Source organism: Salirhabdus sp. Marseille-P4669, assembly GCF_900240405.1.
Classification (GTDB): Bacteria; Bacillota; Bacilli; order Bacillales; family Alkalibacillaceae; genus OEQK01.
This window is the reverse complement of record NZ_OEQK01000008.1, coordinates 1-115343: the sequence shown is the minus strand read 5'-3', so window position 1 is coordinate 115343 and position 115343 is coordinate 1. Positions and strand designations below refer to the sequence as shown.

Below are 115343 nucleotides of genomic sequence, written 5' to 3'. Positions count from 1 at the left end.
GCAGATAAATTGTTGCTTACAGCGAATGTTGCGAAGGAAGAGGAAGTAAAGGCATATGTGCAACAAACGAAGGATCACTATGGTCGTATCGATGTTTTCATCAACAATGCTGGAATTAACGGCGAATTTAAAAACATCACAGAACAAACAGCAGAAAATTACCAAAACGTATTTGGTGTAAACGTAATGGGTGTCTTCTTTGGAATGAAATATGTGTTTGAAGTCATGAAAGAACAGAAGAGTGGGGCAGTTGTGAATACTGCATCCAACGGTGGATTACTTGGAGCACCTGGTATGAGTGCATATGTTGCATCGAAACATGCTGTAATTGGACTAAATAAAACAGCTGCACTAGAAATGGCAGAATACGGAGTACGAGTAAATGCAGTTGCGCCTTCCGGTGTAAACACGGAAATGATGAGAAGAATTGAGACAAATGCAGCAGGAGATAAAGCGGAAGAAGCACGTAAAGCATTCGAAGCTTCCGTGCCAATGAATCGTTACGCAACAGCAGATGAAATTGCTGATCTTATGGTATTCTTGTCATCTGACAAAGCATCCTTTATTAGTGGCTCTTACTACAGAATTGACGGTGGACAAGGCGCTACTTCCGTTTAATAATGTAAAAAATCAGTTCCTACCAACGGTTATGTGGTGGGAGCTGATTTTTTTTTATTGGTTCTTTTCATCAGTTACGAAATCAACACTTTTACAAGTTCATGCTTCGAATCGAAAAATCAACGCATTCCTGTTATACTAAACCTATCAAAACATGGAGGGATTACATGCGACTAAAGGATAAAAAAGTAATTGCACTCGTGGAGCATGACTTTGAGGATTTAGAGCTTTGGTACCCAGTTTTACGTTTGCAAGAAGAAGGTGCCCAGGTAGATCTCGTTGGGAAAGAAGCGCATAAAAAGTATATTGGAAAATACGGTGTCCCTGCTGAGTCCGCGTATGCGTTTACGGACATTAATGCTGCAGATTATGATGCCATTCTCGTTCCAGGAGGATGGGCCCCGGATAAATTAAGACGTTATCCAGAAGTATTGGAAATGGTTCGCGAGATGGATGCGAAGAAAAAGCCAATCGGTCAAATTTGTCACGCAGGCTGGGTCCTTATTTCCGCAAATATTCTAGAAGGTAAAAAGGTAACAAGTACACCAGGTATTAAGGACGACATGACAAATGCAGGTGCTACCTGGATTGATGAGCCAGTAGTTGTAGACGGACATATCGTATCCAGTCGAAGACCACCAGATTTGCCTCCTTATGTGAAGGCATTTGCAGATAAGCTAGCAGAATACTAAAGGTCAAGAAGTAACAGATATAGGAATCTGTTGCTTCTTTTTTTGTTTCAACACATCCAGATCCCCTATAAACGCATATGTAAACTTCTCCATTCTTCTACATCTCAAGTCTGAGAATCTTTCATCCCACTGCAGGAAGAATTTGCCGAGGAAAGATTATATGATTGATTACGAGAAAACTCTTGGTTAGGCAACATGTTAAAAAAGAAAGAGTAATACGATTCGTCGCATTTGCTTTAACCCTAGGAAAAAGGGGGGAGATATGATGAAATTTAGAGATTTTCATCCAAATATTAAATTAAGAATTATTTTTGGTTTTTTTAGTGAAATTATTGGAAGTATGATTTTTCCGTTTATGGCGATTTATTTTGCGGTTCACTTTGGAGCAAAATTAACTGGTATTCTATTAATTATTAATATAATTATTGGTGCACTTGTAGGGTTTTATGGTGGCTATTTATCGGATTTAATGGGGCGAAAGAAATTAATGGTAATAGCGGAAGTGCTCCGTTCGGTATCCTTAATTGTCATGACGTTCGCAAACTCTCCTTGGTTTGAATCCCCTACATTAACCTTTTTGATGTTTTTAGTAGGAAGTATTTGTTGGGGAATTGAAGGTCCAGCAACGGACGCCATGTTAATTGATGTGAGCAAACCAGAACAACGTAAGATTATGTATAGCATAATGTATTGGTCAGGGAATCTTTCTATTGCGATCGGTGGTGCAGTTGGGGCATTCTTGTTTGAGGATTACTTATTTGAATTGTTTATTGGAATGACGGTGATGTCTATTATTGTGGCATTTGTCTTGATTTTCTTCATTCAGGAAAGCTATGTTCCGAAGCAAACGTCAAATGAAAATAAGAGCTCCAAAAGGCTGCAGGTTTTTCGGGATATTTTTCAAAGCTATAAAACTGTAGCAACCGATAAGGTTTTCATTCTGTTTGTAATTGCAGGGCTTTTTATTCAATCGTTGGAATTTCAATTAACAAATTACATTGCTGTCCGGCTGCATGATGATATGCCAACCCAAAGCGTATTTGGCTGGTCCATAGATGGTTTGCAAATGACGGGAATTTTACGGACGGAAAATACAGTACTCGTCGTAATCTTTGCAGCATTTGTGATGAAATTCATCCAGAAATATAAAGATAAGCATGTCTATTTATCATCTATTGTATTGTTCGCTATTGGCTATACGGCAATCAGTTACTTTAACAACATCTGGGTTCTCCTAGTTGCCATGGTCATTGCTACCATAGGAGAATTGATGAGAGTTCCAGTCCAACAAAGCTATATGGCAGCTATTCCACCAGATGATAAACGAAGCAGCTATATGGCGGTTAATGCATTTACCTACCAAGGCTCTATGATTCTAGCTTCTCTATCTGTAACGTTAGGGGCGTTTTTATCGAAGGAGTTGATGAGTATGTTTTTACTCATCACTGGATTAGCGGGTTATTTAATTATTAATACGATTATTCCAAGCTTGGAGCAACGAGTTAGATCTCAAGAAGCTGCAAACAAAGATTCGAAAAAAGAAGCGGACTTTTTGCTGAAGGAGCAAGTGGAGTAAGATTGGGAAACCATATAAACATACTAAGATTAGTGGGTAAGGTCATCGACGGATGATTTTACCCACTATTTTTCTGCTAATTTAGTTCATTATTAGCCTTTTGATTTCAACTAGTTATGTCCCATCCTCTGGTTTCGTTATTAGTAATACACTACATAACCCAATTCTTAAACTCTTCTTTTTCTTTTTCTTTTTCTTTTATAATGCCTAAATAAACCAATAACCCCAACCAAGTATGGATTACATCTGGTAATTCTGCAATGCGTGGATCGGTATAGTATGGTGTTTTTGTAAAAGGAGAAATGCTTTGATTGATTTTTTCACAAATACGAACAATCACATCAGCTAAATCAACCCATCCATCGAATTCTTGAAGCAGTTGAAACCCTGTGGCAGCCTCTATCTGCTCAAAGATCCATCCATTCAGAAAATAGAGCGAAGAATAATCGAACGTATAGGTTTGCATTACGTTATCCAATTTTTCTACATCCATCAGGAAAGGGTTTCGATAAGTTCCAACGCTATTGTGTAATGTGTCAACTATATTATCATTGTCCGTTACGTATATCGTGGACTGACATCTTTCGCATGTGATTGCACCAACCTGACCATATCTTGAGCCAAGATGTTTATAAAATCCTGGAACTTGCTTATTACAGGCGGAGCAAAAAATAGGAGTAACCTTTGAATCAATGCGAACAGCAACCTCTTTCCGATCGTCTATTTTATTATGGTATCCAATTCGATTATATCCCTCAATCTTAATGATTCCGTTACATAAATCGATTCCTTCGTATTTGCTAATTCCCATTTTGAATGATTCCTTTCGAATGATATCATTACCTTCTTGTTCGAATAATGGTTTCGATAGCACAATCGTTTTTTCCTTTTTTATGGCAAGGAATTTGGAAATTAAAAGATTAGGCTGTACATATAGGGGAGGTTACGCTAACTTTTCTTCTTCCAAATCCTGCCCTTGTCAAATCCACTGAAAACACTTACAATATAAATATACAAAATATAGTATATTGTTTTCTGTAAAAAGAACAGGGAGGATATTTGATGAAACTACAAGATGTCATACAAGACAAGACACGTCTTTTTCTTGATTACGATGTCCCAGACGTTTATCGAACCGACTATTCGTATAAAGAGGTTGCAGCAGTTCGCGCCGTTGCACTACCAAATACAGAGCAGGAAGTCATCGATTTAGTGAAATATGCAAACGAAGAAGGATTATCGATTATTGCACGTGGTGGAGGGACAGGAGTTGCAGGCTCACAAGTACCAATACACGGTGGAGAATTAATAATTGATGTCCAAAGAATGAACAAAATTTTAGAGCTAGATGAGGAAACGATGACACTTACAGTTGAACCGGGCGTGCCCTTACACGAGATTCAAAGCTTTGTAGAAAGCAAAGGGTACTTTTATCCTCCAGATCCAGGCTCCAAGCATTCCACAATTGGTGGAAATATCGCAACGAATGCAGGTGGAATGCGCGCGGTCAAATACGGAACAACGAGAGATTATGTGCGTGCATTAGACGTTGTACTACCCGATGGAGAAAAGGTAACATTAGGCAGTTTAAATATTAAAAGTAGCTCTGGATATGATTTGAAAAATCTTTTCATAGGTTCAGAGGGAACGCTAGGTATTACAACAAAGGTTAAATTAAAAGTACTACCACTACCAAAATATAAACAATCTGTTTTATTAGCATTTGATTCCTTAAGGAGTGCTACGAGCGGGGTGCTAATGATTCTACAAGCGGGTGTGGAGCCTACAGCGCTCGAATTGTTTGAGAGAAGTACCATTGAATATAGTGAAAAGTTTACAAGCCTGAAGCTGCAAAGCCAAAAGGGAGAAGCCTATGTGTTAATGACCATCGATAGTAATGAAGCGGATACCATCTCACGTAAAGTCCAGACCGTTCAACAGATTTTAGCCAATCACGTGGTGGAAATTGTTCCACTAGCCTCTCCTGAAGAGGAAGAAAAAGCTTGGAAGCTGAGAGATGCTATATTAGTAGCTTTAATGCAATTTACCGAATATGAAATGTTAGATGAAGTGGTGCCCATTAATAGATTTGCCGAAATGATTGATTATACAAAAACATTGCAAGAGAAGCATGGATTACACGTGATCAATTTTGGGCATGCGGGGGATGGTAATGTCCACACCGTCATTTTAAAAGAACAATTAGATGAAGCAACCTGGCAAGCAAAACGCAAGGCATTTTTAGATGACTTGTATAAAAAAGTTGCAGAGCTAGGAGGGCTGCCCTCAGCAGAGCATGGGATTGGTGTTATGAAGAAGCCGTATTTAGAAAAAATGAGCAATCCAGTTGAATTAGAGTTAATGAGAAAGATAAAACATGCCATTGATCCAAATAACCGATTTAACCCAGGTAAGCTATTGTAATGAAAGTTCTTTAAAAGTTGTTACGATTCATTGATTTAGGGAATGTAAACGCTTATACTTATAATATACAAAAAATAGTATATTGATTAGAGGTAATAACATTATGTGGGAAAAGTTATATTCAAAAAACGGGTTAACAGCAAAGCACATCGCAAAAGAAATGCTGGATTTAGAAGTTGGCAATAAGATTCCTCGTGTATCCGATTATAGCACGAAACTATCGATTGGTAGAGGAACGGTGCAAATAGCGCTTGGGTTGCTGGAGGAGCTGAAGGCGATTCACCTTGAAGCAAGGGGACATCTTGGAACCTTTTTAGTCGACAAGGATATTGAGCTACTGCAAGAAATTGCTGGTATTTCACCACTGATCGGTTCGATGCCATTACCATATTCCAGAAAATATGAAGGTCTGGCAACTGGAATTGTAGAGGCATTTGAATTAGCAGGTAAAAAAATAAATCTTTCGTTTATGCGCGGTGGATTAAATAGAATGGAAACGATCCGGACGAAGAGAAGTGATGTTGCCATTGTTTCGAAAATGACTGCAGAAAATAGCTTATCCAAATATCCCAATTTAAAAATAATGAAAAAATTAGGTGTGGGAAGCTATGTATCGGCCCACAAAATCTTTTTAGCAGAATCGAAGGAAGCCTCCATTTATAATGGGATGAAGGTTGGAGTGGATATGAGTTCTCCGGACCAGAAGGAACTTACCTTTAGTGAATTTGAGGGGATGGATGTTCAATTTGTTCAACTAAACTACATGCAAATCTTTGATATGCTCGATTCCAAAAAAATCGATGCAGCCGTTTGGAGTTTGGATGATAAGCGTATTACCAAAACATTTGAATCGGTGGACTTTCAATCTGCGAAAGCGAAAAAAATTTCCGAGGATACATCCGAAGCGGTTCTTGTCATTGATCGTGAACGAGAAGAGGAAATTATGGAAAAATGGGGTTCTGTAGACATTAAGGACATTTTAGAGATCCAACAGCAGGTGGAGACAGGTAAGAAAATACCTAAGTATTAAGCGTTTCTCTAAAAAATACATCAAGGGGAAGAGAGGGAGAAACATGCTAAAGCCAGGGATAACATATATGCACGAGCATACAACAATCGACTTATCCGAAGTGAAAAATAATGAGGATTGCCAGCTAGATGTGTTCTCTGAAACCGTGAGGGAATACAAAAAACTGTATGAAAAAGGTGTTCGAAACATTGTAGATGTAACGAATTTTGGTATGGGTAGAAACATTCCCTTTGTTCAGAAGGTTGCGGAAGAGAGTGGCATAAACATTATTCATGCGACTGGCTTTTATCAAGAAACGTTTTATCCTATTCAAGTGTTTCGTGAATCTAGGGAAGAATTAGCCGAAAGAATGATTAACGACATTACAGTAGGTATTAAAGGAACCGATGTAAAAGCAGAAATCATTGGGGAAATAGGCACGAGCCATAACAAATGGACAGAAACGGAACGCAAGGTTTTTGAAGCGGTTGTGATTGCCCATAAGGAAACGAATAAGCCGATCACAACCCATACGACATTAGGAACATTAGGACATGAACAGGTAGCATTCTTTAAGGAAAATGGTGTTGATTTAAGTCGGGTAATTATTGGGCACGTGGATTTAGCAGGGGATGCGGACTACATCATCCACATGTTAAAAGAGGGTGCATACGTGGAATTTGATACGATTGGCAAGGAAAATTATATGCCAGACCAAGTTCGAGCAGACATTTTGAAAAAAATCCAAGAGCTTGGGCTTATTGACCAAGTGTTGGTATCCATGGATATCACGAGAAAATCTCATTTAGAATATCAAGGTGGTCTAGGATACGCCTATTTGCTAGATACGTTTATTCCACTGCTAGAGCGTTCTGGAATTACAGATGAATCCATTGATAAGGTATTAGTAAAGAACCCAATCACATTTATGAAAGGGTAAGGTGAAGCGTCATGGAAACAACGCCACTAAAGAGTATTTCACTAGAAGAAGCACAACAAAGACAATTTTCCTTAATAGATGTTGTAACAAGGCATTTTCGTGGAGAAGAGATTCTCTCTCTTGGTGATTTGGGTGTCGTGAAGGGATTGAATAAACCCCGATACACGAAAAAGGTAGAGGATGTATTCGCAGAGTTTTTTGGTGTGGAGCGAGCCAAATTCGTTCGAGGTGCTGGAACTGGAGCCTTGCGTTATGGTTTTATGAGCTTTTTAAAGCCAAATGATAAGCTATTGGTTCATCAAGCGCCCATTTATCCAACTAGCAAAACGACCTTAGAGACGATGGGCGTCGTTCCTGTTTATGCGGATTATCATCATCATGAAGAGATAAAAGAAGTGCTTAAGAGGAATCCCGATATAAAAGGTGCTCTCATCCAGCATACCCGTCAGCAAATAGGAGACCATTACGATCTAGCAGAAACAATCGGGGTAATAAAATCCATTAAACCAACTCTTCCTATTATTACAGACGATAATTATGCTGCGATGAAAGTGGAGCATATTGGAGCACAGGTTGGAGCTGATTTAGCAACCTTTTCCTTATTCAAGTTACTCGGACCTGAGGGGATAGGTATCATTCTAGGAAAAGGGGAGTTTATAGACAAAATCGAAAAATTTAACTACTCCGGTGGAAGTCAAGTACAAGGTCATGAGGCATTAGAGGCATTACGAGGACTTGTATATGCACCTGTAATGTTAGCACTCCAAGCCCAAGTGAACGATCAAGTCGTGGAGTTTTTGAATAATGGAGCGGTTCCTGGTGTGAAGAAGGCTTTTCTAGCAAATGCCCAATCGAAGGTCTTGCTTGTAGAGCTAGAGGAGCCAATTGCAGAGGAAGTGCTTCAACATGCAAATGAACTTGGGGCAGCGCCGAATCCAGTTGGAGCTGAATCAAAATATGAATTTGTACCAATGTTTTATAAAGTATCAGGTACGTTTTTAGCCGCGGACCCGACACTTGCGAAAACCATGATTCGAATAAATCCACTTCGGAGCGGACCAAATACGATTATTAGAATCCTCAAGGAATCCATCAACAGAGCAAATCACTAGTCGAACACAAGAGGAGGAACTTTTCGTGAGTAAACGAGTCATTATCCTAATATTAGATAGCTTAGGTGTTGGGTATATGGAGGATGCAAAGGATTATCATCCTCAAGACGTTGGTGCCAATACATTTCACCATATTATCGATGCAGTTCCGAATATAAAGATTCCTACCTTTGAAAAGCTAGGGATAAACAAAATCGTTAACCACCCAACATTAAAAAAGAATGAAAATCCATTAGCTAGTTACGGTTGTTTGAACTTGATGCATAACGGTGCAGATAGCTTTGAGGGTCATAACGAAATCATGGGCTCCAAGCCAAAGAAAACCTATTTGGCTCCATTTATCGAGAACATGAACGAGGTTAAAGTAGCTTTAGAAAAAGAGGGATATAAGGTAAATATACCAAATAGAGACTTACCTTATTTATTAGTAAATGATCTTGTTATAGTAGCGGATAACATTGAAACGGATTATGGTCAAATCTACAATGTGAGCGCACCACTGGACTATATATCCTTTGATGAAGTTCTAAAAATTGGTCAGTGCGTACGGAAAAATGTAAAAGTGAATCGTGTCATTGCACTTGGTGGGGAAAATGTATCGCCAGAGTATTTACGTCAATCAGTAGAGAGAAGAGAAGATGGATTGGTTGGGGTTAACTCACCAAAGTCCAATGTATATAAACGAGGATATCAGGTAAGACACCTTGGATTTGGAATTTCTCCTGAATATCAATTGCCTACCATTGCAATAAATGCAGGACTAGAAGTGTCCCTTATTGGAAAAATGCAGGATGTTATTTATTGTGATGGAGCAACCAAGTTACCAGGTGTCGATACAGAACAAGTGATGAAGGATATACTTTCTGAAATGGATCATGTAAAGCATGGTGTGATTGCAGCTACGGTACAAGAGACAGATTTAGCTGGTCACGCACAGGATCCAGAACGTTATGCGAATCGAATTGAAATGGTAGATAGCTATTTGCCGGAATTACTAGAAAAAATGACAGACGAGGACTTGCTTATTATGAGCGCCGACCATGGGAATGATCCGACCATCGGCCATAATCAGCATACGAGAGAAAAAACGTATCTACTCGCATATCAGAAAACAAAGAAAGCAACGCGGATTGGGGAAAGAAAGACATTATCGGACATTGCGGCAACGGGAGCAGATTATTTAGGAATCGGTAAGACCGAAAATGGAACCTCCTTTCTTCCGTTGCAAATCCAAAACTAGAAAGGAGAAAATCGCATGTTTTTAGAAGCAACGTTAAGACAAAACAGAAATTTAATTAAAACATCAATCGACTTGCATCAACAAGGGCATATTTCTCCGAATACGTACGTGCTAGATTTGGATACCGTGAAGAAAAATGCGGAAGCAATGGTTAAAGAAGCCAATAAACAGGATATGGAATTACTGTTTATGACAAAACAATTTGGCCGAAATGAGCTAGTGTCCAAAGCGATTATGGAGGCAGGGATTAAGAAAGCTGTAGCGGTTGATCCATGGGAGGCCTTAGCGTTACACAAGCACGGCATTTCAATTGGTCATGTTGGGCACTTAGTTCAAATTCCGAAGCGGATGATTGGAGATATCTTATCCGTAGAACCTGAATATGTAACGGTATTTAGTTATGAAAATGCTCGTAATATTAGTGATGCTGCAATGGAAAGAAACATGAAACAGAAGGTTTTCTTAAGAATTGCGGATACAGATAACTTTATGTATGACGGACAAAAAGGCGGATTTACATTATCACAACTTGTGCATGATCTAGATGCTCTACTTATGCTACCAGGAATAGAAGTTGCAGGCTTAACCAGTTTTCCATGTGTGTTAATTGAGGATAATGTAGCCAAACCAACACCTAATGTCACTTCGATGCGAAAGGCAAAGGAATTGCTAGAAGGGAAAGGTCGAACCAACTTAGTAATGAACATGCCTAGTGCCACATCAACAGCTACTATGAAACTTTTAAAAGAAAATGGGGCTACACAAGGAGAGCCAGGGCATGCATTAACTGGAACGACACCTTTGCACGCTTCCGGGGACTTAGCAGAAAAGCCTGCCATGGTATATGTATCAGAGGTTTCCCATCATTATGAGAATCATGCCTATGTATTTGGTGGAGGTTTTTACCCACGTTCCCGAATGAAGGGTGCGTTAGTAGGTACAAACATCGGAAATGTGAAGCAGGTTTCTGTAATCGAAAATGACCCATCTAATATTGATTATTATGGAGCATTAGCAACCGATCAAGTGGAGGTAGGGGATACCGTTGTGTATGCTTTTCGAACCCAAATCTTTGTAACAAATGCACAAATTGCAATTGTACAGGATGTAAATTCCAATCCCAAATTACTCGGAATCTATGACTCTATGGGGAACTTGATTCGTTAAGGTTTTATACAGGACAGGAGGATTACTATGGAGATTTTGAAGGTGGAAAATTATGACCAGATGAGTGAAAAGGCAGCAGATATCGTGATGGAGCACTTGCAAGGTCTTGATAAACCGGTACTTGGTCTAGCAACTGGCTCTACACCTGAAGGACTATATAGACAGCTTATAAAGCGCAATCGCGCAAAAGAGATTTCCTTTCAAAATGTAATAACCTTTAATTTAGATGAGTATATTGGTGTAAAGCCAGAAGACAAGCAAAGCTATCATTACTACATGAATCAGCACTTATTTCAGCATATTGATATGGACAAGAGGAATGTTCATATCCCAAATGGAACCACGCGGAATGAGGAGGAAGAATGCAAATTATATGAAAGGCAGCTTATGCATGTAGGTCCGATTGATATTCAAATTTTGGGTATCGGTGTGAATGGTCATATTGGTTTTAATGAACCAGGGACATCTTTCCAAAGCAAAACACATGTTGTAGAGCTTGCTGAATCTACACGATTGGCTAACTCTCGATATTTTAATTCATTGGATGAAGTACCAACTAAGGCGATTACAATGGGCATCGACACCATTATGAACAGTAAAACCATTCTTTTACTTGTATCCGGAGAAAAGAAAGCAGCAGCTGTGAAGAAACTAATCGACGGTGAGATTACGGAAGCGTTCCCGGCATCGATATTACAACAACACCCGAAAGTTTATGTTATTGCAGATGAAGCAGCGTTAAGAGAAGTACCGAATCGAAATGTAGTACATGTGTAACACTTGAAAAAATGGAAAATAAATTGTGTTGAACATCCATTATGAAAGCGTTATAATTACAATATACAATATATTGTACAAAGAGATTCGATGCGAAATCGGAGATGAGTACATGTTGACTGTATCGAATAAAATCAAGCTCGCACAGAGGGAGCTAGGAAAATCGGTAATACGTATTAACCCCTACCTGGAAGATGAGGTCAAAGCAAAGCATAAAGACTTGAAGTATTTTGGGGTGAAAGACACAGATCAAATACCAAAATCAATCATTGCAAAACTGAAGAAAAATCCCAGCTATGCATGGCTTACCATTGATAAAGGCTCAGACAAAGGTAGAGCAATTGATACGGATTTGATGAATCCGATTACCTACCGAGCGATGACAGGATCATCGAGTGGAGGACCAATCAATATCGTAAAAGGTATCAATGATTTTGCTATTGGTACAGATGGCGGTGGCTCCGTTCTCGCTCCAGCGATGAGCTGTCAATTACCATCCATCATTGGTGCGGGATTCGGATTAAAGGGGAAAACGAAAAAGATTTCTACCGATAAACTAGAGTTTCAAGCAAGTGTTGGGGTTATTGCAAAACGTGTTTCAGTATTAAAAGAAGTAATGGAGTGCTTGACAGAGAAAAGATTAGAACCAATAGAATGGAAACCGTTACGAATCGCAATACCGAAGAAAAATTCGATAAGGTGTCCAGACAATAGCGATATGTATGAGCGAGTAAGAAAACATTTATCTGCAATTGAGATCGATGCTTATAGGCTTGAGGAAGTCGATATGAGCGGAATCGAGGATCGGAAAAAAGGATTGGAGTTAATAGATAAATGCTTCCATAACGACCAAGTCGACATGATAGTAACATATGAAGGTCCTGTTGATGTTTATGGATATGGTGAAACCATTCCACAGCAGCTTGGTGAAGTCGGGAAAAGTATTACTCGCAGCCACGGTAAATATTTAATACGGGCAGCCAACATGAGCAACACAACCGCGATTACGATTCCAACAGGGGAACTAGCTAGCGGAATGGTTCTCATCGCAAAGAGCGGGATAGACAATGGTTGCTATGCTTTGGAACTAGCTCGAAAATTAGAGGAAACTATTAAGCTACCAGAGATATGGAAGCGCTATTTTATAGAAGCAAAAGCGAAGTATTCAGGGTTGGATTTTGAATCATTCCTAGATTAAGCAAACGAGGTGGTCATGATTATGGATTTAGCAGCGTATAAGGTACGACTAGGAATCTTACTGGAGCAACAGGTTATTTCAAATGAGGCACACGATGTTGCCCTACAAGCCTTTCAGCAATTAACGGAAATTGTCAAGAAAACAGATATAGAGCAAGCAGAAATGCTATTCACCCATTTGCCAATGGCCTTGAGTCGGATTGATAGTGGAGAAGAGGTAGAACAGCCAGCAGCAGAAATCATGCGTGAAATCGAGGAATCCAGTCATTTTACAAAGGTAAAAGAACAAGTTCAATTGATTGAGGAAAAATGGAGTAGTCCTCTACCTCAAGGAGAAAAAGAGTATCTTTATATGCATTATACAAATGTACTAAATACAAATTTATAGGGAGGAATATCGATGAAAATTGTAATTGGTGGCCAAGTAGAGAAAAAGGAAATTGAAAAATTAATCAAGGAAATAGACCCTTCTATTGAAACCGTTGTTAAATCCGATTTAGATGCAGCAATGGCAATGAAAACAAATCAGGCAGATTACTACTTTGGTGCCTGTCATACAGGAGGCGGTGGTGCTTTAGCGATGGCGATTGCGCTTATTGGTAGAGACAATTGTGAAACCGTTTCAATGCCAGGAAAGAAACCGAAGGAAGAGAATGTCGTAGAAGCAGTGAAGAGTGGCAAAAAAGCATTTGGATTTACGGGAGATCATATTGAAACTGCAGTACCTATGATTTTAAATGCAATTAAATCAAATTCATAAGATGGAGGGGGAAGGACGATGGAAACATTATTTGTCGTATTAATTGGGGCGGTCGCTGCTATTTTAGCCAATCGCAATATCGCAGTCTTTAATGATGGGTTACGCCCAATTGTATCAGAGCATATTGAAGGAAGACTGAAGCGAAGAGAGCTTGGTTTAACAGCGTTTGCAATGAGTTTTGGTTTAGTAATAGGTTTCGGAATACCATTTACATTATCGGCTAGTATTATTTTAATTCATAGTATTTTATTAGGAACAGATATCATTGGTTTAATTACTCCAAAAAATAAATGGGGCACTCCAGTAGCAGCGGCAATTGGTGGACTTTATGGATGGGGACTACTTGCTGGATTAGAAGGATTCGTGAAATTATTTGATCATTTACCAGTTAACTTCCTTGAGCCACTAGGTGAGGTTGGAACACCAGTTGTGGTAACATTTATGGCTTTCCCAGCGCTTGCCATTGCAATGCAATTCGGTATTAAGAAAGGTATTTTAACCTTTGCACTAGCAGCCCTTGTAAGACAGCTTGCTGTATGGGTAAACGAACAAGGTTTTCTTCAAATTGGAGACAATGTTGTTTCCATTAACCAAGAAGGTATGGCGTTAATCGTTGGGATGGTTTTCTTATTCGCATTTGCGATGAGGGAAAAAGCAGAAGAAGGTGCTTCGGTCGATTTAGCATCTGTATTTAGTGAAAAAGTAAAATCCATTAAGAAAAACGTTGTCTTCTTCATGATTATTGGTGCATTAATTGCTGGTGCAACCAATCTACTCTTAATGGCTGGTGACCCTATTTCCTTAAACTTACTTGCAGAAGGAAAACAAACCGATGCAGGAATTGCTGCAGCAGCAAGAGCAATTGGGTTCATTCCACTAGTAGCAAGTACTGCTATTGCAACTGGTGTTTACAGTCCAGTTGGATTTACCCTAATCTTCGTTGTTGGATTATTCTCACCAAATGTATGGGTAGCAGTAATCATAGGGGCAGTTGTAATTTTTCTAGAAGTAATGCTATTAAGCTTTATTGCTAGATTCCTAGATAAATATCCTGGAGTACGTAACTCTGGTGAAAATATTCGTAGTGCTATGACGAAGCTATTAGAGGTTGCATTATTAATCGGTGGTGCTAACGCTGCAAACATGATCGCACCAGGATTCGGATTTTTCTTTATCGCCGGATTTTATCTACTAAACGAAGCGGCTGGACGTCCAATCGTTCGTATGGCAGTAGGTCCTGTAGGGGCAATTGCTGTAGGTATCATTGCTAATATTCTAGTTGGATTAGGGATCATGGCAATACCGGGTTAAGCTAATGTATAGGTGACAAAATAACTGTAACGAACTGCTAGGACAGATACGTCTGTTTTAGCAGTTTTTTTATATTTATGTTACATTCCTATTTTATGTTAGAAAAAATATCTTTAGGGTATTTAAATAATAATCTGGGAAAAAGGGATTCTTAGCACTTTTTTGTGGGAAACATCTCCTCCCGTGTAAAAAAATACAGTTTATGTTAAAATGAAAAAGTCTGTTTTTTGTTCGACAATTTTTGACGACTTATCTCCATATGAAAACCTATAACGATCATTCTCTGTTTATTCCTTTCTGAAAAGGAATTCTACGAATCTGCCATTTTTCTACAAACAGTACATTTTTATATTTCCAATACATTTTGTGCGGTTATAAAAAGGGTTTAAACTATATTCCTTATTATCGGGTTTTTCAAGCAGCTTCAAAGCTTTACCAATTGCAGCAAATGGAGGTTTTCAACAAGAAATATGGTGAGAGACCGTTTAGTCACTGTTTACTCCCATATTTAGAAAGGATTAATTTGTTATGGAAAGAATATCAAAGGTTTTTTGGATTTCACTTGCGATTGTTCTCGTCGCAGTTGTATTTGGTGTAGCAACTCCAGATGCATTTGAAAGGGTAACAGGTAATATTCAATCACTGATTACCACTTCATTTGGATGGTACTACCTTATTTTAGTAACGGTTATTGTTGTCTTTTGTGTTTTTCTTATTTTCAGTCCTGTAGGCGCTATTAAATTAGGGAAACCTGATGATAAACCAGAGTATTCGAAAGGTACTTGGTTTGCTATGTTATTCAGTGCTGGTATGGGGATTGGACTTGTGTTTTGGGGAGCAGCAGAACCACTTTCCCATTATATCGATCCACCACTCGCTGAAGGTGGCTCGAATGCAGCGAATAAGGAAGCAATGCGATATGTGTTCTTCCACTGGGGAATTCATGCTTGGGCCATTTATGCGGTTGTAGCCTTAGCTTTAGCTTACTTTAAGTTTCGTAAAGGTGCTCCCGGTCTAATTTCTGCTACATTAAAGCCGGTACTAGGAAAAAGAATGGATGGCGCATTAGGAACGGTAGTGGACGTCCTAGCTGTTTTTGCCACCATTGTTGGGGTAGCCACAACGTTAGGGTTTGGTGCAACACAAATTAATGGAGGATTATCGACATTATTTGGCATACCAAATAACTTTTTTGTGCAGTTTCTCATTATTTTAGTCGTTACGGTATTATTTATGATCTCAGCATGGTCTGGACTAAGCAAAGGAATTAAGTATTTAAGTAATACAAACATGTTTTTAGCTATAGGTTTATTTGTATTAATGTTTATCGTAGGACCAACAATCTTAACACTCAACATGTTTACTGATACGATTGGTGGCTATATTCAAAACTTAGTACAAATGAGTTTCCGTATTGCGCCATTAAACGAGGAGCACCGTACTTGGATTAATGATTGGACCATTTTCTATTGGGCATGGTGGATTTCATGGTCCCCATTCGTTGGAATCTTTATTGCACGTGTTTCCAAGGGGAGAACGATTCGCGAATTTTTAGTCGGTGTTTTATTACTGCCTTCCCTTGTTAGCTTTATATGGTTTGCAGTGTTTGGTACGGCTGCAATCGACGTGCAAAATGCAGGGAATATAGACTTAACGAAATTTGCTACCGAGGAAGTGTTATTTGGAGTCTTTAGTGAATTACCTTGGTCGACCATTCTTTCTATCGTTGCCATAACACTTGTTTGTACCTTCTTCATCACATCAGCAGACTCAGCAACATTTGTCTTGGGGATGCAAACAACATACGGTTCTTTAACGCCACCGAATTCCGTAAAATTAACTTGGGGAATAGCACAATCCTCTGTTGCCTTAATTTTATTGTATAGCGGTGGATTACAAGCGCTCCAAAATGCCTTAATAGGAGCGGCATTCCCGTTCTCCTTAATCATTGTGCTGATGATGCTTTCTCTCTATCGTTCGTTAACGAAGGAGAAAAGAGAATTAGGATTGTATCTAAAGCCAAAGCCGAAATCCAAGCAAAAGTAAATTCTAGTAGGACAGGGTAGATTCCTGTCCTATTTCTTTTTGTATCGATTGCTCGGTAAAATGTCTCCATTTATTCGCAATGATTTTTATTTTACATTAAAATGATAAGGAATAGGAATCTAAGTCATTGAAAAACACACGGAGGTAATTATGAAGAAGTATATAATCGCATTCTTACTCTTAGCAATCGCTCTCGTAGGATGTAGTCAAACTGAAAAAAAAGAAAAAACCTTAAGTGAAAACGGACAAGCTGCTAAAGTTTATCTTGAAGAAATGGGATATGAAGTGGAAGAGGTGGATAAAGAAGGAACTCAGGAACTTTCTAAGAAGGATTTGCTTACAAAGGATGCTCAGCAAGTTTGGGCGGTTCAATACAAGGAACCGGATGAATTTTTAGGCAAGAAGATTGATACAGTAGGGTTCACCGTAAAAAATCATCCTCTTGATGATCGTTATCGGGAGGGGAAAACAAAAGTCACCGTTTTTCTCGTTAATGGAGAAGTAATTGGAGGTTGGTCTTATCCAATTGCCAGCACACCACTCGCTAGCCCGCCATATTCTTTAGACGGTAAAACCGCAGAAGAAGTAAAAGGGGATTACTTTAAATGGCTGGATGAGATAGAGGGTAAGTATTCGGAATAGTATTGTGCAGGTGCTTTATAGGGTGCTAGGCAGTTTGTTTTGGGGTGCCTGGCACCACCCGAATTTTGTCGAATGACTTTAAAACATGCCATTTTCATTTGGGGAATCCTCTGGTAATGCTTGTCCGATATCCCACATTTCAACAATCTTGTCCTTTTGGAATCGAAAGATATGTACTAGCCCACTGCCAAGGTCGTCAGGATTTTGTTTTAGGTAAGAATATACTGCTACTTGATCATCTTCTTGTATAGCAAGTATAACCTCAAGGCTTTTGTTAGGATTTTGCGTTGCATCCTCTTCCATTGCAAGCATGAGCGATTCTGCGTCCCCCTTGAAATAAGGGTTGTGGTGACTAAAGTTAGAACCGACAAATTGTGCGTATGCTTCTCGAATTTTCCCTGAGGCTATCTGCTTTAGAAAAGAAATCGCCATCTCTTTTTTGTTAATATTCTGTCGATCTGCATGCATTTTCAACATCCTTTCCATCACATACCAATACTTTTTTTGAAAAAATAGAGGTCTTCTACAATATTATACCAACTTTCAAGACCGTTAAAATTGTAAATGTTTAATTCATACAGTATACACAACTAAACAACAAAACAATTTAGTAATTCGAAATATTAAATCCTTAGAGATATTTAAGTATTTAAACATTCATGGCAATTCTGCATGTGTTGAGCTTTCTATAAATATGTAAAGGAGTGGTCTCATTTTGATAAACCCAATTCAAAACAAGACAAATACTATTTTTGTTCATGTAAGTAATTTAAAGAAGTCGGCAAAATGGTATGGAAAATTACTCAATCAAGAAGTGGACGTTTCAGAGGTAACAAGACCTGTATATAATATCCAAATGAATCAGTATACTGGTCTAACATTGGATGCTGGACCTGCTGATCAAGAGAAGAAAATAATACCAATTGCTTACCCATTGTTTAATTTTCATACAGAGGATATCCATCAAGCTTTTAACTACATAAAAGAGTTAGGCTATCAAATAGAATCCGATATTGTAGAATTTGATGACTTCGCATACTTCAATATTAGCGATCCCGACCATAACATCATTATGATTTGTAACGGCTAGAAAGAAAAATACGTAATAAAAGTCCATTACGATCCCGTAATGGACTTTTCCATAGCCTTATTTATCCTCTTTAAAATCTGAAGAATCGGTATAATCATAACGAAATCCATCTTTCTGAGCAGAGCCCTTTCCCTTTTTAGTGACTTGATCCATGTTTTTATTTGTCCCTTGTCTATTATTGTTTTTCATTTCAAATGCCTCCTAATCTTGTTATTCCTCTATTTTTCCAAAAAATTATTGGACTATGCACCGTTCGGATGTAACGAATATGCTGCTACTTCGTCTAATGGAAAAAAAGGAGGCGTATTTAGATGAAAAAGAAAATGGTTTTGCTCCTTTTATTAATCGTTACCTTTGTGTCGGTGTTTTTTTATGCACCATTTATGAAATCGTATGCATGCTCGTGTGTGCCACCGGGTGCACCAGTGGAAGAAATGAAAGAAAGCTCGGCCGTTTTTTTAGGAAAAGTAACGGAAATTGCCAATAAAGATAGGGGTAGCCTTACCTTTCCTCCAGATATTGAGCAAGTAGCAGTTCAATTTGAGGTAGAGAAGAGTTGGAAAGGATTAAATCAAAAAGAAGTTGTCGTTTATACCGCATCCAATTCTGCTAGCTGTGGTTTCGAATTTGAGGTTGGGAGAGAATATTTGGTTTATGCTTCTGAGGGAGAAGGAAACCTCCAGACAAGCTACTGCACTCGCACAGCTCAGCTTGAAATGGCCGATGAAGACATTGCCGAGCTTGGTGAAGGGAAACAAATAACGGAGAAGGAAGCCAAGACAAAGTACGAGACTTCGGTTGAAAACAGTGGCAATACAGGTGTAATTTACCCTGTTGCCGTTGGGATTGGGATATTACTCCTAACTGGAATTGTTTTTTTTAGAATGAAGAGAAAACATTAATTCTATGTATGAGATGAATGGAAAAGGATTGTCTTTTCGAATGAGACGACCCTTCCCTTAAAATGACTTTGAAACGGATTTTTACTATACAATGTCTACGAATTCCGCATTTGCAGCTTTCGCCAAATCCTGTGGTGATAGTTTGAGTTGTAAGCCAATTTTTCCTGCGCTTACTATCATAAATTCAAGCGATTCTGCTGAAGCATCCAGATAGGTTGGAAATAATTTTTTCATTCCAATTGGTGAACATCCACCGCGCACATAGCCAGTAATGTTAAGTAGTTCTTTGACTGGAATCATTTCAACCTTCTTCTGACCTACTACTTTAGCCGCTTTCTTTAAATCCAATTCCTCTGCAACTGGTACGACAAATACATAATATTGATTTGTGCTTGAAGTAGCGACTAATGTTTTATATACATACTCAACGGAATAGCCGATTTTTTCTGAAACCGAGATACCGTCTACTGATTCGGCATCCTGTATTTCGTAATGTAACAATTCATATGCTATTTTTTGCCTTTCAATCATACGAACAGCATTCGTTTTGTCCCCTTTTTTCGCCATCCTAATCCACCTTTCCTATTCAAACAGCATTCAATATCTTCTTCTATTTTAAAGGTTACTTTCCCTTTATATCCACAAATTCAAGATTCCATTCTCTATATTAATCAAGCCTTAACGGATGAATTAGCATCTGTTTTTTTGGAGGTTGATCCTTTTACTTGCTTTAATGTAGCTACGATTAAAAAGCTTACAATGATTAGTAAGAGCCAAGAGCTAAGCTTTCCGAGATGAACGAGACTCCAAGAATCCCGTTGGTTCGGGTATTCCCATGCACCAAAAAAGGTCGCAATGTTTTCTGCGATCCAGATAAAAAATCCGATTAATATAAAGGATAGTACGATTGGCATACGATACCGTTTCCCATTCACCTTGTAAGATACCGAAGCTTGCCAAAAGACCAGAACGACCAGTCCAGCTAACCAATAGCGTATGTCTATCCAATAGTGGTGAGTGAAAAAGTTTAAGTATATTGCTGCTGCAAGTGGAACGACAGCCCAAAAGGGTGGCCAGTTAATAAGTTCTATGTTCAGTCTTCGCCATGCTTGACAAAGATAGCTTGCTACACTCGCATACATAAATCCGCTATACAAAGGCACGCCAAAAATTTTAAAGTTTCCTTCCTCTGGATAAGCCCACGATCCCATATGAACCTTGAAGATTTCAAGTGCTAGACCGATAATGTGGAATAATGTAATAACCTTTAATTCATCTCGTGTTTCCAGTCCAGAATGAACCATGAACCACTGCATGATTATGCAGATTAGAAGCAACCAGTCATAGCGTGGTAGAAGGGGGAGGGATATCAATTGTGTAATAGCCAAAGAGGCAAAAATAACGACGGGAAACAAGCATGATAGAGCTTGCTCCCATCCAAAATGAACAAGTTGTTTCATCGCATTCATCGCCTATGCATCCTTTACTTTTTTGAAAGTATGTATATTGAAAAAGGGGCATATCCTTCTTTTAGATTCGCCCCTCTTCTTGGTTTGTTGCTCTATTTGTTAAAGTCTTCTTCACTTCTATATTCTAATAAGTCCCCGGGCTGGCATTCTAATGCCTTACAGATTGCGTCTAACGTAGATAGTCTAATTGCTTTGGCTTTGCCATTTTTTAAAATAGATAGGTTAGCCATTGTAATGCCAACCTTCTCGGAAAGCTCTGTTACACTCATTTTTCGTTTTGCCAACATAACATCGATATTAATGATAATTGCCATTGTTCTCACCTCAAACCGTTAGATCATTTTCTGATTTTATTTTGATCGCCTCTTGTAAAAGCCTTTGGAGAACTGCCGCGAATACTGCAATGACCATTGAAGCAAAAACAGGAATCATCCCAATAATTATGAGGCCTGGAGCATCGTCTAGCTCAGCAACCATATAAACAAATGGCAAAATACACACATACAAGCAACTAATGATTACCGCACAGATTTTAATATTTTTTAAAGCCTTTACGGATAAATTAGAGAAAGCAAGGTTTTTGTCGATATAGCTTAAAAGCTTAAAGGCTTGGTACAACGCAATAAAATATGGAACTATAGATACATAAATACCTACAAAAATCGGATAGAGTATATGGTCATAATCTGGATTAAACGGATTATTAATTAAAAAATATAACCCATATAGACCTAATGCAAGAACTGGAATTCCCATCAGAATTACCGTTACTTTTAAAAATAACGTCGTTCCTTGTTTCATAAATAAGCACCTCTTTAATTTATACTTCGTTATTGATTATAGGAATATATTTATCGTTTGTCAATAAATAATTGATGTTTATAGAAAAAATATTATTGTTCCAAGTATTTGTTTGGTTGTATTTTGTTAAACTGAATATTATCATTTGTATATCAACATTCGATAAAATAAGGTCAATAGTACGGATATAAAAAAGGAGCACAAACCTATGGCTACAGAAAAACTATATTATGAAGATCCTTACATACGAAATTTTCATGCTCAACTTGTCGAAAACGGAGTAGATGAAAATGGCCGCCACTATGTCGTCCTAGATAAAACGGCATTTTATGCAACAGGTGGAGGGCAACCAAATGATACTGGGATGATAAATAACGTCCCTGTTTATGATGTGGAAGAAGTAGACGGAGAAATAAGGCATTTTATCCAAACTCCAATTGAGGAGAAGGAATGTAGTGGAGAGATTGATTGGGAAAGACGATTCGATCATATGCAGCAGCATGCAGGACAGCATATTTTATCAGCAGCTTTTGAAGAAATGTATGGCTATAAAACGGTAAGCTTTCATTTAGGTGAGGAAACGTGTTCGATTGATTTGGAGGTACAAGCACTAGGCGTCGAGGAAGCAAGCCGTGTGGAGGAGCGAGCAAATGCGATACTTTTGGAAAATCGTCCTATTGAAGTGAAGTGGGTAACAACAGAGGAAGCGAGCAGATTGCCATTAAGAAAGGCTTTATCGGTGACTGATAACATACGCCTTGTGATTATTCCAGAATTTGATTACAACGGCTGTGGTGGAACCCATCCAAGCACTACCGGACAGGTAAGCACTATAAACATTTTGCACTGGGAGAAGCAAAAGAAAAATTATCTTCGTATTTATTTTGTTTGTGGCAACAGAGCTCGAAAACAGCTTCATGAAAAGCATCGTGTGATCCAACAGCTGACGGGATTATTAAATGCCCCACAGGATAAACTGGCTGATGCTGCAATCCGAATTCTCGACGAACAAAAAGACTTAAAGAAAGAAATGAGTGCGTTAAAATTCACTTTGTTGGAAGAAGAGGCAAATAGGCTTGCAGAGCAGGCAGAAGAGAAAAAGCACTACCGCTTCGTAGAGAAGATTTTTACAGATAAGCCTATGGGAGAACTTCAACAATTGGCGAAGAATGTAACAGAGAAAACGAGCCGAGGAGTCGTCCTTTTCATGAGCCATAAGGATGACAGGCTTCAATTTGTCTGCGCAAGAAGTAAGGATATCGATATTCGAATTAACGAAGTAGTAAAAGCGCTGTTACCTGTAATCAATGGTAAAGGTGGAGGGAGCCCAATGATTGCCCAAGGTGGGGGAGATCCGCTTTTATCTCCAGAAGCATTTGCAGAAAAATTAGTTGAGGCAATCGAAAACGTGTTAGCTGAGACGGTTTAGTTGCCGAAGAGAATGCCAGGAGCCTTCCTCCTGACCTTCTCTTCTATAAAAAGTTTTATAGGACATCTGAAAATGATTGTCTTCTAGCAAGCCAGTTTGCAAAAATAAATATAAGCGCATAAATTGGTAGAGAGTATGTGTAGCGCCAATCATTTAATACATAATAACCAGCCCAAACAAATAGGGGTTCACCAAGATACGCAGTTAAAGCACCAAAAAATATCCCCTTTTTCCAGGCTGCAATATGAGGTTTGGTTTGAATTAAAAACATTATGCAAACGGGCAGCATACAAAAGTTAAATGGTAACCATGCTGGAAAAGAAGGCGTTTCCTTACCTGTGTAATACCAAAGACCAAGTGCTGTCCCTATATAGTCTAAGCATAAGGAAATGAGCATGACAGCAACACCTGCGTAAAGCAGGCGATGTGTACTTTTCTTCTTTCGATAATAGCTCCAAAATATCCACGGACCTACAGCGAGAATAACAGAAACCCACCAATCCCAGCGAAGAAAGGTCTCATTTAACCAAAATCGACCATACTCTTCATGGAGATGATGAAATTCTTCAAATAATTGTCCTACCCTTTCGGCTTTTTCCTGTTTCTCCATGTTTTTCATCCTTTGTGCCTAACTCAGTCTTAAAAAGCAAACGTATGATTCCCAATCACTGTAGAAACGGTTCGGCTTTTAAGATAGGTGCTAGAAGTTTTATCGGGATTGTAAAAAAATAATGCACCGTTTGTTGGATCCTCACCATTAATGGCCCGTTTCGCTGCCTCGATATTTTCTTCATTTGGTACGGCTTTATATATTGCTCCAGTTGCTGCTGGGGTAAATTGATAGTAACCGTAGCTTTTTTCAAGTAATACATCTTTAACAGTGTTCGGAAATAACGGACTTTCTACACGATTCATAATCACAGCACCGATTGCAATTTGCCCCTCTAAGGATTCCCCTCTTCCTTCGCTATAAATCATCTTTGCGAGCCACTCTACATCCTCTTGGTTAACTTCGGATTTTTGTTCAGATGGTGTTACCTGGGATTCGGACGGAGCAAGTGTCACACTAGAAGGAATGGTTAAGGCTTGTCCAATTTGTAGCTGATTTGACGACATCCCGTTCGCCTGTTTAATTGCATCCACTGAGGTGCCATGCCGTTTTGCGATATCATATAGTGTGTCCCCAGCAACAACCTGGTAAGTTGTCGATTGAGTTGGTGCTACTATGTCTTTACCATTAGGAATGGTTAAGGCTTGTCCAATTTGTAAATGGTTTGACGTTAATCCGTTCGCTTGCTTGATTGCATCAACCGTCGTTCCACTCCGTTTCGCAATATCATAAAGTGTGTCCCCAGCAACAACCTGGTATGTTGACGATTTCGTTGGCGCTACTATTTCCGTGCCATTAGGAATGGTTAAGGCTTGTCCAATTTGTAAATGGTTTGATGTTAATCCATTTGCCTGCTTGATTGCATCAACCGTCGTTCCGCTCCGTTTCGCAATATCATATAACGTATCACCGGCAACAACCTGGTAAGTTGTCGATATGGTTGGAGCTGCTATGTCATTACTATTAGGAATGGTTAAGGCTTGTCCGATTTGTAAATGGTTCGATGATAATCCATTCGCTTTCTTTATTGTGTCCACGGTTGTGTCGTACCGTTTCGCTATGTTATAGAGTGTATCCCCAGGAAGTACAGTATAGGATGAAGTGGTTTTTTGCGATTGGGCTGTAGTAGTTTCAGCAGCAGATGCTTGTAAAGTAGGCAACGTGCCCAATCCTAGCGTTGTTAATACCATTGCACCAGCCATAATTTTAATCGACTTAATTTTTAATTTAGGAAATTTTTGCTTCACAAAACTCCTTGCGTCTTGTTTGATATTGGACTGGTCTGCATTAGTGGGACTTCCCAATTCATTCGCAAACTCTGTTAAGCGTTCATTTAGATATAAAATGACTTCGATTCCTTCAGCTGTTTCGTTTAATTTGTAATGAGTAAATGGCTCCATTCTTTTTATCATCCTTTTTATGATGTGATATTCCTTGATTGGTTGACTAAAAAAAGACAGATAGAAAGCTCAGTTTATTTTTTACTATTCCCACACGTAATCACTTTTACAATAAAAATATAGGAGGTATTGGTAAATAGGAGGCTGTCAATAGATTAAGTTGTATATCACAAATGCTTTTTTGTTTTTCTGCAATTCCTAAACTACGTCAATAATTAGCAACTTTACAAGCACCTTCTCATACTATAGTTTGGGGGTGAGGAAATGCCTAGAGTAAAGTACAAAAGCTCGGATGTGTCCTTAATGGCACGGATGATGAGGGCAGAGGCTGAAGGTGAAGGGAAATTAGGAATGTTATATGTAGGGAATGTTATAGTGAATCGCCTTAAAGCGAATTGTTTAGATTTTAAGGATTTACGTACTGTGGAACAGGTTATTTTTCAGGTGCAAGGGGGTAATTATTCATTTGAAGCTGTTCAAAAGGGGAATGTTTTTTATCAAAGGGCGAGAGAAGCTGAAAAAAGATTAGCGAAACAAAACCTGGATTATTGGAGACAGCACCCAGGCAAATATGCGCTCTGGTACTTTAATCCATATGCACCATGCCCACCGACGTGGTATAACCAACCATTTGCTGGTCAATTTAAAAATCATTGTTATTATGAGCCGCAAGCTGGGACATGTGATAGTGTATACACTGGTGGTTAAGGTTAATGTTATCCAACTCTTTTCGAATTCAAGGTAAAGAGAGTATGCATTTTTACATAACATACTCTCTTAGATCAGCTTATTCTTAATATATCAAGTCTTCGAATTCCTCCAGTGGCATCAAATCAGCTGTTGTGGGATCGATCGAAAACTGAACGGGTTTATTTAAGCTGTTATAAATTTCTTTCATAGCTACGCTTACCTTTATTTCACCTATTTGGATATTTTGAATCGAAACATCCGCGTCTAACATAATCTCTTGAAGCTCTTCGCCATCTACTTTTGCTATCAATTTAAACTTGTCCACCTCAAAATTCTCAAACATGGAATTGACTTCGGTTTCGATAAAAGCTAAGATTTCTTCACTAGTTGTCGCCGATTCTGGGTTAGCATCATTCTCAACTCTTAACATGATGTCAAAGTAGAGATCTTTTAAATCTTCTTTTGTTAACTGAACAGCATAGAAATGTTTGCCATCGTTATAGAAGGAATCTTCCCCTTTTTCTTTTATTATTTGAAGAATAGAGTCCTTTAAGTATTGTTGGAATGTTTTTAAATTTATATCTTGGTGTACCACACTAGCTACGTCACTAATGTCCATCTCCACAATTTTACCCTTATAATCTTCTGTAAGACCTAATATTGGTCCCAAGTTATCCACAACACTATCTATGTTCATATAGGCAACATTATTTTTTCTATCTTCCAAAACCGGTATAGTCAAGTCCAGTTGAAAAGGATTAACTTGTCCTTTAATGAAATAGGTATATTCTATTTTATCTTTTTCTTTTCGATATTTACGATTCATTTTCAAGTCCAAATTATTCAACATGTCTAAATATACATTACTCGTAGTCGCTCGCGGTTCCTTTTCAAGTTCCACGGATACATCCACTAAATCGGTAATATCGTACGTTTCTAAATCCATCACAGATGTTAAGGCATCCACGAAAATTTCCTTATTCGTCCTCTTTTCGCTACAAGCAGATAATAAAAAAGTAAATAATAGCATGATAATAAAATACTTTCTCAACGATGCATACCCCCTTTTGTCTATTCTTGTATATATTAGCATAGAGAGTAAGGAGAGTCTGAAAATTTTTAATTTGGTATTCCATTTCAGCAAATTTCGAAATTGCTCGGTCGTTCATCCTTGTGTGAGCATACAAGGAACTGCTACTGATAATATAAAGATAGGGGGAATAGAAGAAGGAAGCATAAATAAAATTCAAACAGGACAGTTTAAAAAATAAAAGGAAAAATTATTATGGTTGTACTTTCCCTTTCTATTATTTTGTTTAATTTTATAGCTTGGAAAATAAATAGATTTCCTATGTTACGGGTTGTACATATATGGACATTTACAATCGCATTTCAAATGCTATTTGATATTATTATTGAATTTAAATATCAAGCTTATTGGTATTTTGATAAGGGAATCGATTTATTTGGATTCCTAGGACACACGTTGTTAATACCTCCTGTAAACATAATGCTGTTAAATTGGTTTCCTTTTCATACGAGTTTAATTAAGAAGGCTATGTTTATTATAGCTTGGACATTTGCAATTATGATTTATGAAATCCTAGCTTCGCTTCCTGAGCCATGGGGGTTCTTTCATTATGGATGGTGGAAATTATGGTATGAGATTATTGCGCTTCCTATTCTTTTATTCATTTTATTAGGCTATTATAAATGGATTTATATCTTAGAAAAGCGAGAAATGAGATAAAGATGAGTCTCTAAGGTGATTATAGGATATAGTCGCCTCTTTCTGTTCGAGAGGGGTTCATAGAGCCCGCAAACTACAACAATCCACTTCACCGGATATAAATAATACCTAGAGCTCGGAGAACAGTAGAAAACAAGGGGGAATACCAATAAGAAAAGGCGTCCAAAAAATGGCAACAACAAGTAGACATAATAAATTCATGCCATTACGTCCTCTCCATACAGCTTGTTTAATTAACTTCTTCACTATCGTCAATAATGTCATCCTCATCCATAATTCGAAATCCTCTCGAGCGACATTTTCCGCGTCTACTACTGCAGGATCCACACTTTCCGCATACTAGCCACCCGCACGTATCGCATGCAGGATTCGTAGAACTATCCAATCTATTACTACATTTTGGACATAGGTAGCTATAGGGAACAAGGTATCGTTCATGAATACATTTTATGATAATATCCTTATACCTTCGTTTCCTAAGGACAACATACCAGGAAGGATCGGGCTTACTGCTTTTCCCGATGATAATTCCCACATCTTCATCTAAGGTTGATTTCACTACTTGCCCTTGTCTAAACCTCTCCACTGTATTCAACCCCACAATTGTTTTCTTCAAATTATGCAACTAGTATATGGCATATGACAAAATTCTGTGCGCATTTCGCAAAAGGATAGTCATTTTGTCCAAATGTAATACAAGGAATACGTAATTCGTTTGAAGCATTAGAAAGTTTCGCTTTTTGCTATTCAGACTTTGAATTATACTAGTATTACGAAATACACGTGGATATAAAGAGGTGTTAAAGGTGTATCAGCTGATTGTATGGGGAATGCTGGGATTTGCATTTGTTATTTTTGTATTATTTTTTTATTTGGTTTTAAAAGAAAGGGTACTTGCTTCGAGGTGGATGAAAAAAAGACGACTGAAATGGATTGTGAAGCACAAGCGATTTGAAAGCATTCAAATGATTGCGGAAGAGCCGGAGCCTGGATTTGGTTTTCCATTGTCAATTACGGACGTGGAGGATTTTGTACAAGAAGCACGAAGAAAACGTCCTGCGGCAGTTCAAGGAGTTGAAACAATCCGATTACGGAACCGTCCTGATGCATTGTCGCTTAGTGTATATGGAGCTTACCATAGCTTCCAATCCTATCGTTCATCTCAAGGGGCAACCATTGATTTATATCCTCTTAGCAAGGACGGGGAATATTATCGGATGTATCTTTTTTACAAAGACTTAGAAAAAAGATTTCCGGTACAGGATGACATTCAGGATAGACCTTATATTTTGATAACAGAGGAGCAGGCCAAAAAAGAGCTGCTGCACACGCTAGGTCATGAATTTGGACACAGTTTAATTTACAATCTAGATAAAAAGCTACACGGAGATGATATTGAAAGACAATGTAATGCCTGGGCAAAGCAGTTTGGCTGTGAAACATTATCGTATGCAGACCGAAAGAAGTACATGGTTTATAAGGGTGGCATGAGAATAGGTACATTAGAAGAAGTAGTATAAATGTGCGTTGGGAGAGTGATTTAGTATGTGTGGGATTTGCAAATATGATAGAAGTAAATGAGGACTGGGTCGATTCCATTGCAAATATGGTGCTATAAATGCTACGTCTCTTATTTAGGAGCATACGTAGATTAGGGCAGATCTTCAAGCAGGAGATTGCCTTTTTTTAGGAAGTAGCTTAATAGACAGAGATTAGCTAAATTCCCCTATCGTAAAAGGAGAGAGGAAATGAATCGTTACATGAAGGGAGAAATAAAATTATTAATGCTTGTGATTGGCATCTTCTTTGCGTTAATCGTTAGTTTTTTACTTGTTTGGCTTCCATTTAAATCAGACTTCAAAGGGATAATAACAAACATACAGGAGTCTTCCTTTACTTTAGAACCAATAAGAATGGATCCAGAGGCGGAATATTTAGCATATGAAATTTTTATTGATGACAAAACGTATGTTAGCGGAATAGGGGATAAACTGGGGGATCTTAAGGATGGACAGGAAATAAAAGTTTGGGTACAGGAAGTAAATGAACGTTTACTAGCTACGAAAATAAGAATATTGGAAGAGTAATCGTTACAGCGAATAATAGCAAGCAGATTAGGAGTGATATTGTGGTTGGAATTATTGCCTTTTTATTTTATGCAGGTGGTATCATAATTGGCCTGTTCGTTCTTTATATGGTTATTGAATCTGCTGTACGAAATGGCATCAACAATTCTGTAATTGGTCAGCGTTTCACTCAGAAGCAGGATATAATGGAGGATAAAAAATCCTTTTTGGATAATGACCTAGACGATTGATATAGAGTTTTAGCTTTTCTTCATGGAGGTATTCTTTTTAGAGAGAAAACAGAAAAGTATCCCTTAAAGGATGAAAATACAATACAATTCGATTACAATAAATGTAATCATTTTTTAGGGGTGGTAGAAATGGCATTGAATATGTCTTATATTGCAGCTTCTCATGTAAAGCCTACTATTGGATAGGCGATCCTTTACATGAGTGAGATGAATTAATTGAATCGCCTATGAAAACCGATTAGGCTTTGCACCTTATTTTTTGAAACAAATTGAAATAAGGAGCTGTCTAACATGAATTATGTGAAGGCTAATGCAGTATTACCGGAAGAACTGCTAAAAGAGATTCAAAAGTATGTTCAGGGGGAAACGCTTTATATCCCAAAGCCTAAAGGAGCATATCAAAAATGGGGTGCTTGTTCTGGCGCACGTGAGTCCATTGCCAATCGAAATGCCACTATTAAGCAATCCTTTCAAAAGGGAACCTCGATTGAAGAGTTAAGTGAAGCATATTTTCTTTCACCTGAAACGATTAAAAAAATTATTTACACAAAGAGAAAATAATGATTATAAACGCGCTGGGTTTTTCTATGAGAAACCCAGCGCGTTTTATGTAGAAAACATTTTCGAATTAAAAAAACCATTTTAAATAGCTGTATTTTTTTATAAACTACATGGTAGAAACGATTGGAGTGAATATAGTGGAACCATTTATTCGTGCGGATCAATATCATTTTATTAGAAAACAAGTACAAAAGCTTGTGAATGCACACGCAACTGCAAATGACAAGGATGTGCAGAATACGGTGAAATCATTGGTCGAGGAAAGTGTATTGAAAATATTTCCAAGTATCAGTAACGAACAGGAACAGCTATTGCTACCTATTACTTCAGTAGATGATAAGGAAAAGGCAGAAAGTTTTCTGCATCGTTTACATCCATATGTACAATCCTTCCCATATTCAGAGCAAGGGATTAAGAAGTTATTTCCGAAAGAAAAAAAATTAAAGGTACCATCTATAGACGAAATAAATCTCAAGGAAATATCCTATTTAAGCTGGGTGGATCCGAACACAAATAAAAAGTTTATTGTAGCAAGAAAAGATCATAAATGGATTGGGTTACATGGCTCCTTTACGCCTTCTAATCAAAAGGGGATTTGTGCACTTTGTAAAAGTCATGAAGAAGTAGGAATGTTTCAATCGAAGGAGAAGGGAAAAGTGCAAGGAACTTTCATTAAAAGAGGAAATTATATTTGTAAGGATAGTGAAAGATGCAATCAAAATGTAACTTCGATAGATAAATTATATGAATTTATGGAGCGGTTGAAAGGGTGATAGTCATATCTCTAATTCGCGCTGGCGGAAATCGAAAGCATGAGCAATCAGTATATAGGAAAATGAAATACATCAACACATAACAAAGGGATTCGCTGCTAACACAGGAGCGAATCCCTTATCCTTAAGTAATCTTAACTGCATTCATCGACTGCTCTCTCAACCGAAATTTTTGAATCTTTCCGGAAGCGGTCATTGGATATGCATCTGTAAAGAAAATGTGTTTAGGTATTTTATGACGTGAAATCTCGCCTTCACAGAATGATTTGATTTCCTCTTCTGTTGCCGTTTCGCCTTCTTTTAAGATGATCCAAGCATGAACCTCTTCCCCATATTTTTCATCTGGAACCCCAATGATTTGGGCATCGAGAATCTTTGGATGTGTATAAAGAAATTCTTCTATTTCACGTGGATATATATTTTCTCCGCCTCGAATAATCATATCCTTCAACCTACCAGTAACTCGGCAATATCCATTCTCATCCATTACTGCAAGGTCCCCTGTATGTAGCCATCCTTCCTCATCGATTGCGTCCTTTGTGGCATCTGGATTATTATAATATCCTTTCATGACAAGGTACCCTCTGGTGCAAAGCTCTCCTTGTTCTCCATATGGTACTTCCTGATTTGTTCCTGGTTTTACTATTTTTACTTCAACATTTGGAAGTGCTCGGCCTACAGTTTCAACTCGTAATTCTAGTGGATCGTCGGTGCGTGTTTGGGTGATAACAGGAGAAGATTCGGTTTGTCCGTAGCATATGGTGATTTCCGACATATTCATCTTATGGATGACTTTTTTCATGACTTCGATTGGACAATTGGAGCCTGCCATTACTCCAGTTCGCAGTGTAGATAAGTCATACTTTTCAAAGTTCGGATGATTTAATTCTGCTATAAACATAGTGGGAACCCCGTGGAGTGCGGTACACCTTTCTTGTTCAACGGTTTGAAGCACTTGCTCTGGATCAAATTCTTGTACTGGAACCATTGTTGCTCCAACGCTCACTGCTGCTAATGTGCCGATCACACATCCGAAGCAATGGAAAAATGGAACCGGTATACATAAACGATCCTGAACGGTTATTTTCATACATTGGGCGATGTTGTACGCGTTATTTGTTAAATTACGATGACTGAGCATAACTCCCTTTGGAAATCCCGTTGTACCTGATGTGTATTGCATGTTAATAACATCATCTGAAACCATCGTACTAGAACGTATACGTAATTCCTCATCGGAAACATCCTTTGCCATTTCTAAAATATCGGACCAGTTATAGGTTCCTTTATGTTTGTTTTCGCTCAACACGACTACATTTTTTAATAAAGGTAGATTCTCAGATTGTAAGTTTCCAGGCTCACAATATTCAAGCTCAGGGCATAGCTCATAGATTGTATCGATATACGAATTTCCACGATAATCTTCAATTAAGAATAAAGTGGTAGACTCTGATTGCTTTAATAAATACTCCAATTCCTTCTTTCGATAATTGGTGTTGACGGTAACCAGCACACCACCCATCTTCCCTGTAGCAAACTGCAAGCTTACCCATTCTGGTACATTCGTTGCCCAAACTGCAACGTTTTCCCCTTTTTCAATTCCTAAAGCCATTAATCCTTTTGCAACTTCCTCACATAATGCATTAAATTGGGAGTAGGTATAACGTAACCCGCGATCAGGGTATACGAGCGCCTCGTGATTGGGCATATCGATAGCCCTTTCCGCTAAAAGCTCCCCAACTGTTTTTCGTATTAATTGACTCATCTATCGTCCTCCTTTCGAAAATTTGTAAACGTTTTCAGGTTAGAATGTGAAAGTATGAATCACTCCTTTACATAAGGTATTCAGCTGCATAATTTAAAATAGTAGGTAAAAAGAATGGTTCAGCGATAGGTCTTAATTAGAAATCTAGTACTATTAATGGAAAAAGTATGAAAAGTGGTGTTAGAGGTACTACTTGTATGTTTAGTGGTATGATTCATTTTTTAGTAGATTACCATATTCATATAATGTATTCAATCGCCCTTTGCCAATTCCCTTAATTTTTTGTTTTCGTTTGTATCTAGCTGAAATTCTATAGTAGTGTATAGAAGAGGAGTGATAATATGGACGAAACGTTAAAATTACTAATGAACCATCGCTCCGTTCGGGAATATGACTCGAACAAAAATGTGAGCGAAGAACAAGTAGATACGATTGTAAAAGCGGCAATGTCTGCTCCGAACTGGATTAATGGCCAACAAGTGACTGTAATTGAAGTTCGAGACAATGAACGAAAATCAACACTAGCTAAAGCTGCAGGCAACCAAAAATATATAGAGGAAGCACCGGTTTTCCTCGTGTTTTGCATCGATTTTTATCGTGCAAAATTAGCAGCGGAAAAACACGGTAAAGATCTTCGAGTAGTAGAGGATATGGAATCCATATTGGTTGGCTCTACTGATGTAGGTATTGCATTAGGCAGTGCTGTTGTTGCTGCTGAATCCATGAGTCTTGGTACAGTACCTATTGGAGGAATCCGCAGAAATTCCAATACCTTTGTGGAGCTTTTAGAGCTGCCCGAATATGTATTTCCGGTTGCAGGGTTATTGATTGGTTATCCGAGAACAATTCCTGCTCAAAAACCTAGACTTCCGCAGCAAGCTACTCACATGAAAGAACGCTATGATGTACAAAAACAAAAAGAAGCGATTCCGAAATATGATGACACGTTTGCTTCTTATATGTATGAACGAACCAACGGAAAAGATGCTAGTGATTGGTCCACAAAGGTTGCTAATTTCTATGAACATGGATTTGAGGCATACGAAAAAAGCACAAGTCCTACGCTAAAAAAACAAGGATTTCGATATAAGTAATCGAGCACTAATTAGGATAGAAAATGTAACCTCACAACACGCTCGAATTTTCATTGGTTGTGGGGTTTTTGTCTTTTCATAAATAACGGTAGTGTTGAATAAAAAAGATTAAGGAAATATTTGGGGGAGGTGAGATATACGATTGAGATTTAAAGGATATTTTTACACTTTCTTTTTCATTACTGTCTTTTTTGTATGGCTAGTTAAATTGGATAGCCTATCAAATATGGATCAAATTATTTACGACTGGTCCAATACATTATCCACCCCATCAACAGATTTTTTTTGGCGCATGTTTACGATTTTTGGAGATACGGAAATGCTTGCAATTCTTTCCCTTATTATCGTATTTTTCCTGTATTCGACAAAAAAGATTCAGGAAGTTATTTTATATCTCTTTCTTATGTCAACAGGAATTGTTGTTACACTCATATTAAAACGTATAATGAAGGTTGAACGCCCAGGTGAGGTGCATTATATTGACTTCTGGGGGTTAGGTAATAATATCGTTTCCTATAGTTTTCCAAGTGGGCATGCAATGAAGAGTCTGCTCTTGTTTGGATTTATCGTTTGGATTGTACATACATTTTATCGGAATCAAAAATACATACCTTATTTAAAGATGGTGCTTGTACTTTTTATCCTTCTCTGTGGTTTAGGGCAAGTTTTTCTACAATCCCATTATCTAAGTGATGTTATTGGTGGTTATTTAATTGGGATGACTTGTATATTCCTTTCATTATGGCTGTACACACGCAGGAAGAATCAAATTACATTTTGTACATAAATCTGTTTTTTTTATCCTTTCCTAAATGGATGCCTATTACCCCATTTCTCATTAACTCAAGCTTATACGTAGTAATAAATGTAGCGGATGAGAGTTTAGCTGGTAAGGTAAATTAAAGGTAACCTTTTAAGAAAGGAGTTTTTTCTATGGAACAAAACAAACAACAACAAGTTTTGAATCAAATAAACCAAATTGCAAAACAATTAGAGGAACAAGAGGCACAGAATGCCCAAAAGCTGCAACAAGGCCAACAATTTGGTGCACAGCAGCAAATGGCTAATCTAGAGCAGAATGCCGCTCAACAATTAAGTAAGGTGCAAAACCTTGTTCAACAAAGCCAAACGGAGCAAAGCTATACAGCATCAACTGGTGCATCCCAATCTGTATTCCAACCAGGGTTTGCAGGAACAAATGCAGAGGAAGTAAAACAGCAAAATCAACAATCTCAAAATGGTGGAAGTCCATTGCAATAAAGGGAAAAAGGGGCAGTTCGATTAACTGTCCCCTTTTTTAGATAATCCTTCGGTAAATATTCGCTCACTAATCAAACGAAGAAATTCAGACCATTTTTCTTGAAATTGTGGATCACAAGCTTCCATGCCCGTAATCATCTTGGTTACGTTACTGTATAGAAGTGGATAGATTGTGATACTTGAAATAAATAATGTTAACAATGCAGGGTCTAATTCCGCAGGGACTAATTCCAACTCCTGCTTTATTTTCATATCTTTTACATAGGAATGTAAGACCTTGGTTCGACTTTCTTCTCCGTTAGAATTTTTTGGGAGATCTTCAACTGCTTCCCATGCGGTAAATTTTAAAAACTCCATTAAATGCTCCACGTTTACTTTAAAACGAAAATCAGCAATTTCCACTGGATTAGCAGGTAATGTTAAATTTGTGGTAGGGACAGATGATGCGAAATGGGCAATGGTTTCATTAATGAGGTCTTCTTTTCCTTTAAAGTAATGGTAGATCAACTGTTTGTTTAGCCCCGCACGTTTTGCTATTGATTCCACTCTTGCCCCATTATAGCCCTTTTCGAAAAATTCTATTTTCGCTGCTTCTAAAATTTTTTTTCTTGTGCGCTCGGCATCGCGTATTTTCCCCATGTTGTATCAACCTCAACTTTCTTACTACTTATCGTATTAATAACCTTATTAAAAGTCAACATAATTTACCTTTTGTTAAATTATAACTTTACATATGGTAAATTGTATTTTATTATATGTGTAACATAACTTACCTTTTATAAAGTTAATTTAGTGAAATACGGAAAGGAAGATGAATATGTCGGTTCAAATGATTTTTGTGAATCTGCCTGTGAAAGACTTAAACAAGTCAAAGGAGTTTTTCGCGCAAGTAGGATTTACCTTTAATCCACAATTTACGGATGAAAATGCTACTTGCATGGTCATCCATGACAACATCTTTGCAATGCTTCAAGTAGAGGATTATTTTAAATCCTTTACGAAAAAGGAAATACCAAATACAGAGAATAGCTCTGAGGTAATTGTAGCCCTTTCTGTAGAAAGCCGGGAACAAGTTGACCATTATGTTAACAATGCTTTTGCTGCAGGAGGAAAGCATTCGAAAGAACCGAAAGACCATGGCTTTATGTATGAGTGGGGATTTGAGGATCTTGATGGTCATCTTTGGGAATTTATATGGATGGATTCAAAAGCGCTTGAATAAGCATATCAAGGCATAGGAGGGTATTGTGATGATTCAAAAAGTTGGCCAAATCATGATTTATGTGGATGACCAAGATGAATGTGTTCGCTTTTGGAAAGACATTATGGGCTTTCGTGTCGTGGATGATCAAGACAATGGTGAAGGAATGAGATGGATTGAAATGTCTCCAAGAACAGAATCCGTAACAACGATTGTTCTTCATAATAAAGCGTTTGTTGCAAAGATGGAACCAGATATGAACCTAGGAACACCTTCATTAATGTTCTTCACAGACAACGTTGAGCAATTACATGAACACCTTTCTAAACACGACATCACGATAGGGGAAATCATTAATATGCCTAATGGCCCAGTTTTTAATTTTGCAGACTTTGAAGGAAATTACTTTGCGGTAATGGAGAGAAAATAAACGAAGCTCATAATAGAACCGTTTGTTGGATGAAATGCTTCCAGCTAACGGTTCTTTCTGTTTTCGGTAAAACGATAAGTTGGAATGTGGCATTTAATGTTTTGCTAAGTTCACTGGACAGGATAATCGTTATCTTTATAGAATATAGAAAGAAGGATTTTCGAAGGGGTAATGATGCTTTACTAACCTATTCTAATAAGGAAGTGTTATTTAATGAATGAGTATATGGAGAGAGCAGTCGAATTGGCGCTTGCTAATGTACAGGAAGGTGGTCAACCTTTTGGTGCAGTACTCGTAAAGGACAACAACATAGTGGCTGAAGGTGTCAATGAATTACATAAAGCTTTCGACGTAAGTGGACATGCGGAAATGTTAGCAATTCGTCGAGCCCAGGAGCAATTACGCACGAATGATTTATCTGGATTTACAATGTATGCGAGTGGTGAGCCGTGCCCAATGTGCTTGACGGCGATGTATTTTATCGGAATCAATGAGATTTATTATTGCCAATCAGTGGAAGATGCCGCTCTGGCAGGATTGGGTAAGTCACAATTTATCTATCAAGAACTCAAGAAAAACAGAGAAGAACGTTCGTTGAACATGGAGCAAATATCCCTTAAGGAATTTCGAGAAAATCCAATGCTGCTTTGGAAAAAGAAAGATTAAGGAAGAATTATGAATTTCGTTGGTCTTTTATTTAAAAGATAGACAATAAGGTTTCAGAATGTTTATAGGGAGGTTTTATGAAAAAGCTTATTTTCTTTATAATCTGTATCGTTTTTATGGTTGTCACGTATTTGATTTTAACAGATGAAATAACGAGTACGAAATATGCAGGTGCTCTATCTGTTGAAGAAATAGTCGAATTGAATCCAAACGCAGACTATTTTGAATTAGATGGTGGAGTCTATATACGAGTAGAATGGGCAGATAAAAAGTCTCTTACTTTGGGGGATAAAGTAGGAGAAATTAAATCGGGAATGGCGAACAAATTACCGGATGGCACGATTATTTATTCTGCAGCGGAGCGCAGTGACATTCTAATCGCCATTTTCAATGGAAAAGAAAAGCGATATATTCCAGCGATGGGTGAATAAAAAGGAAAAAAAAGGGTGCTTATGAGAAAAATAAGGAATTATATTAAAGAGATGTTTTTAGATATGTTCGCAATGGGGAAAGGCTTTGTTTATGGTTTTGTGATGGTTGGTTTATTTGTCATTTTAGGTGGAGGGTTAATAGTTGGAATTCTGTATCTTAAAAATTTGATATTTTAAGGCAAATGGATGATTCTTAGTATTATTAAATACACCATAGACTCAAGCCGAAAAGTGATATTTATAAAAGGGGTGAATCCATGAAAGAACGAGTAATAGATGCTTTTAATCAGCTTGCTAAGGTTTATGAAAATAGTGTAGACAAATCAAGTTTGTATAATAGTGAATACGAAAGACCTTCCATGATGAGTCAGATTCCTGAAGATTTAACAGGTAAACAAGTATTCGATGCTGGGTGTGCGGCTGGGTGGTATACTAATGAATTGCTTCATAGAGGAGCTAACGTGACTGCTAGTGATATTAGTCCTGAAATGGTAAACGCTACGAAGAGGCGTGTTGGAAATAAAGCAGAAGTGCTTTGTTTAGATTTAACGGAAAAATTACCTTTTGAACAACACTCCTTTGATCTCATCATCAGCTCCCTCACACTTCACTACATACAGGACTGGAACGAAACCTTTCGTGAATTTCAACGAATCATAAAACCAAATGGGATGCTTTTGTTTTCTGTACACCATCCATTTTCAGATATTGGTTTACTACCGAATCCCAACTACTTCTCAACGGAACTTATTACGGATGAATGGGATAAAGAAGGAAAATTATACGAAGTAGTATACTATCGAAGACCTCTTCAAGACATCATGAACGATACTCTTCAGTATTTTACAATTTCAGAAGTAATCGAACCCCTTCCTACATGGACATTTAAAGAAAAGGCGCCACAAAGTTATGATCGAATATTGAAACAGCCTCCATTTTTAATTATAAAGGCATTTTCTAGGAGTGAATTTGATGTTAATTAGGAATAAACGATTATTCGTAATGTTTGGAGCTTTATTCACGCTATTCCTTGCTGGTTGCAATACAACAGAAGAACAAAATGGTTCTGATGGAACAACAAAAGAAGAACTGCAATCTGAAACATCCATTGATGGAAAGGATGATTCATCAGAAGTACCTGATGAATCAAATGAAGAGCCGATTGAAGAATATGTCCCGAATGAATCAGATATTGTATTAAAAGCGAATACCCTGACAAATGTTAAAATTTTAGAAGAATTCATGGAGATTGCAGGAGAAAATGGACAGGATAATGAACGGGAAATTCGAGTTGTTAAGGTTGATAATCAAGGATCGATTATTTACGATTTACAATCGAGATATGATGCAAATGCTAATCAAGCTTGGATTGAAGTGCGACCAGATATGACTTATTATCAAACCTATGAGGGGGAGGTGCAGGATGTTTTTAACAATGCCCCACAACAATGTAGCTATATGACGAAGGATGAAATAGAAGGATATTATAAATTGTTTGAGTGTAGAACCCACTGGGAGTATCGCATTCTACCAGTAGTTACCGAATAGATAAGGAATGAAAGGTATTTATTAGGCGATTATATAGGAATCGTCTATTTATTTTGTTAAAAAACATGAATGATTTGGAATAATATGTTAATATTTTTGTGGGCGTTTTGTAAGGAATGGAAAACAAGAAGTTTTACAAGAAAAGATAGAATATAAATGTGCTAGATAGTAATAAGTATGGAAAAATAGGGTTCAGAACATAAATGCTAATAGTATAATAAGATTTATAAAGGATGAGTAGCACTAATGGCTTGTAAAAGAATAAAGGTCCAATCATGTTGTACATAAAAAAGAGGTGACCAGAATGTGGATACCTATTATTTTAACGATCATTTTACTAGTTGCTTTTCTTATTTCCATTATGGCTCTTATCACAAAGAGAAAAAAGGCAAGGATAACAGGATTTAAAAGTGCCTTAACTCCAATATGTTTTTACCTTATTGTGATAACGAACGTACTCGCTTATTGGTTTGGATGGTTGGGGATTATAAGTTGGCTTATGACGATTATTCTACTAATTTTAGCTGCTTATTTTACAAAGTATTTACTAGTCGCTTAATATATGAAAAAGGTGGAGGAACAGATGAAACGAATATTTTTTGTTATTATTTCCTATTTAGTCGCAGGGGTCGGCTTGTATCATTCATTTTTTGGGGCTAAAAATATGTATGGGTATATCATTTTAGGAATTGGATTATTCGGGATAATCGTGGATCTTTTTTCAAAAAGGTTGAATATAGATTAAATGTATTCTTGATTGATCTGATAAGGCAGTATTTTTTAAAATCATTTAGGATGTAGGGGAATGGAAAGTTTTGCTTGTATTCTGTTTAATGGTTCGGGTTAGATATCTAAAAAACAGTGGTATAATGAAAAAAAGAGGGATATGATTTGAATATGTATGTATACGCTGGAATGGCAGGATGCTAGTTTGCTAGGTGCTTTCCAAAAGAAAAGGAAATAAAATACAAGTGTTGCAAATATAATTCAAAATATATACACTTTGGAATGGTGTGTTCGGTTGGAAATTAAAGAATGGTAGAGAAAGGAATTTAGGAATGAAATTAGTTAGATCAATTTTAGCAGTTATTGTAATTATTTTAGCAGTTTATATTTTTGTTACAGATGTTTTTGAAATGCTGACTTATTCGCTAATTTTGTTAGGTTTACTGCTAATAACAATGGGCGTGTTAGAATTTCGAGTGAAAAAAAAGGCAACTGCAGTCGTCCTGTTTCTTGTGGCTGGATTTGATATGTATGTCGCGTTCTTTTCTTTATCAAACTAGTATAAGGTTTTCGTATTATACTTGATTATGTATGCTTAATGAACAACCAAATAGAAAAAATCCAGCAATTAAGGTGGGGGAAATATGGAAATAGTTCAAGCAACAATGGCAGATTTAGACGAGGTATCTAAGCTTTTTAATTTATACCGTGTGTTTTACCATCAAAAAGCAGATTTAGATGGTGCTCGGAATTACATTAAAAACCGAATGGAACAAAAGGAATCTATTCTTTTTATTGCCAAAAATGAACATGAATATGTTGGCTTTACACAACTCTATCCTAGTTTTTCATCCATCTCAATGAAAAAAGCCTGGATTTTGAATGATTTATATGTCGTTGAGCATGCTAGAAAACATGGTGTAGGGGAATTGCTCTTACATAAAGCGAAGGCATACGCTGTTGAAACGGGTGCTAACAGCATTAGCCTAAGTACAGCGCCTGATAATTATGCTGCCCAACGATTATACGAAAAGAATGGATACAAAAAGGATGAAGACTTCTATCATTATGAGTTAACGTTGGGATAATCGAATCGATTTGTACATTTGAACCACTAATTGTCTATATCAATTAGTGGTTCTTCTTATTGTGAAGGACAAGTTAAGAGGAAATGTATAAATAAAAACCAATTATTACTAAATGTGGTTTCCCTATTTCCATGGTATTTTATAACTAAGGAAAATGCAGTTGAAAAAAGTACATTGCTACTAGAAAACGATGAAATTATGAGGTGTCAATATGAAGTCTAAATGGGGTATGCTCGTTCTTGTTTTACTCGTAATCGGTTTTGTATTTTGGGGTTTCCAAATCTTTCAGCAAGAATCAGATACACAGATGGCCTCTAATCATAGTGCAAAACTGCTTACATTAAAAGAAATGCCAAGGAACGTTGAGACTGAAATTCAATTTATAAAAGAACGTATTGAGCAAGAGGCAAAGGAAGAAGCAGAGCTATTACGGTTGGAAGAAGAAAAGCGAAAGGAAGCAGAACGATTACGGATTGAGGAAGAAAAACAAAAAGAAGCCGAACGACAGCGTGTCGAAGAGGAAAAACGAATTGCCGAACAGAAGGCTAAGGAAGAGCAACCGAGTCAAGAAAATGAAAACAAGGAGAAGCAAGCTGTACCAAATCCTCCAGCAGAACCAACAGAGGAAAAACCTTCTAGTTCTTCTTATGGAGGAATAAGCTCCTTCGAAAAAGACGTCGTTAGCTATACGAATGTGGAAAGAGTAAAAAACGGATTACCGGAACTTCAAATAGATCATAAGTTAAGTGAAGTTGCTTGGTATAAGTCGCAGGATATGCAGCGGTTAGGTTATTTTGATCATACTAGTCCAACATATGGTTCGCCCTTCGATATGATGTTAGACTTTGGTGTTCAGTACACGGCAGCAGGCGAAAATATTGCATATGGCTATCCCTCTGCTGAAAGTCTAGTACAAGCCTGGATGGACAGCCCGGGGCATCGTGCTAATATTTTAAGTGAAAGCTTTACACATATAGGCGTAGGTTATGTTCAAGAAGGTCATTATGCAGCACAAATGTTCATACGAAAATAAGGTATGTTTTTAAAAAAATACAACAGTCTAGTTGACCTTAACTAGGCTGTTTTTTTAGATAAGGTATATTTATTGAATTAGCCGAGAGTTCGACTTAGTGATTTGTTATAATCAACTAAAAAGGGGAGTGAAACTTAAGATTTGTATCCAAATAAGCTCCAATTTTCAGGATGGTATAGGGGCTGGGCAAGTGATGCTTCCAAGAATGGTGTCCAGTTGTTTACTTATCTGCTCGATTGTGCTTATTTGCTTACCTTTTGTATTGATATGATTAAGTCTTTGAGGTTCATAAAAGAGAATATGAATGTCTTCTGCTATAATGGATAATATCCCATTACGAATGATCAACATAATGCTTCAACACAAGTTAAAGCATAACTTTTACATACGGAGGGGATGCAATGGAATTCATAAAGGATTATTTTATTCGCTACAATATGGACCCAACGTTAGCAAAATATCTATCCATAGCGACAACAATCCTATTGATTATATTACTTTGTGTGATTGCAAACTTTATTACGAAAAAGGTAGTCATGCGGATTATTACCAAAATTGTGACGAAGAATAAATTTACGTGGGACGATAAAATATTAGAGCGGAAGGTTTTTCATAAGCTATCGCACATTGTTCCAGCGCTGATTATTTATTTCTTTGCTTCCACGTTTCCAAACTACCAATTTGTAATCGAACGAGCGGCGATTGCTTATATCATTATTGTTATGCTAATGGTAATCAACAGCTTGCTAAATGCGATTAACGATATTTACCAAACCTATGAAATTTCAAAGTCACGGCCAATTAAAGGATATATCCAGGTTGGGAAAATTTTCATCTTTATTATTGGGGCTATTTTGGTCATTTCGAGCTTAATTGGTCAAAGTCCATTAATTCTCTTAAGCGGTATTGGTGCTTTATCAGCAGTATTTATGTTGGTATTTAAAGATTCCCTATTAGGACTAGTCGCAGGAGTCCAATTGTCATCTAATGATATGGTTCGAGTTGGGGATTGGATTGAAATGCCGAAGTATGGAGCGGACGGGGATGTTATTGATGTTTCCCTAAATACGGTTAAGGTACAAAACTTCGATAATACAATCACAACAATCCCAAGCTATGCAATGATTTCCGATTCCTTTAAAAACTGGAGAGGGATGCAAAACTCGGGTGGACGAAGGATTAAACGTTCTTTGTTCATTGATAAAACGAGTATTATGTTCTGTACAGAAGAGATGATTGAGAAATTTAAAAATATCCACTATCTTTCGGAGTATATTACGGAGAGACAGCAGGAAATTGAGGCATACAATGTAGAAAATAGGATCAATCGAGACAATCCAGTGAATGGCCGGGCACTCACAAATATTGGTGTGTTTCGTGCGTATGTTCGTAATTACTTAAAACACCATTCTGGGATTCACCAGGAAAAGACCTTAATGGTAAGACAATTAGCTCCTACAGAACATGGGCTGCCTTTAGAAATCTATTGCTTTACAAATGATATTAGATGGCCAGTATATGAAACCATTCAAGCTGATATCTTTGATCATTTGTTTGCTGTTGCACCAGAGTTTGGAATTCGATTATTCCAGAATCCAACTGGGAATGATTTGAGAAGTATGGCGTCTTTTCATGATAACTCTGGAAAAACCAATGAACAATCATAGGAAATCATAGACTGTCTTAATGACGCGATATTTTATCGCGTCATCTTTAATATCCTTTATTGCTTTGGAATGAATGCCAGTAAATGGAGATGGTTTCCTAGTAAGTAAAGAAGGTTATATATAATTTTTAATTTATGCATGACGAATTTCATTTTTATATTGAAAACAATCAATATTAATTATAAAATTTGAATTATTATAATTAATGTGAAGCCTCCTCGAAAATACATCTAGAACTCTTTACTCTTTACACGCATTTTGTTTATTCCTCAACTGTTAAAACATTCGTTAATGCAATAGGTAACAATTCAATGTAGTTATCATAGCCAAATTCAATCGTAATGGAGAGTATAGAATGAGTGACTTCCAATATGTACGAAAATTGAATCTAGACCATTGTGGAATGGTGTATTCTTTTATTAGAAAAGGTAATGACTTTATTCATACGAAGATTGAAGGAGAATTACTGAATCGATTAGGACATACACCAATAGAGATTATTGGGAAAACATTATATGATTTCTTACCACTAGACCATGCCAATCGAAAGCTTACATATTATGAAGAAGCCTGGAAAGGAAAATTTGTACAATATGAAAGTAGAAGTAAAGGCATTTACTATATTGCTTCCTTAAGGCCGATTATTGTCGGAGGTGAAGTGGTGGAGGTTGTTGGTTCTTGTATTAATGTTACAAATCATATAGAGCTACAAAAAGATTTGGATGAAAATCAAAATGTGCAACCCTTTCATTCTCCCGATAGAAAGAACTTAATGATCAAGGAGAATTACAAATGGATATTCGTTCCTCTTGATGAGATAATCTTCATCGAACGAGTGGAACGAAAATCTGTCATTCACACGTATAATAGACGGAATGAAACGTATGAAGCTTTAACGAGCTTGCATCAACAATTAGATGAACGTTTTATACGAAGTCACAAGTCTTTTATTTTGAACATTGACTTTTTAGAGGTAATCGAACAAAAAGGAACAAAGTATATTGCTCATTTTAAAGATTTTGACTATACCGCGAAAATCTCTAACAATATGGTTATACCGTTAAAAAACTACAAATCAACCTTTTAAAACTCATGCTCTCCTGGCATGGGTTTTTTGTGAAAAAAATTATTTTATTAAACTTTTGTTTCAAATGTCGATTTCATGGTTTGAAATGGAATCCTTTGATGTCTGAAATCGTTCATTTTATGATTTAAATCGATTAGACATTCTATTCCAGAAACTATATGATAAGACAAAAGAAATAGGCATTTTGTGCCTGAAATTAGAATAGGATGGTATTTATATGGGAAATAACAACGTTACTCCATATCATAAGACACTCCGTTCCGAAATTGAAAACTGTAGGGCGCATCTTCTTAAAATTGGAAATGAGTTGGGATTAACTCACCAAGAAACCGTATATAACAGCCAAGTGCTTGATGAACTAATTAATGAATATATTAAAAGTAATTTGAAAGAAAAATAAGGTTCATCCTTTTGGGAATGAACCTTATTTAAGTGACCCTTCATATCTTTCCTGAAACACCTGCCAAATCTGCTTTTCTTTCTCCAATTACTCCACCCAAAAGAAGTAATGCCCCAAGTAAAACAATCCCTGCAGCTCCTAATAAGGCAGCATTAAAATTATTGGTATAAGTAGAAAGGATACCTGAAATTGCTGGACCTATCATTTGACCAAGGGCATACACAGCGGTCATATAACCGATAATCCGAGTGCTGTTAATCGGATACATCTGCCGTGCTAAAGACGTTGCAAGTGTCGTGATTCCCATGAATGTAGCACCAAAAAGTAGAGCACTTACGATTAAATAAAAGCTAGTTGAAATAAATACAGGAATTCCAATACCAATTGCTTGTATGGTCATGGAAATAATTAATGCCTTAATGTGTCCGAATTTCTCAGCAAGCATGGACCAGACGATACAAGATGGGATTGCTGCTAATCCAACGACTAGCCAAACCGTAGTTGCATCACCTTGAAAATCTAATGACTGCTCTGCAATCGCAACAATGAATGTTCCAGTTACGATGTATCCAAGCCCTTCTAAGGCATAAATGGTAATTAGTAAGCGACGCCACTTTTTGGAAGGAGTTGATGTATTCGTTTGTTCTTCTCTCTTCCTTTTCTCAGGCGGTTGAGCTTCTTTTAACCAAATCCAAACAAAGATTGCAAAAAATAGACTCAACATACCTAAACCAATCCAGGCTCCTTGCCAGTTAAATAACTGGTTAAGAGGAGGAATAATAACACTAGATAGAAAGATTCCAAAGCCAACCCCACCATAATACAATCCAGAAATACTAGATTTTCCATTCCGAGCGAGCGTATCCAATACAATGCTCGAGGATAATACAAATACAAATGCACTTGCTACACCGGAGACAAACCTTAGTATGTACCAAATAAAATAGGAATCCATAATCCCCATCAAAATGGTAGTAGCAATACTAATTAAAATACTAATTCGAAAAGTGCGTATTCGATTACCTGTAAAGGGAATGAAACTTAAAAATATTGCTCCAACTAAATATCCAGCATAGTTACTTGTGGCAAGATACCCAGCAATGGCATTGGAGAAGTCAAGCTCCTCTTGCATAAGTGGTAGAATAGGTGTATATGCAAATCTACCAATCCCCATTGCAATAGCTAAGGAAAATAGACCACCTATTAGAAATAAAATCGATTGCTTCATCTGTTCCACCCCCAAGATTGGTATTATAATATCATAAAGCTTTTATGAGTAGAACATGTCTATCATTTATTTTATTATAGCTGGTATAAATAGGTATGAAAATGAATAGATTTTAAGGACAAATAAGGATTGAGAGGGCTTTCTTTTCATTGCAAAAAAATTCCCCCTTCTTTATAGTTAAAAGTAGTTGTTAGAATCGTGAGGTGTAAAAATGGATATATTTGAAGCGATACATTCGAGAAGAAGCATTGGTAAGGTAAAACAAGATCCGGTTGAAAAAGAAAAGATTCATAAAATACTAGAAGCGGGTACTAGAGCTCCTAGTCATTATAAAACAGAACCATGGAAGTTTTTCGTATTAACAGAAGAGGGTCGTCGCCCGCTTGGTCGAACACTAGCAGAGATTGCAGCGGAAAAAATGGATGATCCAACAACAGAAGAAAATCAGCTTCTCTTACAAGGGCAAGAAATGAAAGCATTTCGTGCCCCTGTCATAATTGCTGCAGCAGTTGTACCCTCTGAACATCCGAAGGCCCTTCCAGTTGAAGAAATTGGTGCTGTTAATTCTGCAATCCAAAACATGTTGCTTGCTGCTCATGCCCTAGGACTAGGAGCTATATGGCGTACAGGAGCCCCATGTTATCATCCAAAAATGAAAAATCTATTTGGGTTAGAAGGGGATGCACAAATTCTCGGATTCCTTTATCTTGGCTATCCAAATACTACAAAGGAAGAAAGCCCACGCATACCGTTCGAGGAAAAGACAGAGTGGTGGAGCGAAGATTTTGAGTGATTTCTGATATAAAGTTATACAGTTGCTATTTTTATTAACATTTTTGGTCACTAAGTGGTTGCTTGGTGGCTTTTTTTCTGGTGTTTTTTATATTGGGCTCATAGAGAAGGTCTAGGAGCCCGTTATTTGTTTAATTGCTGTAGTACGGTAACATTGCCAAGCTCAAAGCCCCATTCCATTACATTACTTGAATCGTACGCTTATTTGTTCTAAGAAAGGATAAAAGCTTCTCATCACGTTCTTTTGCAGCAGTACCTAGCCAAATTAAATGCCCCCAGGAATCTAGTAGATGTAGTTCGGACAAAGGGATAGTTTCATGTGCATGTTGTGGATGATCTAGTGGTATAAAGCCGTCGTTTTTACTGTGAAGAATTAATGTTGGGCAGGTGATTTTCTTTAAATCTTGATCTGTTAGGTCACTCGTTTGTTTAATATCGATTAGAAAACCATGACCGGAACGTTGACGTGTATTCATTCTTTTAAACTCTTTAACGTCATTCTGGTCCATGCGCTCTTTTATTCCTTTTTTATCAAGGGAGCTAAATTGAGCAGCCATCACTTTAAAGATAAACGTTGGAAGTAAAGAACTGAACATACCTAACATCTTCCAAGTAAGCCATTCTGTAGATGGACGGAAAATAATATGAGCTGCTTTGTATTCCAGGTCTTTCCTGGTTAACCATTTCCTACATACAGCACTCTCCAGTGTCAAGCTTAGAACCTTCTCTGGGAATAAAGAAGCGAAACGGATACCAGTAGGTCCACCTGCTGATATTGCAATAATGTGTGCCTTTTCGATCTCAAGATGGTCCAACAGTTTTGCGTAATATGTACAAGCTTTCAGTAGGTTATCCCCTATTTCTTTGGAAGTTTCCCCATAACCTGCTCGTGACGGTGTTATGATTGAATAGCCATTTTCGATTAAGGATTGGAATCCAAACTCTTCTTTACAATTCGAATGACCGCCATGGAATAGAAGTATTGGTTCCCCTTCTCCTATCGTCGAATACTCAATGGTTACTCCATCAACCTCTAATTTATGAATTGTTCTATTCATAAGAATCCCCCTTCTATGAAAATTATTTTCATAGCCTAATACATACCTAACCTATCTCCATTATATTAACATAAAGTTCCAATCCATAACCCGCAGTATTCTAAAGAAAACCCGGTGTTTCCCCCTTCTTCTTTGTGCCTCAATTAATCCTAATTTAAAAGAGATGTGCTCTTTTTATTCAAACTGAAATACTTCTTTGAAATAAGCAGCTGCCTCCAGCATTCTGGGACCATACCAAAGCATTTCGCCATCGAGAATCATCGTTTTCGCATCTGGAAACTGTTTCGTAAACTCTAGTTTGTGTTCCTCTTTAAAGGGGAAGGGTTCTGTTGCAAGAAATATATAGTCCAGCTTAGCCTTATGAAAATCCTCTTCTGATACTATTGGATAACGACCTTCATAGGAAGAAAAGGCATTTTCTAATCCGAATGTCTTTAGTAAATCTTGAATATATGTATGATTTCCAACGACCATATATGGTTTCTTCCAAATAACATAGGCGAATCGTTTTCCATCGATACTAGGAAGCGTTTGAAAAGCAGTTTGAATCATTGTTTGTAGCTCTTCTGCCTGTGGTTTATGATCTGTAATTACTCCTAAATTGTGAATCATGCGATACGCATCTTGAACCGTTTGGACTTCTGCTACAAAAACAGGAAACTCTTTTTCTAGTAATTCGACAATTTCCTTTGTATTCTCTTCCTTCTCGGCCAAGATAAGGTCAGGCTTGAGCTTACGTATTTTTTCTAGATTTATTTTTTTTGTTCCGCCAACGATTGTTGCTTGCTCTACTTTATTCTTGGGGTGGATGCAGTATCGGGTTCTTCCAACTATCTCGTTTTCTAATTGTAGGGAATATAAGGTATCGGTTAGTCCTGGTGCTATGGAGATGATACGTTTTGGTGGATAGGAGTAAGTAATGGTTCGTCCCACATGGTCAACGATTTTCTTATTCATTTCGATTCCTCCTTGAGACTGTGGAATAATGACAAATTCATTGTACCACAGTAGAAGTTATGTGCCCCCATATACTACAGTTTCAATTTTGTCGAAAAGTTTAATTCAAAAGTTGTTGACATATATACTCGGTATACATATACTCAGTATATAAATACTCAGTATATAAAAAGGTGGTGTTCAAGATCGAATTCATGGTGCAATATCAATGGGAGATTTTTATTTTCATAGAGGTTATCTCCCTTTTGTCTATCCTACTATTTGGAGTTGTACGTTATTTCTTCTTGAAACAAAAATTCAGTTTGATGTTTCTTCTGTTGTTTGTTTTATTACTCGTCCTAGAGGCCGTGCTCGCTTTCCTTATTTATCGGGAAACAGGGGAGATGTCAACCTTCCAGATCGTGATTACAGTCTTCTTAGTGTACGCTTGTACGTTTGGGATTAGTGATTTCAAAAAGCTAGACCGGTGGATGCGATCAAAAATTGGTAATTTTCGTGGAGTAGATTTACTAACAGAGCAAGATAAATACGTAATGGAAAAACAAAAAAATCCGAAATACATTGCGAAAAAATACCGGATTAGCTCCATTATTCATTTGTTGCTATTCCTATTCGTTCAGATCATCTTTTTGTCCTACAGCTTAAATCATTTCGATCAAGTTCAATACTATCTCACAGACCTATCTTGGATTGGAACGGAAAATGTAGAAGAAACACCATATGCAAATGATTCGTTGTATCGAATTTCGATGATTTGGGGCTTGATTTTTATTGTGGATTTTATTTATTCCTGGTCTTACACCGTATTTCCATCAAAATAAAGAGGTGAATGTAATGATTGAGATTTCAAATGTAACGAAAGAATATAAAACTGGAAATGAGAAAGTACCTATTTTGAAAGGGGTAGACCTTTCAATTTCAGAAGGAGAATTCGTTTGTATTATTGGGCCAAGTGGCTCCGGTAAGACGACCCTTTTGCATTTATTAGGTGGGCTTGACATACCAACATCAGGAAACATTCAGCTGCAAGGCTCTGAATTATCCTCTAAATCGGAAAAGCAACGTACACTTATTCGGCGTAGAGAAATAGGGTTTGTATTTCAAAACTATCAATTACTGCCAACGCTCACGGTATATGAAAATATTGTTTTTCCAATACACGCAGATGGGAAGAAGGTATCACCAAAAGAGGTGGAAACTTTACTAGAAGCGGTAGATTTAAAAGGATATGAGAAACGTTTTCCGCATGAATTAAGTGGTGGGCAGCAACAAAGGGTAGCTATAGCTAGAGCACTCATTCATAATCCGAAAATATTACTGGCAGATGAGCCAACGGGTAACTTAGATAGACAGCGCTCTGGAGATATTCTTGATTTATTAGCAACCTTTCATTATAAGCGTAAGCAAACAATTGTGATGGTGACGCATGACATGTTTGCAGCGGGGTATGCGGATCGAATCATTTTGTTTAAAGATGGTGTTATTGAAGCAGAAGTGAAAAGAGAGGATGACGATTATGCTAAGTTCCTTACTCGTTTCATGGCGTAATGTAACTCGTCACAAGAAACGATTCCTTTTCACATTAATAGCTACTGTACTTGGTGTAGCAGTTATGACAAGCATGTTTATCGCTAAAGGGACCTTTGCCAATTTGATGGAGGAGCAGGAGGCTTTATATGCAGGTGAGGCTGATTTTTGGGTTCAAAGTAGTGATCGTTTCTTTTCCGAGCAGGAATGGAACGAAGTACTTGAACAGGAACAAATTGATGCTTCTGTATCCTCCTTATTCGTCCATGGCTTTGTGGAGCAAGAATCTGGGAGCCTCGCAGAAAACTCTGTCCGATTTACTGGTGTTTCCAACTTTCAAAATGAGTTGATTGCCTTACCAGTAAAGGACGGGGATGTAACAAAAGAGGGATTGATAATTACCGAAAATGCAGCAAAGCTTTGGAAGAAAAAAGTTGGAGACAAGGTAACATTTCAAGATATGGGAGAAATGGAGATTACCGCGATTGTGTATGAAGGGGCGATGCTAAATAGTCCCAAAACAATGGAGGAGGCGCTATATAAAGACTTTCGTGTAATGGTGCCATTAGAGACATTGCAAAAATGGGCTGGTAAGGAAGGCCAAATATCCAACTATCGTTTTCGTGTGAAAGAGGACACAAACAAGAATGAATTACTTACAACCTATCAAACTGGCTTAGCAGGCACGAGCCTCTTTGTTCAACCAATTGTAATGGATAGTAAACAGAACAATGATGTAGATGACATGTATTTTGTTTTTGATCTCATTGCAATTCTATCTATCTTTATAAGTGGGTTTATCGCATTTAATATGATCCATACGAGTATTCTAGAGCGTAAAAAAGAGATCGCTATTATGAAAAGCTTGGGTTATACATCTGGTAGTGTCATACGCCTGATTTTAAGAGAAACTGGATTTCTAGCTGTTATTGGAACCTTCTTTGGTATTGGGATTGGCATTTGGTTAGGGGTTTTTGTACAGGATATTTTAATAGCAGCCATTTCAAGCCAGGAAGTCAGCTATGACCTAGTACTTGGGGAACCAATCATCATTTCTATTATTATTGGACTCCTATTTCCATTTTTGGCGGCAGCACTACCGCTTTATAAGGCTGGGAGGACGCCGATATTAGAGGGGATGTTCAATAAAAACGGTACACAAACTGGTTTTAAGAGACTACATCGAGCTCGCATTATAATCGGTCTCGTCTGTACAGGAATTGGCTTAATTGATAACGTTTGGGCCTTTCTATTCTTATTCATCGGACTTGTCTTGTTGTTCCCGCTGTGGATGAGAATAGCTGGATTTTGTCTCCATCCAATAGTCGGGTTGTTGTTCCGCTTTTCCGGTAAACAGGCGATACAATCGATCAAACAGTTTGAAAATCGAATAGCAAACACAACCGCAATGCTTGCTATTGGTGTCTGTCTAGCTCTATTTATGAGTGCAGCATTAGAGGCGTTACCTAAGGGGATGGAGAAGGAAATACGAGCTACGTATGGTGGCGACATCCTTGTAGAGAAAGAAACACCATGGACTGATTCAGAGCTAGGTTCCCTTATGGAAATGGAAGGGGTTCAAACAGCTTTTGCATATAAAGAAATTCCAAATGTAACATGGCTAACAAAGGATAATGAACTTCGAGAGTTTTCGTTAATGTCTTATTCGGAGCAATCCTCATTACCATTTATGGTAACAGATGAAACAGATCAAGAGAGTGACTATCCTGCTATCTATGTTGGTGAGCGTGCTCTTACAGAATGGGGAGGAGAGGTTGGGGATGTTTTCTCATTAAATACTCCAGCTGGGGAGCAAGCCTTTTTCGTGAAAGGAATTGCCCAAACAACCCATTATTCAAATTATGTAGGAATAGTAGAGGAAAGCGTGATGAGCGATGAATTGAACTGGCCAGGGCGCTATCATGTTATGCTAGATGTAGAGGATGAAAGTCACATTTCGACTGTATTAAGTGAAATTTGGAATCAGTTTGGTGCAGATATTGCGAATACCGATACAGTTACAAACAATATTGAACAAACCACTCGTGCCATTTCAGGAATGGAAGAATTAATGCAAGGACTATTGCTGCTAATCATTGCTATTTCAGCAGTCGGCGTAAGCAATACGTTATTTATGAATACGATGGAACGTATACGAGAGTTAGGTACTATGCGTGCAATTGGATTTACAAAAGGACAAGTGAGACGTATGATTGTGGCAGAAGGTTTATTTATCGGTATTGTTGGTGTGATTTTTGGAACGCTGTATGGTATTTTGGTTATTTATCTAAATAGTATTTCGAAGGATGCACAAGGATTAGTAAGCTTTATCATACCTTGGAATAGTTTCGCTTTAGCCGTGGCAGGTGGAATAATTTTTACACTTTTAGCATCATGGTTACCAAGTAGAGCAGCATCACGAATACCTGTGAAAGAAGCGATAAATTATGAATAAGTGGGGATTTTCATGTCAGTAAAACATTCATTACTTGCCTTGTTATATGAAAAACCTAGACACGGTTATGAATTAAAAACAGGTTTCGAGGAATTGGTTCAAGGGATGTGGCCGTTAAACGCTGGCCAAGTATATACGACACTCGATCGGTTAGAGCGTGACGAATTTGTAACTTCACCTGGACATGATAAAAAGGATCGGAAGCTTTATACTATCACAAATGCTGGGCAAGAGGAGCTTTGGTCTTGGCTAGAGAAGCCTGTTGGAAGGTCACTGTTGAAAGATGAGTTTTATTTCAAATTTCTTTGTGCCAGTCATGTATCATACGAAAATAAACAAACGATGATTCGCAATCAAAAAGAAACGATGTTAAAAGATGTCTTGCATCTCACGCATTTGAAAAAACAAATGGTGATAATGGATAATAAAACAATGAAGATGTTAATCGAAGGTGCTCTGCTTCATTTAGAGGCCGATTTGAAATGGTTAGACATGATTGCGGATGTCTAAAAAAGGGATAGCAATTGATAAAATGCTTGGGTATATATTATCCAAGCATTTTCCTGTTAATGGACAATTTTGGAAGGGGTGTTGTAGAGGTGTGCGCTTTATGAAATGTTGGGTGAATTTTACCAAAAGAATAGTACAACCAAAATTTGTTATCATTTTCAACCTTTATCAAATACTATTCGTGAAGCTGTATTTCTAGACATTGCTCCGTATTGGTTTTAGGATTAATACATAGATACTCAGAAAGGGTGGATAAATATGAATGTTTTAGTAGTTGGAGCGAATGGACAAATCGGCAAGCATCTTGTGACTTTTATTCAGGAAAACAGCAATTTACATGCAAAAGCAATGATACGTAAGGAGGAACAGGCTGCGTTTTTTGAAGATTTGGGTGCGGAAACAGCATTGGTAGATCTAGAAGGAAGCATTGATACGATTGCCAAAGCTGCAAAAGGCGTGGATGCGATTGTGTTTACTGCTGGTTCAGGACCGCATACAGGAAAAGATAAAACCATCATGGTGGATCTAGATGGTGCGATAAAAACAGTAGAAGCAGCGAAAAGTGCTGGAGTAAAACGTTTTATTATGATTAGCTCTTTTGACACAAGAAGAGAAGCAATTCTTGCAGCTCCACCTTCCTTTGCTCCTTATGTTGCGGCTAAATTTTATGCAGATGAATGGCTTCGAAAAACAGATTTAGATTATACGATTATTCATCCTGGAGCTTTAACGAATGATAAAGGCACAGGGGAAATTACAGCAGGATTTGACCTTGAAATTGGCGAAGTTCCAAGAGAAGATATAGCCCGTGTCATTGTGGCGTGCTTAGAGAATCAAGCTACAATCGGCAAGGAATTTCAAGTGATTGGTGGCTCCACACCGGTTAAGAATGCAGTGGATTCCATATAACACAAATTCAAAAATAAAGATGGACCTATCGTAACTGGTCCATCTTTATTTTATTCACTCCATCTTCTTGGACTCCAAATGGTCCCTTCCATTTCGCCTTCCATTTGATCAATGCGCTTTACTTGCTCTTTGATGATATCCTGTGCAGCCTTAAGAAGTGTCCTTGTATTGTAATCGTCGCTTTTTTCATACGCTTGATGAATTTGCTCTAGTATCCATTCGTTATTTTCCAAAATGACATCCTCCTAATACATGTCGTCTAATACCATTTTCAATTCGTCTATCTTGTCACGATTTTCTTGAATTTGCTCAATGGTAAAATTAATGGTTTCTAAATCTTGGGATTGAATTTTTTGTAATGCCTCCATGATCCACTTTTCACGAGTAGCCAATTGATGATTATTTTCCATCGTTACCATTTGCCAATAGTGAATCAATGTATCCATCTTCTGATCGTCCTCCATGTAAGCAAATTGAAAAATAGACATGGGACGTAAATATATCATTCCGACTTTATGCGCCATAGCCTGATATGGCCTTGTTAACTCACTAATTGTAAAAAGCTCATCTCCACCTGCTTGGTATTCCCGTTCCGATACTCCAATCATTAACACCAAACCAAATTCCTTACCGGCTAATGCTTTCCTTGCCCCATGAGCAAAGCCCTCTTCTAATACGTCATCCTGCCATTGCTTTAGAAGGGGAGGAGCACTATACCAATAAAATGGAAACTGGAAAATAATCCGATCATGCTGTTCAAGGAGTGCCTGCTCTTTGGCAATATCTATTTTTCCATCTGGATAATGTGCCTCTAAATGATGAATCGTCACGCTTTCGTTATTTTTTAAGGAGGTCAAAAAATACTGCTGGCTTCTTGACTCTATAATATCGGGATGAGAAACAATCAAAAGTGTTTTCAAAATGGACTTCCTTTCTTCCAACTAATTTTCTTACTTTATCATAATACTTTTTAGTGAAATCACAAAAGGTATAGCTTTTAAAGGGAGAATTCTATATTTGTAACGTTATAATAAAAACATAGAATTTTATTTTACCAACTAGGAGGAGACCTACCTATGACACCCTTCACAGAAAAAGTGATTCAACTCATTCAAGCAATCCCCCAAGGGAAAGTCGCGACATATGGGCAGATTGCTAGACTTGCTGGGAATGCACGGGCTGCGAGACAAGTAGTTCGGATCCTTCATTCCATGAGTGAAAAATACCAATTGCCATGGTACCGTGTACTAAATGCTAAAGGAGAAATCGTAATAAAAAGTGAAGATTTGTTTCAGGAGCAAATTTTAAATTTACAAATAGAAGGTGTAAAAGTGAATCAAAATACCAAGGTGAATTTAAACGAATATCAGTGGCAAAAATAAAAATGGGTGTTTAATATAGTGGAAATGAATAGGTCCAAAGATGGGTTTCCATACTTTGATGAAACATCTAACTCCAATTTATCGTACTGAATACTAGCGATAATAAAAAAAGGAGTAAAGTATATGAAAAATTACATGAAGTTGTCGATAATCCTATTATTTACTTTTGTTTTAGTGGCTTGTAGCAAATCAGATGAAAATTCTACTAAAGAGCAAGAGGATACTTCTAAGTCTACGGAAGAATCAAATACCAAAGAAGAAACAAGTCCTTCAGAACAAAAGGAAACCGAGGAATCTGAAGAATCAAAGCAGCAAGAACCTATTACACCAGAGGAAATCCCTGAATATTTCTTAGCTAATAATACAGAAGCAATATACAATCAAACAAGTGATTCGTTTAAACAAATGGTGCCTTTGGATCAATTTGAACGATTAGGTGCAGATTTTAATGAAGGAGTCCAAAGTTATGAGCTTACTCATTCGTTTCCTACTCAAGACTTAACAGAATATCAATGGATAAGTGATGGTGGGGACAAAGGCATTCGCGCGCTTATTGCGGAGGACAATACAATTGAAGGAATTCAACTAATGCCTATTAGTTCTGATCCTGAAGGCGATGAAGCGTATACGAAAAACGAATATCAGCTGCCTATGGCTGGGGAATGGTATGTCTTTTGGGGTGGTACAAATGAGCTTGTGAATTACCATTATGCATTACCAGTCCAACGATATGCTTACGATTTTGTCATTGTTAAAGACAATTTCTCCTATGAAGGGGACCCAACGAAAAATGAAAGCTATTATGCTTTTGGCATGGAAGTTTTAGCGCCAGGTGAAGGAAAAGTTGTATCCGTGGAGAATGAGATACCGGATAATAAACCGGGAGTAGAAACGAATGCACAAGAGCCACTTGGTAACCATGTTATTATTGAGCACGAGCATAACGAATACAGTGTCATCGCCCATATGAAGCAAGGATCTGTAAAGGTGGAAGAGGGGGACCAAGTAAATGCAGGAGACTTACTCGGTTTGGTAGGGAACTCCGGGAATTCCTCTGAACCACATATTCATTATCATGTAGCAGATAGTATAGAGTGGGAAAAGGCTACTTCGATTAGAATAAAGCTCCAAAACGGAGAGGAACCAGTCCGTGGGGAATCCGTAATAGGAATTGAGTAAGATCAGACAATGCTATTCTTCTTCATGGAGAATAGCATTTTTTATACGTGATACATTATTAGGGAGTTCGGAACAAGCGTATTCGAAGTAATGGACAGGGGTGATGATAAACAAAACTCCACATCCAAACAATTAGAAACAAGGAGATGGAACAACTACGTTTATGAGACAGATTATCGTTACCATCATTGCAATTGTTCTAGTTATCGCAATTATTGGATTCATTATCAAACATTTTGTTGGATTTCTTGGGATTGGTATAGCAGTCTATGGATTATACAAATGGAAACAGAATCGAGAACAAAACACAAAATCTACTGTACCGGTAATTTTGATGGTAGTTGGAGTGGTTTTGGCTTTTTCTTGGTTTGCGAACCCAATGCCTAATGAAACGAAAGCACCCGAAAACGAAAAACAGGAATACATCGTGAAAGAAGAGCAAGAGGATGCTAGAGAGGAAAAGGAGAAAGGGCAAGAACCATATGGTACTGAAGAGAAAGATGGGGAGCAAACACCAGCTAAGGAAGATGAAAAAAAGGATGAACAAGAGGATACGATAGAGGAAAAGGAGAAAGAGCAAGAACAAGATGGTAGTGAAAAGAATGATGGAGAGCAAGCACCAGCTGATGAGGGCAAGCAAGACCAACCAGTAAAAGAAAAAGAGGAAGCCAAACAACCTTCAACTCCTAAGGAAGACGTACCAAAAGAAGGTTTTGCACGAGCTACTGTTACGCGTGTGGTAGATGGAGATACGATTGAGTTAAGGTTTGAAAATGGTACTACCGAAACCATTCGTCTTTTATTAGTAGATACTCCAGAAACAAAACACCCAAGTCTCCCTGTGCAACAATTTGGCCCAGAAGCTTCTCAATTTGCTAAAAAAACGTTACTAAACAAACAAGTCCAAGTGGAATATGACGGACCGAAGCGGGATAAATATGATCGATTGCTAGGGTATTTATGGATTGGGAACTCTATTTTTAATCAAATGCTCTTAGAAGAAGGACTTGCCCGATATGCCTATGTCTATGATCCCCCATACACCCATTCAAGTGCATTTATGAAGGCTCAAAACCGTGCAAAAAATGCCAAAAAAGGAATTTGGAGTATAGATGGTTATGTAACTGCTGATGGGTTTAATCAGCATGAAGAAGAAAAGAAAAGCTCACCCAATCCACAGGTGGGCACAAGTCCATATACGGGTCCGTATGATCCATCGGGTCCAGATCGAGATTGTGGAGATTTTCGTACCCAGGAAGAGGCACAAGCCTTTTTTATTGCAGCAGGTGGACCGAATCGTGACCCTCATAACTTGGATGGAACAGATGGAGATGGTTTCGTTTGTGAGAGTTTGCCTTGAAGACTTTACATGATGAATGCTCGGAAAAACTTGCTTTTTTCCGAGCATTTTATTGTTTTAACGTTCGTTTTTATAAAATTTCTAATACAGTTTGTCTAAAGCTATTGTACACAAATTGCCATAGTTCTTTTTCGGTAGCATATCGATGTTGTAACGTACGGTACATTTCTTTTTGCTTTGTTGCAAAAGTCTCATCTTCCTTAGCGGGAAGTGCTGCTCGATAGTCATCCACAATTTGCTGTACTTCAGGAGCACGAGGACCCCATTTTCCAATTAATTCGCCTGCATCATTTAAGATAAGTACAATTGGAATCGCACGCCCACCATTTGTCAAATGACGATCGATCAAATCGGTATCGGCATCCCTTAATGTTACCCGCATTTCTATATTTGCACTTTCTGCAACTTTGCGAATCACGGGATTAATCATCATTGCATCTCCACACCAGTCTTCTGTAATAGTTAAAAAGTGAACCGAATGCTTCTTTAATTCATCAGTGAATCCATCGTTTGGTAACTGGAAGTTTTCATAAACAGAAAGGCTTTCCTGCTTTAATGTACGCATATCATCCATATAGCTTTGAATAGATTTACCTTCTTCAAAATATTGTTGTTCCGTTTTCATAATTAGCACCTCTTTATGTAATTTTGTTACCTCTATTTTACGGGAAGAATGAAGCATACGTAAAATAATTCAAATCGCTGTCTATTCTATAAAAATTCCACATATACCGTAGTGCACTTGTACACTCTTTTGTCGATAATAGGAATAGGATAATCATAATCATATAAAAGGAGAGAATCAAATGGCTCTATATCATGATATGACTCCCAATCTAGCACGGAAATTGCTAAACAATAAAAGTGTGTATTTAACAAAAGAGGGAAAAAGATTACTACAACAAATAGCGAGAGGGAAATGAAAAGAACGGCGGTTTAGACCGCTGTTTTTTTGCTTATTTAGGTAAGCGAAACGATTTTTATATAAATTTATAGCTAGAATAGAAAACCTATTCTTTGGATATTTTAAGAAAGTATTATTTCACAGTAATTAAGGAGAATACATCGATGTATAAAAAGAGGAAAAAGCTTTCTACCATCCATTTCATTTTTAATATTGTGATTATCGTTATCCCATGGCTTTCAATCCTATTTTTAGGTAAACGAAATGTGAAACGATTTTGGTTCGCTAGTTTTGTCATCTTTATTCTAGAACTTATCAGTCATAAGATTGGCCAAAAATTAGAATGGTGGAAGTTTTACGATCGGAAAAAATCGTATCTTACCAACGAACTTCCCTTCAGTATTGGGCCATATATGCCCTTGTCGATGTGGTTGTTGAAGTTAGGAAATGGAGATTTAAAAAAGTTTTTTATACTCAATGCGATATCCGATGGCATGTTTGCCTTTGTGGGTATCCAATTGCTGAACAAAATAAAAATCATTGGCCTGCACCGCTTGAATCCTTTTCAATTTTTTCTTTATCTATATCATAAAGCGTTTATTCTATATGGCGTTCAATACTTATACGATAAGAAGTTACAATCATCCTGAAAAAGGACAGGGTTCAGCTAATATCCCTGTCCTCTTCCTTATTACAAATATACATATTCTAAATAGTTGCCAGTTTGCCTCCGAACTGTAATGCCATGACTCTTAAGGTCATCCCAGATTTTTCGATCCAAGGAGAACGGTGATTTGCTTTGTAAGTATTCTAGTTCTTCCTCTGAAATGGTCACATTATAAATTTCCTTACCATTTTGTACAATTAGTTCGTAATTACGTAACTTTAGTAGCATTACTTTATAGTCCTCATCCCACTCCTTTAATTGTTTTTCAATAGTAGAAAGAACAAAATGAAGAAACTGCTCCCTACTTTGGTTTTTGGCCAAATACCCTCTAATCATTCCACTTGCGTTCATACTGTTTCCTCCTTTTTAATTATAAAAAAGGTCATCTAGCTCAGCTCGCTACAAAAAAGGCTCTATGTTACACCTGAATGTAACATAGAGCCTTTCGCCGTCCGTTATCATCCAAAGTGTCCTACTTTACTTTGGCTGGTTGGAGCACCTTACCTAAGGCAGGTTGCTGTGAAGTCATTGAGCCAGTTCTCTCGTTCACTCTAGATAACCTTATTTAATTAAGATTTATTATACCATATGTTCCTTAACTTAGAAAATGAATTATTCCATGGTCGCTTTGATTTCTTTGATTTTTTTAGATACTAAAGGATAAAAGTATTTTTTTGCGTCATTCGTTGTATTACCACCAAAAAAGGAAGTGCCAGGACAGGATTTTACATCCTTATCATCAGCGTTATCTAGTACTCGTTCCTTCGTTCTATAATGCCACCAGTGATGGTACGTAATGCTATCAATGGATGGAGTTAAACCGAATTTAATACAAAGTAGGGCAGTGATATAAACGATAGTGTCTCTCTGTTCCTTTGTCATCACATCATACCCAGCATCAAAATTGCCAAGATTTTCAATGGTAATACCTTCAGCATTTGCTTCTTTTCCAATTGTGCCTTCTGGTATCGAGTTAAGTGGACGTGAGATGGCTATTTTACCATCAGGGAATGTCGTAATGTGTTGAGCAATATTGTTCCATCCCATCTTTTTGATATGATGGTTCCGCATACCTTCTAACAATCGATGATGATTTGAACCATTAAAATGCTTATAGGATGGAGCCCAGGTATGATGCTGCTGAATTAATGTTACCTTCCTCGTTACGTTTTGATTGAAGAGCCACTCTTGAAATTCCTCTCGAGTCATTATCGTATGATTACCATCTGCATGTAATGGAGCATTCACATGACAGATTAGCATAATAATCATTAAACCTATTAGAAATCGCCTCATACTGCTGTTTTCCTTTCTTTTGTGTTTTTATTAGTTTTGGATATATAGAAAAGGTTTATTCTTTTACAAAATCATGCGGATAAGGATACGAAAGGAAAGTATGACTCGAAGCATTTTGCATCATGATAAGTTATACAGCTTAAAAAGGGAGGATTGTCGTGTTTGATAAATTCCGAAAAAGAAAAAGACAACAATTCCATATGGATGAATATGACATCCAAATTGCGAAAAAACGAGCTGAACAATTCGATAATACTTCCATTCAGGAACACCAAAAGCATTATTCCGAGCAAAAGCTATTGGATAAGTTAAAAAGGTTCGCAAAGAAGGCAGGATCCAAAGTGGTTTATGTCGTTTTGATTTTGTTTTATACATTACAAAAAAAGGAAATTCCGTTAAAAACAAAGGCAACTATTGCTGGGGCTTTAGGGTATTTTATTTTGCCAATAGATCTCATACCAGATGTGTTGTTAGGTGTTGGATATGTGGATGATCTCGGTGTCTTAAGTGCAGCTTTATATCAAGTAGTACAATACATTGATGACGATGTTAAAAGCTTAGCAAAGCAAAAACTCCGAGACTGGTTTGGGGATGATGACATCGATACAACAGAAATTGATAATAAAATGTAAAAATGGAAGAGTAGGTTTTGAAGCTAGAGCAAAAGATATAGGAAAACAAATAGGGAGGTAAATGGATATGCCTATTCAAAACGATCATGAAATTCATGAGTTATATCATTTATCCAAAGAGTTAGAACATGCTGTACAAGAAGCGAAAAACAGTGCGGACCCACGAGAAATTCAGCAGTTACAACATCAATTACGTGATGTTCAACATCGAATTCAGCATGCTCGAGGGAAAGCGATAAATGGAAGCGGTAGCTCTAGTCAACCTTTAATAGAGGCACAACTTCGGGTAGAGGAGCTACAGCATACAATGGAGAGAGCAATTACGAATTTAAATGCAATGGATGATGAGGTGCAGCCTTAAAAAAAGGACAGGTTTCTGTCCTTTTTCTCCAGATAGGACCTATGAAGCATTTTTTAATACTATATCAAAAATAGTGCACATGACTAAACTTCCTACATATAGTATTTATTGTGTGTGAAATTTGTAGGGAAGGAAGAAAGTATGATGAAAAAGACGATTGTACATGAATCAAAAATAGGTGATACGAAGATTATAGAAGTAAATATGACGGATCCTACAAATAGCATATATGCTGTTTGTACTCCGATAAAAAAACAATAACAACAAAAAATCATCTCTTATGTGAAGATACATAGAAGAGATGATTTTTTTCTTTATTTTGAAATTATCCTTTTAAAAATTCAGGATCCTCATAAGCTGGGTTTGGGTACTTATAGAATCCTTCGCCAGTTGCAACTCCAAGCTTGCCTTTATCAATATACTCTTTCTTCAGCATTTCAGCGAGCTGTTTGGATTCTTCAATACCTGCTTCGCCTTTACCATATGCAATGTTATAAGCGGTTGTAATTCCAACAATATCTAAAATGGCGAAAGGACCTTTTGGAGCACCAGTTGCAATCATCCATGTTTTATCGATTGTTGCTGGATCTGCAATTCCTTTCAGTAATAATTTTTGTCCAGCCTCCAAAAATGGAACTAATAACGAGTTCAAAATATAACCAGGCTGTTCTTTATGTAATGGTAGAGGAACCATTCCAATGGCTTTTGCAAATTCAATCACATCGTTAAATACGTCCATATTTGTTCCAGGATGTTTCATTACTTCTGCAGTATTGTTGTTCCATATTTCATTTGCAAAATGTAGTGCTAAAAACTTCTCAGGACGGCCAGTAGCCTCTGCGAATTGACTTGGTAATAAAGTGGACGAGTTTGTAGCAAAAATCGTATCCTCAGGAGCAACCTTTGCTAAGTTGTGATAAAATTCCGTTTTAATCTTTACTACCTCAGGTACTGCCTCAATCACAAGGTCAGCATTACGTACAGCTTCACCTAAATCACTATAGAAGGACATGCGCTCATATGCAGCATTTACTTCTTCCTCTGTTGCACCTAAATCTTTTTGATATCTTGGCTTTAACTTCTGAATTCTTTCCTGAGCTGCTTGGATTGCTTCATCGCTAATATCATAAACAGAGACATTAAATCCTTTAAAAGCAGTTTGGTAAGCAATCTGACTGCCTAAAACCCCACTACCAGCTACTGTAACATTTTTGTAGTTCATTATAATCCCCCTTTGAAAGTTATCTCGATATAATAATATATTTCCACTCTATTATTACACAATTGGTACAAAAAATGAACAGATATGCCTAGTGAATAAATCCTGAGATCGCACTTCTTTGTTCACCAGGTATCATTACTTTATTTTTGGTTAAACTTGCAGAATATATGTATGCACATCTGGGTGCAACTGTTTCGTAAGACTCTATTTTAAAATATTTATCTTCCTTGGTAGATACCGGACGAAAGCATTTGGATAATAAACGAAGAGTAACAGGAAAATCTTCACTCCTGAGGTCTCATATAATAGGGAGGACTTAAAATTGAACGAGGAGAAACGACCGTTTTATAAAAAGTGGTGGCTATGGCTTGTTATCGTAATTGCCGTAATATGGATCATTTTTGGTGGTGAAGAAGAAACGGATGATGGAGAGGTAGATACGCGCAAACAAACGGTGGAACAACAGCTAGCAAAACAGGGCGACATGATTGATAATCAACTAACAGATGAAGAAGATGAGCCAACCGAATCTGAAATACATTCAGAGGACGATACGAAAAGGGATACGGTTACGAGTGACCTCCCAGCTGTTAGTGAAATTATTGGGAAAAAGGAATCAAAAGTCAATGAAGTTTTAGGTGAGCCGGAAAGTAGGGAAGAAACGGATTTTCGATTATCTGGAACGGAAACAACTGTACCTGCAGTCCAAACAATTTATCAAAAAGGAACATTCGAAATTCTGTATATCGAAGGAACTGCACAGCGGGTTACGTATACACCTGCAGATGCTATTGCGTATGATAAAGCAACCATTAATGAATTATTAAATGAGCTTGGTTTAGAAAGCGGCATCATTTCCCTAAATGACTTTGTAACAAAAGCCCACGCAGAAGGAGTCCATGACGTTTCCGTTTATAACAAAGATGGAAATATTCATTATGTTTATATAATTGTTGAGGAGAAATACAAATAACCCCTATCGAAGAAGCTCTATTCCAAAACGGAATGAGGAGCTTCTTTTTTAATGGAGAAATAATTAAAATCATGATACATTGTAAAAAAATAAGAAAAATCAAAAAAAATGTGTGAAGCAGGGGAAGCAATGATAAAAGCCGTCTTGTTCGATCTAGATGGAACGTTACTAAATCGAGAAATATCGCTGGAAAGATTTATTGATCATCAGTATGAACGTCTTCGGAAACATTTATCACATATTCCAAAAGAGTCCTATACGAAAAGGTTTATCGAGCTAGATTGTAACGGCTATGTATGGAAGGATAAAGTATATTCCCTGATGATTGAGGAATTTATAATGGAAGATGTAAGCTTGGAATTTCTATTACAGGATTATTTACTAGAATTTAAGAACTATTGTGTTCCATTCCCAAGCCTAATTTCTGTTTTAAAGGCCTTAAGAAAAGAATCCCTTTTTTTAGGAATGATTACGAATGGAAGGAATCCTTTTCAAGTAGAGAACATAGACGCGTTGGGAATAAAAAACTATTTTCACACCATCCTCGTATCGGAGTCAGAAGGAATAAAAAAGCCAAATCCCAAAATATTTATAAGTGCTCTCCAAAGGTTGGGTGTTCAACCAGAGGAAAGCATATATGTAGGAGACCATTTAGAAAATGATGTAATAGCATCTAAACGTGTAGGGATGATTAGTGTGTGGAAACGTCCAAATCGTGTTGGTGATACGCATCCAGATGCTGATTTTATTATTCATGATTTAGCTGAGCTTTTATCCATTTTACCGTTAAAAGATAGGAGATTACCAAAATGAAAAATCCGAAATTGCCTTTAATAGAAGTAGAACGGAGTTTACTACGAAAGGCTAAAATAAAATTTCAGGACATCCATAAATTTGAACCTGCTGAACTGGCAAGTGTATTAAACGGGACAATACAGAGAGCTAATGAATTAATAGGGCTAGCGGATTTTCAACAAGTGCCTTCCATTGGATTGAAGCTAGCAGAGAAAATTGTATATCACCTTCGTATATATAGTCTTAGAGAAATGAAAGAGAAAGATGGAGCAAAGCTATTAGACGAGCTTGAAGTAGCACTTGGGGTGTGGACAGACCCATGTGTTGAGGATCAATTACGATGTGTAATCCACTATGCTAACCATCCAGACAGTAACAAGCAGTGGTTTCACTTTACAGAGGAACGAAAAGCTTTTCGAAGTGTACACGGTTATCCAAGGACAAGACCATCAAAAGCATGGTATGAGAGTGAAGCCTAACAATTATTTCATGGTTTATTAGTTCGAAAGTCACACAAGAGCCACGCGATCAATTGGAAAGGGGTATAACGTCCTGTTGTTATCCTAAAATTTAGTTATTACTATTTTAGTAGAGACTAATTACTTAGGAGTTGGTGGATTCAATGAGGGCATTTTTAGTAGTACTATTATTATCTGTGTTTTTAGTAGCTTGTAATAACGATGAAGAGAACAGTGATGAAAAATCAAATGAAATTCCAGAAGTGGAAGAAAATAAGAGTGAAGAGGAAACCTCAGATTCTACAACAGCAGAGGATGTAAAAGAAGAGGCAATAGAAGAGGAATCCGAGGAAGTTTCATTTAAGGTAGAAGATACACCCGCCCCTGAAGATCAAGGGGAGATGGAAGTTTGGTTCGACGGGGAGTTTTCCATTGTTGACAAAACGGTCATTGTCAAAGGACAAACAAATCTTTTGCCAGACTCACAGCTTACCTTCTCTGCAGATGTAGTCGACGGCGTGTTAATTGGTGGTTGGTCGACAACAAGAGTAGAAGCGAATGGTACATTTGAATTAGAACAAGAGCTTCCGTCTGACTTAGAAGGCTTAACGATGTTGGAACTGCACTTTGATGTTGATGATCAAATCGATGAAATTAAGGAGCATTATGGTAGCAACATTAGCGGGCCATTTGTAAGGATAGACCCCGATGCTGATACTGTAGCCAAAAAAGCATCTTATACAACAATAGTGATAATCGATGACTCTGAACAACAGATTACCATTGAAGAGCCTGAATGGACAGCTTCCGACGAACTTGGAGATTCAAACGTTTTAATGGATCCGACTGTGAAAAAACAAGGCGAATACGTTGTTGTAAATCTTACTAGTAATCTAGTAGACGGTACATATGTAAGTGCGAAAGCCGCTATTCCAAACTACATTACAACAGGCTTTAGTGGTTCAGCTTATACAAATCCAGACGGTTCTGCCGTATTGTATATAAAAGATCCGGAGCAAGATAGTCGTATTAAAAATCTAACAGAATATGAAATTGTTCTTACAGTAGATCCAACCCATGGAGATCAAGGTCCACTTGTATTAGAAACCTACGGAGAAACAGGAGAAAACTTAGCAGGGGATTTTGTAAAGCAAGCAGATGATCATAAAGAAATTGAACAACGAATAACCATCCAAGCTGGGTCCTAGTATATTGAATTAATTAGATGAACTGCATGAATCAAGCATGATTATGTTGAATTAATTAGGTGAACTGCATGAATCGAGCATGATTATGTTGAATTATCTAAACGAACTGCATGAATCGAACATCATTTTATTGAATTATTTCTCAATAGTAGGGAAATATGGCCTTATCTATATGAATATTGTCAATAAACCATTGAATACTCACGAATCAACGATAAATAAACAAAAAACAGGGACGAGAAGATTAATCTTCTCGTCCCTGTTGTCTTTCATAAAACGCATAATACCATTTTTCGAATTCATCTATCGGTAGCGGACGGCTATAAAAGTATCCTTGTCCAAACACATTTTGACTCATGAGCATTTCTAATTGTTCCGCTGTTTCAATGCCTTCTACAACAACCTTTGCCTCTAAATTCTTCCCGATTAAAATAATGGTTTCTAGCAAGGAGCGAACGCGCTTATTTTCTAATGCATCATTTAAAAAGGATTGATCGATTTTTAGCTCGTCGATTTCAATGTTTTTAATCATGCTTAAAGAAGAATATCCGACACCGAAATCGTCAATGGAAATCCCTACACCTAACTTACGAAGCTCGAGAATGTTTTTCTTCGCATCCTCATAAAAGAGTAAGGCAGACTCCGTAATTTCAAGTGTCAGTATGCTAGGGCTAACACCCTCCTCAAATATAATTTGCTTTAGATTACGAATGAAATTAGGATTCATTAATTGCTTTGTTGAAATGTTAACGGAAATTGGAAAATAAGACATGCCCTTCTCTTTAAAAACCTTGGAATGACGGCAGGCTTCTTTTAATACCCATTCTCCAATTGGAATAATCATTCCTGTTTCCTCCGCAATTGGAATGAACTCATCAGGTCTTATATTCCCAAAGTCTGTTTGCCAACGTAATAACGCTTCTGCACCGGCTAAACGACCTGAAACAATATCAATTTGCGGCTGGTAGTGCACGGATAACTCATTTCGTTCAATCGCCTTATGAAGTCTCGTTTCGAGCATCAATCGTCGCTTCATTTTTTGGTTTAGTTCATCGTTGTAAAATTGATAATTGTTTTTCCCTCGCTCTTTTGCAAGGTACATCGCGAAATCTGCCTTTTCAATTAAAGCTTCTGCTGTGTCAGCCCCATCTGGATAAAAGCTAATTCCAATACTAGGGGTTGCAAATATCTCAGTCCCGTTTACCGTGTATGGATAATTCATTTCTTTAATAATGCGCTGTGCAATTTCTTCGACTTCTGCTTTACTTGCATTTTCAATTAATACTAAAAATTCATCTCCGCCTTGTCGACTGACTATATCGCCTTTGCGAATACAAGTCTGTAGACGCTTGGCAATTTGCTTTAATAACGTATCTCCAGCATTATGACCTAAAGTATCATTTACACGTTTAAAATTATCAAAATCAATAAACATGATTGCAATAGGGGTTTGATTTTTTTCTGCAACTAGAATAGTAGAGTTTAAATAGATTTGGAACCAATTTCGATTTGGTAGATCCGTTAACGAATCATGATATGCCATTTTATTCATTTTTTCTTCCGCAATCTTTTGGGAGGTTACATCAAATATGACACCGTCAACGCTAACAACTTCTCCTTTTTTATTTACAGTTGGCGTTGCCCGGTCTTCTACCCAACGCACTTCTCCATCCCGAACAATCCGGTACACGCTTTTCGTTCTTTTGCCTGCGCTTTGTTGATTCATTGCATTTTTTAGTATGGATTTATCATCAGGATGAATCACCTTAAACCATACATTTGGATCCTTTTCAAAATCAGCTCTGGATAATCCGAGAATATCCGCATTACCTTTACTAACGGACATCTCTCCATTAATTAGGTTTCTAGTCCAAAAGGTAATATCATTATTGTTAAAAATCTGTTTTATTTTTCCTTCATTTGTTTTTAATTTGCCTGCCATATAACCAATGGTAATGGTAAATATAAATAAAAAAATATTTAAAATGAGTGCAGAAACTAGTTCATCAAAGGTTAGACCAACGATGGTATCTAAACTAACGCCAATACGAAGGAACAATACGACAAATAGTGCTATGATGCCCCCAGCTATTCCTGAGTAATAAGCGATGAAGGATACAGTAATCAGATTTAATACCCAGATTATATTTGTATTAGTAGATGATGTATATTCTAGCCAAACAGATAAGCCGAGAAGAACAACACCAAAAACCCAGACAAAAAGTGGTATTTGAATTTTCCTTTTTAACATTCTTTTCACCCTATATGAGTTAATAAATTTCTTGTCAATTTTTGTCTATATCAGTTTATCATTACATGGCTGGTATTTCTATATTTGTGCGGTTGATAGTAAAAAAAGATTGGGATAAGTGTCTCAAAAATTAGAGAAGTTTATTTCGAAATTTATTTTTCGCTAGAGCGTAATGGGGAGGAATTGTTAAGTAGTTTCACATGTTAAAACGTTATACAACCCGAAAACGGGATCGAATTTTCCGCATTCGGATTGTATAAATTAGGGAGGTGGAGGCGTTTTATAATTTCTGACATCACTAGTTAAAAGTAAACGTTTTACTAGATGAAGTAAACCGGTTCAAGGATTCTTCCTTTACATCAAATCCAATGCCAGGCTTGGTAGGAACCTGGATAAGACCTTGCTCTACAATTACCTCTGGTTGAATAATATCCTCGTACCAATAATTAGATGATCCTGCTGTGTCTCCTGGTAGCGTAAAATTAGATAGAGTTGTTAAAGCGATGTTATGGGCGCGTCCGATGCCAGCTTCTAACATCCCACCACACCAAACATCAACACCCATTTCTTTACAATAGTCATGGATTCTTTTGGCCTCATAAATACCACCAACTCGTCCAATTTTTATATTGATTACTTTACAGCTGCCGAGTTGAATTGCTCTTTTGGCATCGTCCAGAGAGTTAATACTTTCATCTAAACAGATGGGTGTTTCGATCTTCTTTTGTAAAAATGCGTGGTCTACAATATCGTCATGTGCTAATGGTTGCTCGATCATCATTAATTGAAACGCGTCCAATTTTCTCAAATGGTCAACATCCTCTAACGTGTAGGCAGAGTTTGCATCTACCATAATAGGTGTTACTGGGAAATGTTGGCGAACCTCTTTGAGCATTTCGATATCTTGGCCTGGTTTTATTTTTAATTTGATTCGTTTATACCCTGTTGCTAACGCGGCTTCTATTTTGTCTAGTAGTTCCTTAATGGTAGGTTGGAGTCCAATGCTAATGCCTACTTCAATTGTTGTTTTTTCCCCACCAATTGCTTTTGCGAGCGGGATATTTTGTTGTTTTGCGTATAAATCCCATATAGCACCTTCAATAGAGGCCTTTGCCATATTGTTCCGTTTTATTGGCCGGAAAAGCCGAAACACATCATTTGGATGATCAATCTCGCTTTTTTGTAAAATTGGAATGAGAAAATCCTCTAGCATATGCTCCGTCGTTTTGACCGTTTCCTCTGTATACCATGGGGAACGAAAGGCTACAGATTCCCCGTAACCACGATTGCCGTCATGGTCTATTGCTTCTATTACAAAAAACTCTTTCTCTTGCATAACTCCAAAACTTGTCTGAAAAGGATTTTTTAGTCGCATATTTGCTTTATAGAGATTGATCCTTTCTATCGCTATTGACACGGTATTGCCTCCTCATGTTACTGCTTCAACGCTTTTTCAATTGCTTTCGTTAAAATGCGCACTGATGGTGGAATGGCAGCATGGTTAAATGTCATATTTGGATGGTGTAAACCAGGCTGTAAATCACACCCTATTGCTAGCATTGTTGCATTGACGTGGGGCCGTTTGATTGAATAAAAGTGAAAGTCATCCCCGCCTGTTGACGTGATTACATCTGTAAGCATATCTGCTCCAACACACTCTATAATTGCTTCTTTCATGATGTTCGTTGCAGAATCATGAAGTACAGCAGCGGCGACATCCGAGCTTACCTTTAAATCAATTTCAACATCGTGATAGTCTGCTAGCATGGATGCTATTTTTTCAACATGCTTCATTAATTGTTCCATTATATCATTCGTTTGAGCACGTAAGTCTAATGAAAAGGCTGCATTTCCTGGGATGATATTTGCATTTTTACCACCAGCATGAAACGCCGTCATTTTAACGGAATATGGTATTTTCGGGTCTAGGTGAATGTTGTTTATATGTTGAAAAAGCTCGGTCCCAATTAAAATGGCATTTGCATTTAAATGGGGTCTTGCACCATGGGCATCTTCTCCTGTAATTTGTCCTTCTACAAAGCGAACTGCTCCATGACGAATAGCTGGTGCAAAATAGCCATGCTCTAATTCTTGAATTGGTCTTAAGTGCATCCCAAACAAATAATCAACATCGTCCATTATTCCTTTTTCCACAAGTGCTAATGCACCTGTACCTTTCTCCTCAGCAGGTTGGAATAGAAAGCGGATTGTCCCTTCAAAAGGTGGTTTATGTTCCAGGAAATGCCACAATACTCCAATTGCAATGGTCATATGAGCATCATGGCCACACGAATGATTTGCTTGAAATACCCCATCTACTTCTTGCCAAAGGGCATCCATATCTGCACGAAGCGCAACAACTGGTTTACCACTACCGATTTCGATAATAAGTCCAGTGATATCGTCAAACGCTTTAATTCTACAATTTTCCTTTTTAAATAGAGATCGAATGTAGTCGGTTGTATGATGCTCCTTCCAGCTAATCTCTGCATGGTCATGCAAATATTGAAAAACCTCTTCTAAGGATGCTTTCATTGTTAAACTCCTTCCAGAACAGCTTGGACTCTGCCCCAGTTTCTCGTTTTTAAGAAAACACTTTTTTAGTACTATAGCACACAACAAGTTGTCTATGAAAAAATGAAGCCTAATCGCCAAATTCTCCCTTTCATTCCCAGAAATGAGTGTTTTTAATTGTCGGAAATTTTAGTATAATAGAACTATAACATCAGGAATGGAGCGAAAGGAATGAAACGAAAAAAAAGAAAACGTTGGCTATATATTTCAATTGGTCTTATTACTATAGTATGCATCGTTAATGTTGTGGTTAGTTTTTACTTTTATGACTTAGCTGTTGAGCGTAATGTTAAGGATTTTCTCCAAGGGAATGAAGATTTAGAAGTTTCCGCAGAAGCCATGGATACTTTTACGAAAGGGGACTGGCGGGACTGGGTGCGAGAGCAAAACTTTGAAACTTGGAAAATGGAAACCTTTGATGGCTTAACGTTAAAAGGCTATTTTTTAGAGGCAAAGGAGCCTACAGCTAAGACGGTTGTTTTTGCACATGGTTATCTTGGACGAGCGACAGATATGGGGCTATTTGGGCAGCATTATTATGATGAGCTCGGCTATAATATGTTGATCTTTGATATGCGTGGTCATGGAGATAGTGAAGGGGATTACATCGGATTTGGCTGGCATGATCGTATCGATTTAATCGATTGGACGAATAAAGTCATTGAATATTTAGGTCCGGAAACAGAGATTGTCTTACATGGCTTATCTATGGGTGGAGCGACTGTTGCAATGGCAAGTGGTGAGGAGCTTCCTTCGAATGTAAAGGCGATTGTATCCGATAGTCCTTACACTAGTGTTTACGATTTATTTGACTATCAAATGGAGCGCATGTTCCATTTGCCAGATTTCCCAATTTTACCGACGACAAGCCTAGTAACAAAATGGAAGGCTGATTACTCCTTCCAGGAAGCCTCTGCACTTGATCAAGTGAAAAAGGCAGAAGTGCCGATCCTCTACATACATGGAGAAGCAGATACCTTTGTCCCTACCAGAATGTCAAAGAAACTCTTTGAAAATACGAAAAGCGATGCATATTATGTGACCTATCCAGATTCCAATCATGGAGAGTCCGTTGTATTGCACGAAGAAGCGTATTATGAGGAGTTAGATAAATTTTTGAAAAAGTATGTAACTGAATAGGTTAATTAATGAAGAGTAGATTGAGTATAAGAGCTTAGTCTGCTTTTTCTTTGCAATGGGACAAACAGGAATAAGAAAAGGAAAGTCTTATTACTTGGCCCCGACCTCGAATCCGTAACGTATCACTCTTTACGTATCCTCTTGGCGACATTCTTGTCATCATCAACTTTGTCAACAACTCCAAACACAATTCACAAATCCGACAAAAGTTTATTGCAAGAATGTGAAAAGGTGAGCAAAGTTATGTTATTCAGAATCATCCCATGCTATTATCTAGACATAGAAAGGAAAACAAAAACCTTTCAAACTCACATATGTGAAATAGTGAACAAACTTTCAAAAAAACAAAAAATGCTAAAAGGAGTGTTTTACATGTTTAATACATTTATCCGTAACAATAATATCATTGCAGGAGTATTGGCATTCATCCGAATTTATCTTGGCTACACATGGATCACAGGTGGTATTGGCAAACTAACAAGTGGTGGTTTTGATGCAAGTGGATTTATCCAGGGCGCTATTGCTGGTGCAGGTGGGGAGCATCCAGCAGTTCAAGGCTGGTGGGCAGCATTTCTAGAAGCAGTTGCCCTTCCAAATGCAGAAATTTTCAGCTTCCTCGTTATGTGGGGTGAAATTCTAGTAGGTTTAGCACTTATCTTAGGATTATTTACAAACTTTGCAGCATTAATGGCAATTACAATGAATTTTGCATTCCTATTCAGTGGAACAGTTAGCACAAATGGACAAATGATTTTACTAACCATTTTCTTAATCGTTGCAGGCAGCAATGCAGGTAAATACGGTTTAGACCGTTGGGTATTACCATTCCTACGCAACCATAAGATCACTTTTACTAATAGAAAAAAAGGAAACAAAAAGAACGTAGCAGTAGCTTAATAGAAATGCTTTACACCACTGGCAATATATATTTGCCAGTGGTTTATTTTATGCTGTCATTCTTTATAAGCCAATAACTTTAAATACAAAAAATTTACTTGATTCTCACAAGGATAATCCCGCCATCTCTCGAATACTTAAAGAAAGGAGGAAATAGCAATGTCTAATGCATTTACATATAAGGGTGTAGATGGAACTGAAATACATGCCCGAAGTTGGGTTTCTGTCCAAAATCCAAAAGCAATCGTTCAAATTGCACACGGGATGGCGGAGCATATGGGAAGATATGATGCGTTTGCTCAATTTTTAAATGATCAGCAAATTATTGTGTATGGAAACGACCATCGTGGTCACGGAAAAACTGGGGAGGCTGCCAATTCAATAGGTTATTTTGCGGATAAAGATGGATTTGAGACTGTTATGGAGGATTTGTATCAATTGACAACAATCATTCAAGAAAAGCACCCCAATATACCAATCATTCTCTTCGGTCACAGCATGGGTTCCTTCTTATCTAGGCGCTATGTTCAAAAATATGGTGATGTACTGACAGGACTAATTCTATCGGGTACAGGTGGAGATCCAGGTTTTATTGGAAAGGTTGGAAAATACCTAGCAAAGCGAGAAATCAAAAAAGTCGGAGCCCAAACTGCCAGTGAAAAACTAAATAAACTCACCTTTGGTAATTACAATAAAAAGTTTAATCCAGCTCAAACTGATTTTGATTGGTTAACGAGAGATAGAAAAGAAATAGATAACTATATAAATGACCCATTTTGTGGTTTTGTTTGCTCTACTGGTTTTTTCTATGATTTACTAGATGGTCTCGAAGTGATTCATCGCATGGAAAACAGAAAACGTACGCCAATAGACTTGCCTATTTTTCTCATTGCTGGTGATAAAGATCCGGTAGGCAATTACGGAAAAGGCGTGAAAGAGGTTTATAAAGGTTTTCAAAGGATAGGAATAACAGACATTACCTATAAATTATACCCTGGTGCAAGGCACGAAATACTAAATGAGCTCAACCGAGAAGAAGTGATGAAGGATATTTTAGAATGGATACTCATACATATAAATAGGGATTAAAGGAGGATTGCGATGAAGGAATTTATTTCGAAAGCAAGAGAGGAATTGCTGGCTGCAGTAGAAAATCTATCCGATCAACAATTGAACTTCGTTGTTGAAGAGGGCACATGGTCTATTATGCAAGTGTTAGAGCACCTTTATTTAATTGAAAAATCAGTTGCAAAAGGGCTTGCAAAAGAAGTGGAGAAAGAGCATGGTAAACAAACAGAGGAAAAGCCAATTCATTTAACCCCAATCCGGAAAAAAAGAGTGGATGCACCTGCTTTTTCGATACCATCCAATGATTTTGTTCCTCTAATTGCTATGAAAAGGAAGCTAGATGGGTCAAGGGATGCATTGCTACAAGCTATTGCTGGAGTAGATGAAGAAACGCTACAATCTAAATCTATGCCACATATGGTTTTTGGTGATTTGAATCTAAAGCAGTGGGTAGAATTTATTGGTTTTCACGAGCAGAGACATTTGGAGCAGATAAAAGAAGTGAAAGAAAGATTAATAGAATGGAATTAAATAACATATAAAACTTTTAAAAATTCAGAATAGTTTGTTATAATGGATTTATGCGTAACATACCAACTGGTTAGTATTTTAATAACATAAAAATGAAAGCGCTATCATAATTTAGGAGGTTTTGTCGAATGAGTATTGAAACGCTATTTCGTTTAGAAGGGAAGGTCGCGATTGTTACAGGTGGTGGTCGCGGACTAGGGCGACAAATAGCGCTTGCTTATGCGGAGGCTGGGGCAAAGGTAATGGTTTGTTCTCGTAAAATAGATGCCTGTGAAGAAGTAGTAAAGGAAACCGAAGCATTAGGTGGAGAAGGCCTAGCCATTGCGTGTGATGTAACAGATCCAAAGCAAGTGAAAAACGCGGTAGAGAAAACGATGGAGAGGTTTGGAAAAGTTGATATTTTAGTTAATAACAGTGGTGCCTCATGGGGGGCAAAAGTATTGGAGATGCCACTCGAAGCCTGGTATAAAGTAATGAATGTAAATGTAACAGGTACATTCTTAATGTCTCAAGAAGTAGGCAAGCATATGGTAGAACAAAAAAGTGGTAAAATCATCAACATTTCCTCCATTGCTGGTTCAAAAGGTGTAGACCCGCGTGTCATGGACGCAATTGGCTACAATGCAAGTAAAGGCGCTATCAACACCTTTACAAAGGACTTAAGTGCAAAATGGGGGCAGTATAACATAAATGTCAATGCAGTTGCACCAGGGTTTATCCCAACAAAAATGTCGAAGGGAGTGTTGGAGCAAGGAGGCGGAATCGTATCGGAACTCACGCCGTTAAGAAGGTTAGGCCGAGAGGAAGAAATTCGAGGGGTAGCCTTATTTTTAGCGTCTGAAGCTTCTAGTTACATAACAGGTGCGATTATTCCAGTTGATGGTGGAATGAGTGCAAGTTAAATAAGAAAGGGGAATTTATATGGAGAAGGTTTGGGAAAAGCATTACCCAGCACATATTAAAAAGGATTTAGAGATTCCAAGCATGACCGTGTATGATATGTTAGCACAAAGCATTGGACAATTTGGTGATAAAAAGGCAATTCATTTTTATGGTCATGAATTTACGTATGTAGAATTAGGAAAACAAGTTGGTGCATTCGCATCGGTACTGCAAGACAACGGTTTGAAAAAAGGGGATCGAGTTGCAATTATGCTTCCGAACTGTCCTCAATATGTAGCTAGCTACTACGGAATATTACAAGCAGGAGGTACAGTTACGCAAGTGAATCCGATGCTAGTGGGTGGTGAACTGGAGCATATATTAAACGATTCTGGTGCAGAAACCATTGTAATCTATAAGGCATTACTACCTGTATTAAATCAAATTTTGGATAATACGTCCGTAAAGCAGGTTATTCAAGTAAGTCTTGGAGAACAACCTGGGGAAGATAATTTAGCTATCGAATTTACCGATTATGTAAAGCAAGCAACAAAGCCTCCAACACCAGTAGAAATTAATCCAAAAGAAGATATTGCGGTTCTTCAATATACGGGTGGAACTACTGGGCGCTCGAAAGGAGCAATGTTGACCCATCGAAATATTGTTGCCAACACACTTCAAGCCTACGAGTTTTTTTCCGATGAAATTGAATTTGGTCAAGAAAAGTATCTCACAGTAATTCCTCTCTTCCATGTGTTTGGCATGACAGCAGGCATGAACCTATCCATATATACAGGCTCCATGAATATTTTACTTCCAAAATTCGACTTAGAAGAAGTTCTACAAACGATTAAACGTTTACAACCGACCTCCTTCCCAGGTGTGCCAACCATGTATGTGGCCATTAATGCTCATCCGAAAGCAGAGGAATATGGCATTGATAGTATTCGCATTTGTAATAGTGGAAGTGCACCAATGCCTGGGGAGTTAATGCGTTCCTTTGAAGAAAAGACAGGGGCGACCATTTTAGAAGGATATGGTCTATCCGAGGCTTCTCCAATTACGCACTGTAATCCAGCTTTTGCAGAGAGGAAACCAGGCAGTATTGGTATTGGTTTTCCTTCCACGGAATATAAAGTGGTGGATCTTGCGGATGGCTCAAAAGAAGTGCCACCAGGAGAAATTGGAGAACTGATTATTCGTGGGCCACAAGTGATGAAGGGATATTGGAACATGCCAGATGAAACGATGAATACGTTACGGGATGGTTGGCTGTTTACTGGTGATATCGCCCGTATGGACGAAGAGGGATACGTCTACATCGTCGATCGCAAAAAAGACTTGATCATAGCAAGTGGTTACAATGTCTACCCAAGCGATGTAGAGGAAGTATTGTACACACACCCATCTGTTCTGGAAGCAGTGGTGGTTGGGGTGCCGGATGAATACCGTGGGGAAACGGTTAAAGCTGTACTTGTATTAAAAGATGGGACCACGGCGACAGAGGAGGAAATCATTACCTATTGTCGTGAGAAGATGGCTGCCTACAAAGTACCTCGTCAAGTGGAATTTCGAACAGAATTACCAAAAACGAATGTCGGGAAAATTTTACGTCGGAAAGTAAGAGAAGAGCTAGTATAAAGGAAAAGTGTGGGAGGAGTAGATGAAGGAGCAAATCATTGCAACATGTACCCAGCTTTTCGAGCAAAAAGGGTTTCGGGAGACGTCGATTCAAGAAATTGTCGAGGAATTAGGTGTAACGAAAGGCACGTTTTATTATTACTTTTCTAGTAAAGAGCAAGTACTAATGATGATTCACACGAAATACATTGATCACTTATTGCTGCAGCAAGCTGAAATTATGCAAAATAAACAGTTAACCAATAAAGATAAGCTTCGTGCCTTAATTCGTATGCTATTCATGAATATTATTCCGAATGGAGATCAAGCCCGTGTGTTCTTTCGGGAGTTCCGCCATTTAAAGGATGAGCATATGAAAGAAGTCCGTGCAAAGCGAAATCAAGTTCGTCATGCTTTTGAAAACGTGTTGCGAGAAGGAATGGACAGTGGTGCATTCAAAAAAGATTTAGAGCCGGACATCATAAGCTTAGGCATATTAGGAGCGTGTAATTGGAGCTATCAATGGTTTCAGCCCGGTGGGAAATATTTAGATACTGAAATCGCCGATATGTTCATAAACATGATTTATACCGGAATTGAACAGGAAGCAAATAAGGGAGGATGACTACCTCCCTATTTGCGATACTTTTGCATAAGGGGGAGAAGGTATGGGAATCAAAAAAGTGGCTGTTATTGGAGCAGGATCCATGGGGCACCAAATTGCAATGCTATCAGCCTTGAATGGTTTTCAAACAACATTACAAGATATAAACGAGCATGCATTAAAGAAAGCAAAGGATCAGCTAGAGAAAAGAATGCAGGAGTGGGTAGACAAAAACAAACTCACGCAGGAACAGAAGGATGTGGCTTTTCGAAATTTGTACGTCACTACAAGTATGGAGGAAGCAGCTGTTGACGCAGATTTAGTGATAGAGGCAGTGGTGGAAAAACTAGAAATTAAACAAGAAGTGTTTCAACAGCTAGATCAATTTGCACCAAAAAAGACAATTTTAGCGACCAACAGCTCCACGATTGTAAGCTCAAAGCTAGCTGAGGTAACGAGTCGTCCAGATAAAGTATGCAATATGCATTATTTCTTTCCACCTCTTGTCATGGATTGTATTGAGGTTGTGCGCAATGAAAAGACTTCAGATGAAACGATTGCAGCTGTTATGGAATATTGTAACAACATCGGTCGTTATCCAGTTTTAATGGAAAAAGAAATATACGGCTTTATCGCAAACCGTTTATTGTTTGCTATTTCCAATGAAGCCATTCGATTGTATGAACAAGGCTATGCCGATTTTAAAGATATCGATATGGTTGCGAAAAAAGCATTAGCCCATCCACTTGGACCATTTGAAATTATGGACTTATCCGGTATTGATGTTGGGTATTATGCCAATCTAGAACTCTATAAAGAAACAGGCGACCCGAAGGATAAGCCGGCAAAATCACTACAGGAAAAGGTGAAGGAAGGTCATCTCGGTCGAAAAACCGGAAAAGGCTGGTATGACTACAGCAAAAAAGGGGTGGAGACGAGTTGAAGCATGAAATAAAGGTGAAAGTTCGTGCATGTGAAACAGACGGATTAGGGCATGTAAGTAACATTAGTTATTTTATTTACTTGGAAGAAGCCCGTGTTGAATTTTTTCGTGAGCTTGGAATGCCGTTAAATATGGAGGAGTGGGATTTTATTCTCGCTTCTACCTCCTGTGACTTTAAGCAACAAGCTTATTTTGATGAAGTACTTACAATTCAAACATCCGTTTGGAAAATCGGAAACTCAAGCTTTCATATAGAACATCAAGTCCAAAACGAGCGAGGACTTATTGCTACTGGAAAGGCAGTCGTTGTACATTTTGATTTTCAAAAGCAATGCCCAACTGTAATACCAGATGACATGAGATGGAAACTAGAACAATATTATACTTCGAATGAATGGAAGGAGGAAAGAGCGTGACCGCAAGCGAAATAAAAGATACGATACCTGTCCGTACTGGTGAAGAGCTAAATGTGGAGCGCCTTAGTGCTTACATACGAAATAAGATTACAGATGTTCCAGCTGAAGACCTTTTCGTTGAGCAATTCCCTTCAGGCCATTCGAATTTAACGTATTTATTAAAAATAGGAGACTGGGAAGCGGTTTTGAGAAGACCACCACTTGGCCCAGTAGCTGCTAAAGCTCATGACATGAAGCGAGAATCTGCTATTTTACAAGCCATTCACGCAAAATTTCCTCTCGCACCAAAACCATATGTTTACGAAGAAGACGAATCGATTATAGGCTCAGCGTTTTTCCTTATGGAAAGAAGAAAAGGAGTTGTCTTTGATTCGGAATATCCAGGGGAAGTTGCGGCAACGAAAGAGAATGGTCGTATCATTTCCGATACGATGGTAAAAACACTAGTAGACCTACATCAGATTGACTACTCGAAAACAGACCTTGTAAACATGACGAAGCCAGAAGGATTTATGGAGCGTCAAGTCCAGAGTTGGATAAAGCGATATGAGAAGGTCAAAACCGATGAGGTACCACAATTTGCACAACTGAAAAAATGGCTGCTTCATCACATACCTGTCAATTCTGAATCCTCTATTATCCATTACGATTATAAATGCAACAATGCGATGTTCAATCCAAATGATCTAACCGAAATGACAGGATTATTTGACTGGGAAATGACGACAGTAGGAGATCCATTAGCTGACTTAGGTGTAACCCTTAGCTATTGGGTTGAGGATTCGGATCCGGACTTTTTTAAGCAAGCCTTTGGAAAACCGCCAATAACGACAAAAAGTGGATTTTATTCACGGAGGGAATTTGCTCAGAAATACGCAGAATATACAGGTAGAGATTTATCAAACCTATCCTATTATGTTACGTTTGCATACTTTAAATTAGCTGTTATTGTGCAACAAATTTATTTCCGATATAAAAATGGTCAAACAAAAGATAAACGATTTGCACAGTTTCATATGGCCACTGCAATACTAATTTCCTATGCCAACGAAATTGCCAAAAAAGGAATGTAAAGGACGAGAAATTTGAGAAAAATTAATGTCATTTTGAAAAAAGAAGATCTCAATCCGAACAAATTAACAGGGAAGCATGCTATCGTTTTTGATGTGTTAATGGCAACCTCCTTTATCACCTTTTTGTTAGCTGAGGGCGCAACGGAAGTGTATCCGGTTTTGAATGAACGAGAAGCGCTTCGAAAGGCAAAGGAATATCCGAGACGAGACTATCGACTTGTAGGGGAAAGCCAAGGCTTACCGATAAAGGACTTTCTTATTCCAAGTCCAACTTTAGTGCGTCCATTAGTTTGGGATAAACCATTCATACTATCCACAACAAATGGAACGGTCGCCCTACGAAAATGCCATAAAGCGAAGCGAATTTATGCTTCGTCTCTATTAAATAACAAAGCAGTTGCGCATTCTATAATTTCGTCTAAAGAAGATATAATTATCGTCTGTGCTGGTTCCTCTGGGCGGTTTAATTTAGAAGACTATATAGGAGCAGGTCATCTCATTCATCACTTCATGAATCTTGATGCATTCGAATTAACCGATTCTGCACGGGGAGCAATGTATTTGTATGAAAGCAAGCGCAAGGACATCCTACCACTTTTGAAGGAGACCTCTGTTGGAAAATCTCTCATCCAGCACGGACTCATTAAAGATGTAGAATATGTAGCAGCAACAGACCAAGAAAATGTAGTACCAATATTACAACCAAATGGCTCGATTGTGAGTGCCTGTCACTCCCCGAATTTTGTCGAATGAAAATGGATAGGATGCTAGAGAGATTGACATCAAAGCAGCCTAAATCATCTAACGATTTAGGCTTCCTATTTTTTAACTGAAAAATAAGTAGGTTAAGGAGAAGAATTGTGATCAAACAGCAAATCCTTATTAAAAACTACCATCCTGATTTTGCGGAAGAAACAGTGACCATGTGGCGTACTAGTAAAGAACGAGCCATAGGACAAAAGGAAAAGCATCGATTCGAGGACCATGTCTATTTTCTAAATTGGATATTACCAAAGTATTACAAGGTTGAATTGGCATTTATTCACGATAAAGTCGTCGGAATGATTGCTTATAGTAAAAAAGAAATTAGCCAGCTTTATGTGCATGTTGATTACCAACGAAAAGGAATCGGGGAAACGTTACTCCAAAGAGCCAAGCAGTATTCGAGTGGAAGATTGAGGTTATATACCTTTGATGTAAACAAAAAGGCGCAAAAATTCTATCAAAAGCATGGTTTTCAAATTGTTGGTAAAGGCCATGAAAATGAAGAAAGGTTACTAGATTTAATACTAGAATGGAATCGAGAGCACAAATAAATTCAAGGAGGCAGTTGGATGACAAGTACAGTTTCCGTAAAAGGTGGAGCTTTTTTAATCGAGCAAATATCGGAAAACCAAGCGTTTTTTCCAGAGGATTTTACCGATGAACATAAAATGATTCAAAAGACAGCGGAACAATTTGTGCAGAAAGAAGTAGTACATAAGCGTAACGAAATAGAACATCACGGGTATGAGGTTGTTGCGACTTTGATGAAAAAGGCTGGTGAGCTTGGTTTACTTGCACATAGTATTCCAGAAGCCTATGGCGGGCTTGGGCTTGACAAGGTAAGCAAGGGAATTGTTGGGGAAGCAGTGGGGAGGACTGGTAGCTATGGAGTTGCACATTCCAATCATACTTGTATTGCGACTCTGCCGATTACCTATTATGGAACGCCTGAGCAAAAGCAAAAATATTTGCCAAAGCTAGCAAGTGGCGAATATATCGGTGCATACTGCTTAACCGAGCCAGATGCAGGTTCAGATGCCATGGCCGGAAAAACAACTGCAGCCTTAAATGAATCGGGAACTCATTATCTATTAAACGGTACAAAAATTTATATTACGAATGCTTCTTTTTCGGACACGTTTATTGTGTATGCAAAGGTGAATGGGGAACATTTTACCGCATTTATTGTGGAGAAAGGTTTTCCAGGGCTATCACTTGGTCCAGAAGAGAAGAAAATGGGGATTAAAGGCTCCTCTACACGATCGGTTATTTTGGAAAATTGTGAGGTTCCGGTAGAGAATGTGCTCGGTGAAATTGGCAAAGGTCATATTATTGCCTTTACTGTTTTAAATTTAGGAAGATTCAACTTAGGGTCTGCTTGTACAGGTGGAGCAAAGCAAGCCCTATCCTTAACGTTGAACCACATTTCAGAAAGAAAACAATTCGGAAAAACTCTATCTGAATTTGGTTTAACGAAGGAAAAAATAGCACGAATGAAGGCCCGTATATATGCTGCGGAATCGTTGCAATATCGAACAGCATATTTGATTGAAGAGGCGTTAAAAGGACTAGATGAGGAAAGGGATTGGGAAAAGGTTCGTACAGGAATGTCTGAATATGCAATGGAGTGCGCAATTTGTAAAGTGTATGGATCCGAAACATTAGGATATGTAGCTGATGAAGGACTTCAACTTCATGGCGGAGCAGGGTTTATTAGCGAATATCCTATTGAACAAGTGTATCGGGATTCCCGGATCAATCGTATTTTCGAGGGGACGAATGAGATTAATCGTCTCTTGCTAACCGGACAATTTTTGAAAAAATCCCTAAAAGGAGAGCTACCTTACGAGCGTGCTGTTGAGCAGGCATTTCATCGATTACAAAATACAAATCGTACTAGGGACAGGGAGTTAACAATAATAGAAGATATTCGTTCTATCTATTTAGTATTGACAGAGTATGCTCGTAGAAAATTTGGCATGGAAATGGGGAATGAGCAAGAGGTGCTAGTGAAGCTTGCCAATATAGCCATTGATTTATATGCTGCAGAGTCTGTTGTATTAAGGAATCGAAAGCAAGTGAACAAGGAAAAAGGCGCGTTATTAATGGAAACATTATTGGAGGATACGTTAAATCAGGTTCTTGTAAATGCTAAATTTTTAATGGATGCGCTCATTGCAAAGGATGACCCGATGAGGAATCAAATTTTTAGTGTTTTATTATCCTATTCGTTTTCAGAAGCGGTTCAGCGTAATCGAAAAATAGCGGAAACCGTTTGACTATATCGGAATGAAGATGCCTAAATCAAGATTTATGGTTTAGGTATTTTTTTATATGGAGAAAATAGTCGAAATAAACCTGAATTTTTTAAAAATAGGATGAATGGGATTAGGAACAACGTTATAATAGGGAAAAGAAACGAGGGAAGGGATATTATGCGAACAGATTATCATGTACATATGATTGAAACAGGAGAATTCTCAATCGACTATCTACAGAAATATATTCAAAAAGCCAGAGAAGAAGGCATTGAAGAGCTTGGAATATCTGAGCATGCTTATATGTTCTATGAAACAAAGAACATTATATCCAACCCATGGATTGAAAATAGACGAGTGCTCCATTTTCAAGATTATTGGAACATGTTTAAAGAAGCGAAAAAAGCAGGATTACAGGTGAAGATGGGAATTGAGATGGACTATACACCTGGAAAGCATTCGGAAATGGAAGCGTTTATTAAATCGTATCCTTTTGACTACGTTATTGGTTCGGTACATTGGATTGGAGATTGGGGAATTGATCTTGCCATCCATCGGAAAGAATATGAAAAACGTGATATATATGAGGCATACGAGCAATATTTTGACCAGATTGTAACGCTTGCTGAGTCCAAATTATTTAGCTTTGTAGGCCATATTGATTTAATTAAAATCTTCAACTATAAACCAGATGATCAACATTTTGTGGAACAACAATACGATCGTGCAGTAGAAGCGCTTTCGAAGTCAGGCACATGTATCGAAATTAGTACGGCAGGATTACGAAAGCCTGTTGGGGAGATTTATCCAGACCCTATTTTACTCCAAAAATGCTATGAGGCAAATGTGGGGATTGTATTAAGCTCGGATGCCCATGCCCCGAAGCACGTTGGTTTTCAATATGATCAGAGCATTGCGCTAGCAAAGTCTGTAGGATATAAAGAAGTGCACGTTTTTTCAAGTGGAAATAGGATGAGTTATCCTTTAGGGTGAACCTATTTAGGAATCGGTAGCTTTACATTACTAATGGATTCATAAAATAGAAACCCCAGTTTCATACGTAAACTGGGGTTTCCTTTTTACAATTCTATCGGGATAACCTGGTAAATATCCGCAAGAGCTTTCAATTCTTTCAAAACATTTTCTTCCACAGGACGGTCAACGGTTAGCATCATAATCGCATCTCCACCTACATCAGAACGACCTACCTGCATCGTAGCAATATTTACGTCAAATTGGGCAAGCAAGCTTCCTACGCGACCAATCGCACCAGGTTGGTCTTTGTGCCGAATTAAGATTAAATTTCCAGATGGTATTACATCAATACTATAGGAATCAACTTTTACAATCCGGGTTCCCAATCCATTTAACTGTGTACCAGCAACGGTAGCGGATCCAGTTTTCGTCTTAATTTCTACTGTTACCAGATTTGTAAAGCCTTTGCTAGAGGATGTTTTTTGCTCATTTACTGTTATCCCTTTTTTATTCGCAAAATAAGGCGCATTGACATCGTTGACATGATCACCTAAATGAAGCTTTAGCAGCCCTTTTACCGTGTTGCGCGTTAAAGGAGAAACATCCCATTTGTTAAGCTCTCCTGCGAAATAAACGGTAACTTCTTCAATTGGATCCTTCACTAGGTTGGCAACGAAGCTTCCAAGCTTTTCGGATAGATTAAAATAAGGTCGAATTCGATTCATAATTTCTGCTGGTAAAGATGGAAGGTTCACTGGATTTTTGGCAGGCCCTCCATTTAGGATAGTCAGCACATCAAGACTGACATCAATCGCAACATTTTCCTGTGCTTCGATAGTGCTCGCACCAAGATGGGGAGTTGCAATTACTTCCGGTAATTCGAGTAAGGAAAAGTTTTGGATTGGCTCTTCTTCAAACACATCCAATGCAGCACCTGCTACTTTTTTATGAACAATTGCTTGGAACAAAGCGTCTTCATCAATAATTCCACCACGGGCACAATTAATAATCTGTACACCTGGCTTCATTTGATCAAAAGCTGCTTTATTAATAATATGCTTTGTCGCTTTTAATAACGGTGTGTGAACAGTAATGAAGTCGGATTGCTGTAATACTTCTTCTAAAGTGGCGTATTGAATCCCCATTTTCTCGGCTTTTTCCTCAGTTAAAAAGGGGTCATATGCTAATACTTTTAAACGTTGCCCTTTAGCACGATAAGCTACCTCTGCTCCAATTCTACCTAGACCAACGATTCCTAATGTTTTTCCTTTTAACTCTACACCTACATATGATTTTCGATCCCATTTTTGCTGCTTCAAAGAATAATAGGCTTGAGGGATTTTCCGAGCTAAAGACATTAACATCGCCATGGTATGTTCAGCAGCAGAATTTGTATTTCCATCCGGAGCATTGACAACAAGAACGCCGTGTTCTGTTGCGGCATCTAGGTCGATATTATCCACACCAACACCAGCACGCCCTACCACCTTTAACTTTTTCCCTTTTTCCAAAACGGCTCTAGTTACTTGCGTTTGGCTTCGAACGAGTAGTGCATCGTATTCCCCAATTTCTTGAAGCAGTGCTTCCTCTGTTAAATTCGTTTTTACAGTAATCTGGACGTTTTCTGCTTGTTTAAGTGGGGCTATTCCTTCCTCACTTAAGGAATCGCTAATGAATATGTTAAAAGTCATTTTCATCCTTCTTTCCAATTGATTTGATGTAAACAGCCTGAGCAGCAGCTGTTCCTGTACCAAGCTCCACATTCTTGCCAATTTTCTTTAGCCCCACTTCTAGTAAACTAATGGTTTGTAGGACATCAGCAGGGGAGCAGTAGCCCATATGACCAATTCGAAATATTTTTCCTTTTAAATGATTTTGGCCACCTGCAAGTGTTAAACCAAATTCTTCTTTCACAACATTGCGTAATTGTTCTGGATCAAAGTCAGTTGGTTGAATCGATGTGATGGTAGGAGATGCGTCATCATCTGCTGTGAGCAATGGGATATGTAGCGCCTTCATTGCTGCTCTCGTCATATCGCGCATCAATACATGACGACGGTATACCTCCAGTAATGTTTCTTCTTCAAGCAGGTGCAACACTTGCTTCAAACCGAATAGTAAACTAATTGCTGGAGTGTATGGTGTTGCATTTTCTTGGAGCTTCTCTTCATAGGTTTGTAAATTGAAATAGAATCGAGCTTGTGGATTCGTGCGCATGACCTTCTTTGCTCGTTCACTGGCTGCAACAAACGTGAGCCCTGGTGGTAGCATCATGGCTTTTTGGGAACCCGTAACAAGGACATCAATGCCCCAGTCATCCATCCTAGTCTCTACACCACCGACACAGGACACCCCATCTACTACAAGTAATGCCCCAGAAACCTTATGGACCATTTCTGCGATAGCTTGAACAGGATTTAATACACCGGTAGACGTTTCGCAATACGTGAGGAAGACGGTCTGAATGGATGGATTTTGTTCAAGGTACGTTTTTACCTGCTCCGGATTAACGGCATCTCCCCAGTTTATTTCAAGTGTATGAACATTTCTTCCGTAGGCATTACATATTTTTGCAAATCTGTCGCCAAAGGAACCTGTTACGATAACAAGGACATCATCATTTTCTTTTGTTATATTGACAACAGCTGCCTCCAAACCAGCAGTCCCGCTTCCAGATAGGATATTTACTTGTTGTTTTGTTCCGAAGATGTTTTTCAGTTTCGGTGTAATCTGTGCAAGTAATTCCTTTGTCTCTTGACCTCGGTGACCAATCATCGGCTGTGTCATCGCACGCTCTACACTAGGCGGTATAGGCGTCGGACCAGGTATTCGTAAAAAGTGTTGATCTTTTAACATCGCACTACTCCTCTCTTTTTTTGAACCATTTCCAAAAAGATAACAAAAAAACCCATTCATCCCTTAGGTATAAGGGGCGAAAAGGTTTATTTACGCGGTACCACCCTTTTTTGCTGTAACTGTATTTCAATTAGAAACAGCCTTCATTGTACGGCTTGCAATGCATAACGGGCATGCTCCGAGTAGACCTACTCACATTCAATCTACCTGCTCCAAAGTGGAATACATCGTACGAAACGCTGATTTACACCAACCATCAGCTCTCTTTCGATTCAGAAACGATATACTTGTCTTCTTCACCGCATTTATGTATTAAAGGATATATTTTTTATAATCTTAGCAGAATCTTCAAATAAGTCAATGAGTTTTTGGAAAAATTTAAGTTTAGTGGAGGATCGGGTTTTTGGGTGCCTGGCACCACCCGAATTTTGTCGAAATACAAAAAATGCACCTGAGCCGAATCATAGGCTCAGGTACATGATACAGCGAGGCAATTAATGTTCTGGCTCGAACGTTTTACAATCTGTTTCTTCCTGGTTGGAAGCTTTTTCGCCATGGTGGCTTACTACATATATGGCATCGGCAGAACAACGATTGCCTTCAGACCAATATTTGCAGTTTCTCACTTCACATAAAACATCTTGAGCCAAAGTCAACACCCCCTGTACCTATTAGGAAGCCCAAAAGTAGTAGGAAACATGCAAAAATGAAAGCAAAAAATGTGAACCAATAATGGGTGATAATAGAAATATAAATGAAATGTTTAATTTTATTGTTTTTAGTTAAAATGATGAAAGAGATGAATTTTTTCGACAATAAAATATGCAGGTGACTATAGCATGCTGCAACAGGCGAAAAGACCTGCAAGACAAGCATTCAATAGGATCCAAAAAAGGCTGCACATTTACAAAAATTAAACATAAATTAATAAAAGTTAAAATTTCCTGTTGAAATCTTAAAAAACGGTTGATATAATTAAAAACATCTTAACAAAGAAGTAAACAAACTATAGTAATTGCGGGTGTAGTTTAATGGTAAAACCTCAGCCTTCCAAGCTGATGTCGTGGGTTCGATTCCCATCACCCGCTCCATAAATTTAACTACGTTACCAACGCAGTGTTTCGTCTGGATTGCCACGAAGCATTGCGTTTTTTAATATGTACATTTTACAAAATTCGACAAAATTCGGGGAGTGACAGGCACCCATGCAAACCACTTTACGACGGATTGATGGAAAAGGGTATAAAGCTTACAAGGAATTACAGCATACGGAAGTGCATTTTCCAAAATACAAACTAATAATAGATTATGTCCAAGGGGATCCATTCGCATCACCATCCAAAATTCGCATAATTGTGCCGAATAGTAAGTTTCGTATGAAATACGAATGGCTAACTTCAAAATCAAGGAAAATCTATGTGGAAGACTGCTTAACAAGACAAATTGCAAAAGCAATAAAGCGCACTACTTCTAACATAAGGGGCTCTGGAAAAAGTGGACTTGTGCTAATCGATGAGCCAGGTCAAGAAATACTGGAAAGAACAGCTGTAACAATAACGGAAACGGAAACCATAATCTGTCTATCCATAGGTTTACCAGCAAATGGTCGCCGAATAAATGGCAAAGAAGCAGAAAAGCTATTTTGTACGATCATTCCAGATGTGATGGAAAAATCCATCTTCACAGTTGAAGAAAAAACCATCCAACAAGTCATGCACTTAGCTGATCAACATGATGCCATACGTGCGGAAATGTTTGCGAATGGTTGGGTGAGTTTTATCGCGGATGGATCGATTTTACCACGGGAAAGTGGAGTAAGTGATCGTCCGTTAAAGAATGCCATTCGGTTTAAAAGCCCCATTGAAAACCGAGTTACCTTTTCCATCCCACATCGCGATGAACCGTTGTCTGGTATGGCGATTCCAAAAGGTATTACGTTAATTGTTGGGGGAGGGTACCATGGAAAGAGTACCCTCTTGAACGCGATAGAGCGAGGCGTGTATCCTCATATTGATGGTGATGGAAGAGAGTATGTACTTACCGACCCAAATGCTGTGAAAATTCGAGCAGAGGACGGACGTTCCATCACATCAGTGAACATATCCCCTTTTATTAACAATTTACCATATGGGGCAGATACGGAACGATTTAGCACGGAGAATGCTAGTGGCAGCACTTCTCAGGCGGCTAATGTGGTGGAAGCATTAGAGGCTGGTGCAACAACGTTACTTATGGATGAGGACACAAGTGCAACCAATTTTATGATTCGAGACCATCGGATGCAGGAGCTTGTCGTGCAAGAAAAAGAACCGATTACCCCATTTATTGATAAAATAGCATACCTAAGAGATGAGCGAGACGTATCTACCATTTTAGTAATGGGTGGTTCTGGTGACTATTTTGATGTTTGTGATTGTTGTATTATGTTAGATGAGTACGTACCTTTTAATGTTACGGAAAAGGTAAAAAACATCGTTGCGAAATACCCAATGTCTCGCAATAATACAGCAGAATCCTTTGGTAAGGTTACAGATAGAATCTTTTTACCAAATACAATAGATACACGAAAAGGAAACAAACAGAAAGTGCAGACTAAGGGCCTTCATTCCATCATCATGGGGCGAACGACCATTGACCTTTCCCAAGTAGAGCAGTTAGTAGATCCATCTCAAACTCGCATGATTGCAGAGATCCTTCATTATGTAGACCGCCAAGGCTGGTTAAAAAGGAACATTTGTTTAAAAGAATTGCTCGCACAAATTGAAAATCAAATCGAGAAGCATGGTCTTGCATCTTTTTCCAAAAATCCAACTGAACATCCGGGAGAACTAGCGAGACCACGAAAATTTGAAATAGCAGCAACCTTAAATCGTATACGTCATGCGAAAATAAAATAAACGGAAAGGAGGGAGATGCAATGTTTCAAGTGTTAAAAGAAGAAGTGATTCACCATAGTAAAGAAATTGGAATTGATAAAATTGGTTTTGCCTCTGTCGATGTATTTTCTACCTTGAAGGAAAGGTTAAGAACGCAACAAGCGTTAGGCTTCCAATCTGGATTTGAAAAAGGAAATCCTGAAGAAAGAACAACTCCGAAGCTACTATTTGACGAGGCACAGTCGATCATTTCCATTGCGTTAGCATATCCCTCCAAAATGGAAAATGCACCTAGAAGTACGAAAGGGGAGCGCCGAGGTCAATTTTGTCGTGCTTCCTGGGGGAAGGATTATCACCATATCCTCCGGGAGAAGCTAGAGAAACTGGGAGAATTTTTAAAACAAAAGCATCCGGATGCAAAATACAAAATAATGGTAGATACAGGTGAGCTTTCCGATCGTGCAGTAGCAGAGAGAGCGGGTATTGGCTATAGCGGGAAAAACTGTTCGATTATTACACCAGAATTTGGCTCCTACGTCTACTTAGGTGAAATGATTACGAATATTCCTTTTGAGCCGGATACACCACTGGAAGAGGATTGCGGAGATTGTACACTTTGTATTGATATTTGTCCTACGGGTGCGTTGGTGCAAGGTGGTCAATTAAATGCCCAAAAATGTATTGCGTTCCTTACCCAGACAAAGGATTTCCTGCCAGAGCATTTTCGTAATGAAATTGGAAATCGTTTGTACGGTTGTGATACGTGTCAGGTAGTTTGTCCGAAAAATAAAGGGAAGAACTTTCACCTGCATGATGAGATGGAACCAGACCCGGAAATTGCAAAACCAAAGCTTCGCCCACTCTTAAAAATGTCCAATCGAGAATTCAAAGAGAAATTCGGATTTGTTTCTGGTTCCTGGAGAGGGAAAAAGCCGATTCAACGAAATGCTATTCTTGCACTTGGAAATTACCGTGATGAAACTGCAGTGGAGGATCTAATCGATGTTATGCAACATGATCCTCGCCCAGTAATTCGCGGAACCGCCGCATGGGCATTAGGTAAAATCGGAACAAGAGAAAGCGAAGATGCGATCATAAAAGCAATGGAAAAAGAAAAGGATGAGCAAGTGTTAGCTGAAATGAAAAAAGGGCTAGCATTATTACCCAAAGTGTAAGGCAGTCGTGATATCGGCTGCTTTTTTAATCTGCTAAATATGGTAAGAAGAAAAAGGAGATAGGTAAATGTTGTCGAATATTGTTACGGTATAAAACAACAAATGAGGGAGTATGCGTATGGATAAGATAAAAAGTATTTCGATTCCGGTAAATAGTAGAGTAATCGTAATTTCGGATATACATGGGGAAATTAATCTTTTCCAAAATCTTTTACATAAAGTAGAGTTCTGTGCGGATGACTATCTAATTATTAATGGGGACCTTTGTGAAAAAGGAAGCAATAGTAAAGAGGTCGTACAGTACGTAATGGAACTGTCTCAAAATAATCCAAATGTACATGTGTTAGAAGGTAATTGTGATACGTTGGTAGAGGATCTTCTCGATGAAAATCCAAAGCTAATAGACTATCTTCTTGCAAGAAAGCATGCTCTTATTAATGAATGGCTTGATGAAATAGGATTTTCTATTGGGGAACAGACAAAAGTGCAAGAAATAAAAGAGCTCGTAATGGAAAAATACAATCAAGAAATTCAATGGCTTTACCATTTACCAACCGTCATTGAAACGGATAAGTATCTATTTGTTCATGCAGGACTAGAGAATTGTGAAAATTGGAAGGAAACAGATCGTCTAAATGCCATTTCTATGCCGTCCTTTTTAGAAAAGGAACACCATGCGGATAAATTTGTTATCGTAGGTCATTGGCCAGTAGTCAATTATAAGTCAGATATCCCTACAAACAATCCAATTATAGATAAAAAGAAAAAAATAATAGCAATAGATGGTGGGAATGTTATTAAATCAACCGGACAGCTAAATGCGTTCATTATTCAAACTGCGGATGGTGAGGATTCTTTTTCGCATATGTTTGTGGACCATTTTCCAACCTGTAAAGTGTTGAAAGATTTTCAAGCAAACGACGTGATGGCGAAGGGGGCCATTCAATATCCACATTATGATATTCTCCCTCTTCAACGTGGTGAGCATTTTACGATTTGTCGCCAGATTGAGACGAACCAACAACTCTATGTAAAAAATGAATACATAATAAAACAGGATGAAGATAGGTTTACAGTAAAGGCCGATGTGTCTTGTGCTCAAATAAGCGTACGCAAAGGTGATCGGATTTCATTAGTTGATCCAAACTGCTCCGGATATGCATTAATAAAGAAAGATGGGAAACTTGGCTGGGTGTTAAAAGAGACCATAATGTAAGACGAAATACACTCTCTTGTTATTTTCTGGGAAATAGAATAAGCCAGCCTATATTTTATTGAAATAATGAATCTACTTTACTAAAATGAAAATAGTCTTCGTAAGAACCTATTACGTAAACTTCTCTTTTTAATTAGCTCTAAATCGTTTATAATAATCAGATAATAGTTTATCGTAATCTATCTATTATTTTGTAACTCTATGATATGATTATATAGGATACAGAAAAGGTGTGTGACACGTTTTGGGTATAACACCTACATCTTTTCTGCAAATTTTATGGGAAAAGGTTGGTTAAAATGAGCAACAGAGAGACGAAAACAGACGTCATTTTAATTGGTGCAGGGATCATGAGTGCAACTTTAGGGACACTGTTGAAAGAGTTAGTACCGGATTGGAACATTCGAGTATTTGAAAAGCTCGGAAAACCAGGAGAAGAAAGCTCAAACGTATGGAATAATGCCGGGACGGGACATGCGGCATTGTGTGAGCTGAACTACACAGTTGAGAAACCAGATGGATCAATAGATATTAGTAAAGCAATAAAAATTAATGAACAGTTTCAAGTTTCCACACAGTTTTGGTCTTATTTAGTGAACAACAAATTAATACATAATCCACAAGACTTTATTATGCCATTGCCACACATGAGTTTCGTTCAAGGTGAGGACAATGTAGCTTTTTTAAAGAAACGTTTTGAAGCGCTATCAAACAATCCATTATTTGAAGGAATGGAATTTTCGGATGATCCGATCAAGTTAAAGGAATGGATTCCGCTCATTATGGAAAATCGCGAATCCGATGAACCGATAGCAGCTACGAAAATCGACACTGGAACAGATGTGAATTTTGGTGCCTTAACGGGCAGACTGTTTGATCACTTAGAAAATAAAAATGTAGAAGTGCAGTATAACCATAAAGTTAGCAATTTGAAGCGAAATAAAGACGGCATGTGGGAAGTGAAGGTAAAAAATCTCGATACTGGTTCTGTAGAACGTCATACTGCTAAGTTTGTCTTTATCGGTGGCGGTGGAGGAAGCTTACCTCTGCTACAAAAGTCTGGAATACCGGAAAGAAAGCATGTTGGTGGATTCCCTGTAAGCGGATTATTTATGGTATGTAATAATCCAGAAGTAGTGGAACAGCACAACGCGAAGGTATACGGTAAGGCAAAGGTTGGAGCACCACCAATGTCCGTACCGCACCTTGATACAAGATATATTGATAACAAAAAGTCGCTACTATTTGGTCCATTTGCTGGCTTTTCACCAAAGTTTTTAAAAACAGGCTCTAATCTAGATTTATTTAAATCCATTAAACCGTACAACATATTTACGATGTTGTCTGCAGGTGCAAAACAAATGCCACTGACAAAATATTTGATTCAGCAAGTGTTATTGTCAAAGGAAAAACGGATGAACGAATTACGAGAGTTTATCCCGGATGCGAAAAGCGAGGATTGGGATTTAGTAGTTGCAGGACAACGCGTACAAGTAATTAAAGATACAGAAGCAGGCGGCAAAGGTACGCTCCAGTTTGGTACAGAAGTAGTTACAGGGGCTGATGGTTCTATTGCGGCGTTATTAGGTGCTTCACCAGGTGCGTCTACTGCTGTTCACGTCATGCTTGAAGTTATTCAAAAATGCTTTCCAGAATACATGAATCAGTGGGAGCCAAAAATGAAAGAAATGATTCCTTCCTATGGTATGTCCTTAATGGATAATCGTGAATTATTAGATGAAGTTCATCGTTCTACAGCGGAGATACTTGGACTAAGCCAGAAGGAAAAAGCCTTTAGTTCCTAATAGAGAGGGAACCTTCAATGAATGCATTGAGGGTTCTTTTTGTTTATAGAATGATTTTTTTTTATCGTTTTATACGTCTCACTTCGCTACTATGTTAATATGGGTGAAAAGGGATAAGGGGAGATCATAGTGCATATTGTGATTAGAGAAGCAAAGGCAAACGATATCAAACAAATTCAAGATATTGCCAAGAAAAGCTGGCATGCAACCTATGAGGGAATTATACCGAATGCGGTACAAGAACGTTTTCTACAATCTGCCTATAGTGATGAAATGATGAAAAAACGGTTGTTGGGCTCTTTTCTATTCGTAGCAGAAGTAGAAAAGAAGGTTGTTGGTTTTGCAAACTTCTCACCAGTAAAAGAGATCGGGGAAGTAGAGCTAGGTGCTATTTACATCTATCCCGAATACCAAGGAATGGGTATTGGATCTCACCTGTTACATAAAGGAATACACCATATTGATGGTGTCCAATCCATTTATATAAATGTAGAAAAGGATAATACCATTGGAAGAACATTTTATGAAGCGAAGGGATTTCAACTTGTAGAGGAGTTTGACGATGATTTTGATGGTCATACTTTAAAAACAGTCCGAATGGTTCTTCAAGTTTAGACGTATATCCCCATATCTAGAAAAGAGGTGTTTTTATGAAAAAGATGTTATTTTTAGATGAAATGGAAACGCCAATCGGTCCCATTACTATACTTTCTAGTGAGACGGCTTTACTTTATATCGAATTTGGTACTAGAGCGGAAAGGGAATCCTATCTCAAAGGATGGGCAAAAAAGTACTTTCCAGCTCCTATATTCCAACATAAAGGCGAACCAGTAATGGAGGTAAAGCGTCAATTGAGTGAGTATTTTGAAGGGAAGCGCAATTCATTTACGATTCCATTTCAATTTTATGGAACGGATTTTCAAAAAAAGATTTGGAATTGTTTGCTTACCATTCCTTATGGAGAAACATGCTCATACAAAGACATTGCGGATAAAATTCAAGCTCCGAAAGCTGTCCGAGCAGTTGGGGGTGCTGTGAATCGAAATCCAATTAGCATCATCGCTCCGTGCCACCGCGTAATTGGCAAAAGTGGCAAGCTGGTAGGCTATAATGGGGGGCTGGAAAAAAAGGAATTTTTACTAGATCATGAGCGTGGCCAGCAAGTAATGGAAATGTAATAAGGGGGAAATTATGTCCATCCTAATTCACAATATCCTACCTATTTTTGCAATCCTATTATGTGGCTTTATTGCGAAAAAAGGAAAGCTTTTACCTAGTGCTAGTGTTCAAACGTTAAATCTATTTGTCTATTTTTCGCATTACCTGCCATCTTATTTTACTCCATAGCAACAGCTCCGCTGGAAGACATCTCGAATCGGAATTTTATGTATGCGAATGCCATTATTATTGTAACTGGCTTTTTGCTCGCCATCCTATTATTCAGGTTGTTTTTTAAGTAAAGGTTTCCAGAATTATCTCTGTATGGAATGGCTTCTTCCTATGGGAATACTGGGTTTCTTGGCATCCCCCTTTTGATTGCAGCTTTTGGACAAGAAGCTTTAGTACCTGCTGCGATAGCAACCTTTATGTACGATGTATTGCTTATCACCTTCGTAATAGTCTCATTTGAATTACGAAAAAAACATCAAACACCAATACTCAAACGATTACTTAAAACGATTTGCTTCAATCCGATTAACATCGCTTTGCTATTAGGTATCCTTGTAGCTATGTTAAAAATCGATGTACCACTTTCCGTACAAGTATTTTGTGAAACATTAGGAAATGCAGCAGGCCCTACTGCGCTTTTTGCCTTGGGTTTTGGGCTTGTCCGTGACAAAGGTATCCCAATGGAGAAAATAAAGATTTCCGAGCTTTCCATAATCTTAAGTTTAAAACTTTTTGTTCAGCCTATTCTTGCCTTTTTGCTTATACGATTTGCTTTTCCGTTAGAGGAAACATGGGCAATTGCACTTATTATTCTATCGGGTTTGCCAACCGGGGCAATGGCTTATGTATTTGCGGAACGTTATAAGACCCTCTATGAACAAATGCCTAAATGGATTCTTGCCACCACAATTAGTTCCTTACTCACCTTAACAATCTTGTTACTTTTCTTAGTTGGAATATAAAAACTATCATTTTTTCACGGTACCCCTTCATATAGTAAAGATGGAGGTGGAAATCCGAATGAGGAAGCACAAACTAAAGGAACAATGGGAAAGCATTTTAAAAGATGCACCTGAAAAGCTAGATTGGTGGAAACAAAAACAAAATGATTTTGATAAACGAAATATAGAGGTATTACAAATAACAGGGGAAGGACAGGTTTTTCAGCTTATCACTCAGGAACGGTCGAAAGCGGAAGTGACCTATTTATTGCATTTGTTATTTTTATTAAAGCAAGAAGAAAATATTTTCATAGAAGAAGAGCTCCTTCCATTTCGAGCTGTATTAGAAGGAGAAAGAATCGTTTCTCATGAGATTATGAGAGCCCAAAAAGATGTGGTAGATAGCGAGGAGGCAAAGTTCGTTCCTGATCTCGAGGATGATTCGGAAGGACAACGAGTGATGAGACCTTTCGTATATGATCGAAGAAAAGCGGTTCAATATGCGGAACGATGGTGGAATGAATACAATCCGGAATACCATCATTTTGAGGATGATTGTACGAATTTTATCTCTCAATGCTTACGTGCAGGCGGAGCAAGAATGTGGGGAGAGCCCAATCGCTCCAGAGGCTGGTGGTATAGCGGTACAAATTGGAGCTATAGCTGGTCGGTTTCCAATGCGTTGAGATGGTATTTAGCTAGCGCAAATAAAGGATTAACTGCAATAGAAGTGGACAAAGCGACAGACTTATTGCCAGGGGATATTATTTGCTATGATTTTGAAGGAGATGGGAAATGGAACCATACAACGATTGTGGTAGCAAAAGATCAATACGGAGAGCCCCTCGTAAACGCCCATACTCATAATAGTAGACATAGAAATTGGAAATATGAAGATTCTACTGCATGGACCATAAACTGTCAGTACAAATTTTTCCGAATTGGTGGTTAACCTATGGTATAATAATTGGGTTAAGCAATCAATGAGGTGAGAAAATGGGAATACATGTCGTTTTATATCAACCAGAGATTCCTGCTAATACTGGTAACATTGCACGGACCTGTTTAGGTACAGATACAACATTGCACTTAATTCGTCCGTTAGGTTTTTCGACAGATGATAAAATGTTACGTCGCGCAGGTTTGGACTACTGGCACGATGTAAAAATTAACTATTATGATTCCATTCAAGAGCTTTACGATACGTATCCAGAAGGAACGTTTTATTATATTGAAAACTTTGGTACGAAGCATTATACGGATTACGATTTTAGTAATTCAGAGGAAGATATTTTCTTCGTATTTGGAAGAGAAACGAATGGAATCCCGAAAGAACTGTTAATCGGAAAAGAAGAGAAGTGTCTGCGAATTCATATGACAGACAAAATTCGCTCTTTAAACCTTTCAAACACTGCAGCGATTATTATTTACGAAGCGTTGCGTCAACAAGGTTTTCCTAATCTTAAATAAAAAGGCTAACCAAACGGGATTTTCCCTATTGGTTAGCCTTTTTTGTCCTAGTAAATGTGTTTTTCATTAACCCTTTTTAGAGTTGTAACCTGCCGTAAAGATGGAAACTAAGAAAGTAACCGACACGCCTATAAGTAAAAATAATTTCATTGTCATAAAGATGTCCTCCTTTATGGGTACTTCATATGTACAAATTGTAATTCTTATTATACACCAAATAAAATGGAATTTAACAATTTGTTAAAGATGTTCCTCTAATTTTCAATTTTATCATTTTTATTTTGTTAATCAATAGCTTTTATTAAAAGGGTTTTTTTCTATATATCGCGAAATTGGAAGGTAGATACGTGTAGTGAAGGAGGAAAATAAATTGAATATCGTTGTGTTAGGCGCTGGTGCAGTTGGTGGATATTTTGGAGGAAAGCTTGCTCAGAAAGGATATCCGACTACGTTTTACGTTCGGGAAAGACGGTATAAACAGCTGGAAGAAAGAGGCCTAGTTGTAGATAGTGTGAACGGAAGCTTTTCGTTAAAGCCAACAATAGTGAAAAATATTGAGGAAATTGAAAATCCAGAAGTGGTTCTCGTAGCATTGAAAAACTATCATTTAGAAGAAGCATTGCCTCAAATGGATGCACTAGTCACTAAAGGAGCAAAAGTTGTACCTTTATTAAATGGTGTGGAGCATTTGGATTTATTGATTTCTAGATATGGGTTGAAAAATGTGATCGGTGGCCTTTGTTATGTGGAGTCCACATTAAACGCGGCAGGCGATGTTGTTCAAACAAGTCCAATGCAAGATGTAGTCATTGGAGCATTGGACGATAGTCAACAAGGGATTGTAATGGAACTATACGATATGATGAAATCCTCAGGAATTGACGTCGTGGCTAGCAATGAAATCTTAGCAGAAATGTGGAAAAAATACATCTTTTTAACATCACTTAGTGGGATTACCTCCAGCATGAGACAGCCAATCGGAGTCGCAACAAAGGATCCCGTCACCGCACAATTTTTAGCGGACTTCGTTCAAGAACTATATGATTTAGCCATTGCTCGCGATGTTAAATTACCAGAGGATACAGTTGAAAAAACCCTTACCAAACTACATGGACTATCCGAGACAATGACCTCCTCTATGCATCGCGACCTGGAGAAAGGTCTCCCACTTGAGTTGGATAGCCTGCACGGATTTTTGATTAAGGTTGGAGAAGAAACAGGAGTCGCAACACCATGCTTACGAGCAGTGTATGCACTGTTGCATCCTTATAAAAATGGAACGAATTTATAGTGTAAAGCCCCTTCTGGATGGAAGGGGCTTTTTGGTTGAATGGGTGCGGTTTGGACATGAGGTGCGGTGGGTGGAACAGAAGTGGGAGAGGATGGAACAAAAGGGTGCGGAGCTGGAACATAAGATGTTGAGTTTGGCACAGAAGATGGGGCAGATGAAACACAAGGATAGGAGTGGAACACAAGGGGGAGAGGATGGAACAAAAGGGTGCGAATTTGGAACATAAGGAGCGGAGTTTGGCACAGAAGAAGGTGCAGGTGAAACACAAAGGTAGGAGTGGAACACAAAGTGGAGAGGATAGAACAAAAGGGTGCGAAGCTGGAACATAAAAAGCAGTATGTGGCACAGAAGAAGGTGCAGGTGAAACACAAAGGTAGGAGTGGAACACAATGGGTAGAGGATGGAACAAAAGGGTGGGAAGCTGGAACATAAGATGTTGAGTTTGGCAAAGAAGAAGGTGCAGATGAAACATAAGGATAGAAGTGGAACACAAAGTGGAGAGGATGGAACAAAAGGGTGCGAAGTTGGAACATAAGATGCGGAGTTTGGCATAGAAGAAGGTGCAGGTGAAACACAAAGGTAGGAGTGGAACACAATGGGGAGAGGATGGAACAAAAGGGTGCGAAGCTGGAACATAAAAAGCAGTATGTGGCACATAAAAGTGTCAAGCTGAAACATAGGAACAGGTTTGGAACATAAGCACCTGATAGTGAAACACAAAATGCCTCAAGTGAAACGCACCATGCCGAAGATGAATCACAACATACCATTACTGATTCATAATCCGCAAAATCCGGAACATAACACCCCAATTTATTACTAATAATAAGAAAAGCCCCGAATCAAAGCTGCCTTTTTGACATACGACTACATCTAATTTATAATTATCTCGAAATCGAGATGTATAACAGGATAAGGAGGGCTTATGTTGAAACATATATTTAAAAAGGGTACAAATCCGAATAAACCGGTTTTGCTATTACTTCATGGGACTGGTGGTACGGAAGAGGACTTAATACCTTTGGCTGGTATGATAGATCAAGAGGCATCGATTTTAAGTGTTCGAGGTAATGTATTGGAAAATGGAATGCCTCGCTTTTTCCGTCGCTTGGCTGAGGGGGTTTTTGATGAAGAGGATCTTGTTGCTCGCACAAAGGAGCTTTATCAATTTTTAGATGATGCAGCAAAGGAATATAAGTTTGATCGCAACAACATTGTAGCAATTGGTTATTCGAATGGGGCAAATATTGCGGGGAGTTTATTATTCCATTATGCAGATAGCTTAAAAGGAGCAATTCTGCATCATCCAATGGTCCCAAGACGCGGAATCGAACTACCTTCCTTAAATGGTACTCCAGTCTTTATTGCTGCAGGGACTAATGATCCAATTTGTCCGGCGCAGGAATCGAATGACTTGAACAATTTATTGACGGATGCAGGTGCAGATGTGGTTCTTCACTGGGAAAATTATGGACACCAATTAACAAGAGGCGAAGTAGAAGCAGCTGCGGATTGGTTTCGGAAAAATTTTGGGTAAAAGATTAGAAATTTTACAGTTGGGCACTCTAACTTTTGATAGTAAAAATTAAAGTAGAGGAGTCCGATTACATATGGCGAATGTCAATCTAGCGATCATTTATTACAGTTCTACAGGGACAAATTATCAGCTTGCTCAATGGGCAGAAGCAGCAGCAAAGGATGCTGGAGCGGAAGTGAAGGTGTTAAAGGTACCGGAGCTTGCACCTGATGAAGCAATTGATTCCAATCCAGCATGGCGTGCCCATGTAGATGCTACAAAAGATGTTCCGATTGCAACGTCCGATGATATTGAATGGGCGGACGCACTCATCTTCAGTGTCCCAACACGCTTTGGGAATGTTCCGTCTCAAATGAAGCAGTTTCTTGATACACAAGGTGGGCTTTGGGCAAGTGGAAAAACAGTGAACAAAGTCGTAAGTGCGATGACCTCTGCACAAAATCCGCACGGTGGACAAGAAGCGACCGTTTTAGCGCTTTATACGTCTATGATGCATTGGGGGACTATATTGGTGCCACCAGGCTACTCAGATCCTGTATTGTTTGGTGCCGGCGGAAATCCATATGGTACAAGTGTTTCCCAAGGTCAGGATGGGAAAATGGTAGAGGATGTTGAAGGAGCGGTAAAACATCAGGCGAAGCGAACAGTGGAAGTGGCAAGCTGGGTAAAAAAAGGTAAACAATAACGAGTAAGAGCTGATCACAGACGATCAGCTCTTTTCTAATTTTTAAGTTCCAACTTCTTCACAAAATCAACCAATTGGTCTTTAAATGGTTCCGCATCTAAAATAGTATAAAGCTGCGCACCATCCTGGAGATAGGAATAGTGAACCTTATCGAGTCGAACATGTATCGTTGTATGACCCATTTCAGGAATGAAAATCGTTATCGCTTGTCCAGCTGGATATGGACCTGGATTTAATACTGTTTTTTCTATATTTCGTTGGAACAGTTGCTCGTTTAATAGGTCTGTAAATATTTCTTTCTGTTCCTTTGTTAAATTATAAAATGACTCACCATAATCGATATGATACTCGTAATTGCTTCGAAAGTCGTATTCTTTAGGCAAATAATATAAGACAAAAATAAGTATTCCAATAATGATGGTTGTAGCAATTTGAATCAAAATTTTTCTTGGTTTTTGCTTTATGATGGCATGGATTAACTTAATCAATAAGATTGGTATTAATAAATATAAAAACAACATGCCTATATTCAAAATAAAAATCATACATTCCTCCGATAAAGTTCTTCATCTTTATTAGATTCTTCAATCTTATTAAATTCCCTTTATATTCCAGTGACTTTATAGGAATACATTTTTCCCTAATAAAATTCATGATTAGCTCGTCCTCGACATATATTGTACAAATCGTATAATCACCGTAAATCTAATACAAAAAAATGGGAGGTCGGTGAATGGATATTCTAAATAGAATCGAGAAGGATCGGAGAGAGGAGGAGAAGCTTCGTTGGGAAGGCACCTTCCGAGATTACTTGGAGCTTCTCAAAGAAAAGCCATACCTTGCTCAATCCGCACATTCTCGAATTTATCAAATGATTAAAAGTGCTGGTGTGGAAGAAAAAAACGGGCATAAAGAATATACATTTTTTAGTAATGAGTTATTTGGATTAGAAGAAGCGTTAGAAAGACTTGTAGAAGAATATTTTCACCCAGCAGCTGAGCGATTGGATGTACGTAAACGTATATTGCTTCTAATGGGACCCGTGAGTGGAGGGAAATCCACAATTGTAACGATGTTGAAGCGGGGATTAGAGAAGTTTTCCTATACCGATTCAGGAGCGGTATATGCAATTAAGGGGTGTCCAATGCATGAAGACCCTCTACATTTAATCCCGCAACATTTACGTGATGATTTTTATGAGGAGTATGGCATCAAAATTGAAGGTAATCTATCTCCACTTAACATGATGCGTCTGGAACAAGAATACGATGGTAGAATTGAAGATGTGCTCGTGGAAAGAGTATTTTTATCGGAGAACAAACGGAAAGGAATTGGTACCTTTAGCCCGTCCGATCCAAAATCGCAAGACATTGCGGATTTAACTGGTTCGATAGATTTTTCCACAATTGCAGAATACGGCTCAGAATCCGATCCCCGCGCCTATCGTTTTGATGGTGAGCTAAATGTAGCGAACCGGGGGTTAATGGAGTTTCAGGAAATTTTAAAAAGTGATGAAAAGTTTCTATGGCACTTGCTTTCTTTAACACAGGAAGGGAATTTTAAGGCGGGGCGCTTTGCGTTGATTAGTGCGGATGAACTCATCATCGCACACACAAACGAATCGGAGTATCGTTCCTTTATTGCGAATAAAAAGAATGAAGCACTTCATTCTCGGATGATTGTCATGCCTGTTCCGTACAACTTGAAGGTTAGTGAGGAAGAGCGAATCTATCAAAAGATGATTAACGAAAGTAATATGAAGGATGTGCATATTGCTCCGCATACGTTGAAAATTACTGCGATTTTCTCTGTTTTAACAAGATTAAAGGAATCGAAGCGGCAAGATATTGATTTATTGAAAAAGATGCACCTATATGATGGGCAAAATGTAGAAGGCTTTAGTGAAGTAGATGTGGAGGAGTTGAAAAAGGAATTTTCGGAGGAGGGGATGGATGGTATTGACCCCCGCTTTATTATGAATCGTATTTCCTCAGCCATTATAAAAAAGGAGTCCAATTCCATTAACGCTCTCGATGTCCTTCGCTCCTTGAAGGATGGGCTAGACAATCATCCGTCGATTTCAAAAGAAGATAAAGAGCGCTACATCACGTTTATATCTGTAGCACGAAAAGAATACGATGAAATTGCGAAAAATGAAGTGCAAAAGGCGTTTGTGTATTCCTATGAAGAATCTGCGAAGACACTGATGGATAACTATTTAGATAATGTGGAGGCATACTGTAACAAATCAAAGCTACGTGATCCGTTAACTGGGGATGAGATGTCGCCAGATGAAAAGCTAATGCGCTCGATTGAAGAACAGATTGGTGTTTCGGAAAATGCGAAGAAGGCCTTCCGCGAAGAAATTCTCATTCGTATTTCTGCTTACGCACGGAAAGGAAAACGATTCGATTATCAATCTCATGAACGATTACGAGAAGCTATTCAGAAGAAGCTGTTCGCTGACTTGAAGGATGTAGTGAAAATCACGACTTCCACAAAAACACCAGATGAACAGCAATTGAAAAAGATCAATGAGGTTATCGCGTCCTTAGTGGATGAATATGGTTATGATACGACATCTGCTAATGAATTGCTGCGTTATGTAGGTAGCCTGCTAAATCGTTAACATCCAAAAAAACATGATCTCCTGATGGGGTCATGTTTTTTGTTGAGTTTAACCATAAACAGTGCAAGCGTCTATGAAACCGATATTAACTTACTTTACCTAAATAATAGCCTGCCAGAAAAATAGTGATGATTACAATAACATGAAGGATTAACCAACCCCATTGTCCGTAATGAAATTTTTTAATTGGGATGGGCTTACGCAAATGATTGGGAATTATTTTACCACCAATCCATTCGAAAAGTAGAAAATAAATCCACCACCAAGTATACGAATCCCATATATCCCATTGAAACCTAAATTGAAAAAGATTTGTATGAAGCTTGATCATAACCTCAATAAAAACCCCGATATGAATGAATCCCCAGTAAAATGGAATTTTCCAAGCCCATTTTCTCGGGCTGTACCGAACCCCTATCATCACCCCTAAAGGAAAGGTTACTATCATTGTATAGACAGGAAGTTTTAGTTGATGCAATGGAATGTATGGGAAAGAATAAAAACCGAATACTACGAATAGATAACAGAGCAAAATAGCAAAAAAGGCACTTAAAGAAAATAATAGACCATATCTTTTCCAATCGAAACGTAGAAACATAATTGTGCCGAAGATACCAATGACCATAGCAGAATAATAGGCAATTGTGGAAAGTGTTGTTGTAGACAAAATCATAACTCCTCTAAGAAGAATCCTAATATTTGGAATTTGCTATTTAGAATATGTACATTTTTAAAAATTATCAATAACAAAATCGAAAAACACAACATATGTATGTTAATATATGAATAGATACACATATATTAATAAATAAAGGGGTGCGTGATATGGGACACTCACATTCCCATGATCATCATGGTCATCACCACGGTCATAATGCGAACAAAAAAGCATTGTTAATCAGTTTTATTCTAATTGGTACATTTATGTTCATCGAATTTATTGGAGGTCTACTTACAAACAGTCTCGCCCTCATTTCGGATGCAGGTCATATGCTCAGTGATGCCGCTGCATTAGGATTAAGTTTGCTGGCTTTTAAAATTGGGGAAAAAGCAGCAAATTCAGAGAAAACGTATGGCTACAAAAGGTTTGAAATATTAGCAGCCTTTTTAAACGGGATCACGTTAATCATTATCTCTATATATATTTTTTATGAAGCATATCATCGGTTTTTGGAGCCGCCAAATGTTAGTCCAAGCATGATGATTATTGCAGCAATTGGTCTTATTATTAATATTTTCGTTGCTTGGATCCTAATGAAAGGGGACACGAACGAAAACTTAAATATGCGTAGTGCTTTTTTGCATGTGCTAGGAGACTTACTCGGTTCAGTTGGTGCATTAATTGCAGGTCTTCTTATCTATTTCTTTAATTGGAATATTGCCGATCCATTAGCAAGTGTGCTCGTATCATTGCTTATATTAATAAGCGGCTGGCGAGTAGCAAAGGATTCTTTTCATGTGTTAATGGAAGGAAAGCCTGCCAACATTGACATTGATCATGTAGAAGAGCATCTGATGGCACTTCCTGGTGTGAAAAGTATTCACGATTTACATGTATGGACGATTACGTCTGATTTTCCAGCTTTAAGCTGTCACTTAACGGTAAGGGGAAATGCAGACCGGGATGAATTGTTGAATCAAGCTTCGAAGCTATTACGGGAACATTTTCATCTTAAACATACAACCATTCAGCTAGAGGGGGAAAACTCCAAAGCACATGAAAATTGTGATAACTGTCATTAAGAGGAGGAAAAATGGTGGAAGAGCATAGAAAAATGGAGAAGGATTTGTTAGATGAAGAGACTTTATTTATCGTATCCCAAACCTTTAAAGCATTGGCAGACCCAACACGTATTAAAATTTTACACTTACTATTTGATCAGGAGTATTCGGTGAATCAGATAGCAGATAAGTTAAATTTAAGACAGTCGAATGTCTCTCACCAACTGAGGTTTTTGAAAAACTTGAGGCTCGTAAAATTTAGAAGAGAAGGCACAACCATTTACTATTCTCAAGATGATGAGCATGTGATGAATGTCCTAGAGCAAACGATTAAACATGCCCAACACCATTAATCACTTTTTGGCAAGTGAAGAGACATCTCTTCTCTAATGCCATGTATTTTGATAAAAACTTTTGCGAAAGCTACGTATGCAGTTTAAACTTGAAGAAAGAACTCCTTCCAATTGGGAGGAGTTTTTCTTATCTACATATCTACAGGTGGATGTGAAAAATAATGAGCGAGTATTTGTATATCGGAATAGGGGGGATGATAGGGGCCGTTCTTCGTTATCTCGTTTCGATTTCCCTTGCCTCTTTTTGGATGACTCCCTTTCCATTAGGAACACTTCTTATTAATTACATAGGTACATTCTGTTTAGTCGTTTTTCATTTCAGAGCGACTACAGCTTTACGTTTGCCGAAACCGATTGTTACTGCCATTAGTACAGGCTTGATCGGATCTTTCACAACGTTTTCTACCTTCAGTGTCGAAACGATGCAATTGACCCGTCAGAGCGAGTGGATTCTCGTTTTCTTATATGTATTCCTAAGTATCATCGGAGGGCTTATTATGGCCTATTTAGGCTATAGGGTTGGAAAGGGGGATTAGAACGCAATGACTACTGTAACGGTTGCGATTGGAGGATTCTTTGGAGCAATCCTTCGCTTTGCAATGAGCAAATGGAATGGAAAACGAAATATGCCAATTGGTACGCTTTTGGCAAATTTGCTTGGATCCTTTTTATTAGGAATGCTCATCTGTTTTGGAATAAGAGGTTCCTTGTATGCTTTTCTTGGAATTGGCTTTTTAGGGGCATTTACTACATTTTCTACCTTTAACAAAGAACTACTGGAATTATTGCAGCATCGAAGAAATACAGGCCTTTATTATTTGATTCTTAGTTATGTTGGCGGAATTACTCTAGCTTTTATCGGTTTTCTACTAGGAGAAATTCTAATTTAAAAATCAGTTTTGACATTTTCCCACTTCGTTGAATATGTATATATCCATGAGTTGTATTAGGGCAAAAAAGTATGATGATGTAAAAGATTATTACTATCCACAACGAAGAGAGGGGAAAGAAGTTGTTTGCTTGGTTTATTCAACTAAATCCAATAATTCAAGCATTACTCGGAACGTTATTTACTTGGGGAATGACAGCGTTCGGTGCTGCATTCGTCTTTTTTACCAAAAAATCAAATCCAAAATTTCTAGATGGTATGCTAGCCTTTGCAGGTGGCGTAATGATTGCAGCAAGCTTTTGGTCACTACTGTCCCCAGCAATTGAAATGGCAGATACAAATGGAATCCCTCCATGGCTCCCGGCCGTTATTGGTTTTTTGTTAGGTGGTTTCTTTTTATTGCTGGTTGACCGTTTTATACCGTTAGTAAAAGACAAAGTAATGAGCGACATAAAAGATCCAAAAGCAAAACAGCGAACAGCCTTACTTGTTTTTTCGGTTACTCTTCATAATATCCCAGAAGGCTTGGCAATTGGTGTTGCCTTTGGTGCAGTTGCCTCTGACTTATCTTCTGCTTCCTTAACAGCTGCTATCGCACTCGCAGTTGGTATAGGGATACAAAACTTCCCAGAGGGGATGGCCGTTTCAATGCCACTAAGACGGGAAGGAATGTCTAAAGGGAAGAGCTTTTGGTATGGTCAGTTTTCTGGTATGGTTGAACCAATATCAGCTGTTGTTGGAGCATTTGCAGTATTGTTCATTCAACCAATCTTACCTTACGCCCTTAGCTTCGCGGCAGGTGCGATGATCTTTGTAGTAGCGAAGGAAATTATCCCGGGCTCCCATGAGAAAGGACACACACAGCTTGCATCTATGTGTTTAATGATTGGCTTTGCAATAATGATGACGTTAGATGTAGCGTTAGGATAAATCGTATTGTATTCATGTATATCCCTTTGAAACTTTGTCTAATATGGGAGAGGGAATATTCATTTCATATGTCTAAATAAGCATTCAGATCTTACAAAATCTGAATGCTTATTCATTAGAAATTGTAGAAAAAAGTTGAATTTTCTAGACAAACGGGCTTTCTTCCTTGCTGCTTTTTTTATATACTAATGAGGTATGGTATATTCATATATTTTTAACGCACCTATTTCATTTACATTACAAATTGAATACATAAAGTAAATGATTTGAGACTACTGCGTTGTAGCACTATAATAAGATTGGGTTTTAAAACGGTGGTAGTCGCCCGTATATCCAAGTAGACTGTTCTTATGGATGCCTATTTGGTAAGCGGTCGCAAACACCCAGAAGGGTTTAACGAAACTTCGAGTATGAATCGTTTATTTTGAAGCTCGTTTCACTCTATACGAACTTTCTATTGGGGGTAGTGAAAAGTGTCAAATCAAGGGTCAAATACTAGCGTTTGGGAACAGTTCCATGGCCCAAATATGGGGTATATTGAAGAACAGTACGAAAAATTTTTGGAAGACCCTAGTCAAGTTGATTCATCCTTGAGTGCAATCTTTGAGGAGCATGGTGCTCCAGAATGGATTGCAAGTAGTGGAGTAACACAAGCCGGAGTATCTGAAAGGTCAGATTTTGATGTTCAAAAGTATTCGCAAGCCTTAAAGCTTGTTGAAGCAATAAGACGTCATGGTCATTTAGAAGCGGACATTTACCCGGTTGGAAAACGAAAAAACCGTTACTCTCCATTAGTGGATCCGAAAACATACGGGTTAACGGAAGCAGATCTTCGAGCATTGCCAGCGAACTGGCTTTGGAAAAATGCTCCGACTTCTGTGAAAAACGGTTTAGATGTTGTGAATCAGTTAAAAGCTCGATATTCTGGAAGTATTTCATTTGAATTCTATCATGTTCAAGATGAAGAGGAGCGAGATTGGTTAACGGAAAACGTAGAATCTGGACGTTTTAATGTGTCTTTAAATGTGGAAGAGAAAAAAGCATTGTTGAAACGTCTTGCAGAAGTAGAAGGATTTGAAAATTTCCTTGCTAAAACATTTGTAGCGCAAAAACGTTTCTCTATTGAAGGATTGGACGTAATGGTTCCAATGCTTGATAAATTAGTAGAGAAAGGCGCTAATGATACAGTTCAACACATTATGATGGGTATGGCACATAGAGGGCGATTAAATGTACTTGCCCATGTGTTAGGAAAACCTTACGATAAAATCTTTTCTGAATTTCACCATTCACCAGATAAAGAGCTTGTCCCTTCTGAAGGTTCTACGGGGATAAACTATGGATGGACTGGTGATGTGAAGTATCACTTTGGAGCAGATCGAGATGTGCAAAAGGACAATAATTCAACAAGAGTAACATTGGCTCATAACCCATCTCACCTAGAATTTGTAAATCCTGTAGTAGAGGGATATACACGTGCAGCACAAGATGATCGCAATCAAAATGGATATCCAGCACAAAGTACAGATCGTGCATTTTGTGTTCAAATCCATGGAGACGCTGCGTTTATCGGAGAAGGTGTTGTAGCAGAAACCTTAAACCTATCTCAGCTAAAAGGCTATCAAACTGGTGGAACGGTTCACATTATTGCGAATAACCTAGTAGGTTTTACAACTAACAATACCGATGGACGTTCAACTACGTATGCTAGTGATTTAGCGAAAGGCTTTGAGATTCCTGTGTTACACGTAAACGCGGATGATCCAGAAGCATGTTTAACAGCGGTTACATTTGTTTATGAATACCGTAAAAAGTTCAAAAAAGATATTTTGATTGATTTAGTTGGTTATCGCCGTTATGGTCATAACGAGATGGATGAACCACGTTCAACTCAACCATCACTATATAAAGATATTGATAATCATGAAACCGTTCTTCATGTATACGCAAATCAATTAAAGCAAGAAGGCTTATTCTCAGATGCAGAGCTAGACACGCTTAAAGATGAGGTGCATGCTAACTTAAAAGCGATTTATGATAGCATGAAGGAAGATGTATACGAAGAGGAAGAAGTAGAAGTTCCAGAAGCGGTAGCAAATGGACTTGATAAAATTGAAACGAAGGTTTCTTTTGAATTACTAAATGAACTTAATGCTAGTATGTTAGAGCGTCCAGAAGGGTTCAATGCCTTCAAGAAACTAGAAAAAATTCTAAATAAGCGTTCGAAGGGTCTAGAAAATGACCAAATTGATTGGGGTCTAGGTGAAGCGCTAGCATTTGCATCTATTTTAAAGGATGGTACACCAATTCGTATGTCTGGTCAGGACAGTGAACGAGGTACATTCGCACACCGTCATATTGTTTTAAACGATGTGGAAACAGAAGAAAAATATAGCCCACTGCATGGACTAAAAGATGTAAACGTTTCTTTTGACATCTACAACAGTCCATTATCTGAAGCTGGGGTACTAGGTTTTGAATACGGATACAGTGTGCAGGCACCGGAAACTCTCGTAATTTGGGAAGCTCAATTTGGTGACTTTGCCAATACGGCTCAAGTTATTTTGGACCAATTTATTGCAGCAGGTCGTGCAAAATGGGGTCAAAAGTCTAACATGGTATTACTATTACCACATGGATATGAAGGTCAAGGTCCAGAGCATTCCAGTGCTAGACTAGAGCGTTACTTACAACTATCAGCAGAGAATAACTGGACAGTTGTAAATGTAACTACTTCTGCTCAATACTTCCATTTGCTTCGTAGGCAAGCAGCAATTGGTGGCACAGATGCAGCTCGTCCATTAGTTGTCATGACACCGAAAAGTCTGTTACGTAGTCCGAAAGCAGCTGTTGAAGTGAGTGCATTCACCGAAGGCAAGTTCCAGCCTGTTATCGAGCAAAAAGGACTAGGGACAAAGAAAACCAAAGTGAAACGCCTCGTTTTAGGCTCTGGTAAAATAATGGTAGAGTTAGAGGATGCATTTCTAAAGGAAAAGGATCAAAACTTTGATTGGCTGCACATGGCTCGAGTAGAACAAATCTATCCTTTCCCAGCGAAACAAGTAGAGGAAATCTTGGCTCGTTACAAAAATGTAGAAGAGATTGTATGGGTACAAGAAGAACCGAAAAATGCTGGTGCTTGGGATTATGTGAAAGAAGAGCTTTACAACATTGTAAAAGACAACCAAACGTTGAAATTTATTGGTCGTCCTCGTCGTTCATCACCAGCTGTTGGTGAACCAAATGTTCACAAATCAGAGCAAAGCCGCATTGTTAATGAAACATTAACGCTGTCTAAAGAGGAGGAGAAAGAAAAATGAGAGAAATTAAAGTTCCTGAACTAGCCGAATCGATTACAGAAGGTACAGTCTCACAATGGCTTGTAAAAGTAGGAGATAAAGTTGAAAAAGGTGACCCGATCTTAGAGTTAGAGACAGATAAAGTAAATGTGGAAGTAAACTCTGACTATGCTGGTGTCATTGCAGAACTAGTTGCTGCAGAAGGCGACGATGTAGAAGTTGGAGATGTCATTGCAAAGGTAGATGAAAACGGTACTGGAGTTTCTCCTGCACCTGCAGCAGAAACTCCAAAAACAGAAGAAGCTCCGAAAGAGACAGCAACAGAAGCACCTGCTGCTACAGAAGAAGTAGTGGAAGAATCTACTTCAAGCCAAGATGTTGTTGCTTCACCTGCAACTCGTAAGCGTGCGCGTGAGCTTGGTATTAATCTTGGAGACCTATATCCAAAAGATCCACTAGGTCGTATCCGTGTTGAGGATGTAGAGGCTGCTGCTCGTCAACAAGTTGAGAATGCGAAAAAAGCTTCGAAAGCAGAGGCACCTAAAGCTCAAGAAAAAACAGAATTTGCGAAGCCAGTGGAACGCGTGAAAATGTCTCGCCGTCGCCAAACAATCGCAAAACGTTTAGTGGAAGCACAACAGACTGCTGCTATGCTTACAACATTCAACGAAGTAGATATGACAGCAATCATGCAGCTTCGTAAAGAGCGTAAGGACGAATTCGTTGAAAAGCATGGAGTAAAACTTGGATTTATGTCCTTCTTCACAAAAGCTGTTGTTGGTGCATTAAAAGAATACCCAGCGGTAAACTCTGAAATTCAAGGTGACGAACTAGTTTACAAGAAGTTCTTTGATGTAGGTATTGCAGTATCTACAGAAGAAGGTCTAGTAGTACCAGTTGTACGCGATGCGGACCGCCTGGGGTTTGCAGCGATTGAAAAAGAAATTGGTACATTAGCTAAAAAAGCTCGTAATAAAGAGCTTGGACTTGGAGACCTGCAAGGAGGTTCCTTCACAATTACAAATGGCGGAACATTTGGATCCTTATTGTCTACTCCAATCCTAAATTCACCTCAAGTTGGTATTTTAGGAATGCATAAAATTCAAAAACGTGCGATGGTGATGCCAGATGATTCCATCCAAGTACGTCCAATGATGTACTTAGCGTTATCCTATGACCACCGTGTAATTGACGGAGCAGAAGCTGTAGGATTCTTAGTGAAAGTAAAAGAATTACTAGAAGACCCATACAGCCTATTATTAGAAGGCTAAAATATTAAATTTGAACGCCACCTGTTGCAGGTGGCGTTTTTGTTTATTTGGATAATTAGGAGAAAGTTTTTCCTTATCTACAAAAATGGATAAAAAAAGAACAAGCACGAGGCTTGTTCAAAAAAAATATAAAATTTGTGGGAGGTCAAAATTCTTATTGTACTAGAATTTATGCACCATCTATTAAGACGAATAAGGAATGGGAAAGGTTTCACTTTTATAAAAATTCATTCAGGCGAATAGTAATTCCAATCATTTTTATAAAAATCTTAATTTTGGAGTGAAAAGAAGTCCAATTCCTGCATATGAATAGAGTAACTATAAGAGAAGGAGGGAAATGAATGGATGATCGAAAAAGTTTTGTGATTTCTGAAGAAGATTGGTCCCTCCATAAAAAAGGGCATGAAGATCAAAAACGTCACCAAGAAAAAGTAAAAGAAGCCATCAAACAAAAATTACCCGATCTTATTACGGAAGAAAGCATTATTATGTCAAAAGGAAAAGATGTAATAAAAATTCCAGTACGTTCCCTTAATGAGTATAAAATTAAGTATAATTTCGACAAAAATAAACACGCGGGCCAAGGTAAAGGGGATAGTAAAGTTGGGGATGTATTAGGAAGGGATTCGCAATCAGAGCAAAAAGCGGCAGGTGGTAATAAGGCTGGGGACCGGCCTGGTCAGGATTATTACGAGACAGAAGTTTCCTTTGCAGAATTAGAACAAGAATTTTTTCAACACTTAGAGCTACCAAATTTAGAACAAAAAGAACGAGATAATATAATGCACACGGATTATGAATTTCGTGACCTTCGTAAAACCGGTTTAACTGGCAACATTGATAAAAAAAGAACCCTCATGGAAGCCTTAAAACGAAATGCGCAAAGCGGAAACGCGTCATTCCAACCACTTTATCCAGATGACCTTCGTTATAAAACGTGGGAAGACATCGAAAAGCCGGACTCGAAAGCAGTGATGATTGCAATTATGGATACATCTGGCTCGATGGGGCTCTGGGAAAAATATATGGCGCGAAGCTTCTTCTTCTGGACAACAAGATTTTTGCGAAAAAATTATGATACGGTAGACATTGAATTTATCGCGCATCACACAGAAGCAAAAGTAGTAACAGAGGATGAATTTTTCTCAAAAGGAGAAAGTGGTGGTACCATTTGTTCTTCTGCCTACCGAAAAGCGCTAGAATTAATTGAACAACGCTACAGCCCCTCTCGATACAACATTTATCCAATCCACTTCTCTGACGGAGATAACCTAACTTCAGATAACCGAAACTGTGTTGAATTAGTAGAAGAGCTAATGGAAAAATCGAGCATGTTTGGGTATGGTGAAGTGAATCAATACAACCGTCACTCCACATTAATGTCCGCCTACCGAAAAATAGAAAATCCAAAATTTAAATATTATGTGTTGAATAAAAAAGCAGATGTGTTTTTTGCGATGAAGGAGTTTTTTAAGAAAGAGGAAGTGAAAGCGTAAATACCCTACTAAAAAAGCCAGTATACTTACTGGCTTTCAGGCTGTCGAGAAACCCTCGTCAGCCTATTTTTTATGTGGATATTTTAACAATTCACCGCGTTAATTTGATATAATATAGGTAATAATAAAAGGCGGTGGTTAAGTTGTTTCATACAAGGAATAA

The 115343-nt window shown here is 38.1% G+C and carries 127 protein-coding genes, 1 tRNA gene, 1 riboswitch and 1 other annotated feature (1 of these 130 running past the window's edge); of the genes, 99 read left to right on the top strand and 29 right to left on the bottom strand.

Translation table 11 applies throughout. The annotated features are described in order from the left end of the window. From C1A05_RS15145 to C1A05_RS15135, 3 genes are all read left to right on the top strand, one after another. On the top strand, positions 1-618 hold the 3' portion of the coding sequence (locus C1A05_RS15145; RefSeq protein ID WP_102029089.1) for an SDR family NAD(P)-dependent oxidoreductase. Its footprint begins 153 nt before the window's first position; 618 of the gene's 771 nt are visible here — the last part of the coding sequence; its start codon lies beyond the left edge, outside the window; its stop codon occupies positions 616-618. 167 nt (positions 619-785) lie between these two features. Beyond that, on the top strand, positions 786-1310 hold the full coding sequence (locus C1A05_RS15140) for a type 1 glutamine amidotransferase domain-containing protein (RefSeq protein WP_102029088.1): 525 nt from the start codon (positions 786-788) through the stop codon (positions 1308-1310). A 262-nt stretch (positions 1311-1572) separates the two neighbouring features. Next, positions 1573-2886: an MDR family MFS transporter gene (locus C1A05_RS15135; RefSeq protein WP_234998587.1), complete on the top strand. Its 1314-nt coding sequence runs from the start codon at positions 1573-1575 to the stop codon at positions 2884-2886. A 151-nt stretch (positions 2887-3037) separates the two neighbouring features. On the opposite strand, the gene C1A05_RS15130 is transcribed toward C1A05_RS15135, so the two are convergent. After that, positions 3038-3760: a hypothetical protein gene (locus tag C1A05_RS15130; RefSeq protein ID WP_102029086.1), complete on the bottom strand. Its 723-nt coding sequence runs from the start codon at positions 3758-3760 to the stop codon at positions 3038-3040. 188 nt (positions 3761-3948) lie between these two features. Here C1A05_RS15130 and C1A05_RS15125 point away from each other — a divergent pair, with 188 nt between their 5' ends. The 13 genes from C1A05_RS15125 (at position 3949) to C1A05_RS15065 (ending at position 17511) form a co-directional block, all read left to right on the top strand. Next, positions 3949-5310: an FAD-binding oxidoreductase gene (locus tag C1A05_RS15125; RefSeq protein WP_102029085.1), complete on the top strand. Its 1362-nt coding sequence runs from the start codon at positions 3949-3951 to the stop codon at positions 5308-5310. Positions 5311-5413: 103 nt separating this feature from the next. Then, positions 5414-6340: a GntR family transcriptional regulator YhfZ gene (gene yhfZ / locus C1A05_RS15120; protein WP_102029084.1), complete on the top strand. Its 927-nt coding sequence runs from the start codon at positions 5414-5416 to the stop codon at positions 6338-6340. Positions 6341-6383: 43 nt separating this feature from the next. Then, the gene (locus C1A05_RS15115) at positions 6384-7259 is read left to right on the top strand and encodes a phosphotriesterase family protein (protein ID WP_102029083.1); all 876 of its coding nucleotides are present in this window, start codon (positions 6384-6386) and stop codon (positions 7257-7259) included. A gap of 11 nt (positions 7260-7270) precedes the next feature. Next, the gene (locus C1A05_RS15110) at positions 7271-8371 is read left to right on the top strand and encodes an aminotransferase class V-fold PLP-dependent enzyme (protein ID WP_102029082.1); all 1101 of its coding nucleotides are present in this window, start codon (positions 7271-7273) and stop codon (positions 8369-8371) included. A gap of 25 nt (positions 8372-8396) precedes the next feature. Then, on the top strand, positions 8397-9611 hold the full coding sequence (locus C1A05_RS15105) for a phosphopentomutase (RefSeq protein ID WP_102029081.1): 1215 nt from the start codon (positions 8397-8399) through the stop codon (positions 9609-9611). 15 nt (positions 9612-9626) lie between these two features. Further along, positions 9627-10778: a YhfX family PLP-dependent enzyme gene (locus tag C1A05_RS15100; protein ID WP_102029080.1), complete on the top strand. Its 1152-nt coding sequence runs from the start codon at positions 9627-9629 to the stop codon at positions 10776-10778. Between the two features lie 27 nt (positions 10779-10805). Beyond that, complete coding sequence (gene nagB, locus C1A05_RS15095; RefSeq protein WP_102029079.1) at positions 10806-11555, top strand: glucosamine-6-phosphate deaminase; 750 nt, start codon at positions 10806-10808, stop codon at positions 11553-11555. 112 nt (positions 11556-11667) lie between these two features. Beyond that, entirely contained in the window at positions 11668-12753 is a 1086-nt protein-coding gene (locus C1A05_RS15090) for an amidase family protein (RefSeq protein ID WP_102029078.1), read from the top strand. Positions 12754-12774: 21 nt separating this feature from the next. After that, on the top strand, positions 12775-13140 hold the full coding sequence (locus tag C1A05_RS15085; protein WP_159462093.1) for a PRD domain-containing protein: 366 nt from the start codon (positions 12775-12777) through the stop codon (positions 13138-13140). Positions 13141-13152: 12 nt separating this feature from the next. Continuing rightward, positions 13153-13512, top strand: coding sequence for a DUF2620 domain-containing protein (locus C1A05_RS15080; RefSeq protein WP_102029076.1), 360 nt, complete (start codon positions 13153-13155; stop codon positions 13510-13512). 18 nt (positions 13513-13530) lie between these two features. Continuing rightward, positions 13531-14823 (top strand): YhfT family protein, encoded by a 1293-nt coding sequence (locus C1A05_RS15075; protein WP_102029075.1) that lies wholly within the window; start codon positions 13531-13533, stop codon positions 14821-14823. 528 nt (positions 14824-15351) lie between these two features. Further along, positions 15352-16869, top strand: a complete 1518-nt coding sequence (locus C1A05_RS15070) for a glycine betaine uptake BCCT transporter (RefSeq protein WP_102029074.1) — start codon at positions 15352-15354, stop codon at positions 16867-16869. Positions 16870-17019: 150 nt separating this feature from the next. Further along, complete coding sequence (locus C1A05_RS15065) at positions 17020-17511, top strand: hypothetical protein (protein ID WP_102029073.1); 492 nt, start codon at positions 17020-17022, stop codon at positions 17509-17511. Positions 17512-17589: 78 nt separating this feature from the next. Here the strand turns inward: C1A05_RS15065 and C1A05_RS15060 are convergent, their stop codons facing one another. Continuing rightward, positions 17590-17979, bottom strand: coding sequence for a nuclear transport factor 2 family protein (locus C1A05_RS15060; protein WP_102029072.1), 390 nt, complete (start codon positions 17977-17979; stop codon positions 17590-17592). 247 nt (positions 17980-18226) lie between these two features. Between C1A05_RS15060 and C1A05_RS15055 the strand changes: the two genes are divergently transcribed. Beyond that, complete coding sequence (locus tag C1A05_RS15055; RefSeq protein WP_102029071.1) at positions 18227-18601, top strand: VOC family protein; 375 nt, start codon at positions 18227-18229, stop codon at positions 18599-18601. Positions 18602-18658: 57 nt separating this feature from the next. Here the strand turns inward: C1A05_RS15055 and C1A05_RS18445 are convergent, their stop codons facing one another. Beyond that, positions 18659-18790 carry a hypothetical protein gene (locus C1A05_RS18445; RefSeq protein WP_255398307.1) on the bottom strand — a complete coding sequence of 44 codons (132 nt, stop codon included), beginning with the start codon at positions 18788-18790 and terminating at the stop codon, positions 18659-18661. Positions 18791-18912: 122 nt separating this feature from the next. Between C1A05_RS18445 and C1A05_RS15050 the strand changes: the two genes are divergently transcribed. Further along, on the top strand, positions 18913-19503 hold the full coding sequence (locus C1A05_RS15050; protein ID WP_102029070.1) for a hypothetical protein: 591 nt from the start codon (positions 18913-18915) through the stop codon (positions 19501-19503). Between the two features lie 84 nt (positions 19504-19587). On the opposite strand, the gene ybaK is transcribed toward C1A05_RS15050, so the two are convergent. From ybaK to C1A05_RS15030, 4 genes are all read right to left on the bottom strand, one after another. Beyond that, a complete protein-coding gene (gene ybaK, locus C1A05_RS15045) occupies positions 19588-20070 on the bottom strand; it encodes a Cys-tRNA(Pro) deacylase (RefSeq protein WP_102029069.1) in 483 nt (160 codons plus the stop codon). 104 nt (positions 20071-20174) lie between these two features. Then, a complete protein-coding gene (locus tag C1A05_RS15040; protein ID WP_102029068.1) occupies positions 20175-20972 on the bottom strand; it encodes a DUF817 domain-containing protein in 798 nt (265 codons plus the stop codon). Between the two features lie 92 nt (positions 20973-21064). Next, the gene (locus C1A05_RS15035) at positions 21065-21286 is read right to left on the bottom strand and encodes a helix-turn-helix domain-containing protein (RefSeq protein ID WP_102029067.1); all 222 of its coding nucleotides are present in this window, start codon (positions 21284-21286) and stop codon (positions 21065-21067) included. Between the two features lie 10 nt (positions 21287-21296). Next, complete coding sequence (locus C1A05_RS15030) at positions 21297-21773, bottom strand: DUF2975 domain-containing protein (RefSeq protein WP_102029066.1); 477 nt, start codon at positions 21771-21773, stop codon at positions 21297-21299. A gap of 208 nt (positions 21774-21981) precedes the next feature. Here C1A05_RS15030 and C1A05_RS15025 point away from each other — a divergent pair, with 208 nt between their 5' ends. Then, entirely contained in the window at positions 21982-23202 is a 1221-nt protein-coding gene (locus tag C1A05_RS15025) for an alanyl-tRNA editing protein (RefSeq protein WP_102029065.1), read from the top strand. Between the two features lie 55 nt (positions 23203-23257). On the opposite strand, the gene C1A05_RS15020 is transcribed toward C1A05_RS15025, so the two are convergent. Then, the gene (locus C1A05_RS15020; protein WP_102029064.1) at positions 23258-23812 is read right to left on the bottom strand and encodes a CBO0543 family protein; all 555 of its coding nucleotides are present in this window, start codon (positions 23810-23812) and stop codon (positions 23258-23260) included. Positions 23813-23841: 29 nt separating this feature from the next. Then, entirely contained in the window at positions 23842-25212 is a 1371-nt protein-coding gene (locus tag C1A05_RS15015) for a LysM peptidoglycan-binding domain-containing protein (protein WP_102029063.1), read from the bottom strand. A 264-nt stretch (positions 25213-25476) separates the two neighbouring features. Between C1A05_RS15015 and C1A05_RS15010 the strand changes: the two genes are divergently transcribed. After that, the gene (locus tag C1A05_RS15010; RefSeq protein ID WP_102029062.1) at positions 25477-25920 is read left to right on the top strand and encodes a cell wall hydrolase; all 444 of its coding nucleotides are present in this window, start codon (positions 25477-25479) and stop codon (positions 25918-25920) included. An 85-nt stretch (positions 25921-26005) separates the two neighbouring features. Here the strand turns inward: C1A05_RS15010 and C1A05_RS15005 are convergent, their stop codons facing one another. Continuing rightward, positions 26006-26953 carry a hypothetical protein gene (locus tag C1A05_RS15005; protein WP_102029061.1) on the bottom strand — a complete coding sequence of 316 codons (948 nt, stop codon included), beginning with the start codon at positions 26951-26953 and terminating at the stop codon, positions 26006-26008. Between the two features lie 300 nt (positions 26954-27253). On the opposite strand from C1A05_RS15005, the gene C1A05_RS15000 reads away from it, so the two are divergent. From C1A05_RS15000 to C1A05_RS14970, 6 genes are all read left to right on the top strand, one after another. Then, positions 27254-27652, top strand: a complete 399-nt coding sequence (locus C1A05_RS15000) for a hypothetical protein (protein WP_306373271.1) — start codon at positions 27254-27256, stop codon at positions 27650-27652. An 806-nt stretch (positions 27653-28458) separates the two neighbouring features. Beyond that, positions 28459-29172 (top strand): hypothetical protein, encoded by a 714-nt coding sequence (locus tag C1A05_RS14990; protein WP_102029058.1) that lies wholly within the window; start codon positions 28459-28461, stop codon positions 29170-29172. 228 nt (positions 29173-29400) lie between these two features. After that, complete coding sequence (locus C1A05_RS14985; protein WP_102029057.1) at positions 29401-29739, top strand: hypothetical protein; 339 nt, start codon at positions 29401-29403, stop codon at positions 29737-29739. A gap of 41 nt (positions 29740-29780) precedes the next feature. Beyond that, complete coding sequence (locus C1A05_RS14980; RefSeq protein ID WP_102029056.1) at positions 29781-29969, top strand: hypothetical protein; 189 nt, start codon at positions 29781-29783, stop codon at positions 29967-29969. A gap of 291 nt (positions 29970-30260) precedes the next feature. Then, the gene (locus tag C1A05_RS14975; RefSeq protein WP_102029055.1) at positions 30261-30530 is read left to right on the top strand and encodes a CD3324 family protein; all 270 of its coding nucleotides are present in this window, start codon (positions 30261-30263) and stop codon (positions 30528-30530) included. Between the two features lie 137 nt (positions 30531-30667). After that, complete coding sequence (locus C1A05_RS14970; protein WP_102029054.1) at positions 30668-31303, top strand: FusB/FusC family EF-G-binding protein; 636 nt, start codon at positions 30668-30670, stop codon at positions 31301-31303. Positions 31304-31427: 124 nt separating this feature from the next. On the opposite strand, the gene C1A05_RS14965 is transcribed toward C1A05_RS14970, so the two are convergent. Further along, complete coding sequence (locus C1A05_RS14965) at positions 31428-33068, bottom strand: AMP-binding protein (RefSeq protein ID WP_102029053.1); 1641 nt, start codon at positions 33066-33068, stop codon at positions 31428-31430. A 341-nt stretch (positions 33069-33409) separates the two neighbouring features. Here C1A05_RS14965 and C1A05_RS14960 point away from each other — a divergent pair, with 341 nt between their 5' ends. From C1A05_RS14960 to C1A05_RS18205, 3 genes are all read left to right on the top strand, one after another. After that, on the top strand, positions 33410-34162 hold the full coding sequence (locus C1A05_RS14960) for an NADPH-dependent oxidoreductase (protein WP_102029052.1): 753 nt from the start codon (positions 33410-33412) through the stop codon (positions 34160-34162). 142 nt (positions 34163-34304) lie between these two features. Then, positions 34305-34949, top strand: coding sequence for a phosphatase PAP2 family protein (locus C1A05_RS14955; protein WP_102029051.1), 645 nt, complete (start codon positions 34305-34307; stop codon positions 34947-34949). Positions 34950-35095: 146 nt separating this feature from the next. After that, positions 35096-35422: a hypothetical protein gene (locus C1A05_RS18205; RefSeq protein ID WP_200816509.1), complete on the top strand. Its 327-nt coding sequence runs from the start codon at positions 35096-35098 to the stop codon at positions 35420-35422. A gap of 21 nt (positions 35423-35443) precedes the next feature. On the opposite strand, the gene C1A05_RS14945 is transcribed toward C1A05_RS18205, so the two are convergent. Further along, complete coding sequence (locus tag C1A05_RS14945) at positions 35444-36061, bottom strand: TetR/AcrR family transcriptional regulator (RefSeq protein WP_102029050.1); 618 nt, start codon at positions 36059-36061, stop codon at positions 35444-35446. A gap of 172 nt (positions 36062-36233) precedes the next feature. Here C1A05_RS14945 and C1A05_RS14940 point away from each other — a divergent pair, with 172 nt between their 5' ends. The 15 genes from C1A05_RS14940 to C1A05_RS14880 all read left to right on the top strand — a co-directional run bounded on the left by C1A05_RS14940 (position 36234) and on the right by C1A05_RS14880 (position 45699). Further along, positions 36234-36644, top strand: a complete 411-nt coding sequence (locus tag C1A05_RS14940; RefSeq protein ID WP_102029049.1) for a VOC family protein — start codon at positions 36234-36236, stop codon at positions 36642-36644. A 28-nt stretch (positions 36645-36672) separates the two neighbouring features. Continuing rightward, a complete protein-coding gene (locus C1A05_RS14935; RefSeq protein WP_102029048.1) occupies positions 36673-37053 on the top strand; it encodes a VOC family protein in 381 nt (126 codons plus the stop codon). Positions 37054-37266: 213 nt separating this feature from the next. Continuing rightward, positions 37267-37719 carry a nucleoside deaminase gene (locus C1A05_RS14930; protein ID WP_102029047.1) on the top strand — a complete coding sequence of 151 codons (453 nt, stop codon included), beginning with the start codon at positions 37267-37269 and terminating at the stop codon, positions 37717-37719. Positions 37720-37796: 77 nt separating this feature from the next. Then, positions 37797-38150, top strand: coding sequence for a hypothetical protein (locus tag C1A05_RS14925; RefSeq protein ID WP_102029046.1), 354 nt, complete (start codon positions 37797-37799; stop codon positions 38148-38150). A gap of 21 nt (positions 38151-38171) precedes the next feature. Beyond that, positions 38172-38327 carry a hypothetical protein gene (locus C1A05_RS18200; RefSeq protein ID WP_200816508.1) on the top strand — a complete coding sequence of 52 codons (156 nt, stop codon included), beginning with the start codon at positions 38172-38174 and terminating at the stop codon, positions 38325-38327. 80 nt (positions 38328-38407) lie between these two features. Then, a complete protein-coding gene (locus tag C1A05_RS14920) occupies positions 38408-39133 on the top strand; it encodes a class I SAM-dependent methyltransferase (protein WP_102029045.1) in 726 nt (241 codons plus the stop codon). Further along, the gene (locus C1A05_RS14915; RefSeq protein ID WP_102029044.1) at positions 39123-39698 is read left to right on the top strand and encodes a hypothetical protein; all 576 of its coding nucleotides are present in this window, start codon (positions 39123-39125) and stop codon (positions 39696-39698) included. Before C1A05_RS14920 ends, C1A05_RS14915 begins: the two co-directional genes overlap by 11 nt. A gap of 304 nt (positions 39699-40002) precedes the next feature. Further along, positions 40003-40257, top strand: coding sequence for a hypothetical protein (locus C1A05_RS14910; protein WP_102029043.1), 255 nt, complete (start codon positions 40003-40005; stop codon positions 40255-40257). A 24-nt stretch (positions 40258-40281) separates the two neighbouring features. Then, complete coding sequence (locus C1A05_RS18105; protein ID WP_159462092.1) at positions 40282-40443, top strand: hypothetical protein; 162 nt, start codon at positions 40282-40284, stop codon at positions 40441-40443. 313 nt (positions 40444-40756) lie between these two features. Next, positions 40757-40984, top strand: coding sequence for a DUF3953 domain-containing protein (locus tag C1A05_RS14905; RefSeq protein ID WP_102029042.1), 228 nt, complete (start codon positions 40757-40759; stop codon positions 40982-40984). An 84-nt stretch (positions 40985-41068) separates the two neighbouring features. Next, on the top strand, positions 41069-41512 hold the full coding sequence (locus tag C1A05_RS14900; protein WP_102029041.1) for a GNAT family N-acetyltransferase: 444 nt from the start codon (positions 41069-41071) through the stop codon (positions 41510-41512). 211 nt (positions 41513-41723) lie between these two features. After that, complete coding sequence (locus C1A05_RS14895; protein ID WP_234998586.1) at positions 41724-42545, top strand: CAP domain-containing protein; 822 nt, start codon at positions 41724-41726, stop codon at positions 42543-42545. Between the two features lie 401 nt (positions 42546-42946). After that, complete coding sequence (locus tag C1A05_RS14890; protein ID WP_102029040.1) at positions 42947-44212, top strand: mechanosensitive ion channel family protein; 1266 nt, start codon at positions 42947-42949, stop codon at positions 44210-44212. Between the two features lie 355 nt (positions 44213-44567). After that, entirely contained in the window at positions 44568-45299 is a 732-nt protein-coding gene (locus C1A05_RS14885) for a LytR/AlgR family response regulator transcription factor (RefSeq protein ID WP_102029039.1), read from the top strand. A gap of 217 nt (positions 45300-45516) precedes the next feature. Then, positions 45517-45699 carry an aspartyl-phosphate phosphatase Spo0E family protein gene (locus tag C1A05_RS14880; RefSeq protein WP_102029038.1) on the top strand — a complete coding sequence of 61 codons (183 nt, stop codon included), beginning with the start codon at positions 45517-45519 and terminating at the stop codon, positions 45697-45699. Between the two features lie 40 nt (positions 45700-45739). On the opposite strand, the gene C1A05_RS14875 is transcribed toward C1A05_RS14880, so the two are convergent. Beyond that, positions 45740-46927: a YbfB/YjiJ family MFS transporter gene (locus tag C1A05_RS14875; protein ID WP_102029037.1), complete on the bottom strand. Its 1188-nt coding sequence runs from the start codon at positions 46925-46927 to the stop codon at positions 45740-45742. Positions 46928-47138: 211 nt separating this feature from the next. Here C1A05_RS14875 and C1A05_RS14870 point away from each other — a divergent pair, with 211 nt between their 5' ends. After that, a complete protein-coding gene (locus tag C1A05_RS14870; RefSeq protein ID WP_102029036.1) occupies positions 47139-47720 on the top strand; it encodes a nitroreductase family protein in 582 nt (193 codons plus the stop codon). 178 nt (positions 47721-47898) lie between these two features. Here C1A05_RS14870 and C1A05_RS14865 read toward each other — a convergent pair whose 3' ends face one another. Together C1A05_RS14865 and C1A05_RS14860 are read right to left on the bottom strand one after the other, a co-directional pair. Continuing rightward, a complete protein-coding gene (locus tag C1A05_RS14865) occupies positions 47899-48777 on the bottom strand; it encodes an alpha/beta fold hydrolase (protein ID WP_102029035.1) in 879 nt (292 codons plus the stop codon). Between the two features lie 174 nt (positions 48778-48951). Next, positions 48952-49734, bottom strand: coding sequence for an ABC transporter substrate-binding protein (locus tag C1A05_RS14860; protein WP_102029034.1), 783 nt, complete (start codon positions 49732-49734; stop codon positions 48952-48954). Positions 49735-50117: 383 nt separating this feature from the next. Between C1A05_RS14860 and C1A05_RS14855 the strand changes: the two genes are divergently transcribed. From C1A05_RS14855 to C1A05_RS14830, 5 genes are all read left to right on the top strand, one after another. Next, the gene (locus C1A05_RS14855) at positions 50118-50555 is read left to right on the top strand and encodes a hypothetical protein (RefSeq protein WP_306373270.1); all 438 of its coding nucleotides are present in this window, start codon (positions 50118-50120) and stop codon (positions 50553-50555) included. A 13-nt stretch (positions 50556-50568) separates the two neighbouring features. Further along, complete coding sequence (locus C1A05_RS14850; RefSeq protein ID WP_102029032.1) at positions 50569-51282, top strand: ABC transporter ATP-binding protein; 714 nt, start codon at positions 50569-50571, stop codon at positions 51280-51282. After that, complete coding sequence (locus C1A05_RS14845; protein WP_159462091.1) at positions 51251-53716, top strand: ABC transporter permease; 2466 nt, start codon at positions 51251-51253, stop codon at positions 53714-53716. The genes C1A05_RS14850 and C1A05_RS14845 overlap by 32 nt, the downstream gene beginning before the upstream one ends. Before the next feature lie 12 nt (positions 53717-53728). Beyond that, a complete protein-coding gene (locus tag C1A05_RS14840) occupies positions 53729-54226 on the top strand; it encodes a PadR family transcriptional regulator (RefSeq protein ID WP_102029030.1) in 498 nt (165 codons plus the stop codon). Positions 54227-54484: 258 nt separating this feature from the next. Further along, entirely contained in the window at positions 54485-55135 is a 651-nt protein-coding gene (locus C1A05_RS14830; protein WP_102029028.1) for an SDR family oxidoreductase, read from the top strand. A 50-nt stretch (positions 55136-55185) separates the two neighbouring features. Here C1A05_RS14830 and C1A05_RS14825 read toward each other — a convergent pair whose 3' ends face one another. Further along, a complete protein-coding gene (locus C1A05_RS14825; RefSeq protein ID WP_102029027.1) occupies positions 55186-55368 on the bottom strand; it encodes a hypothetical protein in 183 nt (60 codons plus the stop codon). A gap of 12 nt (positions 55369-55380) precedes the next feature. Further along, a complete protein-coding gene (locus C1A05_RS14820) occupies positions 55381-56055 on the bottom strand; it encodes an NAD(P)H-dependent oxidoreductase (RefSeq protein WP_102029026.1) in 675 nt (224 codons plus the stop codon). A gap of 156 nt (positions 56056-56211) precedes the next feature. Between C1A05_RS14820 and C1A05_RS14815 the strand changes: the two genes are divergently transcribed. From C1A05_RS14815 to C1A05_RS14805, 3 genes are all read left to right on the top strand, one after another. Then, positions 56212-56517 carry an MGMT family protein gene (locus tag C1A05_RS14815; RefSeq protein ID WP_102029025.1) on the top strand — a complete coding sequence of 102 codons (306 nt, stop codon included), beginning with the start codon at positions 56212-56214 and terminating at the stop codon, positions 56515-56517. Between the two features lie 123 nt (positions 56518-56640). Then, a complete protein-coding gene (locus C1A05_RS14810; RefSeq protein ID WP_234998584.1) occupies positions 56641-57696 on the top strand; it encodes a M23 family metallopeptidase in 1056 nt (351 codons plus the stop codon). Between the two features lie 163 nt (positions 57697-57859). Next, complete coding sequence (locus C1A05_RS14805) at positions 57860-59056, top strand: thermonuclease family protein (protein ID WP_145997323.1); 1197 nt, start codon at positions 57860-57862, stop codon at positions 59054-59056. A gap of 70 nt (positions 59057-59126) precedes the next feature. On the opposite strand, the gene C1A05_RS14800 is transcribed toward C1A05_RS14805, so the two are convergent. Beyond that, entirely contained in the window at positions 59127-59681 is a 555-nt protein-coding gene (locus C1A05_RS14800; protein ID WP_102029024.1) for a thioredoxin family protein, read from the bottom strand. Positions 59682-60124: 443 nt separating this feature from the next. On the opposite strand from C1A05_RS14800, the gene C1A05_RS14795 reads away from it, so the two are divergent. Then, entirely contained in the window at positions 60125-60610 is a 486-nt protein-coding gene (locus tag C1A05_RS14795; RefSeq protein WP_102029023.1) for a hypothetical protein, read from the top strand. A 41-nt stretch (positions 60611-60651) separates the two neighbouring features. Here the strand turns inward: C1A05_RS14795 and C1A05_RS14790 are convergent, their stop codons facing one another. After that, positions 60652-60978, bottom strand: a complete 327-nt coding sequence (locus C1A05_RS14790) for a hypothetical protein (protein ID WP_102029022.1) — start codon at positions 60976-60978, stop codon at positions 60652-60654. A gap of 101 nt (positions 60979-61079) precedes the next feature. Then, positions 61080-61189: riboswitch (SAM riboswitch) on the bottom strand. A 50-nt stretch (positions 61190-61239) separates the two neighbouring features. After that, complete coding sequence (locus C1A05_RS14785; RefSeq protein ID WP_102029021.1) at positions 61240-61923, bottom strand: peptidoglycan recognition protein family protein; 684 nt, start codon at positions 61921-61923, stop codon at positions 61240-61242. Between the two features lie 158 nt (positions 61924-62081). Here C1A05_RS14785 and C1A05_RS14780 point away from each other — a divergent pair, with 158 nt between their 5' ends. Both C1A05_RS14780 and C1A05_RS14775 read left to right on the top strand, forming a co-directional pair. Next, the gene (locus C1A05_RS14780; RefSeq protein WP_306373269.1) at positions 62082-62555 is read left to right on the top strand and encodes a YkvA family protein; all 474 of its coding nucleotides are present in this window, start codon (positions 62082-62084) and stop codon (positions 62553-62555) included. Positions 62556-62622: 67 nt separating this feature from the next. Beyond that, on the top strand, positions 62623-62916 hold the full coding sequence (locus C1A05_RS14775) for a hypothetical protein (RefSeq protein WP_102029020.1): 294 nt from the start codon (positions 62623-62625) through the stop codon (positions 62914-62916). Positions 62917-63241: 325 nt separating this feature from the next. On the opposite strand, the gene C1A05_RS14770 is transcribed toward C1A05_RS14775, so the two are convergent. Next, positions 63242-64138 carry a 3-hydroxyacyl-CoA dehydrogenase gene (locus C1A05_RS14770; RefSeq protein WP_102029019.1) on the bottom strand — a complete coding sequence of 299 codons (897 nt, stop codon included), beginning with the start codon at positions 64136-64138 and terminating at the stop codon, positions 63242-63244. 322 nt (positions 64139-64460) lie between these two features. On the opposite strand from C1A05_RS14770, the gene C1A05_RS14765 reads away from it, so the two are divergent. The 4 genes from C1A05_RS14765 (at position 64461) to C1A05_RS14750 (ending at position 67572) form a co-directional block, all read left to right on the top strand. After that, complete coding sequence (locus C1A05_RS14765; RefSeq protein WP_102029018.1) at positions 64461-65111, top strand: hypothetical protein; 651 nt, start codon at positions 64461-64463, stop codon at positions 65109-65111. Positions 65112-65240: 129 nt separating this feature from the next. After that, entirely contained in the window at positions 65241-65924 is a 684-nt protein-coding gene (locus tag C1A05_RS14760) for an HAD family hydrolase (RefSeq protein ID WP_102029017.1), read from the top strand. Continuing rightward, complete coding sequence (locus tag C1A05_RS14755; protein ID WP_102029016.1) at positions 65921-66385, top strand: helix-hairpin-helix domain-containing protein; 465 nt, start codon at positions 65921-65923, stop codon at positions 66383-66385. Before C1A05_RS14760 ends, C1A05_RS14755 begins: the two co-directional genes overlap by 4 nt. A 143-nt stretch (positions 66386-66528) precedes the next feature. Then, entirely contained in the window at positions 66529-67572 is a 1044-nt protein-coding gene (locus C1A05_RS14750) for a hypothetical protein (protein WP_102029015.1), read from the top strand. A gap of 244 nt (positions 67573-67816) precedes the next feature. Here C1A05_RS14750 and C1A05_RS14745 read toward each other — a convergent pair whose 3' ends face one another. From C1A05_RS14745 to C1A05_RS14735, 3 genes are all read right to left on the bottom strand, one after another. After that, positions 67817-69823 (bottom strand): putative bifunctional diguanylate cyclase/phosphodiesterase, encoded by a 2007-nt coding sequence (locus tag C1A05_RS14745; protein WP_102029014.1) that lies wholly within the window; start codon positions 69821-69823, stop codon positions 67817-67819. Between the two features lie 298 nt (positions 69824-70121). Next, positions 70122-71234 (bottom strand): o-succinylbenzoate synthase, encoded by a 1113-nt coding sequence (gene menC / locus C1A05_RS14740; RefSeq protein WP_373419485.1) that lies wholly within the window; start codon positions 71232-71234, stop codon positions 70122-70124. A gap of 23 nt (positions 71235-71257) precedes the next feature. Then, positions 71258-72358 (bottom strand): M20 peptidase aminoacylase family protein, encoded by a 1101-nt coding sequence (locus C1A05_RS14735; protein WP_102029013.1) that lies wholly within the window; start codon positions 72356-72358, stop codon positions 71258-71260. A 210-nt stretch (positions 72359-72568) separates the two neighbouring features. On the opposite strand from C1A05_RS14735, the gene C1A05_RS14730 reads away from it, so the two are divergent. The 14 genes from C1A05_RS14730 (at position 72569) to C1A05_RS14665 (ending at position 85587) form a co-directional block, all read left to right on the top strand. After that, entirely contained in the window at positions 72569-73537 is a 969-nt protein-coding gene (locus tag C1A05_RS14730; RefSeq protein ID WP_102029012.1) for an alpha/beta hydrolase, read from the top strand. Positions 73538-73909: 372 nt separating this feature from the next. Further along, the gene (locus C1A05_RS14725) at positions 73910-74434 is read left to right on the top strand and encodes a DoxX family protein (protein ID WP_102029011.1); all 525 of its coding nucleotides are present in this window, start codon (positions 73910-73912) and stop codon (positions 74432-74434) included. Between the two features lie 159 nt (positions 74435-74593). Next, the gene (locus C1A05_RS14720) at positions 74594-75523 is read left to right on the top strand and encodes an alpha/beta hydrolase (protein WP_102029010.1); all 930 of its coding nucleotides are present in this window, start codon (positions 74594-74596) and stop codon (positions 75521-75523) included. Between the two features lie 12 nt (positions 75524-75535). Next, positions 75536-76033, top strand: coding sequence for a DinB family protein (locus C1A05_RS14715; protein ID WP_102029009.1), 498 nt, complete (start codon positions 75536-75538; stop codon positions 76031-76033). Between the two features lie 128 nt (positions 76034-76161). Next, a complete protein-coding gene (locus C1A05_RS14710; RefSeq protein WP_102029008.1) occupies positions 76162-76935 on the top strand; it encodes an SDR family oxidoreductase in 774 nt (257 codons plus the stop codon). A 19-nt stretch (positions 76936-76954) separates the two neighbouring features. Next, positions 76955-78556, top strand: a complete 1602-nt coding sequence (locus tag C1A05_RS14705; protein WP_102029007.1) for a long-chain-fatty-acid--CoA ligase — start codon at positions 76955-76957, stop codon at positions 78554-78556. Between the two features lie 22 nt (positions 78557-78578). Then, positions 78579-79160, top strand: coding sequence for a TetR/AcrR family transcriptional regulator (locus tag C1A05_RS14700; protein WP_102029006.1), 582 nt, complete (start codon positions 78579-78581; stop codon positions 79158-79160). Between the two features lie 43 nt (positions 79161-79203). Next, positions 79204-80082 (top strand): 3-hydroxyacyl-CoA dehydrogenase family protein, encoded by an 879-nt coding sequence (locus tag C1A05_RS14695; RefSeq protein ID WP_102029005.1) that lies wholly within the window; start codon positions 79204-79206, stop codon positions 80080-80082. After that, a complete protein-coding gene (locus tag C1A05_RS14690) occupies positions 80079-80498 on the top strand; it encodes an acyl-CoA thioesterase (protein WP_102029004.1) in 420 nt (139 codons plus the stop codon). The genes C1A05_RS14695 and C1A05_RS14690 overlap by 4 nt, the downstream gene beginning before the upstream one ends. 11 nt (positions 80499-80509) lie before the next feature. Then, complete coding sequence (locus tag C1A05_RS14685; protein WP_102029192.1) at positions 80510-81571, top strand: phosphotransferase family protein; 1062 nt, start codon at positions 80510-80512, stop codon at positions 81569-81571. A gap of 12 nt (positions 81572-81583) precedes the next feature. Next, positions 81584-82324: a 2-phosphosulfolactate phosphatase gene (locus C1A05_RS14680; RefSeq protein ID WP_102029003.1), complete on the top strand. Its 741-nt coding sequence runs from the start codon at positions 81584-81586 to the stop codon at positions 82322-82324. Between the two features lie 107 nt (positions 82325-82431). Continuing rightward, positions 82432-82887, top strand: coding sequence for a GNAT family N-acetyltransferase (locus C1A05_RS14675; protein WP_234998583.1), 456 nt, complete (start codon positions 82432-82434; stop codon positions 82885-82887). An 18-nt stretch (positions 82888-82905) separates the two neighbouring features. Then, the gene (locus C1A05_RS14670) at positions 82906-84615 is read left to right on the top strand and encodes an acyl-CoA dehydrogenase family protein (protein ID WP_102029002.1); all 1710 of its coding nucleotides are present in this window, start codon (positions 82906-82908) and stop codon (positions 84613-84615) included. A 156-nt stretch (positions 84616-84771) separates the two neighbouring features. Further along, on the top strand, positions 84772-85587 hold the full coding sequence (locus C1A05_RS14665; protein WP_102029001.1) for a histidinol-phosphatase: 816 nt from the start codon (positions 84772-84774) through the stop codon (positions 85585-85587). Positions 85588-85673: 86 nt separating this feature from the next. Here the strand turns inward: C1A05_RS14665 and serA are convergent, their stop codons facing one another. From serA to C1A05_RS14650, 3 genes are all read right to left on the bottom strand, one after another. Continuing rightward, positions 85674-87260, bottom strand: coding sequence for a phosphoglycerate dehydrogenase (gene serA / locus C1A05_RS14660; RefSeq protein ID WP_102029000.1), 1587 nt, complete (start codon positions 87258-87260; stop codon positions 85674-85676). Further along, positions 87250-88425, bottom strand: a complete 1176-nt coding sequence (locus tag C1A05_RS14655) for a pyridoxal-phosphate-dependent aminotransferase family protein (RefSeq protein ID WP_102028999.1) — start codon at positions 88423-88425, stop codon at positions 87250-87252. The genes serA and C1A05_RS14655 overlap by 11 nt, the downstream gene beginning before the upstream one ends. A gap of 69 nt (positions 88426-88494) precedes the next feature. Next, positions 88495-88734, bottom strand: a binding site (T-box leader). Positions 88735-88919: 185 nt separating this feature from the next. Then, positions 88920-89075: a DUF1540 domain-containing protein gene (locus C1A05_RS14650; protein WP_102028998.1), complete on the bottom strand. Its 156-nt coding sequence runs from the start codon at positions 89073-89075 to the stop codon at positions 88920-88922. Between the two features lie 367 nt (positions 89076-89442). Between C1A05_RS14650 and C1A05_RS14645 the strand changes: the two genes are divergently transcribed. The 16 genes from C1A05_RS14645 (at position 89443) to wrbA (ending at position 102591) form a co-directional block, all read left to right on the top strand. After that, positions 89443-89516 (top strand) — tRNA-Gly (locus C1A05_RS14645). A gap of 114 nt (positions 89517-89630) precedes the next feature. Beyond that, positions 89631-91322: an ABC-ATPase domain-containing protein gene (locus C1A05_RS14640; protein ID WP_102028997.1), complete on the top strand. Its 1692-nt coding sequence runs from the start codon at positions 89631-89633 to the stop codon at positions 91320-91322. Positions 91323-91342: 20 nt separating this feature from the next. Continuing rightward, on the top strand, positions 91343-92476 hold the full coding sequence (gene queG / locus C1A05_RS14635; RefSeq protein WP_102028996.1) for a tRNA epoxyqueuosine(34) reductase QueG: 1134 nt from the start codon (positions 91343-91345) through the stop codon (positions 92474-92476). A gap of 118 nt (positions 92477-92594) precedes the next feature. Next, the gene (locus tag C1A05_RS14630) at positions 92595-93692 is read left to right on the top strand and encodes a metallophosphoesterase (protein WP_102028995.1); all 1098 of its coding nucleotides are present in this window, start codon (positions 92595-92597) and stop codon (positions 93690-93692) included. A gap of 299 nt (positions 93693-93991) precedes the next feature. After that, positions 93992-95497, top strand: a complete 1506-nt coding sequence (locus C1A05_RS14625; protein WP_102028994.1) for a malate:quinone oxidoreductase — start codon at positions 93992-93994, stop codon at positions 95495-95497. Between the two features lie 129 nt (positions 95498-95626). After that, on the top strand, positions 95627-96112 hold the full coding sequence (locus C1A05_RS14620) for a GNAT family N-acetyltransferase (protein WP_102028993.1): 486 nt from the start codon (positions 95627-95629) through the stop codon (positions 96110-96112). 35 nt (positions 96113-96147) lie between these two features. Next, the gene (locus tag C1A05_RS18485; protein ID WP_102028992.1) at positions 96148-96675 is read left to right on the top strand and encodes a methylated-DNA--[protein]-cysteine S-methyltransferase; all 528 of its coding nucleotides are present in this window, start codon (positions 96148-96150) and stop codon (positions 96673-96675) included. Between the two features lie 13 nt (positions 96676-96688). Then, positions 96689-96844 carry a hypothetical protein gene (locus C1A05_RS18100; protein ID WP_159462090.1) on the top strand — a complete coding sequence of 52 codons (156 nt, stop codon included), beginning with the start codon at positions 96689-96691 and terminating at the stop codon, positions 96842-96844. Between the two features lie 140 nt (positions 96845-96984). After that, positions 96985-97629, top strand: a complete 645-nt coding sequence (locus C1A05_RS14610) for an AEC family transporter (protein ID WP_102028991.1) — start codon at positions 96985-96987, stop codon at positions 97627-97629. Positions 97630-97687: 58 nt separating this feature from the next. Continuing rightward, positions 97688-98560 carry an amidase domain-containing protein gene (locus C1A05_RS14605; protein ID WP_102028990.1) on the top strand — a complete coding sequence of 291 codons (873 nt, stop codon included), beginning with the start codon at positions 97688-97690 and terminating at the stop codon, positions 98558-98560. 44 nt (positions 98561-98604) lie between these two features. Then, positions 98605-99078, top strand: coding sequence for a tRNA (uridine(34)/cytosine(34)/5-carboxymethylaminomethyluridine(34)-2'-O)-methyltransferase TrmL (trmL, locus tag C1A05_RS14600; RefSeq protein ID WP_102028989.1), 474 nt, complete (start codon positions 98605-98607; stop codon positions 99076-99078). A gap of 370 nt (positions 99079-99448) precedes the next feature. Then, the gene (locus C1A05_RS14595) at positions 99449-100369 is read left to right on the top strand and encodes a ketopantoate reductase family protein (RefSeq protein WP_159462089.1); all 921 of its coding nucleotides are present in this window, start codon (positions 99449-99451) and stop codon (positions 100367-100369) included. A gap of 70 nt (positions 100370-100439) precedes the next feature. Then, complete coding sequence (locus C1A05_RS18095) at positions 100440-100595, top strand: hypothetical protein (protein WP_159462088.1); 156 nt, start codon at positions 100440-100442, stop codon at positions 100593-100595. 62 nt (positions 100596-100657) lie between these two features. After that, on the top strand, positions 100658-100801 hold the full coding sequence (locus C1A05_RS18090) for a hypothetical protein (protein WP_159462087.1): 144 nt from the start codon (positions 100658-100660) through the stop codon (positions 100799-100801). A 493-nt stretch (positions 100802-101294) separates the two neighbouring features. Then, positions 101295-101906, top strand: coding sequence for an alpha/beta hydrolase (locus C1A05_RS14585; protein ID WP_200816507.1), 612 nt, complete (start codon positions 101295-101297; stop codon positions 101904-101906). A gap of 73 nt (positions 101907-101979) precedes the next feature. After that, positions 101980-102591 (top strand): NAD(P)H:quinone oxidoreductase type IV, encoded by a 612-nt coding sequence (gene wrbA, locus C1A05_RS14580; protein ID WP_102028985.1) that lies wholly within the window; start codon positions 101980-101982, stop codon positions 102589-102591. A 35-nt stretch (positions 102592-102626) separates the two neighbouring features. Here wrbA and C1A05_RS14575 read toward each other — a convergent pair whose 3' ends face one another. Continuing rightward, positions 102627-103136 carry a hypothetical protein gene (locus tag C1A05_RS14575; protein WP_102028984.1) on the bottom strand — a complete coding sequence of 170 codons (510 nt, stop codon included), beginning with the start codon at positions 103134-103136 and terminating at the stop codon, positions 102627-102629. A gap of 188 nt (positions 103137-103324) precedes the next feature. Here C1A05_RS14575 and C1A05_RS14570 point away from each other — a divergent pair, with 188 nt between their 5' ends. After that, complete coding sequence (locus C1A05_RS14570; RefSeq protein ID WP_102028983.1) at positions 103325-105220, top strand: PrkA family serine protein kinase; 1896 nt, start codon at positions 103325-103327, stop codon at positions 105218-105220. 85 nt (positions 105221-105305) lie between these two features. Here the strand turns inward: C1A05_RS14570 and C1A05_RS14565 are convergent, their stop codons facing one another. Beyond that, positions 105306-105887, bottom strand: coding sequence for a CBO0543 family protein (locus tag C1A05_RS14565; protein ID WP_234998582.1), 582 nt, complete (start codon positions 105885-105887; stop codon positions 105306-105308). 158 nt (positions 105888-106045) lie between these two features. Here C1A05_RS14565 and C1A05_RS14560 point away from each other — a divergent pair, with 158 nt between their 5' ends. The 8 genes from C1A05_RS14560 (at position 106046) to yhbH (ending at position 115180) form a co-directional block, all read left to right on the top strand. Continuing rightward, on the top strand, positions 106046-106963 hold the full coding sequence (locus C1A05_RS14560; protein ID WP_102028981.1) for a cation diffusion facilitator family transporter: 918 nt from the start codon (positions 106046-106048) through the stop codon (positions 106961-106963). An 11-nt stretch (positions 106964-106974) separates the two neighbouring features. Continuing rightward, complete coding sequence (locus tag C1A05_RS14555) at positions 106975-107295, top strand: ArsR/SmtB family transcription factor (protein WP_102028980.1); 321 nt, start codon at positions 106975-106977, stop codon at positions 107293-107295. Between the two features lie 161 nt (positions 107296-107456). Continuing rightward, complete coding sequence (gene crcB, locus C1A05_RS14550) at positions 107457-107831, top strand: fluoride efflux transporter CrcB (protein ID WP_102028979.1); 375 nt, start codon at positions 107457-107459, stop codon at positions 107829-107831. Between the two features lie 6 nt (positions 107832-107837). Beyond that, positions 107838-108185: a fluoride efflux transporter FluC gene (locus C1A05_RS14545; protein ID WP_102028978.1), complete on the top strand. Its 348-nt coding sequence runs from the start codon at positions 107838-107840 to the stop codon at positions 108183-108185. A gap of 191 nt (positions 108186-108376) precedes the next feature. Beyond that, positions 108377-109114, top strand: a complete 738-nt coding sequence (locus tag C1A05_RS14540; protein WP_373419484.1) for a ZIP family metal transporter — start codon at positions 108377-108379, stop codon at positions 109112-109114. 473 nt (positions 109115-109587) lie between these two features. Beyond that, positions 109588-112434, top strand: a complete 2847-nt coding sequence (locus C1A05_RS14535; RefSeq protein WP_102028976.1) for a 2-oxoglutarate dehydrogenase E1 component — start codon at positions 109588-109590, stop codon at positions 112432-112434. Next, entirely contained in the window at positions 112431-113684 is a 1254-nt protein-coding gene (gene odhB, locus C1A05_RS14530) for a 2-oxoglutarate dehydrogenase complex dihydrolipoyllysine-residue succinyltransferase (protein ID WP_102028975.1), read from the top strand. Before C1A05_RS14535 ends, odhB begins: the two co-directional genes overlap by 4 nt. 341 nt (positions 113685-114025) lie before the next feature. After that, the gene (yhbH, locus tag C1A05_RS14525; protein ID WP_102028974.1) at positions 114026-115180 is read left to right on the top strand and encodes a sporulation protein YhbH; all 1155 of its coding nucleotides are present in this window, start codon (positions 114026-114028) and stop codon (positions 115178-115180) included. Positions 115181-115343: the final 163 nt, after the last annotated feature.

Excerpts from the sequence above, each read along its gene's own strand:
- C1A05_RS15125 (WP_102029085.1), top strand. The coding sequence starts at position 3,949 with ATGAAACTACAAGATGTCATACAAGACAAGACACGTCTTTTTCTTGAT.
- C1A05_RS15015 (WP_102029063.1), bottom strand. The coding sequence starts at position 25,212 with ATGGAGCCATTTACTCATTACAAATTAAACGAAACAGCTGAAGGAATC.
- C1A05_RS14705 (WP_102029007.1), top strand. The coding sequence starts at position 76,955 with ATGGAGAAGGTTTGGGAAAAGCATTACCCAGCACATATTAAAAAGGAT.
- odhB (WP_102028975.1), top strand. The coding sequence starts at position 112,431 with ATGAGAGAAATTAAAGTTCCTGAACTAGCCGAATCGATTACAGAAGGT.
- yhbH (WP_102028974.1), top strand. The coding sequence starts at position 114,026 with ATGGATGATCGAAAAAGTTTTGTGATTTCTGAAGAAGATTGGTCCCTC.
- C1A05_RS14545 (WP_102028978.1), top strand. The coding sequence starts at position 107,838 with ATGACTACTGTAACGGTTGCGATTGGAGGATTCTTTGGAGCAATCCTT.
- C1A05_RS14985 (WP_102029057.1), top strand. The coding sequence starts at position 29,401 with ATGAATCGTTACATGAAGGGAGAAATAAAATTATTAATGCTTGTGATT.
- C1A05_RS14725 (WP_102029011.1), top strand. The coding sequence starts at position 73,910 with ATGTTTAATACATTTATCCGTAACAATAATATCATTGCAGGAGTATTG.
- C1A05_RS14885 (WP_102029039.1), top strand. The coding sequence starts at position 44,568 with ATGAGTGACTTCCAATATGTACGAAAATTGAATCTAGACCATTGTGGA.
- C1A05_RS18105 (WP_159462092.1), top strand. The coding sequence starts at position 40,282 with ATGAAACGAATATTTTTTGTTATTATTTCCTATTTAGTCGCAGGGGTC.
- C1A05_RS14665 (WP_102029001.1), top strand. The coding sequence starts at position 84,772 with ATGCGAACAGATTATCATGTACATATGATTGAAACAGGAGAATTCTCA.
- C1A05_RS15000 (WP_306373271.1), top strand. The coding sequence starts at position 27,254 with ATGTTACGGGTTGTACATATATGGACATTTACAATCGCATTTCAAATG.
- C1A05_RS15065 (WP_102029073.1), top strand. The coding sequence starts at position 17,020 with ATGAAGAAGTATATAATCGCATTCTTACTCTTAGCAATCGCTCTCGTA.
- C1A05_RS14795 (WP_102029023.1), top strand. The coding sequence starts at position 60,125 with ATGTATAAAAAGAGGAAAAAGCTTTCTACCATCCATTTCATTTTTAAT.
- C1A05_RS14560 (WP_102028981.1), top strand. The coding sequence starts at position 106,046 with ATGGGACACTCACATTCCCATGATCATCATGGTCATCACCACGGTCAT.
- C1A05_RS15035 (WP_102029067.1), bottom strand. The coding sequence starts at position 21,286 with ATGGCAATTATCATTAATATCGATGTTATGTTGGCAAAACGAAAAATG.
- C1A05_RS14730 (WP_102029012.1), top strand. The coding sequence starts at position 72,569 with ATGAAACGAAAAAAAAGAAAACGTTGGCTATATATTTCAATTGGTCTT.
- C1A05_RS15110 (WP_102029082.1), top strand. The coding sequence starts at position 7,271 with ATGGAAACAACGCCACTAAAGAGTATTTCACTAGAAGAAGCACAACAA.
- C1A05_RS14745 (WP_102029014.1), bottom strand. The coding sequence starts at position 69,823 with ATGTTAAAAAGGAAAATTCAAATACCACTTTTTGTCTGGGTTTTTGGT.
- C1A05_RS14860 (WP_102029034.1), bottom strand. The coding sequence starts at position 49,734 with ATGAATAAGAAAATCGTTGACCATGTGGGACGAACCATTACTTACTCC.
- C1A05_RS15070 (WP_102029074.1), top strand. The coding sequence starts at position 15,352 with ATGGAAAGAATATCAAAGGTTTTTTGGATTTCACTTGCGATTGTTCTC.
- C1A05_RS14960 (WP_102029052.1), top strand. The coding sequence starts at position 33,410 with ATGGACGAAACGTTAAAATTACTAATGAACCATCGCTCCGTTCGGGAA.
- C1A05_RS14750 (WP_102029015.1), top strand. The coding sequence starts at position 66,529 with ATGAGGGCATTTTTAGTAGTACTATTATTATCTGTGTTTTTAGTAGCT.
- C1A05_RS15040 (WP_102029068.1), bottom strand. The coding sequence starts at position 20,972 with ATGAATGCGATGAAACAACTTGTTCATTTTGGATGGGAGCAAGCTCTA.
- C1A05_RS18485 (WP_102028992.1), top strand. The coding sequence starts at position 96,148 with ATGAAAAAGATGTTATTTTTAGATGAAATGGAAACGCCAATCGGTCCC.
- C1A05_RS14575 (WP_102028984.1), bottom strand. The coding sequence starts at position 103,136 with ATGATTTTTATTTTGAATATAGGCATGTTGTTTTTATATTTATTAATA.
- C1A05_RS15135 (WP_234998587.1), top strand. The coding sequence starts at position 1,573 with ATGATGAAATTTAGAGATTTTCATCCAAATATTAAATTAAGAATTATT.
- C1A05_RS14905 (WP_102029042.1), top strand. The coding sequence starts at position 40,757 with ATGAAATTAGTTAGATCAATTTTAGCAGTTATTGTAATTATTTTAGCA.
- C1A05_RS14855 (WP_306373270.1), top strand. The coding sequence starts at position 50,118 with ATGTCAACCTTCCAGATCGTGATTACAGTCTTCTTAGTGTACGCTTGT.
- C1A05_RS15140 (WP_102029088.1), top strand. The coding sequence starts at position 786 with ATGCGACTAAAGGATAAAAAAGTAATTGCACTCGTGGAGCATGACTTT.
- C1A05_RS15100 (WP_102029080.1), top strand. The coding sequence starts at position 9,627 with ATGTTTTTAGAAGCAACGTTAAGACAAAACAGAAATTTAATTAAAACA.
- C1A05_RS14800 (WP_102029024.1), bottom strand. The coding sequence starts at position 59,681 with ATGAAAACGGAACAACAATATTTTGAAGAAGGTAAATCTATTCAAAGC.
- ybaK (WP_102029069.1), bottom strand. The coding sequence starts at position 20,070 with ATGGCGAAAAAAGGGGACAAAACGAATGCTGTTCGTATGATTGAAAGG.
- C1A05_RS14785 (WP_102029021.1), bottom strand. The coding sequence starts at position 61,923 with ATGAGGCGATTTCTAATAGGTTTAATGATTATTATGCTAATCTGTCAT.
- C1A05_RS14790 (WP_102029022.1), bottom strand. The coding sequence starts at position 60,978 with ATGAACGCAAGTGGAATGATTAGAGGGTATTTGGCCAAAAACCAAAGT.
- C1A05_RS14815 (WP_102029025.1), top strand. The coding sequence starts at position 56,212 with ATGACACCCTTCACAGAAAAAGTGATTCAACTCATTCAAGCAATCCCC.
- C1A05_RS15085 (WP_159462093.1), top strand. The coding sequence starts at position 12,775 with ATGGATTTAGCAGCGTATAAGGTACGACTAGGAATCTTACTGGAGCAA.
- C1A05_RS14555 (WP_102028980.1), top strand. The coding sequence starts at position 106,975 with ATGGTGGAAGAGCATAGAAAAATGGAGAAGGATTTGTTAGATGAAGAG.
- C1A05_RS14870 (WP_102029036.1), top strand. The coding sequence starts at position 47,139 with ATGGATATATTTGAAGCGATACATTCGAGAAGAAGCATTGGTAAGGTA.
- C1A05_RS14710 (WP_102029008.1), top strand. The coding sequence starts at position 76,162 with ATGAGTATTGAAACGCTATTTCGTTTAGAAGGGAAGGTCGCGATTGTT.
- C1A05_RS14720 (WP_102029010.1), top strand. The coding sequence starts at position 74,594 with ATGTCTAATGCATTTACATATAAGGGTGTAGATGGAACTGAAATACAT.
- C1A05_RS14695 (WP_102029005.1), top strand. The coding sequence starts at position 79,204 with ATGGGAATCAAAAAAGTGGCTGTTATTGGAGCAGGATCCATGGGGCAC.
- C1A05_RS14540 (WP_373419484.1), top strand. The coding sequence starts at position 108,377 with ATGACAGCGTTCGGTGCTGCATTCGTCTTTTTTACCAAAAAATCAAAT.
- C1A05_RS14810 (WP_234998584.1), top strand. The coding sequence starts at position 56,641 with ATGAAAAATTACATGAAGTTGTCGATAATCCTATTATTTACTTTTGTT.
- C1A05_RS14965 (WP_102029053.1), bottom strand. The coding sequence starts at position 33,068 with ATGAGTCAATTAATACGAAAAACAGTTGGGGAGCTTTTAGCGGAAAGG.
- C1A05_RS14935 (WP_102029048.1), top strand. The coding sequence starts at position 36,673 with ATGATTCAAAAAGTTGGCCAAATCATGATTTATGTGGATGACCAAGAT.
- C1A05_RS14975 (WP_102029055.1), top strand. The coding sequence starts at position 30,261 with ATGAATTATGTGAAGGCTAATGCAGTATTACCGGAAGAACTGCTAAAA.
- C1A05_RS14850 (WP_102029032.1), top strand. The coding sequence starts at position 50,569 with ATGATTGAGATTTCAAATGTAACGAAAGAATATAAAACTGGAAATGAG.
- C1A05_RS14830 (WP_102029028.1), top strand. The coding sequence starts at position 54,485 with ATGAATGTTTTAGTAGTTGGAGCGAATGGACAAATCGGCAAGCATCTT.
- C1A05_RS14700 (WP_102029006.1), top strand. The coding sequence starts at position 78,579 with ATGAAGGAGCAAATCATTGCAACATGTACCCAGCTTTTCGAGCAAAAA.
- C1A05_RS15050 (WP_102029070.1), top strand. The coding sequence starts at position 18,913 with ATGAAAAAGAAAATGGTTTTGCTCCTTTTATTAATCGTTACCTTTGTG.
- C1A05_RS18200 (WP_200816508.1), top strand. The coding sequence starts at position 38,172 with ATGAGAAAAATAAGGAATTATATTAAAGAGATGTTTTTAGATATGTTC.
- C1A05_RS14895 (WP_234998586.1), top strand. The coding sequence starts at position 41,724 with ATGAAGTCTAAATGGGGTATGCTCGTTCTTGTTTTACTCGTAATCGGT.
- C1A05_RS14930 (WP_102029047.1), top strand. The coding sequence starts at position 37,267 with ATGAATGAGTATATGGAGAGAGCAGTCGAATTGGCGCTTGCTAATGTA.
- C1A05_RS15115 (WP_102029083.1), top strand. The coding sequence starts at position 6,384 with ATGCTAAAGCCAGGGATAACATATATGCACGAGCATACAACAATCGAC.
- C1A05_RS14875 (WP_102029037.1), bottom strand. The coding sequence starts at position 46,927 with ATGAAGCAATCGATTTTATTTCTAATAGGTGGTCTATTTTCCTTAGCT.
- C1A05_RS14915 (WP_102029044.1), top strand. The coding sequence starts at position 39,123 with ATGTTAATTAGGAATAAACGATTATTCGTAATGTTTGGAGCTTTATTC.
- C1A05_RS14610 (WP_102028991.1), top strand. The coding sequence starts at position 96,985 with ATGGCTTCTTCCTATGGGAATACTGGGTTTCTTGGCATCCCCCTTTTG.
- wrbA (WP_102028985.1), top strand. The coding sequence starts at position 101,980 with ATGGCGAATGTCAATCTAGCGATCATTTATTACAGTTCTACAGGGACA.
- C1A05_RS15060 (WP_102029072.1), bottom strand. The coding sequence starts at position 17,979 with ATGCATGCAGATCGACAGAATATTAACAAAAAAGAGATGGCGATTTCT.
- C1A05_RS18445 (WP_255398307.1), bottom strand. The coding sequence starts at position 18,790 with ATGAAAAACAATAATAGACAAGGGACAAATAAAAACATGGATCAAGTC.
- C1A05_RS14805 (WP_145997323.1), top strand. The coding sequence starts at position 57,860 with ATGAGACAGATTATCGTTACCATCATTGCAATTGTTCTAGTTATCGCA.
- C1A05_RS14670 (WP_102029002.1), top strand. The coding sequence starts at position 82,906 with ATGACAAGTACAGTTTCCGTAAAAGGTGGAGCTTTTTTAATCGAGCAA.
- C1A05_RS14910 (WP_102029043.1), top strand. The coding sequence starts at position 40,003 with ATGTGGATACCTATTATTTTAACGATCATTTTACTAGTTGCTTTTCTT.
- C1A05_RS14840 (WP_102029030.1), top strand. The coding sequence starts at position 53,729 with ATGTCAGTAAAACATTCATTACTTGCCTTGTTATATGAAAAACCTAGA.
- C1A05_RS14715 (WP_102029009.1), top strand. The coding sequence starts at position 75,536 with ATGAAGGAATTTATTTCGAAAGCAAGAGAGGAATTGCTGGCTGCAGTA.
- C1A05_RS14945 (WP_102029050.1), bottom strand. The coding sequence starts at position 36,061 with ATGGGGAAAATACGCGATGCCGAGCGCACAAGAAAAAAAATTTTAGAA.
- C1A05_RS14585 (WP_200816507.1), top strand. The coding sequence starts at position 101,295 with ATGTTGAAACATATATTTAAAAAGGGTACAAATCCGAATAAACCGGTT.
- C1A05_RS14625 (WP_102028994.1), top strand. The coding sequence starts at position 93,992 with ATGAGCAACAGAGAGACGAAAACAGACGTCATTTTAATTGGTGCAGGG.
- C1A05_RS14640 (WP_102028997.1), top strand. The coding sequence starts at position 89,631 with ATGCAAACCACTTTACGACGGATTGATGGAAAAGGGTATAAAGCTTAC.
- C1A05_RS14735 (WP_102029013.1), bottom strand. The coding sequence starts at position 72,358 with ATGAAAGCATCCTTAGAAGAGGTTTTTCAATATTTGCATGACCATGCA.
- C1A05_RS15025 (WP_102029065.1), top strand. The coding sequence starts at position 21,982 with ATGGCTACAGAAAAACTATATTATGAAGATCCTTACATACGAAATTTT.
- C1A05_RS14755 (WP_102029016.1), top strand. The coding sequence starts at position 65,921 with ATGAAAAATCCGAAATTGCCTTTAATAGAAGTAGAACGGAGTTTACTA.
- C1A05_RS14630 (WP_102028995.1), top strand. The coding sequence starts at position 92,595 with ATGGATAAGATAAAAAGTATTTCGATTCCGGTAAATAGTAGAGTAATC.
- queG (WP_102028996.1), top strand. The coding sequence starts at position 91,343 with ATGTTTCAAGTGTTAAAAGAAGAAGTGATTCACCATAGTAAAGAAATT.
- C1A05_RS15075 (WP_102029075.1), top strand. The coding sequence starts at position 13,531 with ATGGAAACATTATTTGTCGTATTAATTGGGGCGGTCGCTGCTATTTTA.
- C1A05_RS14845 (WP_159462091.1), top strand. The coding sequence starts at position 51,251 with ATGCTAAGTTCCTTACTCGTTTCATGGCGTAATGTAACTCGTCACAAG.
- C1A05_RS14880 (WP_102029038.1), top strand. The coding sequence starts at position 45,517 with ATGGGAAATAACAACGTTACTCCATATCATAAGACACTCCGTTCCGAA.
- yhfZ (WP_102029084.1), top strand. The coding sequence starts at position 5,414 with ATGTGGGAAAAGTTATATTCAAAAAACGGGTTAACAGCAAAGCACATC.
- C1A05_RS14605 (WP_102028990.1), top strand. The coding sequence starts at position 97,688 with ATGAGGAAGCACAAACTAAAGGAACAATGGGAAAGCATTTTAAAAGAT.
- C1A05_RS15030 (WP_102029066.1), bottom strand. The coding sequence starts at position 21,773 with ATGAAACAAGGAACGACGTTATTTTTAAAAGTAACGGTAATTCTGATG.
- C1A05_RS14890 (WP_102029040.1), top strand. The coding sequence starts at position 42,947 with ATGGAATTCATAAAGGATTATTTTATTCGCTACAATATGGACCCAACG.
- C1A05_RS15090 (WP_102029078.1), top strand. The coding sequence starts at position 11,668 with ATGTTGACTGTATCGAATAAAATCAAGCTCGCACAGAGGGAGCTAGGA.
- C1A05_RS14940 (WP_102029049.1), top strand. The coding sequence starts at position 36,234 with ATGAATATGTCGGTTCAAATGATTTTTGTGAATCTGCCTGTGAAAGAC.
- crcB (WP_102028979.1), top strand. The coding sequence starts at position 107,457 with ATGAGCGAGTATTTGTATATCGGAATAGGGGGGATGATAGGGGCCGTT.
- C1A05_RS15010 (WP_102029062.1), top strand. The coding sequence starts at position 25,477 with ATGCCTAGAGTAAAGTACAAAAGCTCGGATGTGTCCTTAATGGCACGG.
- C1A05_RS14925 (WP_102029046.1), top strand. The coding sequence starts at position 37,797 with ATGAAAAAGCTTATTTTCTTTATAATCTGTATCGTTTTTATGGTTGTC.
- C1A05_RS14760 (WP_102029017.1), top strand. The coding sequence starts at position 65,241 with ATGATAAAAGCCGTCTTGTTCGATCTAGATGGAACGTTACTAAATCGA.
- C1A05_RS14770 (WP_102029019.1), bottom strand. The coding sequence starts at position 64,138 with ATGAACTACAAAAATGTTACAGTAGCTGGTAGTGGGGTTTTAGGCAGT.
- trmL (WP_102028989.1), top strand. The coding sequence starts at position 98,605 with ATGGGAATACATGTCGTTTTATATCAACCAGAGATTCCTGCTAATACT.
- C1A05_RS14655 (WP_102028999.1), bottom strand. The coding sequence starts at position 88,425 with ATGTTAAAAGATCAACACTTTTTACGAATACCTGGTCCGACGCCTATA.
- C1A05_RS14570 (WP_102028983.1), top strand. The coding sequence starts at position 103,325 with ATGGATATTCTAAATAGAATCGAGAAGGATCGGAGAGAGGAGGAGAAG.
- C1A05_RS15080 (WP_102029076.1), top strand. The coding sequence starts at position 13,153 with ATGAAAATTGTAATTGGTGGCCAAGTAGAGAAAAAGGAAATTGAAAAA.
- C1A05_RS14920 (WP_102029045.1), top strand. The coding sequence starts at position 38,408 with ATGAAAGAACGAGTAATAGATGCTTTTAATCAGCTTGCTAAGGTTTAT.
- C1A05_RS18100 (WP_159462090.1), top strand. The coding sequence starts at position 96,689 with ATGTCCATCCTAATTCACAATATCCTACCTATTTTTGCAATCCTATTA.
- C1A05_RS18205 (WP_200816509.1), top strand. The coding sequence starts at position 35,096 with ATGGAACAAAACAAACAACAACAAGTTTTGAATCAAATAAACCAAATT.
- C1A05_RS15020 (WP_102029064.1), bottom strand. The coding sequence starts at position 23,812 with ATGGAGAAACAGGAAAAAGCCGAAAGGGTAGGACAATTATTTGAAGAA.
- C1A05_RS14775 (WP_102029020.1), top strand. The coding sequence starts at position 62,623 with ATGCCTATTCAAAACGATCATGAAATTCATGAGTTATATCATTTATCC.
- nagB (WP_102029079.1), top strand. The coding sequence starts at position 10,806 with ATGGAGATTTTGAAGGTGGAAAATTATGACCAGATGAGTGAAAAGGCA.
- serA (WP_102029000.1), bottom strand. The coding sequence starts at position 87,260 with ATGACTTTTAACATATTCATTAGCGATTCCTTAAGTGAGGAAGGAATA.
- C1A05_RS14900 (WP_102029041.1), top strand. The coding sequence starts at position 41,069 with ATGGAAATAGTTCAAGCAACAATGGCAGATTTAGACGAGGTATCTAAG.
- C1A05_RS14865 (WP_102029035.1), bottom strand. The coding sequence starts at position 48,777 with ATGAATAGAACAATTCATAAATTAGAGGTTGATGGAGTAACCATTGAG.